At 54.1% G+C, this 115,343-nt stretch carries 89 protein-coding genes (2 of these 89 running past the window's edge); 50 read left to right on the forward strand and 39 right to left on the reverse strand.

What is annotated here, in order from left to right; all coding sequences use genetic code 11:
• The 3 genes from F384_RS07050 to F384_RS07060 form a co-directional block, all read left to right on the forward strand.
• On the forward strand, window positions 1–734 hold the final stretch of the coding sequence (locus F384_RS07050) for an ECSE_1600 family autotransporter (RefSeq protein ID WP_046480826.1). 4,690 nt of this gene lie to the left of the window's left edge; only the last 734 of its 5,424 coding nucleotides appear in the window; its start codon lies off the left edge, out of view; its stop codon occupies window positions 732–734.
• 187 nt (window positions 735–921) lie between these two features.
• A complete protein-coding gene (hipB, locus tag F384_RS07055) occupies window positions 922–1,188 on the forward strand; it encodes a type II toxin-antitoxin system antitoxin HipB (protein WP_046480827.1) in 267 nt (88 codons plus the stop codon).
• Window positions 1,188–2,507 carry a type II toxin-antitoxin system HipA family toxin gene (locus F384_RS07060; RefSeq protein ID WP_046480828.1) on the forward strand — a complete coding sequence of 440 codons (1,320 nt, stop codon included), beginning with the start codon at window positions 1,188–1,190 and terminating at the stop codon, window positions 2,505–2,507. The genes hipB and F384_RS07060 overlap by 1 nt, the downstream gene beginning before the upstream one ends.
• A 310-nt stretch (window positions 2,508–2,817) precedes the next feature.
• Here F384_RS07060 and F384_RS07065 read toward each other — a convergent pair whose 3' ends face one another.
• Window positions 2,818–6,012, reverse strand: coding sequence for an autotransporter outer membrane beta-barrel domain-containing protein (locus tag F384_RS07065; protein ID WP_080949898.1), 3,195 nt, complete (start codon window positions 6,010–6,012; stop codon window positions 2,818–2,820).
• A 728-nt stretch (window positions 6,013–6,740) separates the two neighbouring features.
• On the opposite strand from F384_RS07065, the gene F384_RS07070 reads away from it, so the two are divergent.
• Window positions 6,741–8,069: a glycoside hydrolase family 10 protein gene (locus F384_RS07070; RefSeq protein WP_046480830.1), complete on the forward strand. Its 1,329-nt coding sequence runs from the start codon at window positions 6,741–6,743 to the stop codon at window positions 8,067–8,069.
• 45 nt (window positions 8,070–8,114) lie between these two features.
• On the opposite strand, the gene F384_RS07075 is transcribed toward F384_RS07070, so the two are convergent.
• From F384_RS07075 to F384_RS07085, 3 genes are all read right to left on the reverse strand, one after another.
• Window positions 8,115–13,331 carry a hypothetical protein gene (locus tag F384_RS07075; RefSeq protein ID WP_046480831.1) on the reverse strand — a complete coding sequence of 1,739 codons (5,217 nt, stop codon included), beginning with the start codon at window positions 13,329–13,331 and terminating at the stop codon, window positions 8,115–8,117.
• Between the two features lies 1 nt (window position 13,332).
• Window positions 13,333–18,618 carry a hypothetical protein gene (locus tag F384_RS07080; RefSeq protein ID WP_046480832.1) on the reverse strand — a complete coding sequence of 1,762 codons (5,286 nt, stop codon included), beginning with the start codon at window positions 18,616–18,618 and terminating at the stop codon, window positions 13,333–13,335.
• 170 nt (window positions 18,619–18,788) lie between these two features.
• A complete protein-coding gene (locus tag F384_RS07085) occupies window positions 18,789–19,901 on the reverse strand; it encodes a DUF2235 domain-containing protein (protein ID WP_046480834.1) in 1,113 nt (370 codons plus the stop codon).
• 567 nt (window positions 19,902–20,468) lie between these two features.
• Here F384_RS07085 and F384_RS07090 point away from each other — a divergent pair.
• Window positions 20,469–21,851: a diguanylate cyclase gene (locus F384_RS07090; RefSeq protein ID WP_046480835.1), complete on the forward strand. Its 1,383-nt coding sequence runs from the start codon at window positions 20,469–20,471 to the stop codon at window positions 21,849–21,851.
• Between the two features lie 26 nt (window positions 21,852–21,877).
• Entirely contained in the window at window positions 21,878–24,283 is a 2,406-nt protein-coding gene (dosP, locus tag F384_RS07095; RefSeq protein WP_046480837.1) for an oxygen-sensing cyclic-di-GMP phosphodiesterase DosP, read from the forward strand.
• A gap of 61 nt (window positions 24,284–24,344) precedes the next feature.
• On the opposite strand, the gene F384_RS07100 is transcribed toward dosP, so the two are convergent.
• Window positions 24,345–26,276, reverse strand: coding sequence for a methyl-accepting chemotaxis protein (locus tag F384_RS07100; protein WP_046480838.1), 1,932 nt, complete (start codon window positions 26,274–26,276; stop codon window positions 24,345–24,347).
• A 157-nt stretch (window positions 26,277–26,433) separates the two neighbouring features.
• Complete coding sequence (hdeB, locus tag F384_RS07105) at window positions 26,434–26,763, reverse strand: acid-activated periplasmic chaperone HdeB (RefSeq protein ID WP_046480840.1); 330 nt, start codon at window positions 26,761–26,763, stop codon at window positions 26,434–26,436.
• Window positions 26,764–27,165: 402 nt separating this feature from the next.
• On the opposite strand from hdeB, the gene F384_RS07110 reads away from it, so the two are divergent.
• From F384_RS07110 to F384_RS07140, 7 genes are read left to right on the forward strand one after another with little or no spacing between them, the layout of a single operon-like run.
• A complete protein-coding gene (locus F384_RS07110) occupies window positions 27,166–28,032 on the forward strand; it encodes a MurR/RpiR family transcriptional regulator (protein ID WP_046480842.1) in 867 nt (288 codons plus the stop codon).
• Window positions 28,033–28,046: 14 nt separating this feature from the next.
• Window positions 28,047–28,634: a D-alanyl-D-alanine dipeptidase gene (ddpX, locus tag F384_RS07115; protein WP_046480844.1), complete on the forward strand. Its 588-nt coding sequence runs from the start codon at window positions 28,047–28,049 to the stop codon at window positions 28,632–28,634.
• 15 nt (window positions 28,635–28,649) lie between these two features.
• Window positions 28,650–30,200 (forward strand): ABC transporter substrate-binding protein, encoded by a 1,551-nt coding sequence (locus F384_RS07120; RefSeq protein WP_046480846.1) that lies wholly within the window; start codon window positions 28,650–28,652, stop codon window positions 30,198–30,200.
• A gap of 44 nt (window positions 30,201–30,244) precedes the next feature.
• Entirely contained in the window at window positions 30,245–31,267 is a 1,023-nt protein-coding gene (locus F384_RS07125) for an ABC transporter permease (RefSeq protein ID WP_046480848.1), read from the forward strand.
• Window positions 31,264–32,157 carry a D,D-dipeptide ABC transporter permease gene (gene ddpC, locus F384_RS07130; RefSeq protein WP_046480850.1) on the forward strand — a complete coding sequence of 298 codons (894 nt, stop codon included), beginning with the start codon at window positions 31,264–31,266 and terminating at the stop codon, window positions 32,155–32,157. Before F384_RS07125 ends, ddpC begins: the two co-directional genes overlap by 4 nt.
• Window positions 32,157–33,143: an ABC transporter ATP-binding protein gene (locus F384_RS07135; RefSeq protein ID WP_046480853.1), complete on the forward strand. Its 987-nt coding sequence runs from the start codon at window positions 32,157–32,159 to the stop codon at window positions 33,141–33,143. The genes ddpC and F384_RS07135 overlap by 1 nt, the downstream gene beginning before the upstream one ends.
• Window positions 33,136–34,059 carry an ABC transporter ATP-binding protein gene (locus F384_RS07140; RefSeq protein ID WP_046480855.1) on the forward strand — a complete coding sequence of 308 codons (924 nt, stop codon included), beginning with the start codon at window positions 33,136–33,138 and terminating at the stop codon, window positions 34,057–34,059. The genes F384_RS07135 and F384_RS07140 overlap by 8 nt, the downstream gene beginning before the upstream one ends.
• Before the next feature lie 57 nt (window positions 34,060–34,116).
• Here F384_RS07140 and osmC read toward each other — a convergent pair whose 3' ends face one another.
• Window positions 34,117–34,548 carry a peroxiredoxin OsmC gene (gene osmC, locus F384_RS07145; protein ID WP_046480856.1) on the reverse strand — a complete coding sequence of 144 codons (432 nt, stop codon included), beginning with the start codon at window positions 34,546–34,548 and terminating at the stop codon, window positions 34,117–34,119.
• 226 nt (window positions 34,549–34,774) lie between these two features.
• On the opposite strand from osmC, the gene sra reads away from it, so the two are divergent.
• The 5 genes from sra (at window position 34,775) to F384_RS07170 (ending at window position 39,554) form a co-directional block, all read left to right on the forward strand.
• Window positions 34,775–34,918 carry a stationary-phase-induced ribosome-associated protein gene (sra, locus tag F384_RS07150; RefSeq protein WP_046480858.1) on the forward strand — a complete coding sequence of 48 codons (144 nt, stop codon included), beginning with the start codon at window positions 34,775–34,777 and terminating at the stop codon, window positions 34,916–34,918.
• 172 nt (window positions 34,919–35,090) lie between these two features.
• The gene (maeA, locus tag F384_RS07155) at window positions 35,091–36,788 is read left to right on the forward strand and encodes a malate dehydrogenase (protein ID WP_046480860.1); all 1,698 of its coding nucleotides are present in this window, start codon (window positions 35,091–35,093) and stop codon (window positions 36,786–36,788) included.
• Window positions 36,789–37,096: 308 nt separating this feature from the next.
• The gene (locus tag F384_RS07160) at window positions 37,097–38,812 is read left to right on the forward strand and encodes an ABC-F family ATP-binding cassette domain-containing protein (RefSeq protein ID WP_046480861.1); all 1,716 of its coding nucleotides are present in this window, start codon (window positions 37,097–37,099) and stop codon (window positions 38,810–38,812) included.
• 179 nt (window positions 38,813–38,991) lie between these two features.
• Window positions 38,992–39,270: a type II toxin-antitoxin system RelE/ParE family toxin gene (locus F384_RS07165; protein WP_046497865.1), complete on the forward strand. Its 279-nt coding sequence runs from the start codon at window positions 38,992–38,994 to the stop codon at window positions 39,268–39,270.
• Window positions 39,270–39,554 carry a HigA family addiction module antitoxin gene (locus F384_RS07170; RefSeq protein ID WP_043000693.1) on the forward strand — a complete coding sequence of 95 codons (285 nt, stop codon included), beginning with the start codon at window positions 39,270–39,272 and terminating at the stop codon, window positions 39,552–39,554. The genes F384_RS07165 and F384_RS07170 overlap by 1 nt, the downstream gene beginning before the upstream one ends.
• Before the next feature lie 50 nt (window positions 39,555–39,604).
• On the opposite strand, the gene F384_RS07175 is transcribed toward F384_RS07170, so the two are convergent.
• From F384_RS07175 to fdnG, 4 genes are all read right to left on the reverse strand, one after another.
• Window positions 39,605–40,207 carry an inorganic diphosphatase gene (locus F384_RS07175; protein ID WP_046480863.1) on the reverse strand — a complete coding sequence of 201 codons (603 nt, stop codon included), beginning with the start codon at window positions 40,205–40,207 and terminating at the stop codon, window positions 39,605–39,607.
• A 143-nt stretch (window positions 40,208–40,350) separates the two neighbouring features.
• The gene (fdnI, locus tag F384_RS07180) at window positions 40,351–41,007 is read right to left on the reverse strand and encodes a formate dehydrogenase-N subunit gamma (protein ID WP_046480865.1); all 657 of its coding nucleotides are present in this window, start codon (window positions 41,005–41,007) and stop codon (window positions 40,351–40,353) included.
• A complete protein-coding gene (gene fdxH, locus F384_RS07185) occupies window positions 41,000–41,884 on the reverse strand; it encodes a formate dehydrogenase subunit beta (RefSeq protein WP_046480867.1) in 885 nt (294 codons plus the stop codon). The genes fdnI and fdxH overlap by 8 nt, the downstream gene beginning before the upstream one ends.
• A gap of 12 nt (window positions 41,885–41,896) precedes the next feature.
• Entirely contained in the window at window positions 41,897–44,944 is a 3,048-nt protein-coding gene (gene fdnG, locus F384_RS07190) for a formate dehydrogenase-N subunit alpha (protein ID WP_080949899.1), read from the reverse strand.
• Window positions 44,945–45,179: 235 nt separating this feature from the next.
• Between fdnG and yddG the strand changes: the two genes are divergently transcribed.
• From yddG to F384_RS07210, 3 genes are all read left to right on the forward strand, one after another.
• Entirely contained in the window at window positions 45,180–46,061 is an 882-nt protein-coding gene (gene yddG / locus F384_RS07200; RefSeq protein ID WP_046480871.1) for an aromatic amino acid efflux DMT transporter YddG, read from the forward strand.
• Window positions 46,062–46,607: 546 nt separating this feature from the next.
• Complete coding sequence (gene ompC, locus F384_RS07205; protein WP_046480873.1) at window positions 46,608–47,687, forward strand: porin OmpC; 1,080 nt, start codon at window positions 46,608–46,610, stop codon at window positions 47,685–47,687.
• Window positions 47,688–47,836: 149 nt separating this feature from the next.
• Window positions 47,837–48,214 carry a GFA family protein gene (locus F384_RS07210; protein WP_264371192.1) on the forward strand — a complete coding sequence of 126 codons (378 nt, stop codon included), beginning with the start codon at window positions 47,837–47,839 and terminating at the stop codon, window positions 48,212–48,214.
• A gap of 1 nt (window position 48,215) precedes the next feature.
• Here F384_RS07210 and F384_RS07215 read toward each other — a convergent pair whose 3' ends face one another.
• Window positions 48,216–49,703: an MFS transporter gene (locus tag F384_RS07215; RefSeq protein WP_046480876.1), complete on the reverse strand. Its 1,488-nt coding sequence runs from the start codon at window positions 49,701–49,703 to the stop codon at window positions 48,216–48,218.
• Between the two features lie 115 nt (window positions 49,704–49,818).
• Between F384_RS07215 and F384_RS07220 the strand changes: the two genes are divergently transcribed.
• The 8 genes from F384_RS07220 to F384_RS07255 all read left to right on the forward strand — a co-directional run bounded on the left by F384_RS07220 (window position 49,819) and on the right by F384_RS07255 (window position 63,175).
• Window positions 49,819–50,397 (forward strand): TetR family transcriptional regulator, encoded by a 579-nt coding sequence (locus F384_RS07220; protein ID WP_046480879.1) that lies wholly within the window; start codon window positions 49,819–49,821, stop codon window positions 50,395–50,397.
• 212 nt (window positions 50,398–50,609) lie between these two features.
• Window positions 50,610–51,998 carry a NarK family nitrate/nitrite MFS transporter gene (locus F384_RS07225; protein WP_046480880.1) on the forward strand — a complete coding sequence of 463 codons (1,389 nt, stop codon included), beginning with the start codon at window positions 50,610–50,612 and terminating at the stop codon, window positions 51,996–51,998.
• A gap of 118 nt (window positions 51,999–52,116) precedes the next feature.
• Window positions 52,117–55,857, forward strand: a complete 3,741-nt coding sequence (locus F384_RS07230) for a nitrate reductase subunit alpha (protein ID WP_046480881.1) — start codon at window positions 52,117–52,119, stop codon at window positions 55,855–55,857.
• Entirely contained in the window at window positions 55,854–57,398 is a 1,545-nt protein-coding gene (narH, locus tag F384_RS07235; protein WP_046480882.1) for a nitrate reductase subunit beta, read from the forward strand. The genes F384_RS07230 and narH overlap by 4 nt, the downstream gene beginning before the upstream one ends.
• On the forward strand, window positions 57,398–58,093 hold the full coding sequence (gene narW / locus F384_RS07240; protein ID WP_046480883.1) for a nitrate reductase molybdenum cofactor assembly chaperone: 696 nt from the start codon (window positions 57,398–57,400) through the stop codon (window positions 58,091–58,093). The genes narH and narW overlap by 1 nt, the downstream gene beginning before the upstream one ends.
• Window positions 58,090–58,770, forward strand: coding sequence for a respiratory nitrate reductase subunit gamma (gene narI / locus F384_RS07245; RefSeq protein ID WP_046480884.1), 681 nt, complete (start codon window positions 58,090–58,092; stop codon window positions 58,768–58,770). The genes narW and narI overlap by 4 nt, the downstream gene beginning before the upstream one ends.
• Before the next feature lie 128 nt (window positions 58,771–58,898).
• Entirely contained in the window at window positions 58,899–59,792 is an 894-nt protein-coding gene (locus tag F384_RS07250; RefSeq protein WP_046480885.1) for a PhzF family isomerase, read from the forward strand.
• Between the two features lie 443 nt (window positions 59,793–60,235).
• On the forward strand, window positions 60,236–63,175 hold the full coding sequence (locus F384_RS07255; RefSeq protein WP_080950059.1) for an autotransporter outer membrane beta-barrel domain-containing protein: 2,940 nt from the start codon (window positions 60,236–60,238) through the stop codon (window positions 63,173–63,175).
• A 41-nt stretch (window positions 63,176–63,216) separates the two neighbouring features.
• On the opposite strand, the gene nhoA is transcribed toward F384_RS07255, so the two are convergent.
• Window positions 63,217–64,062, reverse strand: a complete 846-nt coding sequence (nhoA, locus tag F384_RS07260; protein ID WP_046480886.1) for an N-hydroxyarylamine O-acetyltransferase — start codon at window positions 64,060–64,062, stop codon at window positions 63,217–63,219.
• A 137-nt stretch (window positions 64,063–64,199) separates the two neighbouring features.
• Between nhoA and F384_RS07265 the strand changes: the two genes are divergently transcribed.
• Window positions 64,200–64,769: a flavin reductase family protein gene (locus tag F384_RS07265; protein WP_046480887.1), complete on the forward strand. Its 570-nt coding sequence runs from the start codon at window positions 64,200–64,202 to the stop codon at window positions 64,767–64,769.
• A 218-nt stretch (window positions 64,770–64,987) separates the two neighbouring features.
• Window positions 64,988–66,964 carry an alkyl/aryl-sulfatase gene (locus F384_RS07270; RefSeq protein WP_046480888.1) on the forward strand — a complete coding sequence of 659 codons (1,977 nt, stop codon included), beginning with the start codon at window positions 64,988–64,990 and terminating at the stop codon, window positions 66,962–66,964.
• A 41-nt stretch (window positions 66,965–67,005) separates the two neighbouring features.
• Here the strand turns inward: F384_RS07270 and pptA are convergent, their stop codons facing one another.
• The gene (pptA, locus tag F384_RS07275; RefSeq protein WP_046480889.1) at window positions 67,006–67,233 is read right to left on the reverse strand and encodes a tautomerase PptA; all 228 of its coding nucleotides are present in this window, start codon (window positions 67,231–67,233) and stop codon (window positions 67,006–67,008) included.
• 65 nt (window positions 67,234–67,298) lie between these two features.
• The gene (locus F384_RS07280; RefSeq protein ID WP_046480890.1) at window positions 67,299–68,303 is read right to left on the reverse strand and encodes a LacI family DNA-binding transcriptional regulator; all 1,005 of its coding nucleotides are present in this window, start codon (window positions 68,301–68,303) and stop codon (window positions 67,299–67,301) included.
• Window positions 68,304–68,620: 317 nt separating this feature from the next.
• Here F384_RS07280 and F384_RS07285 point away from each other — a divergent pair, with 317 nt between their 5' ends.
• The gene (locus F384_RS07285; RefSeq protein WP_046480891.1) at window positions 68,621–69,817 is read left to right on the forward strand and encodes an L-talarate/galactarate dehydratase; all 1,197 of its coding nucleotides are present in this window, start codon (window positions 68,621–68,623) and stop codon (window positions 69,815–69,817) included.
• 72 nt (window positions 69,818–69,889) lie between these two features.
• A complete protein-coding gene (locus F384_RS07290) occupies window positions 69,890–71,200 on the forward strand; it encodes an MFS transporter (RefSeq protein ID WP_046480892.1) in 1,311 nt (436 codons plus the stop codon).
• 103 nt (window positions 71,201–71,303) lie between these two features.
• Here the strand turns inward: F384_RS07290 and F384_RS07295 are convergent, their stop codons facing one another.
• Complete coding sequence (locus F384_RS07295; RefSeq protein ID WP_046480893.1) at window positions 71,304–71,921, reverse strand: glutathione S-transferase family protein; 618 nt, start codon at window positions 71,919–71,921, stop codon at window positions 71,304–71,306.
• Window positions 71,922–72,323: 402 nt separating this feature from the next.
• Between F384_RS07295 and F384_RS07300 the strand changes: the two genes are divergently transcribed.
• Complete coding sequence (locus F384_RS07300) at window positions 72,324–73,865, forward strand: methyl-accepting chemotaxis protein (protein WP_046480894.1); 1,542 nt, start codon at window positions 72,324–72,326, stop codon at window positions 73,863–73,865.
• Window positions 73,866–73,936: 71 nt separating this feature from the next.
• Here F384_RS07300 and F384_RS07305 read toward each other — a convergent pair whose 3' ends face one another.
• Entirely contained in the window at window positions 73,937–74,998 is a 1,062-nt protein-coding gene (locus F384_RS07305) for a YncE family protein (protein ID WP_046480895.1), read from the reverse strand.
• Window positions 74,999–75,261: 263 nt separating this feature from the next.
• On the opposite strand from F384_RS07305, the gene pqqU reads away from it, so the two are divergent.
• Window positions 75,262–77,382: a TonB-dependent receptor PqqU gene (gene pqqU / locus F384_RS07310; protein WP_046480896.1), complete on the forward strand. Its 2,121-nt coding sequence runs from the start codon at window positions 75,262–75,264 to the stop codon at window positions 77,380–77,382.
• Window positions 77,383–77,438: 56 nt separating this feature from the next.
• Here pqqU and F384_RS07315 read toward each other — a convergent pair whose 3' ends face one another.
• From F384_RS07315 to F384_RS07325, 3 genes are all read right to left on the reverse strand, one after another.
• A complete protein-coding gene (locus tag F384_RS07315; protein ID WP_046480897.1) occupies window positions 77,439–78,104 on the reverse strand; it encodes a GntR family transcriptional regulator in 666 nt (221 codons plus the stop codon).
• 351 nt (window positions 78,105–78,455) lie between these two features.
• The gene (locus tag F384_RS07320) at window positions 78,456–79,493 is read right to left on the reverse strand and encodes an NADP-dependent oxidoreductase (RefSeq protein WP_046480898.1); all 1,038 of its coding nucleotides are present in this window, start codon (window positions 79,491–79,493) and stop codon (window positions 78,456–78,458) included.
• 57 nt (window positions 79,494–79,550) lie between these two features.
• Window positions 79,551–80,126 carry a helix-turn-helix domain-containing protein gene (locus F384_RS07325; RefSeq protein ID WP_046480899.1) on the reverse strand — a complete coding sequence of 192 codons (576 nt, stop codon included), beginning with the start codon at window positions 80,124–80,126 and terminating at the stop codon, window positions 79,551–79,553.
• Between the two features lie 37 nt (window positions 80,127–80,163).
• Here F384_RS07325 and F384_RS07330 point away from each other — a divergent pair, with 37 nt between their 5' ends.
• Window positions 80,164–80,682 (forward strand): GNAT family N-acetyltransferase, encoded by a 519-nt coding sequence (locus F384_RS07330; protein ID WP_046480900.1) that lies wholly within the window; start codon window positions 80,164–80,166, stop codon window positions 80,680–80,682.
• Window positions 80,679–81,128: a DMT family transporter gene (locus tag F384_RS07335; RefSeq protein WP_046480901.1), complete on the forward strand. Its 450-nt coding sequence runs from the start codon at window positions 80,679–80,681 to the stop codon at window positions 81,126–81,128. The genes F384_RS07330 and F384_RS07335 overlap by 4 nt, the downstream gene beginning before the upstream one ends.
• Here F384_RS07335 and F384_RS07340 read toward each other — a convergent pair whose 3' ends face one another.
• Both F384_RS07340 and F384_RS07345 read right to left on the reverse strand, forming a co-directional pair.
• Window positions 81,129–81,362: a YdcY family protein gene (locus F384_RS07340; protein WP_046480902.1), complete on the reverse strand. Its 234-nt coding sequence runs from the start codon at window positions 81,360–81,362 to the stop codon at window positions 81,129–81,131. It lies immediately after the preceding gene.
• 9 nt (window positions 81,363–81,371) lie between these two features.
• Window positions 81,372–82,970 carry an ABC transporter substrate-binding protein gene (locus tag F384_RS07345; protein WP_046480903.1) on the reverse strand — a complete coding sequence of 533 codons (1,599 nt, stop codon included), beginning with the start codon at window positions 82,968–82,970 and terminating at the stop codon, window positions 81,372–81,374.
• 259 nt (window positions 82,971–83,229) lie between these two features.
• Here F384_RS07345 and F384_RS07350 point away from each other — a divergent pair, with 259 nt between their 5' ends.
• The 3 genes from F384_RS07350 to F384_RS07360 are packed head-to-tail and all read left to right on the forward strand — an operon-like array spanning window position 83,230 to window position 89,664.
• On the forward strand, window positions 83,230–84,531 hold the full coding sequence (locus tag F384_RS07350) for an SrfA family protein (RefSeq protein WP_046480904.1): 1,302 nt from the start codon (window positions 83,230–83,232) through the stop codon (window positions 84,529–84,531).
• A 4-nt stretch (window positions 84,532–84,535) separates the two neighbouring features.
• Complete coding sequence (locus F384_RS07355; protein ID WP_046480905.1) at window positions 84,536–87,517, forward strand: virulence factor SrfB; 2,982 nt, start codon at window positions 84,536–84,538, stop codon at window positions 87,515–87,517.
• Entirely contained in the window at window positions 87,514–89,664 is a 2,151-nt protein-coding gene (locus F384_RS07360) for a virulence factor SrfC family protein (protein WP_046480906.1), read from the forward strand. Before F384_RS07355 ends, F384_RS07360 begins: the two co-directional genes overlap by 4 nt.
• Before the next feature lie 34 nt (window positions 89,665–89,698).
• Here the strand turns inward: F384_RS07360 and ortT are convergent, their stop codons facing one another.
• Window positions 89,699–89,872 (reverse strand): orphan toxin OrtT, encoded by a 174-nt coding sequence (ortT, locus tag F384_RS27850; RefSeq protein ID WP_042318948.1) that lies wholly within the window; start codon window positions 89,870–89,872, stop codon window positions 89,699–89,701.
• A gap of 193 nt (window positions 89,873–90,065) precedes the next feature.
• Between ortT and yncL the strand changes: the two genes are divergently transcribed.
• The gene (gene yncL / locus F384_RS28585; RefSeq protein ID WP_071820580.1) at window positions 90,066–90,161 is read left to right on the forward strand and encodes a stress response membrane protein YncL; all 96 of its coding nucleotides are present in this window, start codon (window positions 90,066–90,068) and stop codon (window positions 90,159–90,161) included.
• A 122-nt stretch (window positions 90,162–90,283) separates the two neighbouring features.
• On the opposite strand, the gene F384_RS07365 is transcribed toward yncL, so the two are convergent.
• The 7 genes from F384_RS07365 to F384_RS07395 form a co-directional block, all read right to left on the reverse strand.
• The gene (locus F384_RS07365) at window positions 90,284–90,595 is read right to left on the reverse strand and encodes a hypothetical protein (protein WP_046480907.1); all 312 of its coding nucleotides are present in this window, start codon (window positions 90,593–90,595) and stop codon (window positions 90,284–90,286) included.
• A 131-nt stretch (window positions 90,596–90,726) separates the two neighbouring features.
• Window positions 90,727–92,151, reverse strand: a complete 1,425-nt coding sequence (patD, locus tag F384_RS07370; RefSeq protein ID WP_046480908.1) for an aminobutyraldehyde dehydrogenase — start codon at window positions 92,149–92,151, stop codon at window positions 90,727–90,729.
• Between the two features lie 21 nt (window positions 92,152–92,172).
• Entirely contained in the window at window positions 92,173–92,979 is an 807-nt protein-coding gene (locus F384_RS07375; protein ID WP_046480909.1) for an ABC transporter permease, read from the reverse strand.
• Window positions 92,969–93,913 (reverse strand): ABC transporter permease, encoded by a 945-nt coding sequence (locus tag F384_RS07380; RefSeq protein WP_046480910.1) that lies wholly within the window; start codon window positions 93,911–93,913, stop codon window positions 92,969–92,971. The genes F384_RS07375 and F384_RS07380 overlap by 11 nt, the downstream gene beginning before the upstream one ends.
• Window positions 93,914–94,927 carry an ABC transporter ATP-binding protein gene (locus F384_RS07385; protein WP_046480911.1) on the reverse strand — a complete coding sequence of 338 codons (1,014 nt, stop codon included), beginning with the start codon at window positions 94,925–94,927 and terminating at the stop codon, window positions 93,914–93,916. It abuts the gene before it with no gap.
• Window positions 94,928–94,944: 17 nt separating this feature from the next.
• Window positions 94,945–96,090 (reverse strand): putative ABC transporter substrate-binding protein YdcS, encoded by a 1,146-nt coding sequence (gene ydcS, locus F384_RS07390; protein ID WP_046480912.1) that lies wholly within the window; start codon window positions 96,088–96,090, stop codon window positions 94,945–94,947.
• Window positions 96,091–96,414: 324 nt separating this feature from the next.
• Entirely contained in the window at window positions 96,415–97,824 is a 1,410-nt protein-coding gene (locus tag F384_RS07395; protein ID WP_046480913.1) for a PLP-dependent aminotransferase family protein, read from the reverse strand.
• 170 nt (window positions 97,825–97,994) lie between these two features.
• Here F384_RS07395 and F384_RS07400 point away from each other — a divergent pair, with 170 nt between their 5' ends.
• From F384_RS07400 to F384_RS28215, 3 genes are read left to right on the forward strand one after another with little or no spacing between them, the layout of a single operon-like run.
• The gene (locus tag F384_RS07400) at window positions 97,995–99,398 is read left to right on the forward strand and encodes a cytochrome ubiquinol oxidase subunit I (RefSeq protein WP_046480914.1); all 1,404 of its coding nucleotides are present in this window, start codon (window positions 97,995–97,997) and stop codon (window positions 99,396–99,398) included.
• Window positions 99,398–100,408 carry a cytochrome d ubiquinol oxidase subunit II gene (cydB, locus tag F384_RS07405; RefSeq protein ID WP_046480915.1) on the forward strand — a complete coding sequence of 337 codons (1,011 nt, stop codon included), beginning with the start codon at window positions 99,398–99,400 and terminating at the stop codon, window positions 100,406–100,408. Before F384_RS07400 ends, cydB begins: the two co-directional genes overlap by 1 nt.
• Entirely contained in the window at window positions 100,408–100,536 is a 129-nt protein-coding gene (locus F384_RS28215; protein WP_071162390.1) for a DUF2474 domain-containing protein, read from the forward strand. The genes cydB and F384_RS28215 overlap by 1 nt, the downstream gene beginning before the upstream one ends.
• A gap of 69 nt (window positions 100,537–100,605) precedes the next feature.
• Here F384_RS28215 and F384_RS07410 read toward each other — a convergent pair whose 3' ends face one another.
• The 4 genes from F384_RS07410 to F384_RS07425 all read right to left on the reverse strand — a co-directional run bounded on the left by F384_RS07410 (window position 100,606) and on the right by F384_RS07425 (window position 105,867).
• On the reverse strand, window positions 100,606–101,520 hold the full coding sequence (locus tag F384_RS07410) for an HNH endonuclease (protein WP_052746892.1): 915 nt from the start codon (window positions 101,518–101,520) through the stop codon (window positions 100,606–100,608).
• Window positions 101,520–103,202: an AAA family ATPase gene (locus tag F384_RS07415; RefSeq protein WP_046480916.1), complete on the reverse strand. Its 1,683-nt coding sequence runs from the start codon at window positions 103,200–103,202 to the stop codon at window positions 101,520–101,522. Before F384_RS07415 ends, F384_RS07410 begins: the two co-directional genes overlap by 1 nt.
• Before the next feature lie 92 nt (window positions 103,203–103,294).
• Window positions 103,295–105,253, reverse strand: coding sequence for a peptidase U32 family protein (locus F384_RS07420; protein ID WP_046480917.1), 1,959 nt, complete (start codon window positions 105,251–105,253; stop codon window positions 103,295–103,297).
• Between the two features lie 77 nt (window positions 105,254–105,330).
• On the reverse strand, window positions 105,331–105,867 hold the full coding sequence (locus F384_RS07425) for a helix-turn-helix domain-containing protein (RefSeq protein ID WP_046480918.1): 537 nt from the start codon (window positions 105,865–105,867) through the stop codon (window positions 105,331–105,333).
• 91 nt (window positions 105,868–105,958) lie between these two features.
• On the opposite strand from F384_RS07425, the gene F384_RS07430 reads away from it, so the two are divergent.
• Window positions 105,959–107,125 (forward strand): benzoate/H(+) symporter BenE family transporter, encoded by a 1,167-nt coding sequence (locus F384_RS07430; protein ID WP_046480919.1) that lies wholly within the window; start codon window positions 105,959–105,961, stop codon window positions 107,123–107,125.
• On the opposite strand, the gene F384_RS07435 is transcribed toward F384_RS07430, so the two are convergent.
• Window positions 107,108–107,977: a helix-turn-helix domain-containing protein gene (locus F384_RS07435; protein WP_046480920.1), complete on the reverse strand. Its 870-nt coding sequence runs from the start codon at window positions 107,975–107,977 to the stop codon at window positions 107,108–107,110. The two genes, F384_RS07430 and F384_RS07435, sit on opposite strands and share 18 nt — an antisense overlap.
• A 172-nt stretch (window positions 107,978–108,149) precedes the next feature.
• Here F384_RS07435 and F384_RS07440 point away from each other — a divergent pair, with 172 nt between their 5' ends.
• Entirely contained in the window at window positions 108,150–109,043 is an 894-nt protein-coding gene (locus F384_RS07440; RefSeq protein WP_046497874.1) for a DMT family transporter, read from the forward strand.
• 37 nt (window positions 109,044–109,080) lie between these two features.
• Here F384_RS07440 and F384_RS07445 read toward each other — a convergent pair whose 3' ends face one another.
• The 3 genes from F384_RS07445 to tehA all read right to left on the reverse strand — a co-directional run bounded on the left by F384_RS07445 (window position 109,081) and on the right by tehA (window position 111,504).
• Window positions 109,081–109,749 carry a DUF3313 domain-containing protein gene (locus F384_RS07445; protein ID WP_046480921.1) on the reverse strand — a complete coding sequence of 223 codons (669 nt, stop codon included), beginning with the start codon at window positions 109,747–109,749 and terminating at the stop codon, window positions 109,081–109,083.
• 157 nt (window positions 109,750–109,906) lie between these two features.
• Window positions 109,907–110,503, reverse strand: coding sequence for a tellurite resistance methyltransferase TehB (tehB, locus tag F384_RS07450; RefSeq protein ID WP_046480922.1), 597 nt, complete (start codon window positions 110,501–110,503; stop codon window positions 109,907–109,909).
• Window positions 110,500–111,504, reverse strand: coding sequence for a dicarboxylate transporter/tellurite-resistance protein TehA (tehA, locus tag F384_RS07455; RefSeq protein ID WP_046480923.1), 1,005 nt, complete (start codon window positions 111,502–111,504; stop codon window positions 110,500–110,502). Before tehA ends, tehB begins: the two co-directional genes overlap by 4 nt.
• Window positions 111,505–111,616: 112 nt before the next feature.
• On the opposite strand from tehA, the gene ydcK reads away from it, so the two are divergent.
• On the forward strand, window positions 111,617–112,597 hold the full coding sequence (ydcK, locus tag F384_RS07460) for a YdcK family protein (RefSeq protein ID WP_046480924.1): 981 nt from the start codon (window positions 111,617–111,619) through the stop codon (window positions 112,595–112,597).
• On the opposite strand, the gene rimL is transcribed toward ydcK, so the two are convergent.
• Window positions 112,589–113,134, reverse strand: coding sequence for a 50S ribosomal protein L7/L12-serine acetyltransferase (gene rimL / locus F384_RS07465; protein ID WP_046480925.1), 546 nt, complete (start codon window positions 113,132–113,134; stop codon window positions 112,589–112,591). The two genes, ydcK and rimL, sit on opposite strands and share 9 nt — an antisense overlap.
• A gap of 183 nt (window positions 113,135–113,317) precedes the next feature.
• Here rimL and F384_RS07470 point away from each other — a divergent pair, with 183 nt between their 5' ends.
• The 3 genes in view from F384_RS07470 to sgcC are tightly spaced (at most 12 nt apart) and all read left to right on the forward strand, a layout consistent with a single transcriptional unit that may run on beyond the window.
• Entirely contained in the window at window positions 113,318–114,439 is a 1,122-nt protein-coding gene (locus F384_RS07470; protein WP_046480926.1) for a M42 family metallopeptidase, read from the forward strand.
• Window positions 114,436–114,714 carry a PTS sugar transporter subunit IIB SgcB gene (gene sgcB / locus F384_RS07475; RefSeq protein WP_046480927.1) on the forward strand — a complete coding sequence of 93 codons (279 nt, stop codon included), beginning with the start codon at window positions 114,436–114,438 and terminating at the stop codon, window positions 114,712–114,714. Before F384_RS07470 ends, sgcB begins: the two co-directional genes overlap by 4 nt.
• Window positions 114,715–114,726: 12 nt before the next feature.
• Window positions 114,727–115,343 carry the 5' end (the start) of a PTS sugar transporter subunit IIC SgcC gene (sgcC, locus tag F384_RS07480; protein ID WP_042318918.1) on the forward strand. The gene runs 697 nt beyond the window's last position, so the window shows 617 of its 1,314 coding nt (coding positions 1–617); it begins with the start codon at window positions 114,727–114,729; the stop codon falls past the right edge of the window.

A 115,343-nucleotide genomic window follows, 5' to 3' on the forward strand; every position in this document is an offset into this window, starting at 1 on the left:
GCAACGCGCAGGATCGCTGGCATCTTGGCGTTATGGCAGGCTATACCAGTCAGCACAGCAATACACAAAGCAATCGGGCAGGTTATAAATCGGACGGGCGCATCAGTGGTTACAGCGCGGGGCTGTATGCGACCTGGTATCAAAACGATGCGGATAAGACGGGCGCTTATGTCGACAGCTGGGCCTTGTATAACTGGTTTGATAACAGCGTAAGTTCCGATAATCGTTCTGATGACGACTATGACTCTCGTGGCGTGACGGCTTCAATTGAGGGGGGTTATACCTTTGAAGCGGGAACGTTTAGCGGAAGCGAAGGGACGCTTAACACCTGGTACATTCAACCTCAGGCGCAAATCACCTGGATGGGGGTGAAAGATTCTGACCATACCCGGAAAGACGGCACGCGTATTGAAACGGAAGGCGACGGGAACGTGCAAACGCGACTTGGGGTGAAAACCTACCTGAACAGTCATCACCAGCGTGACGATGGCAAACAGCGTGAGTTCCAGCCTTACATTGAAGCAAACTGGATCTATAACAGTAAAGTCTACGGCGTGAAGATGGATGGGCAAACCGTAAGCCGGGATGGTGCGCGTAACCTGGCTGAAGTGCGTACCGGGGTTGAGGCGAAAATGAATAATAACCTCAGCCTGTGGGGGAATATCGGTGTGCAATTAGGTGATAAAGGCTATAGCGATACCCAGGGAATGCTGGGTGTGAAATACAGCTGGTAATCCATAACAAGCCGCATGTCGTCAATGGCATGCGGCTTTACTATCTTTCTTCTATCCGCGATCGCGGATATCTCTTCACTTATCCCGTATAGCGGATAAAATGAGTTTACAGATTGACTTTATCCTCGAGAAGGGATAAAACCCGTAATATCCCCTTGCGCGGATAACTTTCCTGTGGACGAATGACATGAAGAGCTTCCCGATGATCTACAGCCCAACGCAATTAGCGAATGCAATGAAACTGGTTCGTCAGCAAAATGGCTGGACGCAGAGCGAGCTGGCGAAAAAAATCGGCATAAAGCAGGCAACCATTTCCAATTTCGAGAATAACCCTGACAACAGCACATTGATGACCTTTTTTAAAATTTTACAGTCACTTGAGCTCTCAATGACGCTATGCGAAACAAAAGACGCGGCGCCGGAATCTACTGACCAACAGGGTCTGGAGTGGTAATGCCTAAACTCGTAACGTGGATGAATAATCAGCGGGTAGGCGAGTTGACGAAACTGGCCAACGGTGCGCATACATTTAAATATGCCCCGGATTGGTTAGCCAACCGCTATGCCAGGCCATTGTCGCTTTCGCTGCCATTGCAGGTGGGGAATATCACTTCTGATGCCGTGTTTAACTTCTTCGATAACTTGTTGCCTGATAGCCCAATCGTGCGCGACAGGATCGTTAAACGCTATCGTGCAAAATCAAAGCAACCTTTTGATTTATTGTCAGAAATAGGTCGAGATAGCGTGGGGGCTGTGACATTGTTACCGGAAAATGAAGCGGTGACAAATCCGGTGATGACATGGGAAAAGTTAAGTGAGGCAAAGCTTGAAGAGGTGCTGTCGGCTTATAAATCAGATATTCCGCTGGGCATGATTAATGAAGAAAATAACTTTCGTATCTCAGTTGCCGGCGCGCAGGAAAAGACCGCGCTGCTCAGAATGGGCAATGACTGGTGTATCCCAAAAGGGGTAACGCCAACTACGCATATTATTAAGTTGCCTATTGGCGAAATCAGACAGCCCAATGCGACGCTCGATCTTAGCCAAAGCGTTGATAATGAATATTTTTGTCTACTGCTGGCGAAACAACTCGGACTGGATGTTCCTGGAGCCGAAATTATCAAGGCGGGAAGGGTGCGTGCGTTAGCGGTCGAGCGCTTTGACAGACGCTGGAATGCTGAACGGTCAGTTTTACTCCGCTTGCCGCAAGAAGATATGTGCCAGACATTCGGTTTACCGTCATCAGTCAAATACGAATCTGACGGGGGACCTGGCATCGAGCAAATCATGGCGTTTTTGATGGGGTCCAGCGAGGCGCTGAAAGATCGCTATGATTTTATGAAGTTTCAGGTGTTCCAGTGGTTGATTGGTGCAACGGATGGCCATGCGAAAAACTTCTCTGTTTTTATTCAGGCCGGCGGCAGTTATCGGCTCACGCCATTTTACGACATTATTTCGGCATTTCCGGTTCTTGGCGGTACGGGAATACATATCAGTGATTTGAAACTGGCAATGGGGCTTAACGCATCCAAAGGCAGAAAAACAGCTATCGATAAAATTTATCCGCGTCATTTTATGGCAACGGCAAAGGCGCTGAAATTTCCGCAAGAGCAGATGCGAGAAATTCTGTGTACGTTTGCAGAACAAATACCCGCAGCACTGGATAACGTGACTGCCGCATTGCCAACAGATTTTCCACAGAACGTTGCGATGGCAATCAGGGGGAATGTGCTCAGGCTGCATGGTCGGTTAAACCGGGAAATGGAGGAATGAACAGCGTACCAGTAAAAGGCTGTAAGACATTTCAACGGTTATGTGCACAGTGTAATGACCACAGCAATGAACGGCTGGATTCTCCCTGAATCCATATTAGTGCGCATAATGTATATTATGTTAAATTGAATTTGGCAGGAGGAATCCAGGATTCACTTACCGTCTTGCCACTGCTACCCACTGCTGAGCCAGTCAGATCATAAATTGCAGTCACCGGATTGTCTATTCTGGTGACTGCGGTCCTGACATTACGGTACTCTCATTTTCAGGTTCGCCTCGGTCAAACGCAGCATCCCTTCAGACAAAATTATCAGAAGCTGTATTTAATGCCAATCGATGCCTGAGAATCCCGGTATCCGTGGTCACCGATTTGTTGGGCCACACTGCCCCATATGCTCAGTTTTTTGTTAACGTTGCCTTCAATACCGACTTTAGCTTCTCCGATGTTGCGTGCACCGGCCTGATAATCAGAGACATTGTTCATTGTCACACCGACGTTTTTAGAATTGTGTAGCCAGTTAACTTCAACAAACGGTTGCAGCGCCCGCGTGTTGCCAACACCGGTTTCACGTTGCTCCAGGCGATACGCACGCAGACCTAAACGCGTCGACAGATTACCGCTGTTGCCAGTGACGCTTGTTCCATTCGTTTCATTATGTTTATCTGCATGGACGCCCATCCAGACCACCTGAGCTTTTGGTTGAAGCCAGTAACTGACGTTATCGTGCTGGCTCAGATTAAAACTGTATCCCGCTTCAACCGACGCTAACCATCCGTTCGAATCATATTTTTCCTCGGATAATCCATCACCCTGAACGGAGTTAGTAAACCAGGCATGTTGTACCCAACTGTCGACATATAATCCGGATTTGTCCTGCTGGTTGGCATACCAGGTTCCATACAATCCCAGCGAATAACCCTCTACTCTGTTTTTGGCATTATACGCACTGTATTTCGCATCTGTGTGACCCTGTGCATACCCATAACCCGCCATGACCCCTAAATGAAAGCGGTCCAGGCCACTGTGACTCCATTGCGCGATATCCCCGCCGATTTGCACCACATAGCGGTTGGTCTGTGTTTTTAGCTGGCCCGACCGCGTTTCACTGCGATTATGCCCGCCGTCCTGACGCAACCACAGGCTGGTCACTTTTTGCTCGCCGGTTAAAAAGTCGGTGTACTGTGTTTCACCAAGCCTGTCGTGTAAACGGGAAACGAACATGGTATTTGCCTGCGCCAGATTCGCAACATAGGCCCCTGCTTCTGGTCGCATTACATTCACGCTCCCACGGTCACTTTCCTCTACGGGTTGACCGGGGCTTTCAGGCATTTCCGGTTCAGAAGGCATTGTCGGTTCAGACGGTGTTGCGGGTGCTGCCGGCTCAGCCGGAGCGACTGGCGTTTCCGGTTCAACAGGCGTTACAGGTTCTTCCGGTTCTTCATAGACAGAGCTGGTTAAATACCAGTTTTTACCCATTTTAGCGGCGTGATATTCATAAGCACCGGCAACGACGCGGTTTCGTAGCGCAAAAATCCCCTCGGATTCCCCAGCGACAGTAATAATTTCAATGCCATCTGTTGTTTGTGCGCCACTGCCATTATGGTTATTCACAAACAGACCGGTTGTACCCGACGTATTTCCCTGCACCACCAGTTTATCTGTCTCAGAATCGTCATCACCTAACGTCGTATTAATGGTTACGTTACCACCGCCGCTATAATTGCCGTTCACCGTCAATGTTTTAAATGCACCACTGTTGCCAGGAGGCATAAAAAATACAGAGCCGTTATTTGAAAGCGTTGTCACTGTCGAACTGTCAGTCATATTCCACTGGCTGGCATCATTCAGGGTCATTGTGTCAACATCGGGTGTCTGACCGGTGAATGATGAGGCATGATTTAACGTCACATCTAAAGAGCCATTGGCATTAATTGACTGCGAAATAATATCGCCGAAAATATGCGAGTTATCCGCCGTGATATCCACTGCCCCCGATCGTCTTGATGAACTTAAATCTTTGACGTTGATGGCAACATCGATTTCACCTCCCGAACGGCCGATAATGGTCGAGTCATTCAGGTTCAGGGCTAACGAGCCACTTTCATTCTGAATGGCGTAGCCATCATTCGTTTCAATATGGCTCCCCGTTACCTGTAAGCTATTGGCATCGCTTGTGCTTGCGGTGTTAAAAATAATGCCATGACTGCCGTTTCCGGTCATATTCAACAGGCTATTATTCAGTTGAACGTCAGCCCCGTTTTGTACCCGCACCCCGACTGAAGTATTTCCATGAATTTGGGCGTTAAGACGGTTCGCATGTAAAATACTCCCTGCTGTTTTTGCCTGGAGTCCCGTGGATGTAACACCGTGAGCAGTCAGTTGAACATTATCGAGGTAAACCTGTGACCCCGCAGATTCGGCGTTAACGCCGTAACTCCCTGTACCATTGAGTGTAATGGCGGTATCTGATGCAGTAATGGTGGTGGGAGCAATATTATCGCTATTGTTATGGTGCGCATACAGGGCGTAACTGTTATTGCCAGAGGTAGTAATTTCACTGTTATTCGCCAGAAGTATCTGACTACCATTTCTCACGTCAACAGCGATAGCATTACCACCCAGCATCTCTATTTCTGTATTACGAAATTCCGATACTTCCTGGCTTTTATCGGCAAATATCGCACTGGTATTGCTACCATGCGTAATAATATGTGAATCGTTCATCAAGGCCTGAGAACGCCCGATTAGCCAGACTCCGTAACCTACATTTCTATCCCTTTGCGTCTCGATAGTGACATTATCATAAATACCCTTGGACGCCAGCGTCTGGTTTGGCACCTGGAAATTTGAATCCCAGGAGAGTGCCGAGCCATAACTGACATCACCATGAATATAGGTATTCCGGGCGGTGACCAGTGCGCCATTGCGTGCATTAAAACCGGTCGACTGACCAAGGAACGTGATATCAGAATCAGTGACATGAATGCTTGAACCAATATCCATTGCAGTCAACCCATGCAAATTCGCGATCATCACCGTGTTATGGAACCTGGCTGTTGCCCCTTCAAGCACTTTTACGATGTAATTAAAGCTCTCTATTCTGGAGTCAGAGATATCGATAAGTGAATTCAGACCCGTTACCTGAACAGCCTGCGTACGGTCAACGCTAAAACTGGGCTGATTTCTTACATAATTAATCGTTGCCCCGGTAAGAAATATCTTTCCTCCGGAATGAGCAGCAATTGCGGCCCCTCCATCATAGACAGTGAGAGAAACCCCTTCTCCTCTAATCGTCCCCGTTTCAGCAGCAATTAACGCAGCAGTATTATTTAGTATGTGCTGCTCATTAGGGGTTAATGTAATTTCCTGTCCATTCGATGCCCTGACATAGGTGGTGACGACAGCATGAACCTGGGATGATGCCAGGGCGCCACTGATGGCCAGTGCAATTGCCGTAATGTGGAAACGCCTTTTATGGCGGTAAAGCGCAGAAGTTAAGTCCATTTAAATTGATATCCTTATCCATTATAATTCATTCCGAATTTATTAATTAGAATACTATCCGCTGTAGCATTCACAATGCCACTATCTAATCATTAGATTATTTTTAGCTTAATGAACATCAAATCCGTAGTCAATAGTTAGCGCTTTAAATGTTTAAAAATAAAAAATTGTGTTATAATTCAATGAATACAAAAAAACCTATAAAATCAATACAATAAAACCACACTCTATTATTTGAATTAATTCATTTGATATTATTTTTATTGATTTTTCCGATTATTATTGCGAATAATCTCATTATCTTCTTTGCGCTGCGTTTTCTATTGAAGAGATTGTCCTGTCATTTTCATAACTCAAATTACCTTTTGCGACACCTGGTCGATTTTAAATATAAGTTCTAACATGTGGAAAATAGTAAAATAATGACCGGAGCTAATGCAATATCCGCAGATGATCACATTTAATTAACGCTCAACATCAGGCCAATTGCCATTCTGGACTGACCGTGTGACGTTAATGGGTGACTCAGATATTTTCTCTGTGTTTCGTTAACATGTAGTGCGGGAATACAAAAGGTATTACTCGTGATTCAACGTTGAAGGCGATACCGAGTCCCAGCCTGGTTGGGAACCGGTAAAATTGCACATCGCCCCCCTTCTCCGGCTTGACTTAACGTCGATTAGGAACAAAATAATTTCTCTTTTGTGTTAACCGGATGACTGGCCTATATGGATATCTGTTCTCGTGGCGTTTTCTCTTTGTTTCGCGTTAAAAAAATCAGTGCCCTGGTGGTAGCAGCGTTCTTCCTGGCGAGTTGTTCCTCAAAACCCCCGGTTTCACTGGTGACGCCGCCAAAATCTACGCCGACATCACCGTCTAAAACACAGAAACTGAATGAGCCGGTTCGCGGCGTGTGGCTGGCGACAGTTTCCCGGCTGGACTGGCCGCCGGTGGCGTCCGTCAATGTCAGTAGCGCGTCCACGCGGATAGCAATGCAAAAGAAAGCGTTAATCGATAAGCTCGATAACCTACAGTCTCTGGGGATTAATACCGTTTTCTTTCAGGTTAAACCTGACGGCACCGCCCTTTGGCCGTCGTCTATTTTACCGTGGTCGGATATGCTCACCGGGAAGATTGGTGAAAATCCGGGCTACGATCCGCTCCAGTTCATGCTCGATGAAGCCCACAAACGCGGCATGCGCGTTCACGCCTGGTTCAACCCTTATCGCGTCTCTACCAATGTGAAATCGTCAACGGTGAACGAACTGAACCGCACCGTGTCGCTTCAGCCCGCCAGCGTGTTTGTTCTCCATCGCGACTGGATCCGTACCGCCGGCAATCGCTATGTTCTCGACCCGGGGATCCCGGAGGCCCGTGACTGGATAACCAGCATCGTGGCTGAAGTGGTGACGCGCTATCCGGTGGATGGCGTCCAGTTTGATGATTATTTCTATGCCGAATCCCCCGGTTCGGCACTGAACGACAGTCTGACCTTCCAGCGTTACGGCCAGGGATTCAGCTCAAAAGCTGACTGGCGTCGGCATAACACTCAACAGTTAATTGAACAGGTTTCCCGTACGATCAGGCAAGTCAATCCGGACGTCGAGTTTGGCGTCAGTCCGGCGGGCGTCTGGCGTAACCGTTCGCACGACCCTGCCGGATCCGATACCCGTGGCGCGGCGGCGTATGACGAGTCGTATGCGGACACGCGGCTTTGGGTTAAACAGGGCCTGCTGGATTACATCGCACCGCAAATTTACTGGCCCTTCTCCCGCGATGCGGCGCGCTATGACGTGCTGGCGAAATGGTGGGCAGACGTTGTGAAGCCGACGAAAACGCGGCTTTATATTGGCGTCGCGCTGTACAAAGTCGGCGAACCCTCGCGCAATGAACCGGACTGGACGGTCAACGGCGGCGTACCGGAACTGAAGAAACAACTCGATTTGAATGAATCGATGCCACAAATTAGTGGCACGATTTTGTTCAGAGAGAACAATCTCAACCAACCGCAGGCCCAGCAGGTCGTCAGTTACCTGAGAAACCGCTGGTCTAAGTGACGTTGTAACGTAAAGAGAGAACGGAGTCTCTCTTTACGTCGCGTTTTACGGGTTCCAGTTCCAACTCCAGTTCTCGCTTCGGGGTTGGCCTTTGTCATCGTACGTCTGCAGCACTCCCTTCTTCTGCGACCAGTCTGTTAACGTCGCGATGAGTCGCCCTCCACTGCCAACCAGTGCCAGTTCATCGCCTTCCAGCATGGTACAGAGCCCTCCCGGCAGGTCATTGGCCCAACTGAGCGTATCGAACGTTGCGGGTATTTTTCCCTTAATCTGCTGGCAGCGCCATCCGTGGTCTTCATCAACGTTCAGGAGAACAGACATCTCTTTCCCCTCTTTTCGCTTAAGCGTCACGTTGGGCTTCGGCCAGTTACCATTGTGCGCAGGCAGCGGCGCGGTGGTGATTGGACCAATGATTTCAGGCAGCCAGCGGACCTTCGCTTCGTCGCCTGAGCCGTCCGCGTTCCTTTCGGGAAACAACTGCGCTTGCAGGGCCGTCCAGTCCGTCGGCAGGCAATCGGTATATTGAAACTTGTAGATGTATCCGATTGAGCCCTCGGGCAATTTTCCCTTTATCGGCGAATCCGTCATGTAAGAATGAAAGCGCAATGGCGGATAGCGCGTTTCAGCCGTGATGGGATCGCGCTGCGGGTAATAGACGCCTGTCAGCCTCCCCAGTTGCTGATTGGCCAGCGGGGAGGCCACGTCATTGACGGGTTCAAACACCAACAGCAGATGAAAGGTGCCACCGCCCGATCTGATACAGCGAAGTTCTTTCCCGGGTTCGGCTTTCTTAATCGGTTCCAGTGGTTCAATCAGTAAATCGCGGGAGATATTTTCACTGGCTTGCACCACGCTGCTCCGGGTCAGCGTGATGGCGTTTTTGTTATCCTCAATGGCCATCTGCAAAGATTCCTGAGCGATGGCCAGATGCCGGTACGGCATGCCAATAAAGGTCAACCAGTGCGATTCGCCATAGTCGCTGAGCAACAGGCGGCGGGCTTTGCACCCCTCTGCGTTTTTAAGCACAACGGGCAGCACCGATTTTATCGGCAGGTCGGTCGTTGCCTCCGTTGTTTCCCACGGTGAATAACGTTTGACGGTGGCCCATTGCTCACTCCCAAGGGCCATGACCTGATCAAGCACCTGGACTCCCCAGCGCATTGCCGCCGTCCCGTCCCACTGGCCTTTGTGCCAGCTACACAACAGACGCCGTGACGTGTTCGCGTCGCCGGCTTTCTCGATGCGTTTCCCCTGCGCCTGGTGCAGAGAGAGGAGAAAATCGGTTCCCGGCGGGCTTTCGATGACGAAATCAAACGGAACGCGATCGTCACCTTCTTCCCGGCGGCCGAGTAACCAACTCTGCCCATCCTCGCTGAGGGGAAATTGATCGCTCAGCGTCCATTTCTCGTGCGGGTCAAGCATACGGCGGATGCGGATCTTCGCCATTATCCAGTAGGCAAACACATCGTGACCCGTCGGGCGGACGATAATGGCCGTCTGCGCCACTTTGCCATTACTGTCGGTATCGTAAGTCAGGCCAAAAGGACTGTCGGTTTCGATTCCCCAGTTCATCTCGCGTTCAGGCGCGACCGGCTCGCCCAATTCGGTAAACCAGCTACTCTCAGGCAGATAAAGCGTGACCTTCTTTGCGTCATCCACACGATGACCCGGCCCTGCGTGGAAGATGGGATTGGGGCCAAGTTCATTCACCGTGGCATAACGTGTGGCTTCAAGGTCAACCTCGAAGGTTTCCCCGACGCCGCTGTACTGCGTCAGCGCATCCGTTCGACAGAGCGCATCGTTCAGGCAAATCAGCGCCCCGTTTGCACTGGTACGGATCGCCGTGAGCGTTTCCTTCTCTTGCGCCATGACCGTGCGTACCAGCGGAATCGTGGTCTGGACTGTTGGCGGTGCCAGTCGCAGTGACGGATCGCGCCAGTTGATACATGCGGGCACGACGGTACCCTTAGCGACAATCGTGTTCTCAAGACTCTTAACCGCGCTGCTGTTCAGCCAACGGCGATAACGCAGGATCGGGCGCATGACGCAGGCGAAAAAACGCGCGCCGTGATAGCCGGGCATTCGCAGACGACAAAGGATCGCTGGTTCGACAAGTGAACCAAAACACCAGTCCGCAGCGGTTGCGGCACGACTGGTTTGCAGAATATGGCTTTGCGTTTCGCGTAAAGACGAGGTGCCGGCGAACGCTTCGGACCACTGCTCCAGTTGGGTGTTGTCATTTAGTCGTTTGGGGAGCGCCAGCGGGTAGCCCGTCCAGTGCCATTCGTGTCGCTGTACCAGAAATCCTTTCAGCCCGTTCGCGTCGAACCCCTTCCCCGCGGCCAGATGTGCGACGGTATCTGACCCTTGCGGCACAAAACGGAGCGCCTGCTGAATCTCTTTCAGTGCTTTTCCCGCGCCCTTGAGCAGCGTTATTGTGTCAGGTAAACATTCAAACCGGTGTACTACGGGTGAAAAACCGCGGTGTGACGCCTCACTCCACTTGTCGTGATTATCAGTGGCAAAGTCCGCCATCCGCATCTCTGGCCCTGGGATAAAGAATGTCGTTGGCACCAGAGACCAGAGGGTCACAGTGGCGATCGTTCCCGGTTTCAGAATGAGCGCGATCGTGCCCGTGCCCTTTGGCGGCACGACGAGTGATGTGCTTCCTGCCTCTACACGCAGTGTGGCGGGCGTTAAGAAACCTCTCTCTCTGTGGTACTCCGGCGTGACGAGGTAATCGACTTCCGGACCATCATCAAATTTCACTCTCACTCCGATAGCCTTAACGGCGGGATGGCGAGGAAGATCGACCACATCCTCAGGCCGTTTTTTGCCTGTTTTTCGCAGTTTATTGAGTAGCGTGGCGCGCAGGGCTCTGAGCGTCGCACTCTTACCATGGGCGGGTTTGAGCAATTCCTGGCAGATGTCGGCTTCCATCCACCTTATCAGCACCTGCTCTGTGGCATCGGGCGGGGTCAACGTCAGCGTGGCCGATTTGAGCGCACTGCTGTTCCAGTCGTTTTTTCCGTCGCAAATGACGACAACACGCGGGTGCTTGCCGTCTGCCACTTTCGGGTGTTCACCGGCCTGCTCCCGATCTGCCGCTAAGCCTTGCAGATTCCAGGCACGGGATTCCCCTTCCATCAGCCAGGGATCGACGGCCTTCTCTGCGGACTGGACGGTGACGGCGCCTGGGGCTACCCGGCACAAATAAAGATACCCCTCAGCGGGTAAGAAATTCAGTTGGCTGGCGGCTTTGAGTGCACAGGGGTCATCACTACTGTGAAAGTTCTCCTCCAGAATCTGCCCGCCATTGCCCATTGCCGTTCCTGCTACCCAATAACGAAATCCATAGGCTAACGGAGGGAGTCGCCAGGGAGAGATATAATCATCCGAGTTTTCTTGCGGATCATCAGGCCAGCCAAAATCGAGACAGTCGACGCCGTCTTTGAGGCTCACTGCGCCACTCAGCGGTGCGCCCGAATAGGCAAACGCCACCACTTTGCGACCGTTCTGCACGGTCGCCCCCACGGTGTCGTGAAATCGCTGTGTGGGCCCTTTCCGCTCGGTGTCCGGTAGCCACGCCCCCTGCACTTTCAGCGCCGTGTCCGTCAGCCACGCGCAGCCTAATTTGGCTACGACTTTTTCCTTCCCCATGGCCATGGCGACGGCATAGCCGCGAATGTCCCGATCGTCATAGGCCCCGTCTGGCGAGCAGATCTCAACCGCCAGATCGCGCTCCTCGCCCAGGCTGATAACCTTTTGCGCACCGGGTAACTGCATTTGTTCCTGTAGCGTCTGAAGTATCTTATTGATTCCTGCATTCTGCGCGCCTGGCTTTGGACACTCCACCAGCAACGCCAGCATCTCCTGATAGCTGTCACTCAGAACATTGGCCTGAGTTGAAACATCTCCCGCAATCCAGGACTCGATGCCGGCGCGCAGTGCTTGTGTTGCCGCTGGCGCTTTTTCCGACAGATGGAAAAACCACCAGCGCGCCTGCAATTCGGCAATGCCGGGGTCTGAGTAATGTAACGATATCAGCTGATACCACTCGATAAAGTTGAGCGTTGGGTTGTCCGCTTCTGGCTGATGAAAATTTACCGCCACGGCCGCCAGCCACGAGGTCATCATTATCCGTCGGCCATCAGCGGTACTGAGCATCATCCCCACGTTTAGCGCAAAGCCCGAAATGGTGTTACTGCTGTCGTCGACAAGGGGGTGCAGTAACCGATGTTCGCCCGCCCCAGGGTTAATAATGGCTTGCCGGAGCGTTGCCCAGACCTGGGTGTTAGCGTCCCAGGTCTCGATAGAAATAGCCACCGGGTTGCCGCCCTGAAGGCGATCCCAGAACCAGATATGCACAGACGTCTTGTTACGCGTTTCAGTACGCAGATATCCGGGGCCTAATGCGCGGTTCAGCAGCTGATGTTGTTCAATCCCCGGCTGCCATTCGCCATTGGCCGCTTCGGCATTGAGTACATGAGCCAGCATGGGCAGTGGCGCCAGAATGGCATCGGCCAGCCAGGCACGCATCCCGGTTTCCGCTCGTTCGGCGCTTTTCAGTTGCGGCGTCAGCGTCGCGTTGACGGCGGGTTTGATCTTTTTCATCACGACAGTAAAGGCGGGTAAGCCGGTGTAGGGCAGCTTGTCTTTCTCCGTTCTTGCCTCGTAGCTAATCGTCACTATTTCGTCCGTTGTGTCGGCATGCACAGGGCTAAAGACGATGTCCAGATCCTCATGAGTCATCGTGAATTCCGGTGCGCAGGCCTCAGGCGGTACGGCATTGTCAAAGGTGAGACTTCGGATCATCCCCAGCATATCGCGACTTACACCAGCAGGTAACAGCGTCAGAGGGGCAAACAGGTGTGGCAGACTGATATCTCCGCGACTGGCCTGCCCCTGCGCAATGGCGGTGGAAAACGGAAACGGACAACGGCTGCACTTTTGTCTGATTTCGTCCGCCATTTTTTCCTGTAGATTCTGCGAATCGGTCAGCACATTGGTCAGAACCGGCGCGGCGGGGTGAAATTGATTTTCGATAACCAGCGCCCAGCCGGTAATGCGCATTTGCCAGGGCCAGAGCAGCGAACCGACGGTGTCGATCACCGTCTGTCCGTCTATGGACGGGACACCTTCGGGAAGCTCGCCCGTCGGCATCACCCAGTTAACTGAGATTCGCCGTTTTGTATCCCCATCCACCAGCCCTTCATCATTGCCATGCATCATCCAGCTAAACGTTGTTAATGACATAGACACCTCACAAATCCTGTTCCACTGTGCGGGAAATATGTGCCGTGTAGCACCAGCAAACTTCGATAGAAATATCCAGATGTCCGCGCCCTTTCATCTGTCCGTTTCGGTGCTCGACCTGCACCAGTAGATTCAGCCAGGCGGTCAGATAGCCCAGTACCTTTGCGCTACCGGTCATTTGCACGCCAGCGGCAAAAAAGTTCTGCGATGAGTCGGAAGAGAAACCGGCTTCGACAAACAGGCGAATGGCATAACTGCCCTCGGCGACCCCGGCAAGATTGAAGGTTTTCGTCGAGACCAATGCCACGCCAATCGATGCCTCATACTCCGATGTGAGCTTGCCGTTCTTATTCACCGCCGCTGCCCGGGTCGTCAGCCAACCACCACCACCATAGACGCCTATCTGCATGGAAACGGGCGACGCTTTTTCACCAATGCCAAAGTAGGTTTCAATTTGCATCATCCCGTCGTTCATATTTAGCCGGAAACCGGAGGCCAGAACCGATTGACCCAGTGAGACGCCGCCATACTCCAGTGGGCCAAACGCCTGTTTCTGGCTCACCGACGCCCCCGTCGGGATCCCGTCCTTGTTTTTGACGATTTCTACATACGGAGGAACTTCTGGCATCGCGCCCCGTAATACGTCGCCGATAAATTTCAGTGCGGCGTGCGGTTCAATATTTTTCGGGTCGAGATCGAACGTAAACCCGCTGGCCTCGCTGTACTGAATGCGGGCATCCGCAAAGGTCACCAGCGGTTGGCCCGAAAAGTTGAGGATCCAGTCGCCACTGAACAGCGCCTGCGTGCGCGTTCGTGTCGCTTCACTGGGGGAAATATCGACATCACTGGTTGCCACCAGCGTGGGTTTACGGACATCAAGGCTCAGCGGGGGGATTTCAAACAGCGATTCTGTGCTCGTAAACTGATGATCAATAACCGCTTTGATACTGGCGCTACGCGTTTTGGGATCGATATGATGGCTGATACGAATGGCATCATCGGGCAAATCCGGCAGTTTGAATTTCTTGAAGAAGTTTTCAAAATCAATCGCCGTATTACGAACGATCTGTGAGAAATCAACGCCCCGAAGCGACGCAGGAACAATGTTACCGTTCAGTTCGCAGGAAGGGATCGTCAGCCCCAACTCCTTAATCCCGGCATCCACCTCACGGAGTCGGGCGACAAACGGCGATGTTTCAATCTGATCTTTTAGATCGTCGAAAACATATTCAATGTTGTCGGTGCGGATGGTCAATTGTGGAAGCTGTGGCGGATCCGAAAGCAGCTTCACCAGTTTGATGGCCTGACCGGCTTTGGGAAGTGCCTCAGCGATGCCTCTGTTCGCCTGCTTTAACGTCGCGTCGATCGCCTTCGCATATTCACGACTTTTTTGATCAAACAGTCGCGTGGCCTGATCGACAAACTGCTCACGGACCTGTCGGGTCGTCTCGGCTACCTGTTCTTGTAGTTTGTTCGCGACCTCAACCCATTGACCGGCGTCAGACAGTCCCTCAATCAGCGCCTTCACTTCGCCTCTTCGCCGATCCAGCTCCGCCTTTACGACGGCGGCGTTGTGACTCAATAACGCGGTGGCCTGTTTATTGACCTCGTCAAGCCTGGCGGAGAGTGTCGAAACCGCGCTATCGATGGAAATAAATTCCCGGTTCCAGGCGTCAGTCAGGGCGATTGAAAACGGCGAACGGTTGGTGAAGGCAGGTACCCTCAGAGACGCGTTCAGTGCCTCCAGCGCCGCGACAAAATCAGCAAACTCTTTATCAATCGGCTTGTTATCTTCAATTTTTTTTACCAGCGCCTGGTATGCAGCGCATTCCTGTCGCCACGGCGGGAAGAAGGTTTGCGTGGCATTGCCGAAAAGGTTGCCCCGCAGGGTGTCGATGGCGGCGAGCACTGATCCCAGCGTCGTTGTCGTATTGTGCATCGTCTGCCAGTCGAACGTCTCCAGCAGGCTCAATGTATCATTCAGTGGAGCGAGTACCGGCGGGATCTGCTTTTGCAGTTCTGCACGCTGGGCATCCAGGTCGCCGATGTTCCTGATTTGTTCTGACACCTTGCTGATGGTCGCAATATAGGTGGCAACCGCCTGTTCCAGATTGGTCAGCGGCAGTGTGAGCATATCGCGAAGATGCTGAGGCCCCTGCCACTGCGCAGGAAATTTCAGCGCGCCGATGGTGATACTGAGTTCATCAACGCTCTTCATGCCTTCACGGAGCAGGGTCGTCATCGTGGTGCAATACGCGTCGACGGCCAGAAGCAGCGCATCCCGATCCGTTATACCCAACAGATCCTTATACGCCGTATCCGCACGCGTAGTAATCTCTCTGAGTGCTGGGCACAGGGCGGCAATGTTGTTGGGCGCTTCTGCACAAAAAAGACGTAAATCCGCGATGACCGCTTTTGCACCATTCAATGATTCAGCAGAACGTCTGACGAAAGCCTGTACGGGAAGGTTGACGTAACGACTCGCCAGCAAGGATTTTACGCTCTCCACCTCAAGATTCGGATCGTGGATAGCTGACAACATCGTCAGCAAATGGTCTGTCGCCGCATGCCCCTGAGCACAGAGTTCATCGATCATCTGGACCGAGAGCGATCGCGCCAGCCCCAGGCTCTTTTTGACATGATCAATAGCTTCACTCACGCCAGGGGTTATTTGGGCAACCTCTATTGTCAAACGGCTAGTGCATTCATCAAAGACATCATCCACCTGTTTTTTCAGGCGCGCTTTGAACGTCTCGAGGTTGTTACCCTCGAATAACGCCCAGAGTTTTTTGGCATCCTGAAACAACGACTGAAGCGTCGCGTCCAGACTTTTTAGCTCAGCGCTGTATGTCGCGTGCTGGATCAGCGACGCAATGTTTTTACCCTCATCATCCGGTAGCGTACTCAGATCCACCCTGCGCGTCGCGAGCGTACGTTCAATCTGCATTGTGCGAATGCTGGCGACCAGTTCTTCTGTGCCACGACCATGAACAATATTAGAGACGCCTTCCGGACGCAGTGGCATTGAAAATCGGGGATTGGCCAGTGCCTGTAGCGTCAGGCTGGGAACCTGAACAGGCTCCAGAAGCTTGCCTGTTTCTAATCGGATCATTCTGCCAAAGCTGTAATTCTCGTCGCAATCGATGGCTAACTGCGCCTCCCACGTGTCCGTATCTGCCCCGGCTCCGACTTTCGTACTGCTAAAAAAGTAGAGATGCTGTGGCTGGTCGTGCCAGTGTTGCGTCAGTTCATCCCCTCCGCCCCGCGCGACCGGCCCTGCCCACGGCTTAACGTAGAAACCGGAACTGTCCAGTTCGTTAAATACTGGGATTTCGTAGCCCTCATCCACGTCGTGCCCCCATGCGCCATTGACATAAATACGCTGAGTAGCGAAGTGAAAGGCGTGCAGGCACCCCGGCTTATTTTTCGCCGCAGACGCTTCGCCGTCGAAAAGGCGGTACGGTTCGAGGATCTCAATGTACTCCTCCATTTTGCGCAGCAGCGGACGCCCCAAAAATTCCTCATCTTTCTGCTCCCCGGCAAATTGTGCGCCGGGGACGGTGCTGCGGGAATAAACCACCACGTGACGTGCTTTATTCCAGACGGTGGCGATACGGCCATAGCGCGTTTTCACCAGTCGTGACAACTGGCCGTTTTCAACGCTGGCGTCGAACTGCGTGCGCCCCTCATCAAAGGCCGCCTGCACCGCGCCGGTCGCGCCGAGTACCGAGAGCGTCAGTTCCAGCAGACGCACCTCTTTCGTAACGGGGGTGTGTAACACGGCCATCAGTTCAGAGGCAAACTCAATGGAGTACAGCAGTCCGATGGGCAGCGAACGTGCAGCGGTCGGATCGTTCGGCTGGCTGTCCACATAGTTATCCAGCGCGATACGCTGGGAATCACTCAGCGATGCCCCCTCGGGAAGCGGCCAGACAGCTGTGGCTCCCTGCTTTTTACCGCGCAGTATGGCGCTCATACCTTCCGTCAGATCCAGCTTGCGCAGTGGGTAGTTCGCGTCTTTTAGCGTGAACCGGGCGAGACGATTGACGAAATTTTGTCGGGCGGCGAGATGGCGCGTTCTCAGCGTTTTAATGCGCGCTTTCAGGTCGTCAATTGTGATTGCCGCATGAGAGCGAAAATAGGTTTCCAGCAGCGGACTCATGGCAAAGTCCTGGTCACTGACCGGCAAGGCAATCGCGGGTTGACCAAGCGCTCTGGCTATCTCTGAAACAATCACCGTGCGCTGTAATTCCGGCGTGCGCTGATAGGTCAACTCCAGCGGATACGCCATCTCGCTAACCATCCGCGTCAGTTCAGCATCCCGCAGAACGGATAGCGTGTCGCCAGGGTGGACGGTATAGCGGCGGTCTACGCGAGAAGGTCGAACCGTCAACTCCGTGCGTCGGGAAAAACGAAACGGAATCGGTTTCTTGTCAACAATGGGACTGCCCTGTCCGGCGGGCCGAAAGCGGTCCCCGCGAACCATCGCTTCACCCACCGCCTGCGGTGGAAAATTCAGCGAAACGCTCTCGATACCGAACCGCCACTGCGCCCCGTCAGGATCGTCACTTTTCCATTGCGCAATGATATTGCCGGCCTCTTCCGCCAGTTCCGGTTGCAATAACTGCGAGACAATAAACGGCGTGTGGCTAATCTGAATTGCGGTCCCTTGCCGGGGAGTCAACATCCTTTGTGCCTGTTGCAGCGTGACGGTCCACGTCGTATCCCGTCCGGGCTGCCCGCTTTCACACACGATCTTCAGACTGGCTTTAGCCTGCGCGTCGGCGATAACAATGCCCTCACCGCAGTTGGCGCTGAAATAAGGCGGCTCGTCTCCGGCTTCTTCTGCCGTCATGTTGCGCAGGGCTGAACGATGTAAATTCGATTCTGCCAGCACTGGCGAGAGGCTGACGCTGTCCAGTTGCAGCGTCAGTTCGTAGTACATATCGAAAGTGTCTTTTTTCAAAAACAGGCTGACCACATGCCCGGTCGTCGCCAGGTTCAGCGCCAGCCCATCAAAATAGACCGTCTTTTGCGATGCCGGTTGTAGCGGTAACGTGGCGGTGCGCTCAGAAAAACCCGGACGCTCTGTAGATGGAGCCCAGCGAAAAGAGGAATTTTGGCGGGAATCAAACGTCACTGCGACGGCATTATTCACATCAAATTTTAACTGGAGGTTATTATCATCATTGAATATCGGCAAAAGACTGACCCGGTCGCTACGTCGACTGCGACGCCAGCCCGCCTCAATACTTTCCATTAAGTCTTGCCAGGCGGTGGTGAGTTCTGACATTGCAACCTCCAGGGAATAATGAAGACGAAACCGCGGCATCCGTTGAGTGCGTCACGTTTATTTTTACTTATTTCACCCTTCAGAATAGTGCAGTGAATTTCAGGGTTACTCTAAGAGAAAAAGGTTATTCAACCGGAGGGAATCACACTGGGGCATTAATATGAATATCTTTAGAGTAAATCCGCGATCCCCGGATCATCGCCTTCAATCGAATAATAGCGAGGAATATTGGCGGGTCGATAATCCGGATTGGCGTTCATTAAATTGACCACCGACTCATGCACGCTGATTACGCCCGTCATTGGCCGTGGAACCGGTTGACCAAACGGGGGCATCGCGCCAATTTTGAGTTCACGCTGATGATCCTCCCCGGTCCAGACCAGACGGGGTAGCCACTCGGCAAACTTCCACCCCAGCAGCATGGAGTCATGAATGGCGGGAAATCCCGGCATGCGAATCGACAGCTCTTTTTTGGCGCGGGAAAAGTCAATGCGCAGTCCGCTGCGCCAGGCTTCGCCCAGCATCCAGCGAAACGTCATCAACGCCAGTTGCGACTGCGGTGGCGGATAACCACCGCCAACGTCAGAATGCACTCCGGCAAACCACACCTCTTTAAGATCCGTCTTCATGTCATCATTTTTGCGCCAGAGATGCTGGCGAAAAAAACAGCGCCGCTCGTCAATGGACACCGCATGACGGACAATTTCAACCACGGGATTGTTCGCGGTATAAGGAATAATGACCGGATCGTAAATCCAGCCCACCGATTTCACGGTATCAAACAGGCCAAGAAAATGGACGCTCACCCGCCGACCGAAGGTGGACTTGAAACGCGCCTGTAGTTTGAAGTCTGGGGCATGATTTTCCCCGGTTCGTGCCAGCAGCATCGCCCATGCATAGTCAAAAAGATGCGCCTGATAACCTTCGACAATTCCCGCCGTGTGAATCAGCGCCGCCAGCGCTCTGGCGGCATAGGCACCACGGGAAAAGCCGAACAGATAGATGTCATCGCCCTGACGGTAATTCTCTGCCAGGAAGTGATAAGCCCCTTCGACATTGCGCTTGAGTCCCCAGCCAAACGCCAGTCCACAGATCCGCGAAGGCACCTTTTGCCATTCAAAGAGCGTCTCCTTGACGCCAAACGTCCCGACGCCCTGATCGTAATAGGTCAGCACGTCCTCGCGACCTTTAGGCAGTGAGCGCAGCAACCGAATCACATTCGTTGGTTTATGACTGAAACGATTGCCTGTGCCATCCAGAAAAATAACGAGCTGTCGTCCCATCGTAACCTCCACTATTTCGCGTCGGACAGGCTGTGGTTGAACAGAGAGTAGAACGCAATGCGTGTTCTGAAGGGTTGTTGGCGATCAACTCTACAGCGAATGATCAATAAATGACGGCGGTAAATAATAGTCAGAAACACGCTGATTATTACCCTGCGTAAAAATGGGATTTATTACATAATGATGAAGATTTCTTTCAAGAAATCACTCATCTCATTTCATGAAATTGAAAAGCAAGTGGATAATAAAAAGATACCCTTAGTCACCTCACGCCGGTGACGTTATTCTTCTCAATGATCAAACAGATGGACTATACTTTTCAGAAGTCGATTAGTTTAAAAAGTCGCCTAAAAAGGATTTTTCTTGCTACTTTTGGCTATATCCCTAATTATTTCAGGCTTACTTCGTCTGATTGCATGAAAATATGGCTTAAGGCATTACACTATTTCATTAATGTCACCCTGCTACATTTCAGGTGTTCTGTGTTTCAGATTCGTCTTACACTCCCGAATGTGCATATGACCCAGGCCACAATGATGTTCGCTAACCACTGTAAGGATCTACATCATGGAGATGTATCTTAAAAGAATGAAAAACGAATGGGAGGCACTGGTTGAAAACACCCAACCGCACATTCGTCAGCTTGCTTCTGAGATTGCGAAGGCCCATGCACATACCTTGAGCATTGAGTTCTATCGCGATGTTCTCACCGATCCGCATGCCGAAGAGTTTTTGAGTAATGAACAGGTTGAGAGACAGCTTAAAAAAGCCCTCGAGCGCTGGATTATCAGCGTTCTCTCCTGCGACGTTGGCGATATTGATCAGCTTATAAAAAATCAGCATACGGTTGCTGAGGTGCACGCGCGTATTGGTATTCCGGTCGAACTGGTCGAAATGGGGTTCCGGGTTCTGAAAAAGATCCTCTACCCCATCATTATTGATGGTCACCATGATTCAGTTGAAAAATTGCAGGTTTATCATTTCTCCATTAATAGTATCGATCTGGCAATGGAAGTGATGTCCCGCGCCTTCTCCTTCAGTGAAAGTAGCGCCGCCAAAGAAGATGAAAACTATCGTATTTTTACCCTACTGGAAAATGCGGAAGAAGAGAAAGAACGACAAATAGGCGCACTGCTTTCATGGGAAATGGACATTATTTATAAAGTGCTACTCGATTCCGACCTTGGCAACAGCCTGCCGCTGAGCCAGGCGGATTTTGGCTTGTGGTTCAATCACAAAGGTCGCCATTATTTCAGCGGCATTGCCGAAGTGGGTCATATTTCACGTTTAATTCAGGATTTTGACGGCATTTTCCATAATACCAACGGCTCGACAAAAGCGCTGAATAATAAAGCCGCGCGCGTGAAGTTCCTGCTGCAAATCCGCAATTCCATTTCGCAGATCATCACCCTGCTGCGTGAATTGTTTGAAGAAGTTTCCCGCCATGAGGTGGGAATGGACGTGTTGACTAAATTACTGAATCGTCGCTTCCTGCCGACCATTTTTAAACGTGAAATCGCCCATGCTAATCGCGCCGGCACCCCGCTCTCGGTATTGATTATCGACGTCGATAAATTTAAAGAGATCAATGATACCTGGGGACACAATACCGGTGATGATATTCTGCGCCGGGTTTCTCAGGCTTTTTATGATAACGTCCGCAGCAGCGATTATGTTTTCCGCTACGGCGGCGATGAATTTATTATTGTTCTCACCGAAGCGAACCAGACGGATACACTGCGCACCGCCGAACGCATTCGCAGTCGCGTTGAGAAAACCAAAATTAAATCGCCGGATGGTGAAATCATTCCGCTTTCGCTGTCAATTGGCGCCGCCATGTTTAATGGTCACCCGGATTACGAGCGCTTAATTCAGATCGCAGATGAAGCGTTGTATACGGCAAAAAGACGCGGCAGGAATTGTGTCGAACTCTGGAAACCAGCTTCCTGAGAAATATCCGGATGCAGAGGTAAAAAATGAAGCTAACCGACGTTGAAGGCTCCGGAGACAGCATTTTCTTTCCTGCTCTTGAGCAGAATATGATGGGAGCGGTATTAATTAATGAGAATGACGAAGTTCTGTTTTTTAATCCGGCAGCGGAAAAGCTTTGGGGATATCGTCGGGACGAAGTGATCGGTAATGGTATCTCGATGCTCATTCCTCATGATTTACGCCCGGCTCACCCGGATTATATTCGTCATAACCGTGAAGGCGGTCAGGCCCGCGTAGAAGGCATGAGCCGGGAATTGCAGCTGGAACGAAAAGACGGCAGCAAAGTCTGGACGCGTTTTGCCCTGTCAAAAGTGAACGTGGCGGGCAAGATTTTCTATCTGGCGCTGGTGCGTGATGCCAGCGTAGAGATGGAGCAAAAAGAACAGAAACGTCTGCTGGTGCTGGCAGTCGATCATCTCGATCGCCCGGTGATTGTGCTCGACCCTGCGCGGCGCATTGTTCAGTGTAACCGCGCCTTTACCGAGATGTTTGGCTACGGGATCACCGATGCGGCAGGCCAGCAGCCGGATGACCTGCTCAATATCCCTGAAGAGCCGTCGGATAATCGCCAGAGACTCAAACAGTTACTCTGGAAAACGACCCGCGATCAGGATGAATTTCTGATGGTCACCCGCGCGGGCGAAAAGATCTGGATTAAGGCCTCTGTCAGCCCGGTTCATAACCCGCGTAGTGAACTGCAAAACCTGGTGATGACCTTTTCTGATATCACCGAAGAACGGCAGATTCGCCAGCTCGAAGGCAATATTCTGGCGGCGATGTGCACCAGCCCGCCGTTTCACGAAATGGGTGACATTATTTGCCGCAATATCGAAGCGGTACTGCGAGAAACGCATGTCTCGCTGTATGCCTTGAAAGATAACGCCCCTCAGTTCTGGGCCGCGTCCTCAAGAGAGATCGACGCGAAAGAGTTAAGCGTCTGGACGCTCACCATTCGTCAACGTGATGGTGAGCCGGCCGGGACGCTATTAATTAAAACAGCCAAAGGGAAAGAGACCAGCGCCTTTATTGAACGCGTGGCGGATATCAGTCAGCATATGGCGGCCCTGGCGCTGGAACAGGAGAAAAGCCGCCAGCATATCGAGCATCTCCTGCAGTTTGACCCGCTCACCGGTCTGCCCAATCGTAATCACCTGCACGCCTATCTCGACGATCTCATTGTCGGCGCAAAAGCCTTCTCGCCGGTGGTGTTTCTCATCAGCGTCGATCACTTCCAGGATGTCATCGACAGCCTCGGCTATGCCGTGGCCGATCAGGTTTTGCAGCAGGTCATCAATAAAATCCGCGAACGGCTCAGACCCAATCAGTATTTAAGCCGTATCGAAGGCACGCAGTTCGTGTTGGTCAGTGACGACCACGAAATGAGTAACATCACCCAGTTTGCAGATGAACTGATTAACATCGGCAGTGAAGCGACACTTTTTGACGACAAGCCCTTCCCGCTGACTTTCAGCATCGGGATTAGCTATGAAGCGGGAAGAGAACGTGATTATCTGCTTTCCACCGCCCACAACGCGATGGATTTCATTCGTAAAGCGGGGGGTAACGGCTGGCAGTTCTTCAACCCGGAAATGAACCTCGCGGTGAAAGAACGTCTGCAACTGGGCGCGGCGTTGAAAAATGCCATTGTCAGTAACCAGTTGCGGTTGGTGTACCAGCCGCAGATTTTTGCCCAGACAGGTGAACTGTATGGTTTTGAAGCGCTTGCGCGCTGGAGCGACCCGGTGCACGGTCACGTACCGCCCAACCGCTTTATTCCGCTCGCCGAAGAGACGGGCGAAATTGAGAATATTGGTCGCTGGGTGGTCAGAGAAGCGTGTCGCCAGTTGGCGGAATGGCGCACGATGTCGCTGACTATTCCGACGCTGTCGGTAAACCTCTCCGCCCTGCACTTTCGCAGCAATCAGTTGCCGGACCAGGTGTCGGAAGCCATGGTGGAATTCGCTATTCCGGGCGATCAACTGACGGTCGAAATCACCGAAAGCATGATGATGGAGCAGGATGAAGAGATCCTCAGGCGCATTGAGATCTTACGCAACATGGGCGTGGGATTGTCGATCGATGATTTCGGCACCGGTTTTTCCGGCCTCTCCCGTCTGGTCAGCCTGCCCGTGACGGAATTAAAAATTGATAAAACCTTTGTCGATCGTTGCCAGACCGAGAAGCGCATTCAGTCGTTGCTGGAAGCGATTATCAGTATTGGGCAGAGTCTGAACCTGGTGGTGATTGCGGAAGGCGTTGAGACGAAGGAACAATTTGAGCTGTTGCGCTCGATGAATTGTCCGGTGATTCAGGGATATTATTTTTCCCGCCCCATTCCGGCAAATGAGATTGCCACCTGGATGCAGACGGCGCTGCCGTTGAAAACCTGATTTGCCGTGATGAGATGCCCGGTAACACTTTCGCTTACCGGGCAATCCTGTCACAACGACATTACGGCAATTTAAACGATGACACCTGCAAGGCCAGTTCTTCCGCTTCGGCTTTTAAGATCTGCGTGCGCGCCGCCGCATCATCTATCAGCGATGCGTTTTGCTGGACCGTGCTGTCCATTTCCGTGACGGCGAGCGCGACTTCAGCCACGCCCTTGCGCTGCTCTTCTCCGGCTACGCGAATTTCCCCCATTAACTGACGCACCTGACGAACATGCCCGACCAGTTCCTGTAAGCGATCGCCGGCATGATGAATTTGCTGGCTGCTGTTATCGACGTGAGATACCGACTCATCAATCAGCGCTTTGATTTCCTGGGCGGCGGTAGCGCTGCGCTGGGCCAGCGTTCTGACCTCCGACGCCACCACGGCAAATCCTCGCCCGGCATCCCCGGCGCGCGCTGCTTCCACGGCGGCATTGAGCGCCAGGATATTAGTCTGGAAGGCAATGCTGTCAATCACGGAGACAATCTCCACCATTCGCCCCGATGACGTACTGACGTTATCCATGGTCGAAATCACCTCATGCATGACATCTCCGCAACGATTAGCCGTTTGCGCTGTGCTTTCTGAAAGCTCGTCGGCCAGTTGGGTATTACCGGCATTTTGATGTACGGTCGCATTAAGTTGTTCCATCGCCGCCGCACTCTCTTCCAGCGCTGCCGCCTGCTGGGTGACGCGTGATGACAACTCCGTATTGCTGTCGGCAAGGCTGACGGCGTTGTTCGCTACCACCTCACTGCTGCTGCGCACCGTAAGCAGAATGGCGGAAATTTTATCCACAAAGAGGTTAAACGCCTGCGCGATCGCCGAAATCTCGTCTTTCCCTCTCACTTCTAAGCGACGGGTCAGATCGCCCTCTCCCTGAGCAATATCGTCCAGCGCCCGGCGCGTGTCGTCCAGACGAGCAATCAACCGGCGAACAACCAGCCAGGAACCCACCAGCAACAGCGTCATAACAGGGATCAGTACTTCAAGAACATCGCGCATCATCACTTTCGCCAGTCCGACGATACGCTCTTGCGGCGTCACCAGCCCCACCACCCAACCGGTATCGGCCATCGGGAACAGCATTACGCGTGAAGGTGCGTTCAGAATGCCGTCGTTATCCAGCGCAATGGAGGAGACATCGGTGGTTGCGGTGCGCAGTTTCTGCAAGCGCTGAGCGACAGGGCTCAACCACGCGGAAGCCTTCACCAGATCGCCAACGGTTTTGTAATGTTCCCGATCGTTTTGCGGGAAATAGAGAATTTGCCCCTGCTTATCGACCACAAAGGCGTAACCGCCGGTGCGTCCGCCCTGCTGCTGCATAAAGCTGGCAACGTTATCGAGTCGAATGTCGGTCGTTGCCACACCGGCAAATTTGCCCTCCAGTTGATACGGAATGCTGCAGGTCACCATGTTGATCCCGGAAATGGCATCCTGATAAACATCAGACCAGACGCAGTTTTCCTGCGAATGCCCTTTCGCGCCCTGATACCAGCTTTCGCTGTGGTAACCGTTGCCGTCGGGCGCATTATATTCGTCGGAAAACACCAGCTTATCGTCGGTATTGCGTGCCCAGAAAAAACTGCGTCGCGCAACGCCGGGCGTGAACGCATCCGGCTCAGGCCAGATCCCGCCCCCGGTGATAATCGAATGATTCTGCTCGCCCAGTAAACGCGGCACCACCGCGCGGTACAGCGCTTCGTCATTTGGCAGGACTTCGGCCAGTCGTGACAGGCTAACGGTTTCTCCCTCAATACGTGACAGGACGCTGCTGAGTTGACGCGTCAGGCCATGCCCGGTCTCCTCGATCAACGCCGTGTTGATTTCAACGACGCGAGGTTGCCCGCGCCAAAGCATAATAACAACAATCACTAACGTCGTTACGGCAAGTAACGCGATCCCCCCGACGGTCAAACGAGTCGAAATACGTGACGGATACCAGACCATATAAACATCCTTTTATTTTCAGGCTAATTTATATTCAGTATCGGCACGTGTTTTTAGAGCTTTATACAGAAATCCGTATTGTCTTAAATTAATAATGTGACATTGTCACAAATAGCAAAACCCAGCACTCTGGCTGGGTTTAAATAAGCGCTTAATCTTATTTGTTTAATTCTTTTTTGATTTCGTCTTTAATTTTAGTCAATTCGCTTTGCGGATGTTTTTTACAGATTTCAACCGTTAAAGGAACCGCAGTTGTCACCGTTTCATCGAACGTGACGTAGTCTCCGCCCTTAAAGTCTTCATCTTCGTTTAATACCCAGAAGGCAACCGGCGCCATCGTCTGCGGGTTCAGGTCGATGAATTCCTGGCAGCTCATGCTTTTGGGGGTGACGTCGGTTTTCGCGTTAGTCGTTGCTGCACTGACGCTGACACTGGTCAACAGCGCTGCCACTAAAATACCTGCTGTAGAAAGGGAAAATTTGTTCATTATGATGGCTCCGTTAATGATATAAATAACCTCTACACGAGCGCTTTAAACCGTTAATGTAGAACGGAAATAATAATACCCGTCCCCTCGCAGAAATAAATACACGCAGACTTGTTATGGCTGTTATTGATATTTCCCGGTGCCGATCCTGATGTTTGCCGCTTATTTAGCCGTGAGAATGTGATCCCGCCTGCGTATCCGGCAGATAAGCGCCCTTTCGCCTAACCGTTGCACCAAAACTGCACTATGCTGCACAAGTGTTGATCATAAGTTAATTATTTCAGCATCATTTTAACAATTGACGCCAGTCGCGGCGGCGTTTTTGAACATGGCACGCGTCCTGCATTGTTAATTGACTAACAGTGAACGGACCTTTGACAGCCTGGTAACAGCGAGACGGTGATGACAGCAAAACCTGAGTTACTGACCCGAATTGAACAGACCTTCAGCCTGCATACGCCGAGCGAAAAGCGCGTTGCCAGTTGGCTGTTAACCCATGTGGCGCAGATCCCGTTTGAAACCGCCGACAGCATTGGCAAAGCGACGGGCACCAGCGGAATTACCGTCGGACGCTACCTGCGCAAAATCGGCTATCGCAATCTGGAAGACGCTAAAGCCAGTCTGCGGGAACTGCCTGGCATCGTCTATCAGCCCTGGGGCATGAACGAGCGTCTGGACTCCTGGCAACAGCAGCAACAGTTGCCGGACCGCGCGCGTCAGTCGCTGTTGCTGGAGATAGATGCGATCGCCCATGTCTATCAACTGGCGCAAGGAGACACTTTCCAGCGCATTACCCGACAACTGGCGCAGGCGGAAGCGGTGTATGTGCTGGGGATCCAGTCGACGCGGGGGATCGCTAATGCCTTTTTCAGTCACCTCGAGTATCTGCGTCCCAGGGTGAACTACTCCGAAGGGCTCTCCGGCAGTTGGGTGGAATCTCTCAATTCCGGGTTTGAGAAACCGTATGTGGTGCTGACCGATACCCGCGCTTACTCCGCCATCGCCCGGCAGTACTGTCGCGTCGCCAGCGAGCGGCAAATACCGTTGGCGCTGATAACCGATGTTTGGTGCCCCTGGGCGCGAGATTACGCCATCGACTTGCTACAGGTGAAAACTGACACCGGACACTTCTGGGATTCGCTGGCCCCGGTGAGCTGTCTGTTCAACTTGCTGCTTTCCGGCGTCGCGGACCAACTGGGCGACTCCCTTACCGGGCGGCTACAGACCAACCGCCAGTTACAACAAGAATTTGGTCAATTCGAACAATAAACAGGAAACGTGCTATGTCTGAAACTCCGCAACTGGTCTGCCTGTCGGTGATTTTTCCGACGCTGGATATCGACCTCAAATACGCGACCGCCGATAACCTGACGGGCGCGCCGATTTATCGCGAATCGCGCTGCCTGCTGCACGAGGATGCCGTCACCGCGCTGGCGAAAAGCATCAGCATCGCACAACTGGCGGGTCTTTCGCTGGTGGTTTATGACGCCTATCGCCCACAGCAGGCGCAGTCGATCCTGTGGGATGCCTGTCCGGATCCGCAGTATGTGGTTGATGTCGCCATCGGCTCTAACCACAGCCGCGGAACGGCCATCGATGTCACCCTGAAAGACGCGGACGGCAACATTCTGGATATGGGCGCGGGTTTTGATGAGATGCACGATCGTTCACATGCTTACCACCCTTCTGTGCCTGCTGCCGCGCAGCGTAACCGACTGTTACTCAACGCCATTATGTATGGCGGTGGCTTCGTTGGTATCAGCAGCGAGTGGTGGCACTTTGAGTTACCTGCCGCGAGTCGCTATCCGCTGCTGGAAGACTGTATTACCTGTTTTCCCGTTACAACCACAACGACACACACATCCTTTTGATTCCGGAGCTTCGTCATGAAATTAACTTTGTTGTTTCGCCCCGCGTTGATTGCTGTTGCCCTGGCAATGACCCTGCCTGCGGCACAGGCTGCCGTCCCGAAGGACATGCTGGTGATCGGCAAAGCCGCCGATCCGCAAACGCTTGACCCGGCGGTCACCATTGATAATAACGACTGGACGGTGACTTATCCGTCCTATCAGCGCCTGGTGAAGTACAAAACCGAGGGCGACAAAGGCTCTACCGAGGTTGAAGGCGATCTGGCAAGCGGCTGGAAGGCCTCTGACGATCAGAAAGAGTGGACCTTTACGCTTAACGAACAGGCCAAATTTGCCGACGGCTCCGCTGTGACCGCCGACGCGGTGAAACAGTCCTTCGAGCGCCTGCTGAAAATCAGCCAGGGGCCAGCAGAAGCCTTTCCTAAAGATCTCAACGTGGAGGCTGTCGATGCGCACACGGTGAAATTCACCCTCAGCCAGCCGTTTGCCCCGTTCCTCTATACGCTGGCCAATGACGGCGCGTCGATCATCAACCCTGCCGTGCTGAAAGAACATGCGGCGGACGACGCCCGTGGTTTTCTGGCGCAAAACACCGCAGGCTCCGGGCCGTTTATGTTGAAAAGCTGGCAGAAAGGTCAACAGCTGGTGCTGGTTCCGAACCCGCATTACGCCGGACCCAAACCGAATTTCAAGCGCGTGTCGGTGAAAATTATCGGTGAAAGCGCGTCGCGTCGTCTGCAACTGTCGCGTGGGGATATCGACATCGCCGATGCCCTGCCGGTGGATCAGCTCAGTGCATTAAAACAGGAAGGCAACGTCGCCGTGGCGGACTATCCGTCGCTGCGCGTGACCTATCTTTATCTGAACAACAGTAAAGCGCCGCTGAATCAGGTGGATCTGCGTCGGGCGATCTCCTGGTCCACCGACTATCAGGGCATGGTGAAAGGGATCCTCAGCGGTAACGGGAAACAGATGCGCGGGCCGATCCCGGAAGGCATGTGGGGTTACGACGCCTCTGCGCTGCAATACAGCCTTGATGACACTAAAGCGAAAGCGGAATGGGAAAAAGTCGCCAGTAAACCCACCAGCCTGAGCTTCCTCTATTCCGATAACGATCCCAACTGGGAGCCGATTGCCCTCGCCACCCAGGCCAGCCTCAGCAAACTGGGCATAACCGTGAAGCTGGAAAAACTGGCGAATGCCACCATGCGCGATCGCGTGGGTAAAGGCGATTACGACATTGCCATCGGCAACTGGAGTCCGGACTTCGCTGACCCGTATATGTTCATGAACTACTGGTTCGAGTCTGACAAGAAAGGACTGCCCGGCAACCGTTCGTTCTATGAAAACGCCGAGGTCGACAAACTGTTGCGCAGTGCGCTGAGCACCACCGATCAGACCGCCCGAACCACGGACTACCAGCAGGCACAGAAAATCGTCATTGATGAAGCGGCCTACGTCTATCTGTTCCAGAAGAACTACCAGTTAGCGATGAACAAAGAGGTCAAAGGCTTCGTGTTCAATCCGATGCTCGAGCAGGTCTTTAATATCGGCACCATGAGCAAATAAGCCACGTTAATGCGGAGCCGCACTGGCTCCGCCAGGGGAAGCCAATGACTTTCTGGAGCATTTTACGCCAGCGCTGCTGGGGACTTATCCTTGTGGTGGCCGGCGTTTGCGTCATCACCTTTATTATTTCACACCTGATTCCGGGCGATCCGGCGCGCCTGCTGGCGGGCGACCGGGCAAGCGAAGAGATTGTCGAAAACATTCGCCAGCAGCTTGGGTTGAATCAACCGCTGTACGTGCAGTTTGCACGCTACGTAGGCGATGTCTTCCAGGGCGACTTAGGCATTTCGATTCGTACCGGGCGTCCGGTGATGGAAGAACTGCGCGTCTTTTTCCCGGCGACGCTGGAACTGGCCTTTTGCTCGCTGCTGCTGGCGCTGGTCATCGGTATTCCGTTGGGCATCCTCTCCGCCGTCTGGCGTAATCGCTGGCTGGACCACCTGGTACGCCTGATGGCGATCACCGGTATATCGACGCCGGCTTTCTGGCTGGGTCTGGGCGTTATCGTGCTGTTTTACGGCCAACTGCACATTTTACCGGGAGGCGGACGGCTGGATGACTGGTTGGATCCGCCGACGCAGGTCACCGGATTTTATCTGATAGATGCCCTGCTGGAAGGCAACGGCGAGGTCTTTTTTAATGCGCTGCAGCATCTGATCTTACCGTCGCTGACGCTGGCGTTCGTTCACCTGGGAATTGTGGCACGGCAAATTCGTTCTGCGATGCTGGAACAGCTCAGTGAAGATTATATCCGCACGGCCAAAGCCAGCGGTCTCCCCGGCTGGTACATCGTGCTCTGTTACGCCCTGCCCAACGCACTGATCCCGTCGATTACCGTACTCGGACTGGCGCTGGGCGATCTGCTGTATGGCGCGGTATTGACCGAGACGGTTTTTGCCTGGCCCGGTATGGGCGCCTGGGTTGTGACGTCGATTCAGGCGCTCGATTTCCCGGCAGTGATGGGCTTTGCCGTGGTGGTCTCTTTTGCTTATGTACTGGTCAACCTGGTGGTCGATTTGCTCTATCTGTGGGTAGACCCACGCATCGGGCGCGGAGGTGCTGAATGATGTTAACCGAAGAGACTCCGACACCGGTTCGCGCGACGCGTCGGCGTATTGACTGGGCCAGACTGTTCTGGCTGATGAAAGGCAGTCCGCTGACCATGATTGGCGGGGCGATCATTGTTCTGATGCTGCTGCTGATGGTGCTGTCGCCGTGGCTAACGCCTTACGATCCCAATGCCATTGATTTAAGCGCGCGGCTGTTACCGCCGACGGCAGCGCACTGGTTCGGGACGGATGAGGTTGGCCGGGATTTGTTCAGCCGCGTGCTGGTGGGCAGCCAGCAGTCGATTGTCGCCGGGCTGGTGGTGGTCGCAATTGCGGGCGGCATTGGCTCACTGCTCGGTTGTCTGTCCGGCGTGATGGGCGGTCGCGCTGACGCCATCATCATGCGGATAATGGATATCATGCTGTCGATCCCCTCTCTGGTGCTGACGATGGCGCTGGCCGCAGCGCTGGGTCCGAGCTTGCTTAACGCGATGCTGGCGATTGCCATTGTGCGTATTCCCTTTTATGTGCGACTGGCGCGCGGACAAACGCTGGTCGTGCGCCAGTTTGCCTACGTCCAGGCCGCCCGCACGTACGGCGCCTCCCGCTGGCATTTGATCAGTTGGCACATTCTGCGCAACTCGCTGCCGCCGCTGATTGTGCAGGCGTCGCTGGATATCGGCAGCGCCATCCTGATGGCGGCGACATTAGGTTTTATCGGGCTTGGCGCCCAGCAACCGAGCGCAGAATGGGGCGCAATGGTGGCGATTGGCCGCAATTATGTTCTCGATCAATGGTGGTATTGCGCCTTCCCTGGTGCTGCCATCCTGATTACCGCCGTCGGTTTTAACCTGTTCGGTGACGGGATCCGCGATCTACTGGATCCGAAAGCAGGAGGAAAACAGTGATGACCCAACCGGTGCTGGAAATAGACGATTTACACTTAAGCTTTCCGGGATACAAAGCCGATGTTCACGCCCTGAGCCATGTATCGCTTCGCATTCATCGCGGCGAAATTGTCGGCGTGGTGGGCGAATCGGGTTCCGGGAAGTCAGTCACCGCGATGCTCACCATGCGTCTGTTGCCGGAAGGCAGCTATCGCATCCATCAGGGGCGCGTCGCGTTACTGGGCGAAGATGTATTAAACGCCAGTGAGAAGCAGATGCGCCAGTGGCGTGGCGCACGCGTGGCGATGATCTTCCAGGAGCCGATGACGGCCCTCAACCCGACGCGCCGCATCGGCCAGCAGATGGTGGAGGTGATTCGCCATCACCAGACGGTGAGCCGTGCGCAGGCCCGCGAAAAGGCGATTACCCTGCTGGAGGAGATGCAGATCCCCGACGCCGCCGGGGTGATGACCCGCTTTCCGTTTGAGCTTTCGGGCGGCATGCGTCAGCGGGTGATGATCGCCCTTGCCTTCTCCTGCGAACCGGAACTGATCATCGCCGATGAACCGACCACCGCGCTGGACGTCACCGTACAGTTGCAGGTACTGCGGCTGCTGAAACACAAAGCCCGCGCCAGCGGTACGGCCGTGCTGTTTATCAGTCATGATATGGCAGTGGTATCGCAATTGTGCGATCGGCTGTATGTGATGTATGCCGGAAGTGTGATTGAAAGCGGTCCGACCGATGCCGTGATCCACCATCCGACCCATCCCTATTCGATTGGCCTGCTCAAATGCGCGCCGGAACAAGGTGAACCGCGCCAACCGCTGCCAGCCATTCCCGGCACCGTGCCGGATCTTACCCGTTTGCCGCACGGCTGCGCGTTTCGGGATCGCTGTTTTGCCGCAGGTCCGCTTTGCGACACCATCCCCACCATGAATCCACTCGGCGCTGGCGACCAGCGGTCGGCCTGCTGGTATCCCCATCTGGAGCGTTCCCATGTCTGAAACATTACTGGCCTTACAGGATGTGCACGTCAATTTCCCGGCGAAGAAGAACTGGCTGGGACGGGTGACCGAACGCGTGCACGCGCTCAACGGCATGGATTTACAGATCCGCCGGGGCGAAACGCTGGGGATTGTGGGGGAATCCGGCTGTGGGAAAAGTACGCTGGCGCAGTTGCTTATGGGGATGCTGAAGCCCAGCCAGGGGCAATATCAGCAGGATTCACCATCGACCGAAATGCAGATGGTGTTTCAGGACCCGCTCTCCTCGCTGGATCCGCGTCTGCCGGTCTGGCGAATTATCACCGAGCCGGTGTGGATCCAAAAACGCAGCAGCGAACGGGAGCGACGGGCACTGGCAGCAACCTTAGCAAGCCAGGTCGGGATCCGCCCGGAATATCTCGACCGCCTGCCGCACGCGTTCTCCGGCGGGCAGCGTCAGCGTATCGCGATTGCCCGCGCGCTGTCGTCAGAACCGGATGTGATCGTGCTGGATGAACCGACGTCGGCGCTGGATATTTCCGTTCAGGCGCAGATCCTGAATCTGCTGGTCGCGCTGCAGGCCAGCCGCAATCTGACCTACATTCTGATCTCGCATAACGTCTCGGTGGTACGTCATATGAGCGACCGGGTGGCGGTGATGTACCTCGGGCAAATCGTCGAACTCGGCGAAACGGCGCAGGTCCTCACCACTCCGGCACATCCTTATACCCGTCTGCTGCTGGATTCTGTACCGAAAACCGGCGCGCCGCTTGATGAAGAACAGGTGATCCGTAAAACGGAATTGCCCGGCAACCGGGTTCTGCCAGTGGGCTGTTTCTTTCGTGAACGGTGTCCGTTCGCCAGCAGTGGATGTGAAAACCGACAGGCGCTGCGCAGACTTGATGCGGGAACCGACGTGCGTTGTTGGCGTGCGTGATGGCACGTGGTAAGGCTTTTTGCCCGGTCAGCATTGCGCGACCGGGCAATACTGTCGTTACGACTTCAGCTGGTAATCGAGGGTGATTTCCGCTTTCAGCACCTGCGATACCGGGCAACCGGCTTTCGCTTTCTGGATGATGCCGTCGAAGGTGGCGGCATCGATTCCCGGTACTTTCACTTCGCTGTGCAGCGCGATTTTGGTAATGGCAAAACCGGCATCGACTTTGTCCAGCGACACGTCAGCCGTGGTGTCGATGGCATCCGGCGTGAAGCCCGCTTCACCGAGCATCAACGACAGCGCCATTGAAAAACAGGCGGCATGCGCCGCGCCGATCAGTTCTTCCGGGTTGGTGCCTTTCACCCCTTCAAAACGGGTATTAAAACCATAAGGCTGCTGGTTCAGCACGCCACTTTCCGTCGAAACCGTGCCTTTTCCGCGTTTGATGTCGCCTTCCCAGTGTGCCTGACCTTTCTTATGGATTGTCATCGTTCTCTCCTTTTTATCGTCGGGATAACAAGTATAGGACGCTCAGCAGATTTTGTGGCGGTAAGCAGAGACTTCTTAATTCCCTGCTTACACATTGACCTTTCAGAGAAAATGGCCGACCATCAATCAGGTCGGTATTTTTCTGTATCGTCGACCTTAAGGGTTATATTTCGTCCGAAGTCACATGGACTCATCCTTGAACCAGTAACAGGATAAAGGAGTTAGAATGAAATCGAACCGTCAGGCCCGTCATATTCTTGGACTGGACCATAAGATCTCCAATCAGCGCAAAGTGGTGACTGAAGGTGAACAAACCAGCGTGGTGAACAACCCTACCGGCAGAAAACGCCACGCAGACAGCAAAAAGTAACCGTACAGCCCGAATATGACGATAAACACCATCGCACCCGCGATGGTGTTTTTGCTTACAAAAAGCCTTAATCCATTCGCAATGCTTTATACTCTCTGCCCGATACCCTGGTGGAATGGCAACGTATTATAAAAAGTGCCAGGGACGGATATTCAAAAAAAGAGTGAGTGACATGGAAACCAAAAACAAAAAAATGCGTTCCCTTTATATTCCTTACGCTGGCCCGGTACTGCTGGAATTTCCCTTACTGAATAAAGGCAGTGCATTCAGTATGGAGGAACGCCGTAACTTCAACCTGCTGGGGTTACTGCCGGAAGTGGTCGAGTCGATTGAAGAACAGGCGGAACGCGCCTGGATCCAGTATCAGGGATTCAAAACGGAGATCGACAAGCACATCTACCTGCGCAATATTCAGGATACCAACGAAACCCTGTTCTACCGACTGGTTAACAACCATCTCGATGAGATGATGCCGGTTATCTACACGCCAACGGTGGGCGCGGCCTGTGAACGCTTCTCCGAGATTTATCGTCGCGCGCGCGGCGTGTTCATCTCCTACCAGAACCGCCACAACATGGACGATATCCTGCAAAACGTCCCCAACCACAACATCAAAGTGATTGTGGTGACCGACGGCGAACGTATCCTCGGTCTTGGCGACCAGGGGATCGGCGGAATGGGCATTCCCATCGGTAAGCTTTCACTGTACACCGCCTGTGGCGGAATAAGCCCTGCCTATACTTTGCCCGTGGTGCTGGATGTGGGAACCAACAATCCACAACTGCTCAACGATCCGTTGTACATGGGCTGGCGGAATCCGCGCATCACCGACGACGAATACTATGCGTTTGTTGATGAATTCATTCAGGCCGTTAAGCAGCGCTGGCCGGACGTTCTGCTGCAGTTCGAAGACTTCGCGCAGAAAAACGCCATGCCGTTACTTAACCGCTATCGCGACGAAATCTGCTCCTTCAACGACGACATTCAAGGTACCGCCGCGGTGACCGTGGGTACGCTGATCGCCGCCAGTCGTGCGGCAGGTAGCCAGCTCAGCGAGCAGAAAATTGTCTTCCTTGGCGCAGGGTCCGCCGGTTGTGGTATCGCCGAACAGATAATCGCCCAAATCCAGCGTGAAGGATTAAGCGAAGAGGCCGCGCGCCAGAGAGTCTTCATGGTGGACCGCTTTGGCCTGCTGACCGACCAGATGCCGAATCTACTCTCCTTCCAGACCAAACTGGTGCAGAAGCGTGAAAATCTGCACTCGTGGGATAGCGACAGCGACGTGCTGTCGTTGCTGGACGTGGTCCGTAACGTTAAGCCCGATATTCTGATCGGCGTTTCCGGACAAACGGGACTGTTCACCGAAGAGATCATCCGCGAAATGCACAAGCATTGTCCGCGCCCGATCGTGATGCCGCTGTCTAATCCCACCTCGCGTGTGGAAGCGACGCCGCAGGACATCATCGCCTGGACGGAAGGTAACGCGCTGGTCGCCACCGGCAGTCCGTTCATGCCAGTGGTCTGGAAAGACAAAATCTATCCTATTGCCCAGTGTAACAACGCCTATATTTTCCCGGGGATTGGGCTGGGCGTGATTGCCTCCGGCGCATCTCGCATTACCGATGAGATGTTGATGTCCGCCAGTGAAACGCTGGCCCAGCATTCGCCGCTGGTGCTTAACGGTGAAGGGCTGGTGTTGCCGGAACTGAAAGACATTCAGACCGTCTCTCGCGCCATTGCGTTTGCCGTCGGTAAGATGGCGCAGCAACAGGGCATGGCAGTGAAAACCTCCGCCGAAGCGCTGTTGCAGGCGATTGAAGAGAACTTCTGGCAGGCGGAATATCGCGACTATCGTCGTACTTCCATCTGATGAACCGCCCGGTGGCGCACGCTGCCGGGCCTTCAGACTTGCGCTATTTCATCACTTGCGCTTACACTTTCAGCATCAATTAACATTCGGATAAATAAAAGGAGGATACTTATGCTGTACTGTGAACGATTCATCGCTTCACATGCTTTTGGCGATCGCCAGTGCTCAAGCGTTATCGGTATCGTGCTGCGATAACTTCGGCTTGAGCGAAGCTAACTTCTGAAATCCCCTTCTCTCGGGCTTACCGGGTTATCGTCAGCGATGTTTGACGAGGCGTTTTGACGCCTGTAACTCTTGAGTAAGCAACAATGAGTACATTACTAACCGCACAATCTCTACACGTTGATATGGCGTTCGGCACACTTTTCGACGATCTGACGTTTACCCTGAAAAAAGGCGATCGCATTGGGCTTATCGGCTACAACGGTTGTGGCAAAAGCACACTGCTGAAAGTTCTCGACGGTTCGATTGTCCCGACGAGTGGAACCCTGGCGCTAGCGAACCACTGCCATCTTGCCCGTGTCGAACAACATTTGCCTGATGAGATCCTACCGTTGACGTTACAGGAAGCCGTTCTGGCTCAACTTCCTGAACATGAACGCGCCAGTCAACTCTGGCAGGTCGACGCGTTGCTCGCGCAGATGGGCTTTAGTCCCCAGGATCTGCAATTAACCGCGCAAACGCTGAGTGGTGGTCAGCATACGCGCCTGCTGCTGGCCCGCGCGCTAATGCGTCATCCTGACCTCCTGCTGCTTGACGAGCCGGGCAACCATCTGGATTTGCCCACGCTACTGTGGCTGGAACAGTTTTTACAGAACTGGTCCGGCAGTTTTGTGGTGGTGTCCCACGATCCTCAACTGCTGGATGCGATCACCAACGGCACCTGGATCCTGCGCGATCGTACCCTGCATTCCTTTGCGCTGCCCTGCAGCGCGGCCCGGCAGGCACTGACTGAGCGCGATGCCAGCGACGCATTGCGGCATAAAGCGGAGCAAAAAGAGATCGATCGCGTTACCGCCAGCGCTAAACGACTGGCAACCTGGGGTCGGGTGTACGACAACGAAGATCTGTCGCGCAAAGCGAAGCAAATGGAAAAACAGGTGTTACGTCTGAAGGAGGTGCAAACGGATCTGACGGCAGGAAGTCAGTGGTCACTAACATTGCACGGAGACGCCCTCCGGGCAGACCGTTTGCTGGAAATGTCGCACCTGTCGGTCACGCCTGCTCCTGGGGCGCCGACGCTGTTTACCCTTGCCGGCTGCCGCCTGAAGAGTGGCGATCGGGTGGCGATTGTCGGGCGTAACGGCTGCGGTAAATCCTCGCTGTTAAGACTTATCTGGCAGCATTATCAGACGGAACGGGCGTCAGATTCGCTGCGCCTCCACCCTCGCGTAACGCTTGGCTACTACGACCAGACGCTGCATCAACTGCCGGATGACGCGTCGTTGTTTGACGCCCTTGAACCGTTCGCCCCACAGCCGGATATCCGCAAAATGGCGCTGATTAGCGCGGGATTTCCGTGGATTCGCCATGCGCAATCGGTCAGTACATTAAGCGGCGGCGAACGTTCGCGTCTGCTGTTCGTTGGACTGTCGCTGGCGCGCTATAGCCTGCTCATGCTGGATGAACCGACTAACCATCTGGATATGGAAGGCAAAGAGGCGCTCGCTCAGACGCTGCAAACCTTTGAGGGTGGCGTACTGTTGGTCAGCCACGATCGTCAACTCATCAGCCAGAGCTGTAATCGGTTCTGGTTTGTTGACGACGGCGAACTGAGCGAATGGCACGATCTGGAAGCCGTCTATGCCCGTATCCGGCAAACCACGACGGAACTTTCGCCAACTGATGTGGAAGATGGCACTCCGCTTGCCCTGGAGCACATTGACGAGGAAGCGCTGCTGGAAAAACTGCTCACGCTTGAACAGCGTCTGGCGGAGGATCTGGCGCGTAAACCCCGACACCAGAAGCCGCAGTTGCAGGCGCAATGGCGTAAAGAGATAGACGACATCACCGCGCGTCTTTAAAACTCAATGCCCGGTAACGTGATGTTTACCGGGCAATTTGCGTAGCGCTTTCCAGTATTCATCCCCTCTCCTTTTCTCTTTGCTCATTTCGCCAGACAATCACGCACACGACGGCGAAAGTTGTTGCGCCACACGGAACATAATGCTACTGTTCCTCTTGAAGGAACGAGGTGAAATGGATGATCATGAATTTCAGGCACAAGGGATTACGCGACCTGTTTCTTCACGGCAAAACGTCTGGTGTGATGACAAATCACGTCAGACGTTTACGACACCGCCTTGCTGTGATTGATGCCGCAGGCTGCGTGAACGATATCAACATGCCCGGTTACCGGCTGCATCTCCTGAGCGGCGATCGCGATGGCGTCTGGGCGATTTCGGTTTCAGGCAACTGGCGTATGACGTTTGAATTCGTCAATGGCGATGCGTACATTCTGGATTACGAGGATTATCACTGATGAAAATGGCGAATCATCCCCGCCCCGGGGATATCATTCAGGAAGCGCTGGACGAACTGAACGTCAGTTTGCGTGAATTTGCCCGAGCAATGGAGATTGCGCCCTCAACGGCAAGTCGGTTACTCACGGGTAAAGCGGCCCTGACCCCGGAAATGGCGATCAAACTCTCGGTCGTGATCGGCAGCTCTCCCGAAATGTGGCTGAATCTGCAAAATACCTGGAGTCTGGCTCAGGCGCAAAAAAGCGTGGACGTTTCCCGCCTGCGCCGACTGGCCGTACAGTAAAAAAACGAGTGGAATGCCGGACAGACGAACGCGCCGTCCGGCAGATTCGCTTATTGCTGAGGATTTTTCGCTTTCCAGGCGTCCCATGCCTGTTTGATTTCCTGCTTCGCGGTCGCCGCGTCGTTAAAGCCGTTCAGCTCCACTTTTTTACGCGCGTCCGGTAACTCTTTATAGATCCGGAAGAACGATTCCAGGCGCTGAGCCTCAATTTTTGGCAGGTCGGCCACTTCCTTGATGTCGTCATAGGTAGGATCAATTTTGCTGACGGGAACCGCCACAATTTTGTCATCCTTCTCACCGCCATCAATCATCTTCAGAACGCCAATCGCACGCAGTTTGATCAGCGTTCCCGGTGCCATCGGGGCGCGGGTGTAGAAGATCACGTCCAGCGGATCGCCGTCGCCCGCCAGTGACTGGGTCAGAGAGCCGTAGTTTGCCGGATAAGCTACCGGCATTGACTGGAAGCGGTCTGCGAAGATGAATCCAGTTTTCGCGTCGGTTTCGTATTTAATGATCCCACCGGCAGGAATTTCCGTCACGGCGTAAAACTCTTCCGGATTGTTCTCCGGTTGTGGAAAGTCGAGGATGTTCTGCGCCTGAACTGACGCACAAAGGAATACGCTTACAGCGAGTAATGTTTTGACCAGATGCATTGTCGGTTAACTCTTCGGTTATTTGTGAAGACAACACGTTAGGTTTTGGTGATGACAGAGGCATGACGTTTTGATGGCAAAAAAAAGGCACTACTTGTGTAGCGCCTTTTTATCGGTGAAGCCTTTATTGGTGAAAAAGAGACTTAGTTTATCCCTTCTTCACTCTCCTTTTTCGCTTCTGCTTTCTCGATGTCACGATACCAGCGTGGGTGGTGTTTCTTCGCCCAGCGGCGACTCACCTTCCCTTCAATCATCCCTTTAATCGATCCCTTCACCCAGAATGCCATGTACATATGGATGAGGATGGCGTGAATCAGAATGATCCCCGCCGCCGCGTGGATCAGCAGGCTGTAACGCACCACCTGCATCGGGAAGTATTGCGCGAAGTACGGACGCCAGATAATCACGCCGGTCACCAGCAGCACAAAAATCATACTCATGATCGACCAGAACATCATCTTTTGTCCGGCGTTATATTTGCCGACATCCGCCACTTTGTGTTCGTTGCCTTTCAGCACTTCGACAATGTTCTTCAGCCACGGAAGGTCTTTCTTATCCGGGATGTTGTGATGGACGAAACGAACAAACATGAACATCAGCGCGATGAAGATAGCCACACCAAAGAACGGATGCAAGATGCGTCCCATCTGCGGCGTACCGAAGGTTTGTGTCAGCCATTGCAGCGTCGGGAAGAAAAACGAAATCCCCGACAACGCCACCAGGAAGAAGCAAATCACCACCGTCCAGTGACAGGCGCGGTCGATGAACTTCGTGCGCACAATCATTTTCGATTTACTCATGATGATCCTCCTCCTCATCGTCCACTTCCTTGTTCGGGCCAATACCGATGTAGTGATAGATAAGCCCGGCAAAGGTGGCGATAAATCCGGCGGCCGCCAGTGGCTTCAGCGCCCCTTTCCACAGATTGATAGACGTGTCGACTTTCGGTTCGTTTGGCAAACCGTGGTAGAGCTCCGGTTGATTCGCGTGATGCAGAACATACATCACGTGTGTGCCCCCTACGCCCTGCGGGTTGTAGACACCTGCATGTTCGTAGCCGCGCGCTTTCAGTTTCGCGACGCGCTGCTCGCCCATTTCCAGCATCTCCTGTTTGGTGCCGAAATGAATCGCTCCGGTCGGACAGGTTTTGACACAGGCCGGTTCCTGACCGACGCTGACGCGATCGACGCAGAGTGTACATTTATAGACGCGGTTATCCTCTTTATTGAGGCGCGGAATATTAAACGGACACCCGGCGATGCAATAGCCACAGCCAATGCAGTGCTCGGACTGGAAATCAACGATCCCGTTGGCGTACTGGATGATCGCCCCGGCAGACGGGCACGCCTTCAGGCAGCCCGGATCTTCACAGTGCATACAGCCGTCTTTTCGAATCAGCCATTCCAGCTTGCCGTTCTGTTCGGTTTCGCTAAAACGCATCACCGTCCAGGACTTAGCGCTGAGATCGGCGGGGTTGTCATACACCCCGACACAGTGCCCCACGTCATCGCGGATGTCGTTCCACTCAGAGCAGGCCACCTGGCAGGCTTTGCAGCCCACGCAGGAGGAGACGTCAATGAGCTTGGCGACCTCGGCTTTGTAATCACGCGCCTGCGGCGGCGGCGTGATCGCATTTGTTGCGGACTTTTTGATGATGTCCTGCGTTTCCAAAGACATATGCTCGCCCCCTTACGCCTTCTCGATGTTAACTAAAAACGCTTTGTACTCCGGCGTTTGTGAGTTTGCGTCACCGACGTTTGGCGTCAGGGTGTTGGCGATATAGCCTTTGCGCGCCACCCCTTCAAAACCCCAGTGCAACGGGATCCCGACGGTTTCAACCTGCTGACCGTTGACGTGCAGCGTACGCAGACGACGCGTGACCACCGCAACCGCACGAATGAATCCGCGCTTGCTGGTCACCGTCACGTAGTCGCCATTGCCAATTCCTTTGGCGGCGGCCAGCGTTTCGCTGATCTCCACAAACTGTTCCGGCTGCGCGATGGCGTTCAGCAGCGCGTGCTTGGTCCAGGTGTGGAAGTGCTCGGTCAGACGATAGGTCGTTCCGACATACGGGAACGCGTCCTTTTTCCCTAAGCGCTGCACGTCATCTTCATAGATGCGTACGACCGGGCTGGACACCACGTTCGGATGCAGCGGGTTGGTTCCGAGCGGTGTTTCCATCGGCTCGTAGTGTTCCGGGAACGGACCTTCTGCCAGCTTATCAAGGGCAAACAGACGCCCTAACCCTTCCGGCTGCATGATAAACGGCCCGGTTGCGCTGCCCGGAGGCGCGGTGTTGAAGTCCGGGATATCGTTACCCGTCCATTTCGCCCCGTCCCACTGGATAAGCATCCGTTTCGCATCCCACGGCTTCCCGTTAATATCCGCAGAGGCGCGGTTATACAGCACGCGACGGTTCAGCGGCCATGCCCATGCCCAGCCCAGCGTGTTGCCAAGCCCTGACGGGTCGGCGTTATCGCGGTTGGCCATCTGGTTGCCCTTCTCCGTCCAACTACCGGTGTAGATCCAGCAGGAAGACGAGGTTGTCCCGTCATCACGCAGTTGTGCAAAGCTGGTGAGAAGTTGCCCTTTCTTCGCAATCAGAACGCCACTGCCGTCATAGAGATCGGCCAGCGCATAGCCGTTGTTCTCCTTCGCCACTTCTTCTGACTCTGGATGATCCGGCTGTTTGTAGTCCCAGCGCATTTTCAGCAGCGGTTCCACGCCTTTACCACCCTCTGTGCGATACATCTCGCGCAGACGATGGAAAAGCCCGGCCAGAATTTCGCCGTCGTTACGCGCTTCACCCGGCGCATCCTGACCTTTCCAGTGCCACTGCAGCCAGCGTCCGGAGTTGGCGATGGAACCATCTTCTTCGGCAAAACAGGTGGACGGCAGGCGGAACACTTCGGTCTGAATCGATGCCGGATCAACATCGTTCGACTCACCGTGGTTCTGCCAGAACGTTGAGGTTTCAGTCACCAGCGGATCGATAACCACCATGTACTTCAGCTTACTCAGGCTGCGAACCACTTTGTTTTTGTCCGGGAAGGACGCCACCGGGTTGAAGCCCTGACAGATATAGCCGGTGACTTTCCCGCTATCCATCATGTTGAAGTATTTGATGACGTCGTAGGCCTGATCCCATTTCGGCAGCCAGTCAAAGCCCCAGTCATTTTCTTTGCGTGCATCATCGCCGTAGAACGATTTCATCAGGCTGACGGCGAACTTCGGATAGTTGCTCCAGTAGTTCACCTGATCCGCCAGTGTGGCCTTCGGCGTGTTGGCGTTAAGCCAGGTCTGCCAGTCGCTCTGTTTTTCTGACGGCAGCGTCAGATAACCCGGCAGACTGGTTGAGAGCAGACCTAAGTCGGTTAAGCCCTGAATGTTGGAGTGACCGCGCAGCGCGTTAACGCCGCCGCCTGCCATCCCCATGTTGCCGAGCAGCAACTGGATCATCGCCATTGTACGGATGTTCTGCGCCCCGACCGTATGTTGCGTCCAGCCCAGCGCATACAGGAACGTAGTGGTACGATCCGCTGCACTGGTGGAGGCCAGTACGTCACACACTTTCAGGAAGTCAGCTTTCGGTGTCCCACAGATGTTCTCTACCACCTCCGGCGTATAGCGGGAAACGTGCTGTTTCAGCAGATTCCATACGCAGCGTGGATGTGACAGGGTTTCATCGCGTCTGGCATAGCCGTTTTCATCGAACTGGTAGTTCCAGGACGACTTATCGTACTGCCGTTTTTCCGCGTCATAACCGCTGAATAAACCGTCATCAAAGGTAAAATCATCCCGCACCAGCAGGCTGGCGTTGGTGTAATGCCTGACGTATTCGGCATTAATTTTGTTATTTTCAATCAGATACCGCAGCACGCCAGACAGGAACGTAATGTCCGTGCCGGAGCGAATCGGCGCATAAATATCGGCAACCGAGGCGGTACGGGTGAAACGGGGATCGACAACAATCAACGTGGCGTCATTGTTGTTCTTCGCTTCCATCGCCCAGCGGAATCCCACTGGATGGGCTTCAGCGGCGTTACCGCCCATCACCATCACGACGTTCGCGTTTTTGATATCAACCCAGTGGTTGGTCATCGCACCGCGACCAAATGTTGGAGCAAGACTTGCTACCGTTGGTCCGTGTCAGACGCGTGCCTGGTTGTCTACTGCCAGCATGCCGAGTGAGCGCACAAATTTTTGCGTCAACATGCCGGTTTCATTACTGGCGGCGGAGGCGCAGAGCATCCCCGTGGAAAGCCAGCGGTTTACCGTTACGCCCTGTTCATTTTTCTCGATAAAGTTGGCATCACGGTCGGCCTTCATCAGTTTAGCAATGCGGGTGAGTGCCTCATCCCAGCTAATGCGCTGCCATTTGTTGGAACCTGGCGCGCGATATTCCGGGTAACGCAGGCGATTTTCGCTATGGATGTAATCCAGCAGACCGGCACCCTTCGGACACAATGCGCCACGGCTCACCGGATGATCCGGATCCCCTTCGATATGATAAAGCGCTTCTTTGGCGTTTTTTGCTCCATCTCCCAGGCTATACATTAATAGCCCGCAACCTACGGAACAGTATGTGCAGGTGTTTCGGATCTCTTTCGCGCGCAACAGCTTATAATTTCGCGATTGAGCCAGTGCCATTTTGGGGGTAAATCCCAATGCAGCAACCGTTGTTCCAGCCATACCGCCCGCGCAGATTTTAAAAAACTTTCTGCGGCTGACGTTCATTGCTTTCCCTCTTTTTCCAGAGTTGTCATGTCGCCGAGGAAACTAACAGCAATACCCTTATTTTTTTTGAGTCAAATCAATAACGAAACGGTTCCGCTACTAAATAGTCCCAATTGTCGGTTTTATATACCACTAAGGTGGTAACCCCTCTCAGTATTCGCCTGGATAATTTCGCTTAAAAAGTGCTATATATTTCAGCTTCTTTTTAGACAAGGTACGGGAAACGGCAAACAGAATGACGAAGAAAAAAGCAACGCTGATTGGACTTATTGCAATTGTGCTGTGGAGCACAATGGTGGGTCTGATTCGTGGCGTCAGTGAAGGGCTTGGGCCGGTCGGTGGCGCGGCGGCGATCTATTCATTAAGTGGACTGCTGCTGATATTTACCGTGGGATTTCCCAATATCCGTCGTTTCCCCGTTGGTTATTTAATCGCCGGTAGCGTGCTGTTTGTCAGTTATGAAATATGTCTGGCGTTATCGTTGGGTTATGCCGCAACACGTCATCAGGCGATTGAGGTCGGTATGGTCAACTATTTATGGCCAAGTCTGACGGTTTTATTCGCAATTTTGTTCAATGGACAAAAAACCACCTGGATAATCGTTCCCGGCATCCTGCTCGCAATAACCGGTATCTGTTGGGTGCTGGGGGGCGAAAATGGTCTGAATCCTGGAGAAATTATCAGCAATATCACCAGCAGTCCGTTGAGCTATTTTCTCGCCTTTCTCGGCGCTTTTATCTGGGCGACCTACTGTACCGTGACCAATAAATATGCACGAGGGTTTAATGGTATTACGGTCTTCGTTTTACTGACGGCACTCAGTTTGTGGGTTCACTATTTTCTGACGCCGCAGCCCGAAATGATGTTCAGTACACCGGTGGTGATTAAACTCCTCTCTGCCGCCCTGACGCTGGGCTTTGCTTATGCCGCCTGGAACGTGGGGATTCTGCACGGGAATGTCACTATCATGGCGGTAGGATCGTATTTCACCCCGGTGCTGTCATCTGCGCTGGCCGCCGTGCTGCTGAGCGCCCCGCTGTCGTTCACATTCTGGCAAGGTGCCATCATGGTCTGCGTTGGTTCGCTGCTCTGCTGGTGGGCCACACGTCGCGCATAACGCTATCACCGGGTCGCTCCCTTTTCTGGCCCGGACGTCATCCTTCACGTGACGATAAATCATCTGTCATTTTTTAGGATATTTAGTAATTGTTGGAAAATTCTTATTCGCTTTTTCTGAAGGCTCTGCCATACCTTTATTGCAGAGCTGATTAGGATTTATTTATTTTATCTTACCGGGATATTTAATCTTTATATTTATGTTAAATTTATGCTAAGAATACGCTAAATAATTAAAGGATTGCACGGCTTTGTAATTATTAATGCGTATATAGTACACATTGTAAATAACCCCATTTAATGACCAATTCCCTGTATATAATCCCCCTCGAAAATATTGCATGAAAGGTTATTTTTAAGAATCTCCGCGCCTCAGATTTGCCTTAAGTAGATCTGGATCACACAAACGGAAATAATCTGCAATTAGATGAAACTTATTATTGAATTGGTACTGCTGCGTCATTTAAAAATAGTCTGCCATTGATGAAGCAATTCGTTCAACAGTGGTTCAGGAATCACTCTAAGAAAATTATAAGGATTATTAACAATGAAACTTAAATTAGTTGCAGTGGCAGTGACTAGCCTGTTGGCAGCAGGCGTCGTGAATGCGGCAGAAGTGTATAACAAAGACGGCAACAAACTGGATCTGTACGGTAAAGTTACCGCTCTGCACTACTTCTCTGACAATGACGGCGATGATGGCGACAAAACTTATGCGCGTCTGGGTTTCAAAGGCGAAACGCAGATTAACGATCAACTGACCGGTTTCGGCCAGTGGGAATATGAATTCAAAGGCAACAACACCGAATCCGACGGTACCAAAGGCAACAAAACTCGTCTGGCATTTGCCGGTCTGAAATTTGGTGAATTCGGTTCTTTCGATTATGGCCGTAACTACGGTGTGGCTTACGATGTTGGTGCCTGGACCGACGTTCTGCCTGAGTTCGGTGGTGATACCTGGACTCAGACTGACAACTTTATGACTGCCCGTACCACTGGCGTTGCAACCTACCGTAACGCAGACTTCTTCGGTCTGGTTGAAGGCTGGAACTTCGCGGTTCAGTATCAGGGTAAAAACGAAAACTCCCGTAACCCGCACCAGGCGAACGGTGACGGCTACGGTCTGTCCACCAGCTATGAGTATGAAGGTTTTGCTGCAAGTGCTGCTTATGCGAAATCTGACCGTACTGACAGCCAGGTTGCTTACGGTAACAACAGCCTGAATGCTTCCGGTGACAACGCTGAAGTGTGGGCTGCTGGCCTGAAATATGATGCGAACAACATCTATCTGGCAACCACCTACTCTGAAACTCGCAACATGACTCCGTTCGGTGATGATCATATCGCGAACAAAACTCAGAACTTTGAAGTTGTTGCTCAGTACCAGTTCGACTTCGGTCTGCGTCCGTCCCTGGCTTACCTGAAATCCAAAGCTAAAGACCTGGGTGCATGGGGCGATCAGGATGTGGTTGAATATGTTGATGTTGGCGCAACCTACTACTTCAACAAAAACATGTCTACCTATGTTGATTACAAAATCAACCTGATCGACGAAAGCAACTTTACTCGTGCTGCTGGTGTAGGCACTGACGATATCGTTGCCGTTGGTCTGACCTATCAGTTCTAATTTTTAGAATTGCGCAGTACAAAAAGCCAGCCCTCGATGGGCTGGTTTTTTTTCCCCGATGTTAAACCGGCCATAAGGAGAATGCCGTGCAAACCTATACAGGACGTTGTCTCTGCGGGCAGAGCCATTTCACGGTCGATGTCGATTCCCTGGACGTCTATGCCTGTCACTGTACGATATGCCAGAAATGGTCTGGCGGTATCGCCATGTATCTGGAAGCCTGTGGACAACCGATGATGGATCCCGATGCGCCTGAACCGGCTCACTTTGCGTCGTCTCCGCGCGGCGAGCGCTATTTTTGTTCCGGCTGTGGTTGCCCACTGTGGATCACGTTAACCGACACCGAGCGTTATTTTATTCCCTGGACGCTGCTCGAATTTAATGGGGTCGATCGTCGTCGTCTGATCCTTGCCGCCGAGATTTATACCGAGACACAGCCCGCGTTCTGGCAACTCACGGGGCAGTACGCCCGTCTGAGCGGAAAGGAAGTTGAAGAGCTGGATAACCGCTGCCAGTTCACCCATTGAATCACTCGCGTGCGGCCTTCGACAGACTGAACCACATGCCCACCGCCAGCAGAATCAGCATACTTCCGGCACTGCTTAATGCCACGCTGTGCGACCAGGTAAAAGCCTGCTTTGCGGCCAGCAGAAGCGGATCCGCCAGTGCCGAAGGCAGCGTCTGTGCCAGTTGTACCGCTTCACCCATCGACGATGAGGCGCGTGCGATTTCCCCGGCATTCAGACCATCAGGCAGCGCAATCGACGCCGAAAAACTGCGGCTGAGCAACAGACCAAAGATGGCAATCCCCAGCCCCGCGCCCAGCTCATAGGCCATCGTTTCGATCGCCCCGGCCGCTGCCGCTTTCTCTGCGGGGGCTGCTGCCATGATTGCCGCCGTTGAGGCCAACAGGGCGCTGGCCGCGCTGAATCCCAGCAGCGCCATTAACCCCCAGGCCTGGATTTGCTGGGTACTGAAGTCCGTTGCCGCCAGCCCATAGAAACTCAGGGCACTCAGCGCCATCCCGCCGGTTGCCACTTTCCGCAACCCCAGTCGCGACACCAGCATCCCGGCAATCGGCCCGCTGAATCCACTGGCGAGCATCACTGGCAGCATGAATAACCCCGCCTGATACGGCGTTAAGCCATGAACAAACTGCAGTTCCTGCGCCATTAACAGCTCAAAACCAACCAGCGTAATCATCGCCGTCATTGCCATCACCACCCCGCTTAAGATAATGCGATGGGTGAACAGGCGCATATCAATCATGGGACGGCTCGCGGCAAGCTGAATGCGTACGAACTGCGCCAGAAGTAGCGCTCCGCTCAGCAGCGCCAGCGCAATAACGCCGGTGGCAACATGTCCTTTCAGCGCTGTCTTCGCGCTGTAGACCAGCAGCAGAATCGCGACAATCAGCATAATAGCGTGTCCCAGATTCAACGACTGATCGAGGCGTCCTGCCTGGCGCGGCACATAGCGTGCGGTGAGTGCCACCACGACCAGTACAATCGGCACATTGATTAAGAACACAGAGCCCCAGTAAAAGTGTTCAAGCAGCAGACCGCCAACCAGCGGACCAAATGCCGCTCCGCCCGATCCCACTGCCGCCCAGACGCCAAGCGCCATGTTGCGGTGGCGCGCTTGCGAAAAGGTAGCGCGGATCCCGGCCAGCGTGGCTGGCACGATCATCGCCGCGCCAATCGCCAGAATGGCACGGGTGGCAATCAGCCAACTGGCGGTGTGTGCAAAAGCGGCGGCCAGAGACGCGAGGCCAAACAGCACCCCGCCGAGGATCAGCAAGCGTTTAAAGCCGATGCGATCGCCGAGCGCGCCCATCGGCAGTACCATCCCTGCCATCACCAGCGAGTAAATATCAATGATCCACAACAGTTCGTTGCCACTGGCGCCCAGCGTCATGCTCAGCGTGGGGGCGGCAACGTGCAGCACCGTTGCATCAATCGCAACAGGAATGTAGACCAACACAATAATCACTAACGTTAACCACTGACGAAACATAAAACTCCCTTCGAAAACAAACTGGACACACGTCCAGCTTTGCCGATCCTACGGAAAATTGAACGTATGTCCAACTTTTTTGATACACTGCCTCTCCGGCAAGAATGGAGGTGGTATGAGCTATCTGAATAAAGATGAGCGTCGCGAAGTGATATTGCAGGCGGCCATGCGCGTGGCGCTCGAAGACGGTTTTTCCGCCATGACTGTGCGGCGGATCGCCACAGAAGCGAAAGTGGCAACCGGTCAAGTTCATCACCATTTCACCTCCGCCGGAGAACTCAAATCGCAGGCCTTTGTCCGTCTTATTCGCACCCTGCTGGATGCGGAGCTCGTCTCGAAAGATGCCACCTGGCGCACGCGTCTGCACGCCACGCTGGGCAGCGATGACCGCGGATTCGAACCCTATATTAAGCTCTGGCGTGAAGCGCAGATCCTTGCGGATAAAGACCCGGAAATTAAAAGCGCCTACCTCCTCACCATGCGCATGTGGCATGAAGAGACGGTCGCCATTATCGAAAGCGGACTCGCCGCCGGAGAGTTCACCACCACCTCGGCTCCCGCCGACATCGCCTGGCGCTTGATCGCGCTGGTGTGCGGTCTTGATGGCATGTACGTACTCGGCATTCAGGAGATGGACGATCCGGCGTTTGATCGCCATCTGGATCGCATGATTGCACTGGAGCTCTTTTCCTGAACGAATGAATGTTAACCACTTATATTTTTAATTTACATTTGGTAACACTTAAGCAACCTGTTATTCCCCCTTCACTCCGCGTGGTTGCGCATTTTTATCTATCCTTTCATCAATATTCTTAAAAGCATCAATAAATTCCAAAAAGGGCGTATAGCGCTCTTGCGCAGACTATTTCTTTTTTTTCATGAACACATGTGCATGTGAGGGGTAATATGGCGCGACAAAATGAGAAAAATAATCGTTATCTTTTAAGTGACTGGAAGCCGGAAAATCCCGCATTTTGGGAGAATAAGGGCAAGCACATAGCACGAAGAAACCTTTGTATCTCAGTTGCTTGTCTGTTACTTGCCTTCTGTGTCTGGATGCTATTCAGCGCTGTCGCCGTCAATCTCAATAAAATTGGTTTTAATTTTACGACCGATCAACTCTTTTTATTAACCGCATTACCTTCTCTTTCTGGTGCAATATTACGCGTTCCCTACTCCTTTATGGTGCCTATATTTGGCGGCCGTCGCTGGACGGTTTTTAGCACCGCGATACTGATTATTCCTTGCGTCTGGCTCGGCTTTGCGGTGCAAAATACCACCACCCCTTTCGAGGTATTTATCATCATTGCGCTGCTGTGTGGTTTTGCCGGCGCAAACTTTGCTTCCAGCATGGGCAACATCAGCTTCTTTTTCCCGAAAGCGAAGCAAGGCAGCGCGTTGGGGGTGAACGGAGGGCTGGGCAATCTTGGCGTCAGCGTGATGCAACTGGCTGCGCCGCTGGTGATTTTCCTGCCGATATTCGCCTTCCTCGGCGTTCAGGGCGTACCGCAACCCGATGGGTCGCTGCTTTCGCTGGCAAATGCCGCCTGGATCTGGGTGCCGCTGCTGGCGATGGCCACAATAGCCGCCTGGTTTGGCACCAATGACATCGCCAGTTCCAAAGCCTCTATCGCCTCTCAGTTGCCGGTGCTCAAGCGCTTTCATCTTTGGTTGTTGAGCCTGCTCTATCTGGCAACGTTCGGCTCATTCATCGGCTTTTCCGCTGGCTTTGCCATGCTGGCGAAGACGCAGTTTCCGGACGTGAATATCCTCAATCTGGCGTTTTTTGGCCCGTTTATCGGCGCGCTGGCGCGTTCTGCGGGCGGGGTCATCTCCGACAAGTTCGGCGGCGTGCGCGTGACGCTGATTAACTTCATCTTCATGGCGCTGTTCTCGGCCCTGCTCTTTCTGACGCTGCCCGGCTCAGGTTCCGGCAGTTTTATCGCCTTCTATCTGGTCTTTATGGGGCTTTTTTTGACCGCCGGACTGGGCAGCGGCTCTACCTTCCAGATGATTGCCGTCATCTTCCGCCAACTCACTATTTACAAGGTGAAACTGCGCGGCGGCAGCGACGAACAGGCGCAGCGTGAAGCGGTGACCGACACCGCCGCGGCGCTGGGTTTTATTTCCGCGATTGGTGCCGTCGGCGGCTTCTTCATTCCTAAAGCTTTCGGCAGTTCGCTGGCGATGACCGGTTCCCCCGTCGGCGCCATGAAAATCTTTCTGGTGTTTTACATCGTCTGCGTGCTGGTGACCTGGCTGGTCTATGGCCGCCGTAAACCACAACAAAAATAACAACAACTGACGTAGGCCTGATAAGACGCCATGCGTCGCCATCAGGCAATCACGCAATGCCGGATGACGGCTTGCGCCTTATCCGGCCTACAAGACCCTATGGAGCAGGAGAAATGTCATGAGTAAACTGTTGGATCGCTTCCGTTACTTTAAACAAAAGGGTGACACCTTTGCTGACGGTCACGGTCAGGTGATGCATACCAACCGGGACTGGGAAGACAGCTACCGTCAGCGCTGGCAATTTGACAAGATTGTTCGTTCGACCCACGGGGTGAACTGTACCGGCTCCTGTAGCTGGAAAATCTACGTCAAAAATGGCCTGGTGACCTGGGAAACCCAGCAAACCGACTACCCGCGTACGCGTCCGGACCTGCCCAACCATGAACCGCGCGGCTGTCCGCGCGGCGCCAGCTATTCCTGGTATCTGTACAGCGCCAACCGTCTGAAATACCCGCTGGTGCGTAAACGTCTGATTGAACTGTGGCGCGACGCCCTGGCCTCTCATACCGATCCGGTGCTGGCGTGGGATTCAATCATGAATGACCCGCAAAAGTGCCAGAGCTACAAGCAGGTGCGCGGCCGCGGCGGGTTTATTCGCTCCAACTGGAAAGAACTTAACCAGCTCATTGCCGCCGCTAACGTCTGGACGGTGAAAACGTATGGCCCGGACCGCGTCGCTGGCTTCTCGCCGATCCCGGCGATGTCGATGGTCTCTTACGCCGCCGGTACCCGTTATCTTTCCCTGCTCGGCGGCACCTGCCTGAGTTTTTACGACTGGTACTGCGACTTACCGCCAGCTTCGCCGATGACCTGGGGCGAACAGACCGACGTTCCCGAATCCGCCGACTGGTACAACTCCAGCTATATCATTGCCTGGGGCTCCAACGTACCGCAGACACGCACGCCGGATGCCCACTTTTTTACCGAAGTCCGCTACAAAGGCACCAAAACCGTCGCCATTACCCCCGACTTCTCTGAAGTTGCCAAGCTGAGCGATCAGTGGCTGGCGCCAAAACAAGGCACCGATAGCGCGCTGGCGATGGCGATGGGACACGTTATCTTAAAAGAATTTCACCTCGATAATCCCAGCGACTACTTCCTCAACTACTGCCGCCGCTACACCGATATGCCGATGCTGGTATTACTGGACCCTCGCGAGGACGGCAGTTACGTGCCCGGACGGATGATGCGCGCCTCGGATCTGGTCGATGGTCTGGGTGAAAGCAATAACCCGGAGTGGAAAACCGTCGCCTGTAATAGCGCCGGGGAACTGGTGGCGCCTAACGGCTCGATCGGTTTCCGCTGGGGTGAGAAAGGCAAATGGAACCTTGAGACGCTGGCAGCAGGGTCAGAAACCGAACTGTCACTGTCGTTGCTCGGTCAGCATGACGAGGTGCTGGGCGTCGCCTTCCCCTATTTCGGCGGCAACGAAAACCCGCATTTTCGCAGCGTGAAGCAGGAACCCGTACTGGTGCGCCAGCTGCCGGTGAAGCAACTGACGCTTGCCGATGGCAGCCGATGCCCGGTGGTCAGCGTCTACGATCTGGTGCTGGCGAACTACGGCCTCGATCGCGGTCTGGAAGATGCGTACGCAGCGACTGCGTATTCCGAGGTGAAAGCCTACACGCCAGCCTGGGCGGAACAGATAACCGGCGTGCCGCGTTTTCAGATTGAAACCATCGCCCGTGAGTTCGCCGATACGGCGCATAAGACCCACGGTCGCTCGATGATTATCCTCGGTGCCGGTGTCAACCACTGGTATCACATGGACATGAACTACCGGGGAATGATCAACATCCTCGTCTTCTGCGGCTGTGTCGGGCAAAGCGGCGGCGGCTGGGCGCACTATGTCGGCCAGGAAAAACTGCGTCCACAGACCGGCTGGCTGCCGCTGGCTTTTGCACTCGACTGGAACCGCCCGCCGCGCCAGATGAACAGCACCTCGTTTTTCTACAATCACGCCAGCCAGTGGCGTTATGAAAAACTGACCGCCCAGGAACTGTTGTCACCGCTGGCGGATGCCTCAAAATTCACCGGTCATCTGATCGATTTCAACGTGCGCGCCGAACGCATGGGCTGGCTGCCCTCTGCGCCGCAGCTCAATCTCAATCCGCTGACAATCAAAGCCAGTGCCGAAAAGGCCGGTTTGTCGCCTGCGGAGTACACCGTTGCGGCATTGAAATCCGGCGATATTCGTTTTGCCTGCGAACAGCCGGACAGCGGCAAGAACCATCCGCGTAACCTGTTCGTCTGGCGCTCTAACCTGCTCGGTTCTTCCGGTAAAGGCCATGAGTACATGCTCAAGTATTTACTCGGTACCGAGAGCGGTATTCAGGGAGAAGCGCTGGGTTCCAGCGCAGGTATTCAACCAGAAGAGGTGGAATGGCAGTCTGCGGCGATCGAAGGCAAACTCGACCTGCTGGTGACGCTCGATTTCCGGATGTCGAGCACCTGTCTGTTCTCCGACGTCGTGCTGCCGACCGCCACCTGGTACGAAAAAGACGACATGAATACCTCGGATATGCATCCGTTTATTCACCCGCTGTCGGCGGCAGTGGATCCGGCGTGGGAATCGAAAAGCGACTGGGAAATCTACAAAGGCATCGCCAACGTCTTTTCCGAGGTCTGTGTCGGTCATCTGGGACAAGAAACCGACGTGGTGCTGCAACCGTTACAGCACGATTCACCGGCCGAACTCTCGCAGCCGTTCGACATTCAGGACTGGCGTAAAGGGGAATGCGAGCTGATCCCCGGAAAAACCGCGCCGAACATCGCCGTGGTGGAACGCGACTACCCCGCGACGTACGAGCGTTTTACCTCGCTCGGACCGTTGATGGATAAGTTGGGTAACGGCGGTAAAGGTATCTCGTGGAACACCCAGACAGAGGTCGATTTCCTCGGCAAGCTTAACTACACCAAGCGCGAAGGCCCGGCGAAAGGCCGCCCGCTGATTGAAACGGCAATCGATGCCTCGGAAGTTATCCTGGCGCTGGCGCCGGAGACCAACGGTCAGGTCGCTGTGAAGGCATGGGAAGCGCTCGGCGCGATGACCGGGCGCGAGCATACCCATCTGGCGCTCAACAAAGAAGACGAGAAGATTCGTTTTCGCGATATCCAGGCGCAGCCGCGCAAAATCATCTCCAGCCCGACGTGGTCTGGTCTGGAAAGTGAGCATGTCTCCTATAACGCGGGCTATACCAACGTTCATGAGCTGATCCCGTGGCGCACACTCTCCGGCCGTCAACAGCTGTATCAGGATCATCAGTGGATGCGCGCGTTCGGTGAAAGTCTCGTTGCCTATCGCCCGCCGATTGACACCCGCAGCGTCAGTGAGATGCGAGAAATTCCGCCCAACGGCTTCCCGGAGAAAGCGCTGAACTTCCTGACGCCGCACCAGAAATGGGGCATTCACTCCACCTATAGCGAAAACCTGCTGATGCTGACGCTGTCGCGCGGCGGGCCGATTGTCTGGATCAGTGAAACGGATGCGAAAGAGCTCGGCATTGAGGATAACGACTGGATCGAGGCCTTCAACGCCAACGGCGCCCTCACCGCCCGTGCGGTGGTCAGCCAGCGTGTGCCGCCAGGCATGACCATGATGTACCACGCGCAGGAACGCATCATGAATATCCCCGGTTCGGAAGTCACCGGTATGCGCGGCGGGATCCACAACTCCGTCACCCGCGTATGCCCGAAACCCACGCACATGATCGGCGGCTATGCGCAGCTTGCCTACGGTTTTAACTACTACGGCACCGTCGGCTCCAACCGCGACGAGTTCATCATGATTAGAAAAATGAAGAATATTGACTGGCTGGATGATGAAGGTCGGGATCAGGTACAGGAGGCGAAAAAATGAAGATACGCTCACAGGTTGGCATGGTACTGAACCTCGATAAATGCATTGGTTGTCACACCTGCTCCGTCACCTGTAAAAACGTCTGGACCGGACGTGAAGGGATGGAGTACGCGTGGTTTAACAACGTCGAGACGAAACCCGGCATCGGCTATCCGAAAAACTGGGAAGATCAGGAGGAGTGGCAAGGCGGTTGGGTGCGTGACGTGAATGGCAAGATCAGACCGCGTCTGGGTGGCAAGATGGGCGTCATCACTAAAATCTTCGCCAACCCGGTCATTCCGCAAATCGATGATTACTACGAGCCGTTCACCTACGACTATCAGCATCTGCACAGCGCGCCGGTAGGAAAACATGTGCCCACCGCCCGTCCCCGTTCGCTGATTGACGGCAAGCGGATGGACAAAATCATCTGGGGGCCGAACTGGGAAGAGTTGCTCGGCGGCGAATTTGAAAAGCGCGCCCGTGACCGTAACTTCGACAAGATCCAGAAGGAGATGTACGGCCAGTTTGAAAATACCTTCATGATGTATCTGCCGCGCCTGTGCGAACACTGCCTGAACCCAAGCTGTGTCGCCACCTGTCCGAGCGGCGCCATCTACAAGCGTGAAGAGGACGGCATTGTGCTTATCGATCAGGATAAGTGCCGAGGCTGGCGTTTGTGCATCAGCGGTTGCCCGTACAAAAAAATCTACTTCAACTGGAAAAGCGGCAAATCAGAGAAATGCATTTTCTGTTATCCGCGCATCGAATCCGGTCAGCCGACGGTCTGTTCGGAAACCTGCGTTGGCCGTATCCGCTATCTTGGCGTACTGCTCTACGATGCGGATCGCATTGAAGAAGCGGCCAGCACTGAGCATGAAACCGATCTCTATGAGCGTCAGTGCGACGTGTTTCTGAACCCGCATGACCCGGCGGTAATTGAAGAAGCGCTGAAACAGGGGATCCCGCAAAACGTTATCGACGCGGCGCAGCGATCGCCGGTCTACAAAATGGCGATGGACTGGAAGCTGGCGCTGCCGCTGCATCCGGAATACCGCACGCTGCCAATGGTCTGGTACGTGCCGCCGCTGTCGCCGATTCAGTCCTACGCCGATGCGGGCGGACTGCCCAAAAGCGACGGCGTGTTGCCGGCAATCGAAAGCCTGCGTATCCCGGTGCAGTATCTCGCCAACATGCTGAGCGCTGGCGACACCGGGCCGGTGCTGCGTGCGCTGAAGCGCATGATGGCCATGCGCCACTATATGCGTTCGCAAACCGTGGAAGGCGTCACCGATACCCGCGCGATTGACGAAGTGGGTTTAAGCGTTGAACAGATTGAAGAGATGTATCGCTACCTGGCGATTGCCAACTACGAAGACCGCTTTGTGATCCCGACCAGCCACCGTGAAATGGCGCACGATGCCTTCCCGGAGAAAAACGGCTGCGGCTTCTCCTTCGGCGACGGGTGCCACGGTTCCGATACTAAATTCAACCTGTTCAACAGCAGTCGCATTGACGCCATCAATATCACCGAAGTGCGTGACAAGGCGGAGGGTGAATAATGCAAATCCTCAAGGTGATTGGCCTGCTGATGGAGTATCCGGATGAGTGGCTGTGGGCGTGTAAGGACGACGCGCTGGCGCTGGTGCGCCAGGATGCGCCGATGCTCACCGACTTCACGGAATCCCTGCTCAGCGCGCCGCTGCTCGATAAACAGGCCGAATGGTGCGAAGTGTTTGACCGTGGGCGCGCCACCTCGCTACTGCTGTTCGAGCACGTTCATGCGGAGTCCCGCGATCGCGGTCAGGCGATGGTGGATCTGTTGGCGCAGTACGAGAAGGTGGGATTGCAGCTCGACTGTCGTGAGCTGCCGGACCATCTGCCGCTGTATCTGGAATACCTGAGCGTGCTGCCGGAAGCGGAAGCCCGCGAAGGCTTGCAGAACGTTGCGCCGATTCTGGCCCTGCTGGGTGGACGTTTAAAGCAGCGTGACACGCCGTGGTATCAGCTATTCGATGCCCTGCTGTCACTGTCGGGCAGTCCTCTTTCAAGTGACAGTGTCACGAAGCAGGTGGGCACTGAAACGCGTGATGATACCCGTCAGGCGCTGGATGCCGTCTGGGAAGAAGAACAGGTGAAATTTATCGAAGATAACGCCACGGCCTGTGACAGTTCGCCATTACAGCAATATCAACGACGCTTTAGCCAGGACGTGGCGCCGCAGTACGTCGACGTCAGCGCGGGAGGCCCGAAATGATACAGTTCCTGAACGTCTTTTTTTACGACATCTACCCCTATCTGTGCGGGACGGTTTTTATCCTCGGCAGCTGGTTGCGCTATGACTACGGGCAGTACACCTGGCGGGCGTCCTCCAGTCAGATGCTGGACAAACGCGGGATGGTCCTGTGGTCGAATCTGTTCCACATCGGCATTCTGGGGATCTTCTTTGGTCACCTGTTCGGGATGTTAACCCCGCACTGGATGTACGCCTGGTTCCTGCCGGTTGCGGTGAAACAGCAGATGGCGATGATTGCGGGCGGGATCTGCGGCGTGCTGACGCTGGTCGGCGGCGCCGGGTTGCTGGTGCGTCGTCTGACCAATCCCCGCATCCGGGCCACCTCGTCCACGGCGGATATTCTGATCCTCTGCATTCTGCTGATTCAGTGCATTCTGGGCTTAAGCACGATACCGTTCTCCGCACAGCACCCGGACGGCAGTGAAATGTTAAAACTGGTGGAATGGGCGCAGTCGGTTGTGACCTTCCGTGGCGGGGCTTCCGCTCACCTGGACGGCGTCGCGATTATCTTCCGCGTACACCTGGTGCTGGGGATGACCATCTTCCTGCTCTTCCCGTTTACCCGCCTGGTTCACGTCTGGAGCGCGCCGTTTGAGTACTTCAGTCGTCGCTACCAGATCGTGCGTTCCCGTCGATAACCCGCCAGCCCGGTAGAGCAATCTGCCGGGCGATTGTTCGTTTCAGCCGAAAAGCGTGTTCATCCCGGTGGCATCGCCATCCGATACGCTGCACGTTATGATGCTTCTCCAGCTCAAGGAGAATGATAATGAAACCACAGGTTTACCACGTTGACGCCTTCACCAGAACTCCTTTTCGCGGCAATTCCGCCGGTGTTGTCCTGCATGCTGACGGCCTTAGCGACGCCCAGATGCAACTGATTGCCCGCGAATTGCGTCACTCCGAAACGGCCTTTTTGCTGCGAAGCGACGACAGCGATGTGCGCATTCGCTACTTTACTCCGACGGTCGAAGTGCCGATTTGCGGACACGCCACCGTCGCGGCACACTATGTCCGTTCCACGGTACTGGGACTGGGCGATACCACGGTATGGCAAACCTCGCTGGCGGGACGTCACCGGGTTGAGATCCGCCACGAGTGCGACGATTATCGTATCTCGCTGGAACAAGGCACGCCCTCCTTCGATGCGCCGCTCGAAGGCGACATCCGCGCCGCCATTCTTCGTGCGTTACACCTGAGTGAAGACGCGATGCTGCCGGGTTTGCCGATTCAGGTTGCCTCGACCGGTCATTCTAAAGTGATGATCCCGCTGAAGCCTGAGGTCAATATTGACGCCCTCGCCCCCGACCTTTCTGCGCTTTGCGCCATCAGTCAGCAAATTGGCTGCAACGGTTTTTTCCCTTTCCAGATCCGTCCGGGCAAAAATGAAACTGATGGACGTATGTTCTCCCCGGCAATTGGTATTGTGGAAGATCCGGTGACGGGCAATGCCAATGGTCCAATGGGCGCCTGGCTAGCGCATCATCATTTATTACAACATGACGGGAAATTACTGCGGGTGAAAGGCCATCAGGGACGGGCATTAGGCCGCGATGGCATCGTTGATATTGACGTGATGATTCAGGATAACCAACCGGTGAAAGTCACGATATCCGGCAACGCGGTGATCCTGTTTCACGCGCAATGGGCGGTCGATTTTTAAAAGCCGCCCGGTAAAGATTCTCCTTACCGGGCGACTTTATTTTTCTTTCTTATGCTTGCTATTTTAAATCTCTTCTTAAACGTTCTTAATTAATCTTAAATTTGAGTTAAGAAATTAAATTCGTTAAAAATCATAAAGATAAATCACCACCTTTATCTTACCCTATAACCCAATTCAATGAATAATTAAAATTATTTAATCTGTAAGTACTTATTTTTATTCATCATCAATCGATTTATTTAGTTACGTAAGATCAATTCATTTGTTATTTCTTAAGCAACATGAAAAATAACTCATTATCACACGACGTGAACCACGGAAAGGATTCGTCAGCTATGGCAAAAATGAAATAACTCTCTTTTAGTTTTGAAAACAAAGAACGCAGCACGGTAAATATAATATATTACGGACTGCATTTGTCTATTAAAAATGCGAATATGGATATGAAAGAATTTAAATTAACGACAATGGCGGTGTTGATCGGCAGCCTGTTAGTGGCAAATAATCTTTGTGCAAAAATCTATGACAATAATGAAGGGATTATCACCGGGAGTGGCATCCTTACGGAAGGTGGCGACTATAAAATAGTCAGTACCGCTGGGGAAAATAACACCCTTTCCGTGGCGAACAATGGCGGGATTACGATTACCAACCCGGGAGGAACGCCAATCGTTAACGCATGGGGCGAATTTGAAAATGGCGATTTTACACTCGCCCCAGGCACCGTTTACGTTACCAATAGCGGAACAATCAATTTAGGGTCAGGCTCTACGGTGAATCAAATTACCGGGGATTTTATTCCGGGTACGGTTAATGGACGCCCGGACCTGGCGCTTGATGAAGATTATCATTTTCTGTTCGCCGTCGGCATTATCGCTGCGGGGGGAACCAGTGACGCCTATCGTGCACAAAAAGGCGTGATTATTGCCGATGATTTAACCATAAACATCAGTCACCAGCGTGATGGTAAGGCTATCACGGGTATCTATTCTGATAAGAATAATGGCGTTATTACCTTAACCGGTGACACCACGGTGAATGCAACGGCAACCGGGGCGAATGGACACGCTTTTGGCGTTTATGCGAAGAAAGGCAGTTTCATCGACGCTGAAAATATTATTATTAATAATAAAAGTACAGAATATGCCGTGGGGATTGTTTCGGAATCGCAAAGCGCAACCGATCGCTCACTTGTTCACTATCAGAATGCCACGGTTAAATCCGTTGCCGATGATTTTGCAGATGGTATTAATGCTAACGGCGGCTATATCGAAGCGTCTGGCGATACCTCTGTCGATGTCACCGCCAATGCAGTTGGGGGAGTCGCATCCGCAATCTGGCTTTCTGATGGTCCTTCGGGCATCAATTTGGATTCGTTTATCACCACCCACGGTACAACAACACTGCTACTGAAATCCGGTGCGGACAGGACGGTTCTTGATGGCGTCGACTCAATGGGATCTTCGCAATATACCGGTAATGTCCTGAACATCGCGCTGGATACCCAGGGACACCAGCAGACGACCGGGACCGGTATTCTGGCCAGTAAAAAAAATGCGCTGACGGCGGGTAAAATCGACATTAATGGTCACCTGACCATTGATGTTGTCGATACCACTCGTAGCGGTAGCTGGCATTATGTTCGTGCGGATAAAGGCGGTGAAATCACACTGAACGGTGGGGTGCAGATGGGGGTGAGCTACAACGACCCGGATGCCACCGCCATTCTGGCTGAAAACGCTGGCTCCCGCGTCACGATCAATCCGCAGAACGTGCAGATTGTCGGTACGGTTGAAGCCAGTGATTCCGCCGTGGTTGACATCAGTGCGACCAGCCAGTCGCGTTTCGTCGGGGGGACAGTCACCCGTGACAACGCGGTGAATAACCTGTCGCTGGCGGAAGGTTCGGCCTGGAACATGACCAAAAGTTCTCAGCTTACTCACCTGACGCTGGATGACTCCACGCTGACCTTTATGCCGACCGGTGCGCAGAATCGTAGACTGACGCGTGTGGCCCCGAGCTTCAAGACCCTGAGGGTGAATGGCGATTATACCGGTGCGAACGGTAACATTGTGATGAACACCCAACTGGGCGATGACGCGTCGCCCACTGACCGGCTGATCGTGACGGGCAACACGTCGGGCACGACGAACGTCAGCGTGCTGAACGCCGGAGGCGCGGGTGGACTGACGACGAACGGTATTGAACTTATCAGCGTCGCCGGTAATTCCGCCGGGGAATTCAGACAGAATGGCCGTATCGTGGCGGGCGCCTATGACTACACCCTGCAACGCGGCGAAGGCCAGAACACCCGGAACTGGTACCTGAGCAGCGCGCTGTCTCCGGCTACCCCAGCATCGCCTGGTACTCCTGTCGATCCGCAGTCGCCATCCCCGACGCCGCGTGAACACGCGATACGTCCGGAAGCCGGTCTGTACGGTATGAACCTGCAGGCGGCGAACACGATGTTTAACACCCGTTTACAGGATCGTCTGGGTGAAACGCATTATGTTGACGCGCTGACCGGCGAGGAAGCAGTCACCAGCCTGTGGCTGCGTAATGTCGGCGGGCATACCCGTCAGAAAGACAGCAGCGACCAGTTGAATATGCAGAGCAACCGCTATGTCATGCAGCTGGGTGGTGACATCGCGCAGTGGTCTTCGGACAACGCCGACCGTTACCACCTGGGTCTGATGGCCGGTTACGCCAACCAGAAGAGCCGTGCGGAAAACCAGCGTAACGACAACCGGGCTGACAGTCGCGTCAGCGGTTACAGCGTCGGTCTGTACGGTACCTGGCTGCAGGACAATGCCACTCACGAAGGGGCATACGTTGACACCTGGGCGCAGTACAGCTGGTTCGATAACACCGTTTCCGGTCGTGACGTTGAGTCGGAAGAGTATGATTCCAGCGGGTTCACCGCGTCTGTCGAATCCGGCTATACCTGGAAACTGGTGGCGTTAAGCGAACGTAACTCGCTGTATATTCAGCCCAAAGCGCAGGTCACCTGGATGGGCGTGAAGGCGGATGAGCACAAAGAAGTTAACGGTACCCGCGTGGAAGGCAACGGCGATGGCAACCTCCAGACCCGCGTCGGCGTACGTCTGTTCGGCAAGGGTCACAATCAACGGGACGACGGTAACAACCGTACCTTTCAGCCGTTTGTGGAAGCCAACTGGATCCACAACACCGAAGACTTTGGCGTCTCGATGAACGGTGAAAATGTGAACCTGAAAGGCACCCGCAACATCGGCGAACTGAAAGCCGGTGTCGAAGGTCAGTTGACGAAGAACGTCGCCCTGTGGGGTAACGTCGCGCAGCAGGCTGGCGACAAAGGCTACAGCGATACTTCAGCCATGATCGGGATTAAAGCTTCGTTCTGATGACTACACCCCGGCAAGCATATTCGCCTGCCGGGGTTTCTTTATTTCCCGGCGTCCGGATGCGTATCAAACGCCGCCATCACCCTTGCCAGTTCAGTTTCCGTAAACCCATGCTTCGCGTCCGTCACCCCCAGGCCAAAACGTTCCTGTAAAAGCGCATACAACGAGGCGACATCCGGCAAATTGATTTGTTCTACCGTTCTGTCATCTTCGTAATGCGTGAAGTGGAAGTTGGTAAGGGTTAATTTTCCACCGTCCGGCAAATGACGGCACATCAGCAGGTGATGACGAAAATGCGATTGCGGCCAGTGCGCAGACCAGAAGTTGCCCATCACATGGTCACTTTGCTGTTGCGTCACCCGATCGAAGCGATACATGGACTGCCAGTGCTCGTGATGACAGAACTGCAGGATCCAGTCGTCACCCTCCTGCTGCAAACGGTATTCACCGTGCGGCGTCTTCTGAACAATGTCTGCCTGCAAACGAATGGGCGCGGTGAGCGTCTGACCGCCAAACCCCACATCGGCAATCCACGATTCGCCGTCCAGTTCAACCAACAGCAAACGGTGAGTTCGCGGGGGCAACGTCGGTGGATTTGCCAGTACCACGCGCCCCAACAGGCTGCGCACGGTAAAGCCCAGTTCGCGCAGTACGCGCTCAAACACACCATTTTGCTCAAAACAATAACCACCGCGACGGGCGGTAATGAGTTTCTCTTCCAGCGACCGATCGTCAAGATGCATTTCTCGCGGTAGCAACACGTCGAGATTCTCAAACGGGATAGTACAGTTATGCTGCAAATGCAGCGCCCGGAGCGTCTCAATATTCACTTCGGTACGCCCTGACCAGTTCAGACGCGCAAAATAAGCATTCAGGATGGGAGTCATCAGGTTTCCTGTCGTGGGTCTTACATCGTTACCCGAGTATAAACGATGAGCCCGGAGAGTGAGGCAGAGGTTATTAGTAGGTTGGCGCAACGACGATTTTCAATAATACTCAGAAAAACCCTTTGCGAGACAATCCTATGAGCCGATTCCGTCCTGTCGAATTACGCCACGCCAGTCGCCTGCTCAATCATGGCCCTACGGTGCTGATAACCAGTCGCGATGAGGTCAGCAACCGACGCAACATCATGGCCGCCGCGTGGTCTATGCCCGTCGAGTTTGAACCGCCCCGCCTCGCCATTGTGGTCGATAAAACGGCCTGGTCGCGAGAGTTAATTGAGCGCAGCGGCCTGTTTGGTATCGTCATTCCCGGCGTCGCCGCCACCAACTGGACTTACGCCGTCGGCAGCGTTTCCGGGCGCGATGAAGACAAATTCAACTGTTACGGTATCCCGGTGATAAAAGGACCGGTTCTGGGACTGCCGGTCGTCGAAGAAAAATGTCTGGCCTGGATGGAGTGTCGCCTGCTCCCCGCCACCGCCGCGCAGGAAAAATACGACACCTTATTCGGTGAAGTGGTTTCTGCCGCCGCGGATGAACGCGTGTTTGTCGAAGGCCGCTGGCAGTTCGATGACGATAAGCTCAATACTCTGCATCACCTTGGTGCCGGAACGTTCGTCACCAGCGGAAAACGCGTGACAGCGGGCTAACTATGCGGTCACCACGGTGATCCCCTTCGCGTTCATGGCGCGAAACTGATCAAAAATCGTGCAGATATCAATGCCCTGAGAATATCTGCACCTCCATTGCCGTCTGGCAGAAGCTGACTATAGTTAATGTTGCATTACCTCAAATTTCCACCTCAAAAGCATATATACCTGCATTTGCACATAAAAATGTCCTCCATTTCGATAAGAGAGGTTTTACAATGCAACTCAATACCATCGCCAGGGGTTTACTCCTTGCCGGGCTGTTAACGTCGTTTTCTCTCCCGCTTATCGCTGCTGAAGCGCCTAAAGATGCCACTGCCGCCACGCAACAGGCGAACAATGCGCTCTATAATCAATTACCTTTCTCCGATAACACCGACTTTACCGATGCGCACAAAGGCTTTATCGCTCCAATCCCCCAGGAGGTGATTAAGGGTGAACAAGGCAACGTTATCTGGAATCCTCAGCAATATGCGTTCATTAAAGAAGGCGATAAATCTCCCGACTCAGTAAACCCCAGCCTCTGGCGTCAGGCGCAGTTGATTAATATCAGCGGTCTGTTTGAGGTAACGGAGGGCGTTTATCAGATTCGTAATCTTGACCTGTCGAATATGACGATTATCGAAGGTAAAGACGGCATCACCGTTGTCGATCCGCTGGTTTCGGCAGAAACGGCGAAAGTGGGCATGGATTTGTACTTTAAGAACCGGAGTAAAAAACCGGTCGTGGCGGTGATTTACACCCACAGCCACGTTGACCACTACGGCGGCGTTCGCGGCGTGGTGGACGAAGCCGACGTGAAATCAGGCAATGTGAAAATCTACGCCCCTGCCGGATTCATGGAGGAGGCGGTCTCAGAAAATATCATGGCCGGGAACGTCATGAGCCGGCGCGCCAGCTACATGTACGGCAACCTGCTGAAACCGGATGTCAAAGGCCAGGTCGGCGCGGGTCTGGGTACCACCACCTCCGCCGGGACGGTGACGCTGATTGCTCCGACCAATTACATTACTAAGACCGGGCAGAAAGAGGTTATTGACGGACTGACCTACGATTTCCTGATGGCGCCGGGTTCCGAGGCCCCTTCCGAAATGCTGTGGTATATCGAAGAGAAGAAAATCATCGAAACCGCTGAAGATGTCACCCATACCCTGCACAACACCTATTCCCTGCGCGGCGCAAAAATTCGCCAGCCTCTGCCGTGGTCTAAATACATCAACGAGGCGCTTACCCTGTGGGGCGATAAAGCCGAAATTATCCTGGCGCAGCACCACTGGCCAACCTGGGGAAATGACAATGTAGTCAAGTTGCTGAAAAGTCAGCGCGATTTGTATCGCTATATCAACGACCAGACGCTGCGAATGGCGAACCAGGGGTTAACCCGCGATGAGATCGCCGCTAACTTCACCTTGCCACCGGCACTTGCCAATACCTGGGCAAACCGCGGTTACTATGGTTCGGTCAGCCACGACGTGAAAGCAACCTATGTGCTGTATCTCGGCTGGTTTGACGGCAACCCGGCGACTCTGGACGAATTGCCGCCGGAAGAAGGCGCGAAGAAATTTGTGGAGTACATGGGCGGCGCTGACGCCATTTTGCAAAAAGCGAAGCAGGATTACGATCAGGGCAACTATCGCTGGGTCGCGCAGGTGGTCAGCAAAGTCGTATTTGCCGATCCGAATAATCAGGCCGCGAGAAATCTGGAAGCGGACGCGCTTGAACAGCTGGGGTATCAGGCCGAATCTGGTCCGTGGCGTAACTTCTACCTGACCGGCGCACAGGAACTGCGTAACGGCGTCGTGAAAGGGCCAACGCCGAATACCGCCAGTGGGGATACCGTGCGCGCCATGACGCCGGAAATGTTCTTTGATTATCTCGCCGTCCACGTTAACGGCCAAAAAGCGGCAGATGCCAAAGCGGTTCTCAACTTCGATTTCGGTGACGACGGCGGCAAGTACAAAGTCGAACTGGAAAACGGCGTGCTGAACCACACCGCGAACGTGCAGGACGCCAATGCCGATGCCACCATCAGCCTGTCGCGCGATGCACTGAACCGCATTGTGTTGAAAGAAGAAACGCTGAAAGACGCGACGGATAAAGGTGACGTAAAAATCACCGGCAATGGGGAAAAACTGAACGAACTGCTGGGTTATATGGATAAGTTCGAATTCTGGTTCAATATCGTTACGCCGTAATCCGACGTCGCCCGGTCAGTCCTTGTGACCGGGCCTTTTCTTTACATGCTGTAGCCAGGCTTTTTAATCAGCACGTCCATCTGCGGCGCAATCTCGCTATCCCACACGCCCTGCCACGCTTCTTCCGGAATTTCAGTCAGCGCCACGCTCACCGAGCGCTCCTTACTTTTCAGATGGCGAATGATCACCTCAGTAATCTCTGAGGCCAGCGCCGATTTTTGCTCATCATTCAGGTCGCGCGGGAAACATTTAATATCAACGTGCGGCATTGCAGGTTCCTTATTGTCGGTGTGAGGATAAAAATTAGCACAGTTGTGAACAGGCAAGTGTCCGTTTATGCGGACTCACGCTCAATAAGGTGAAAACCGATGTCGATAATGGCTTCTTCCACCGCCGTTTGTTCAATGCGATTCGCCAATAGCGTGGCGGCTCGCTGACCAATGGCGCGGCGGTCGACGCTGACGGTGGTGATCGACGGACGATTGCTGGCGGCAAAATCGAGATCGCCAAAGCCGATGACGGCTATATCCTGCGGAATACGTAATCCACGGCTTTCCGCTTCCATCATTGCGCCCTGCGCCAGCGTGTCAGAACTGCAGACAATCACGTCGAATTCCCCTTCACTGAAGAGTTGCGTGAGGCCACTGCGTCCCAGCGACAGCGACGCCGGAAGCGGCACATCCACCTGCGGCACATCATGAATATCATGACGTGCCAGAACACTGCATAACCCCTGCTTTCGCTGACCCGCGCGGCGATCGGCCGTCCACAGCAAACCGGGGCGTCGATACCCTTTACTGAGCAGATACTCGCCGGTGGCCTGCCCGACTTTTTCATGGGAGAAACCGACGAGCATATCGAGCGGCGTTGGCGTGAGATCCCAGATTTCTACCACCGGAATGGCCGCGTTCAGGATCACTTTTTTCAGTTCGCTGGTGTGGTGGATGCCGGTTAATACGACACCGTCAGGACGCCGGGAAAGCAGTGTCGCCACCAGTTCCGCTTCCGTCTGTTCGGTATACCCCGCCACGCACAGGAGAATATGATAGCCGCGCCTTCCCAGTTCATCGCTCAGCGACTGAATAGTATCGACGAACATGTTGTTGTTGATCTGCGGTACCACGATGGCAATCAATTTACTGCGCCGTGACGCAAGTCCTCCCGCCAGCGCGTTGGGGATATAGCCGGTCGCCCGCACTGCCTGCATCACTTTCTCAACCGTTTTAGGCCGTACCAGCTGCGGTGTATTGAGCGCCCGACTCACCGTCATGGGCGACAGTCCAGCACTGCGGGCAACATCTTCCAGCGTCGGCGCGCGAGGTGGTTTTGTGCTCTTCACTGTGGATGCCCCTGCAAAATTCACTGATTTATCTGTGCATTATTCATCATGCGTGTGGCTATTGCCAGCTTCAGACCAGGAAACGCCGCAAATACAGCAGCTTACTTTTCCACACGCACAATAAAATGTTAGCGATATCATTCAATGTTGTGCATTTTACCAGAAAGTTTTGGATTGTGACCTGTTCTGCGGGAATTCCCCTTTTTTATTCGCCATATGTGATCGATTGTTCAATTCAGCATCAACTCTCTGGATTAATTTTTGTCATGAGAATAGAAATGTTAGCGCAATCATTTTATATCAATCAGGAGAATGACATGTCTTTAAGCGCGAATTCTGACGCCGTAACTTATGCCAAAACAGCCAATGCCAGAACGGCAGCGGAAACCGGAGATCGCATCGAGTGGGTGAAGCTGTCGCTGGCCTTTCTGCCGCTGGCGACCCCGGTGAGTGACGCCAAAGTGTTGACCGGTCGCCAGAAACCGCTGACCGAAGTGGCAATCATCATTGCGGAGATCCGCAGCCGCGATGGATTTGAAGGCGTGGGCTTCAGCTATTCAAAACGCGCCGGTGGTCAGGGCATTTACGCTCATGCCAAAGAAATCGCCGATAACCTGCTGGGTGAAGATCCGAATGACATCGACAAGATCTACACCAAACTGCTGTGGGCAGGCGCCTCCGTTGGCCGCAGTGGAATGGCGGTTCAGGCCATCTCCCCTATCGATATCGCCCTCTGGGACATGAAAGCCAAGCGTGCTGGGCTGCCGCTGGCAAAACTGCTGGGTGCGCACCGGGATTCCGTGCAGTGCTACAACACCTCCGGCGGCTTCCTGCATACGCCGCTCGATCAGGTACTGAAAAATGTGGTGATTTCACGTGAAAACGGCATCGGTGGGATCAAGCTGAAAGTTGGTCAACCCAACTGCGCCGAGGATATCCGCCGCTTAACCGCCGTTCGCGAAGCGCTGGGCGATGACTTCCCGTTGATGGTCGATGCCAACCAACAGTGGGATCGTGAAACGGCTATTCGCATGGGGCGCAAAATGGAGCAGTTCAACCTCATCTGGATTGAAGAGCCGCTGGACGCCTACGATGTTGAAGGCCACGCCCAGCTTGCGGCCGCGCTGGATACGCCCATCGCGACCGGTGAAATGCTTACCAGCTTCCGCGAACATGAACAGCTGATCCTGGGGAACGCCAGCGACTTCGTCCAGCCAGACGCCCCGCGCGTTGGCGGTATTTCACCGTTCCTGAAGATTATGGATCTGGCCGCGAAGCACGGACGTAAGCTTGCGCCGCATTTTGCTATGGAAGTTCACCTGCATTTGTCTGCCGCCTACCCGCTGGAGCCGTGGCTGGAGCATTTCGAGTGGCTGAACCCGCTGTTCAACGAACAGCTTGAACTGCGCGACGGTCGCATGTGGATCTCCGATCGCCACGGCCTGGGTTTCACCCTGAGCGAACAGGCTCGCCGCTGGACCCAATTAAGCTGCGAATTTGGCAAACGCCCCTGATCCTCACTGGCGGGAATCATTCCCGCCCTCTTACCTTACAGAACGCTTTCTGCCCTTACTGAGGAGTAGAGAATGAGCACAATGATAAAGCGCACCAAAGTGCGTTACAGCATTCTTATATTTTTATTTCTTGCCACGGTATTTAATTACGCCGACCGGGCAACGTTATCCGTCGTCGCGCCCATTATGAGTAAAGAATTAGGCTTTGACCCGGAAGCTATGGGACTGGCTTTTTCTTCTTTTGGTATTGCGTATGTGATCATGCAATTACCAGGCGGTTGGTTATTAGACCGCTACGGCTCGCGTCTGGTATACGGTTGCGCGCTGATCGGTTGGTCGCTGGTGACCATGTTCCAGGGCACCATCTATCTGTACGCCAGCCCGCTGATTGTCCTGATTATTCTGCGTTTATTGATGGGCGCAATCGAGGCGCCCGCCTTCCCGGCAAACAGTCGCTTAAGCGTACAGTGGTTCCCGAATAATGAGCGTGGGTTTGTCACCTCGGTTTATCAGGCGGCACAGTATATCTCGCTGGGAATAATTACCCCGCTAATGACCATTATTCTGCATAACCTGAGCTGGCATTTTGTCTTTTATTATATCGGCGCGATTGGCGTTGTTCTTGGCGTCTTCTGGTTAATTAAAATCAAAGATCCGATGCACCATCCCAAAGTGAATCAGCAGGAAATTGACTATATTCGCGAAGGTGGCGGTGAACCGATGCTGGGCAGTAAAAAGGAACCGCAGAAGGTCACACTCGCCCAGATCAAAAGCGTCTGCGTTAACCGGATGATGATCGGTGTCTACATCGGGCAGTTTTGCGTCACCTCTATCACCTGGTTCTTCCTGACCTGGTTCCCGACCTATCTGTACCAGGCCAAGGGGATGTCGATTCTGAAAGTGGGCTTTGTCGCCAGTATCCCGGCAATTGCCGGATTCATCGGCGGTCTGCTTGGCGGCGTCTTCTCCGACTGGTTGCTCAAGCGCGGTTACAGCCTCACCACCGCGCGTAAACTGCCGGTGATTTGCGGCATGCTGCTCTCCTGCGTGATTGTTATCGCGAACTACACCTCTTCGGAGTTCGTGGTCATTGCCGCGATGAGTCTGGCCTTTTTCGCCAAAGGATTTGGCAACCTCGGCTGGTGCGTCCTCAGCGATACGTCGCCGAAAGAGGTGCTGGGCATTGCGGGCGGCGTCTTCAATATGTGCGGCAACATGGCCAGTATCGTCACACCGCTGGTGATCGGTGTGATTCTGGCCAACACTCAGTCGTTTGACTTCGCCATTCTGTACGTCGGCTCAATGGGACTCATTGGCCTGATTTCCTACCTGTTTATTGTTGGACCGTTGGACCGCATTACGCTAACCCCGTCTGCTGCCTGATAGTCTCTGTGGCGAAGACTTCGCCCCCGCTGTTCCGGAATTGCACTCCCCGGAACAGCGTTTTTTTTGTTACGCTTTCGCCCGCGGCAATTGTCGCCTTCTCTTAGATGATCTCATTGTTTTTCAGCACCTGGCGTAGTTCTGCCCGCTGACAGACCGCATCCGCTATCGCGCTGATATTTGGCGTATTACCCTGAAACCAGTCATGACCCGGCCCCCAGGTGCGCATCACGCAAAGATAACAATCGATCAGCGTTAACTGTTCGCCGAACGCATACGGTTCCGCACTCAGTTGACCGTTCAACCAGAGGTAGAGGGATTTACGGTATTCAATACAGTTCTTTTTTAACTGAGCGGGTGCATCAGGAACCCAGCGTTCCGGATAGTCAGCGTAGGTAAATGTCGGATAGATATTGGCCACCAGCCAGATTAACAGGCGCTGAAACTGCTGGCGCTCGGTGCTTTCAACGGGCGGCGCCAGATCGGGGCGACGATCGAGTACCATCAGCGCAATCGCTGCCGTTTCGGTCATCACCTCGCCATTCTCAAGCGTAAGCGTCGGTACCTGGCACAGCGGATTGATTTTTTGCAGCAGATCGCGCTGCGGCCCTTCGTTGTTAAAACCGCTGACATCAACAAAGCGATACGGAATGTCCGCCAGCGTAAGCATTAATTCGCTGATCGCTGACCCCCACCCAGGCGCCCCATAAACCTTAATCATACTGCCTCCTGCAGGTTAAAACTCTAAGTGTAGAGTAACCTGCATTTCTGGCATGGCTTTCTGACCGCTCCTCCCGGCCGCGCCCTACAAAAATTAATAGGTCAGTAAAACTTATGATCCTGACCGTAATAGCGCCGCCCTATTTTATTTTTGTCATCGTTTTATCGGTCAGGTTTTACTTAAGAGAGCACCCTGCACTTTTCAGGTTACGCAGTTGTATTTATTTTTCATTTTAATGACATCACAGTTTAATTAAAGCATGTAAATTTCATTTTAAATACTTTCGTCATTCTTATGTTTAGTAGAGAATGCAGCATTCTAAATACATCATTCTCTATTATCAGTCAGCCCAGGCTGAGGGACTTTTGTGTTTATTCCGCACAGCATCACCAGGAGTCTTTCATGAGAAGTAACATTCCCGTTACACAGAAAGAGTATTTGCTCAACGAGAAAACGACGCTCTTATCAACAACGAATACGCAAAGCCATATTACCTATGCCAATTCGGCGTTTATCGACGCCAGCGGATTTGGCGAGCGTCAGCTAATGGGCGAACCGCATAATATCATTCGTCATCCGGACATGCCGCCCGCCGCGTTTGCGGATATGTGGTTTACCCTGCAACAGGGCGACAGCTGGACCGGCATGGTCAAAAACCGCCGGCACAATGGCGACCACTACTGGGTTCGCGCCAACGTCACGCCCGTCTGGCATAACGAACAATTAACCGGATACATCTCGGTACGCACCGTTCCTGCGCGTCAGGAAATTGAGCAAAGCGAGCAGCTTTATCAGAAGATAAATAATAACAATTTCAAGGGGCATCGTTTATTCAAAGGTATTATTATTCGCCGTGGCGTACTGGCCTGTTTATCGGCATTTAAATGGTTATCCATCCGTCAACGTGTCAATTATGCTATCGGTGCCAGTCTGTTTCTCGCAATGGGTATTATTTTCTTAGCGGTTAATCTGGTTATTCAGGCCGGCGCGTTTATCCTCTTATTTCTGCTGCTGGCTATTTACCTTAAGTATCAAATTTGTCATCCGGTTAAACAGATCCTGTCGCAAATGCAAAAAGTGGTCGCCGGGCGAAAACCCGACAGCATTCACTTAGATCGCGTCGATGAGCTGGGGATGATGATGCGCCTGGTTAATCAGGCCGGATTAAATCTGAATTCACTGGTAGATGATGTCAGTACTCAAATCGCCGGGATTCAGGAGATCAGCACCCGCGTCAGCCAGGAAGGCTCGGCATTGCATAAGCGCTCCGAAGAAACCTCTGCCAACCTGCAACAAACCGCGGCCGCCATCGAAGAGATCGGCAGCGCGGTGCAACAAACCGCAGACACCGCCGCACAAACGATGACGATGGCGGACAGAACCAGCGCTAACGCCAGCGAAGGGGGCGACTTTATGAAGCAGACGATCGGCATGATGCAGTCGATTTCCCGCGATAACGGGCAGATCGTTGATATCATCGGCGTTATCGACAGTATTGCTTTCCAGACCAATATCCTCGCGCTTAACGCGGCGGTCGAAGCCGCCCGCGCCGGAGAGTCCGGACGCGGGTTTGCGGTCGTTGCCGCCGAAGTGCGGAATCTGGCGCAGCACTCCGCGTCGGCTGCCAAAGAAATTGCGTCGCTGATTGAAAAGAACGTCGCCAACGTCAATGCCGGGGTGCGGATGGTTGAACAGACGGAGACTCACCTGACCGGGATGATCGACGACGTGTTCCAGATGTCGACCATGATTAAAGAGATTGGCCTCGCGACGCGCGAACAGACGCAGGCGCTGGAACTGATTAATGATTCAATCTCTCGTATCGGCACCATGACCGATAACAATGCCACAATGGTGGAAAGCGTCAGGGACGCCGCGGGTAATCTTTCCGGGCGCTCCTCACGCCTGCAACAGGCGGTACATGTCTTCGGCACCTCCGCCTGATCCCTGCCCACTCTGCCGGTTCAGGACGGGATTTAGGCAAAAAGGCCTGCACACGGTGCAGGCCTTTTACTTTACAGGGCGATACGAATCACATCATCCGGCTCAGTGGCTTCTTTCTCGCGCGTGGATTTTTGCTTCACGCTCACGTACAGCGTTTTGCCATCGGCTGACAGCGCCAGGCTGTTCGGGAAGGTTGGCGTATCAAACGTTTTCACCACGCTGTAGCTCTTCGCGTCAATCACGCTCACTTTACCCGCCTGACGGTGCGTCACGTAGACTTCGTTGCGCGTCGGGTTAAACAACACGGCCAGCGATTCCGGCGCGGCGATTTTCGCCAGCACGTTGCCGTTGCGGGTATCAACGACCAGCACTTCGGCTGCTTTTGAGTCAGTCACAAACGCGCGATGACCGGCGGTATCGAGGCTCAGGTTAATAAAAAAGTGCTCTTTGCCATCATCCAGCAGTTTTTTACGACTGAGGATTTTGTTGGTGGCGGTATCGATGGTAATAAATTCGCCATCGGCATTGGTGGTATACAGACGTTTCGCCAGGCTGTCGATCGCAAGGCCGGTGCTCATCTTACCGGTATTCTGGATGGTTTCTTTCAGCGCAATTTTTTCGCCATCGACCACCCAAATCACGCTCTCTTTGCCAAGACCGCTGATATAAACCGTGTTGGTGGCTTCATCGGCAACCAGTTCACGCGGTTGCAGCGGACGCACATCTTCTGAGCGCTTACGGGCATCAAGGACCAGTCGCCCTTTCACTTCACTCGTTTTCGCATCAATGGCCGTCACCGCACTGTTCACCGTGTTGCCGAACCACAGCGTCTGGGTTGCATTGTTGATGGTGGCGCCAAACGGCTTGAGATCGTTGTGAATGGCCTGGGTGACTTCCAGCGTCACCGGATCAAGACGATAAACGATGCCGCCTTTGTCCAGCTTGCGGCTCTGCGAGGTAGCCAGCCACAGCGCGTTTTCCTGTTGGCTGTAAGCCATTTCGTAAGCGCCTTTGCCCACGCCTTTACGCAGCATTTCTTCTGCGGCCTGGGCGCTGAATGAAGAAGCAACCAGCAGTGAACCTAACAGCAGTGAACTCCGCAGGCGCGGTGAAAACAGATGACGAAAATGCATGACGACTCCCTTTGATAAATCGCTATTTTTGCTGCTTCACATCACTTCAGCGAGCAACATCATGGTATTGCTCTTTTTTATAGATGGGAATGGTAATCATTATTCATGTGAATGTGGAGCGTTTATTCGCATTCTGGCTACAATCTTCTTAATTTCTCCATCAATCCTTAACGCATTGTGCCGTTAAAATTTTCAAACTTTTACAAATCCATTAACATGATTCTCACATACCGCTGGGTACGTTCAATTTAATTGGCCTTTTCATGAAGATTATTTCCGCACGCTATACCGCAGTTCCCGCACTTTTTCTCCCGCTTGTGTTTGCATCGCCGGTGATGGCTGACGACACGACCGATGCCCAGACGATGATCGTCAGCGCTTCCCCCCAGGCGATATCAGAACTGGATACACCGGCCGCCGTTAGCGTCGTTGACGGCGACGAAATGCGCCTGGCAATGCCGCGCATTAACCTGTCAGAATCACTGACCCGCGTACCGGGACTTCAGGTGCAAAACCGACAAAACTATGCGCAGGATTTGCAGATTTCAATGCGCGGATTCGGCTCCCGTTCTACCTATGGCATTCGCGGGATCCGCCTGTATGTGGACGGCATTCCGGCGACGATGCCGGACGGTCAGGGGCAGACATCGAACATTGATCTCAGCAGCGTGCAGAACGTTGAAGTGCTGCGCGGCCCCTTCTCTGCGCTGTACGGCAATGCCTCCGGCGGGGTGATGAATGTCACCACCCAAACCGGTCAGCAGCCACCGACCATAGAGGCAAGCAGCTATTACGGCAGCTTCGGTAGCTGGCGTTATGGGCTGAAAGCCACTGGCGCAATGGGAGATGGCACCCAGCCAGGCGATGTGGATTACACTGTGTCCACCACCCGCTTCACTACTCATGGCTATCGTGACCGCAGCGGCGCGCAGAAAAATCTGGCGAATGCAAAGCTGGGCGTACGCCTCGATGACGCCAGCAAGCTGAGTCTGATTTTTAACAGTGTCGACATCAAAGCCGACGATCCGGGCGGTCTCAGCGAAACGGAATGGCGGGCGGATCCACGGCAATCCCCTCGCGCTGAGCAATACAACACGCGCAAAACCATCAAACAGACTCAGGCCGGATTGCGCTATGAGCGCCAGGTCAGCGCGCAGGATGACATGAGCGTCATGATGTATGCCGGAGAGCGTGAAACCACGCAGTACCAGTCCATTCCCATCGCGCCCCAGCTTCGCCCCTCTCATGCTGGCGGCGTGATCGCCCTGCAACGGCATTATCAGGGTATCGACAGTCGCTGGACGCATCGCGGTGAACTGGGCGTGCCCGTGACCTTCACCACCGGTCTTAACTACGAGAACATGAGCGAAAACCGCAAAGGCTATAACAACTATCGCCTGAGCAACGGCGTGCCGGAGTACGGACAAAAAGGCAGCCTGCGCCGCGATGAACGTAATCTGATGTGGAACGTGGATCCTTATCTGCAAACCCAGTGGCAGTTGACTGACAAACTCTCGCTGGATGCTGGCGTGCGCTACAGTTCCGTCTGGTTCGATTCCAACGATCGTTACATCACGCCGGGTAATGGCGATGACAGCGGTGAGGCCAGCTACCATCAGTGGTTGCCTGCCGGCTCGTTGAAATATGCCTTAACCGACGCGTGGAACGTCTATCTTGCCGCAGGCCGTGGCTTCGAAACACCGACCATCAATGAGCTTTCCTACCGCGCTGACGGACAAAGCGGGATGAATCTGGATCTCAAACCCTCGACCAACGATACGATGGAAATCGGCAGTAAAACCCGGATCGGTGACGGGTTGCTGACGGCGGCCCTCTTCCAGACCGATACCGATGATGAACTGGTGGTTGATTCCAGCAGCGGCGGACGCACAACCTATAAAAATGCCGGTAAGACACGCCGTCAGGGGGCGGAACTCGCCTGGGATCAACGCGTGGCCGGAGACTGGCGGTTCAACGTGTCGTGGACCTGGCTTGATGCCACTTATCGCAGTAACGTGTGTAGCGACCAGAACTGCAATGGTAACCGGATGCCCGGCATCGCGCGGAACATGGGGTTCGCCTCGCTGGGTTACGTGCCTGATGACGGCTGGTATGCGGGCGCCGATGCGCGCTATATGGGCGATATTATGGCCGATGATGAGAACACCGCCAAAGCGCCGTCGTATACCGTCGTTGGGCTGAATACCGGGTATAAATTCAACGTCAGCAGCCTGACGGTGGACGTGTTTGGTCGCGTCGATAACCTGTTCGATAAAGAGTATGTCGGCTCGGTCATCGTGAATGAATCGAATGGCCGCTACTACGAACCTGCACCAGGGCGTAACTATGGCGTTGGCGTCAACCTGGCCTGGCATTTTGAGTAAGATGGCGTATTAATGACGTACTAGCGGGGATTTCCCCCGCTATATTTTAGCTGTGCTTAATAACTATATTGTTGTTTAATTACGGCTACATTTTTATGTATAAGGTCAATTAAACAATGACGGCTGGCGTCTTTATTTCCTGCCGACATCACATTTAGCAATTCCTGATAATGTCCGACGTTATGTTGATAAGCGTCATGCATCGCCCGGTCATAGAGAAAATGCAGACTTGGCCCCATGCGCACCCAAAGCTGTTCGATCATTTCAACCAACGTAGGCATATTGGCAAACTGGTAAATTTTGAAGCGCAAAGCCCGGTTTGCCAGCAGGCGATCCTCTACCGTGCCGCTCTCATGAGCCTGCTGATAGTCCGCCAGATGCGCATGCAAGATGTCCATCCGTTCCGGCGTGACCTCGCCCGTCGCCATCATCACCGCCATGCCTTCCAGTTCACAGCGGATGTGAATAATCTCGCTAAACCTCGCCATCGTGATATCCGGAACCATAAACGCCTGCGCAGGCGCGATAGCCAGTGCGCTGGCAGAAACCAGGCGTAGCAACGCTTCCCGAACCGGAGTGATACTGATCCCCAACTCCTGTGCGATATTTTTGGTGATAAGCCTGGCTCCGGGACGTAAAGCGCCAATGCTTAGTTTGTCTTTTAGCCCTCTTTCAACCTGCGTGGTCAGACTTATATGTTGCGTTTTTTCCATACCAGGCATTCTATTTTCTTCACCTCATAACATAGCCAATCGCAATTAAGCTAAATCGCCTAATTGATATAAATATCGCCTGGTATGAAAAATGTAAAATGTAAACCACAGTAATTTACCCACGTTATTTTAACTGTCCCGACAGGTTATTCGTCGGTTACGTGGTGATATATACCCGTCATACTTCAAGTTGCAGATGCGTTGGCTGCGCTCGTTCACCCCAGTCACTTACTCAAGTAAGCTCCTGGGGATTCACTCCCTTGCCGCCTTCCTGCAACTCGAATTATTTAGGGTATAATTAAAGCTGGAATTTTAAATTTTGCCTATTTTTTTCTGGCGGTTCTCGCCGCCAGGTTTTGTTTACGCGTCGTCGGTCAGACGGATCACCACTTTGCCAAAGTTTTTACCGGTCAGCAGACCGATAAAGGTCTGCGGCGCGTTCTCCAGTCCGTCGGTGACCTGCTCGCGGTAGTGGATTTTCCCTTCTTTCACCCAGCGCCCCATTTCCTGCTGAAATTCGTGAATGCGATGTCCGTAGTCCTGACCGATGATAAACCCCTGCAGTCGGATCCGTTTCTTCAGCAGGGTCGCCATCAGCAGCGGCAGTCTGTCGGGACCCGCCGGCAAGCTTGTGGCGTTATAACCGCTGACCAGACCACAGAGCGGGATCCGCGCCGAGGTGTTCAGCAACGGCAGTACGGCATCAAACACTTTCCCACCGACGTTTTCGTAGTAGACATCAATACCTTGTGGACAGGCTTTCGCCAGTTGTTCTGCAAAATCGCTGGCATGGTGATCCAGACAAACATCGAAGCCCAGCACGTCAGTGGCATGACGGCATTTTTCCGCACCGCCTGCAACGCCCACGACGCGACACCCCTTCAGCTTGCCAATTTGCCCAACCGTTGCGCCAACCGGGCCAGTTGCGGCCGCCACCACCAGCGTCTCACCCTCTTTCGGCTGACCAATGTCCAGCAGTCCCATATAGGCGGTGAATCCGGGCATCCCCAGCACGCCGAGCGCCCACGACGGGTTCTCAGGATGATCCCCGAGTTTTACCAGTTCCGTCCCATCCGAAATCGCGTAATCCTGCCAGCCGCTGTAGCTCAGAACCCATTCACCCGGTTTATAGTCAGGATGATTTGACGTCACTACGCGACTGACGGTGCCGCCAACCATCACACCGCCAACCTCAACCGGCGGCGAATACGACGGTTCATCGCTCATGCGCCCGCGCATATACGGGTCGAGCGACAGGTAAATCGTGCGCAGTAAAACCTGACCTTCGCCAGGGGTGGCGACCTCGTCCTCTTCCAGACGGAAATTCTCCGCCACCGGCGCGCCATGGGGTCGGGATGCTAACACCCAACGACGGTTACGGTGTGTTTGTTGAACCATGATGTTCTCCTCTGCTTTTGGCATGAATCCATCAATAGTAGCAGGACGCTGCGGTCATTAGCTTCCGGCCTGGTTTAAGCGCACAACGAGGTAAACGCAGGGTTGCGTCGTCTCATTGATAAAACGACAGTCATTCGGCGGCCCCAGTTCCAGGCAATCTCCTGCCTTCATCTCGTGGCGCGTGTCCCCTTCGACGAACACCAGTTCGCCCTGCTGCAGCCAGATCAGCTGTCGGGCCTGAACATACGATGACGCAGGCATCGGGATATCGCTGCCCGCTGGCAGTTCAATTTGCACCAGATCGATAGGCAGATCGCTACGCGGCGACACATGGCGGCGCAGATAATGACTCTGCGGATCGTGCCAGACGGGCTGGTCGGCAAAACGCGACAGTTTGCCCTCCTGCATTTCGGCACGGGCAATAAGCATGGACATACTGATGCCAAACGCGCCGGAGAGTCTGCCAAGCAACGTCGCCGTTGGACTGCTTTCGCCACGTTCGATTTTGTGGATCATCGCGCGCGACACGCCCGCCCGCTCAGCCAGTTCGGTGAGCGACCAGCTGCGGGATTCTCGTTCAATGCGAATTCTTGCACCGATCCGTTGATTTATGCTGTCTTCAATAGTATTCATATCGTAATACTATAGTGAACAACCCCTGAGGTTCAACATGTCTATTCGATTCGCCAGCAAAGAGGACTGCGCCGCCATCGCAGAGATCTATAACCATGCGGTACTGCACACGGCCGCCATCTGGAACGACCAGACGGTGGATGCCGATAACCGTATCGCATGGTATGAAGCGCGGCAGGCGCTGGGTTATCCGGTGCTGGTGAGTGTAGAAGGTGACACCGTCACGGGTTACGCCTCGTTTGGTGACTGGCGCAACTTTGATGGCTTCCGCCATACTGTCGAACATTCGGTTTATGTCCATCCGGATCATCAGGGAAAAGGTCTGGGACGCCAGTTACTGAGCCGGCTTATCGAAGAAGCCCGCCGGTGTGGTAAACATGTGATGGTTGCCGGTATTGAATCGCAAAACCACGCCTCATTACACCTGCACGACACGCTCGGGTTTAACACTACCGCGCAGATGCCGCAGGTGGGCACCAAATTTGGCCGCTGGCTGGATCTGACCTTTATGCAGCTCCAGCTTGACGACCGCCCCGAACCGGACGCGCGCGGATGAACCAGTCGCTCACCCTCGCCTTTCTCATCGCCGCCGGTATCGGTCTGGTGGTGCAAAACACCCTGATGGTGCGGATTACGCAGACCTCATCGACCATCCTGATCGCCATGTTGCTAAATTCGCTGGTCGGGATTGTGCTGTTTGTCAGCATTTTGTGGTTTAAACAGGGCGTGGCGGGATTTGGTGAACTGGTTGCCAGCGTGCGCTGGTGGACGCTGATCCCCGGTCTGCTGGGTTCGTTTTTCGTCTTCGCCAGCATCAGCGGCTATCAACACGTCGGCGCGGCGACCACCATCGCGGTGCTGGTCGCCAGCCAGTTAATTGGCGGTCTCGTGCTGGACATTTTGCGCAGTCACGGCGTCCCGCTCAGAGCCTTAATCGGCCCGGTTTGTGGCGCAGTAATGCTGGTGGTTGGCGCCTGGCTTGTCGCCAGACGCCAGTTCTGATCAAAGAATCGTGCCGCCTTTTGTGAGTTGTTCGCGGCGCGCTTCCATATCTTCCTTATGCTGACGACCGTGGTGCGCGATAGCCGTTCTTAATCGCTGCTGTTGCGTGTAGCGATCTTCACGGCTTAACTGCGCGTCCTCGCTCAGGGCAACCAGCAGTTCGTTCATATGGATAATGACGCCCTCATCAATAGCGGCATCGACACGGGCGCTGACCTCATCCAGGTGCGACATAAAAACTCCTTAATTCAGTTTTGCTTTTGAAAAATCACTGCCCATCAGGCTGACGCTGTAACCGGTCACGTTACTGCGTGTGGCGTAGAATGTTTTGCCATTCGCCAGCGCAATCCACGGCGCCTGCTGATAATAGATCTCCTGCGCCTGCTGGTAGAGCTTCACACGCTCTTCCGGTTTGCTGACCAGCTTCGCTTTCTGGACCAGTGAATCATACCCCTTATCGCACCAGCGCGCGGCATTCGATCCGGTTTTGATGCTGTTGCAGCCCAGCAGTACATCAGCGAAGTTGTCCGGATCGCCGTTATCCGACATCCAGCCAAACAGCGCGCTGTCATGCTCGCCTTTACGCATACCGGAAAGGTATTCACCCCACTCGTAAGAGACGATCTTCGCCTTCACGCCCACTTTTGCCCAGTCGCTTTGAATCATCTCCGCAATGCGTCGTGAGTTGGGGTTATACGGTCGCTGTACCGGCATCGACCAGAGTGTCACCTCAAACCCTTTCTCCTGTCCGGCCTGCTTCAGCAGTGCTTTTGCTTTCTCCGGGTCGTACGCGTAATCCTTCAGTTCCGGGTTAAATCCCATCATGTTCGGCGGGATCGGTGATTTTGCCACTTTCGCCGAATCGAGGAAGACGGCCTTCACAATCGCCTGCTTATCGGTGGCGTAGTTCAGCGCCTGACGTACCAGCACGTTGTCGAACGGCTTTTTCTCGGTATTGAAAGCCAGATAGCCGACGTTGAGCGCCTCAACGGCATGTAGCGCCAGGTCTTTGTTTTTCTTGATTTCATCAAACTGCACTGGCGATGGCGCAGGGATAATCTGACATTCGTTGGTTTGCAGTTTCGCCATCCGCGTCTGGACGTTCGGCGTGATAGCAAAGATCAGATGCTTTGTCGGCACCTCGCCATCCCAGTAATTTGGGTTCGCCAGATAGCGAATTTGCGAGTCCTGTTTGTACTGTTGCAGGACATACGGACCGGTGCCAATCGGCCAGTTATCGACGTTTTCCGGCGTCCCTTTTTTCAGCATGGCGTCGGCGTATTCCGCAGAAAGAATGGAGGCAAAATCCATTCCCCAGTCGGCAAGAAACGCGGCGTTAGGTTCACTCAGCACAAACTGCACGTGGTAATTGTCGACCTTTTTTACCTCTTTAATCAGCGTATCGAAGCCCACGTCGTTGAAATACTCATAGCTGCCCTGCGACACATTGTGGTACGGATGCGTGGACTCTTTCTGGCGTAATACCGAGAAGACGACGTCATCGGCGTTGAAATCGCGGGTCGGCTTGAAGAACTTGTTGCTGTTGAACTTCACGCCCTGACGCAGCGTAAAGGTGTAGGTTTTGCCGTCCTCTGAAATCGTCCAGTCCGTCGCCAGCGACGGTACCGGCGTGTTTTTTACCGGGTCGAAATTGATCAGCCGGTTGTAGAGCACCTGAGAACTGGCGACAAACGATGGGCCAGAGCTGGCAATTTGCGGGTTAAAGGATTCAGGCGAGGCTTCCGAGCAATAAACAATAGTGTCGTTATTTGCCGCGAGCGCGGCACCCGTTGGTAACACGGTACTGAGCGCCAGTGCGAGCAGCGTTTTCCCTGTGGACATGATATGAACCTTCTTCGTTATTATTGAGGGGGTTATAGGAGCATAGATTAAGACAACTGAAAAATAACAAATCTGTCTCAGGTTATGCGAATCCGCGCATTTTTGTTGGTTCTTTCGCCACAGAATTTTCGTTAAGTCTTTTTGAAAACGTCAACGCATCTATGCCCTGAAAATTCACCCCTTTTTGCCTCTCTTCCACCGTTTGCCTGGGCCATGAATCCGTAAAGTAGATGCGTGAAAAAGTCTTAGGGACCTTATCGTGGCAAAAACACTCTTGCGCAGCGGCAATCTGGATGATTATCAGGCTGTCGGCGGTGGCGGCCAGGCCGTCTTTGATTCAGCATTACAAATTCGTGAAACGCTCCGTCTGCGTAAACAGCAGGCGATGGTGGATTGTCTCGCCATTCCACAAGTCAACGACAGCGGCGATCGGGTTGACTGGTATTCCCCCCTTGAAGGGTCATCCATCGCGTGGAAAGCCGCCGATGAAGAGGCGCGTTTTCGCGCCCTGCGCTATCTCTCGGCGACGCTGGAAAGCGCCGCATCGCTGAGCCGCAAAAGCCTGCAGTCCGGGAAAACGTCACTGCAACTGTTTGGGTCGCTGCTGGAAAAGGCCGTCCAGTTTCCAGGCGAAAATCACGTCTTCCTGGTGGATGGCAAACCGGTCATTACCTTCTGGGGATTTATCAATCTCAATGAAAATATCCGCGAGGATGTGCTGGAATGCCTGCGCGCTCAGGAAGAACCTGAACCGGAAATCCACATGGAGCCAGAACCGGTCGAAGAGACGGTTCCTGAAGTAACGTTTGCCCAGGCGGACGAACCGCTGCTCTCTACGCCTGTCGTGCCGGTCAACGAGCCAGAACCGGTTAGTGCGCCGCAGCCGATTCCGGTGGTCACCGAAGAAAAAGTGACGCCTGCACCGGTCAAACCGTCACGTCGCCTGCCGCTGTGGAGCCTGCCCGTCGCCGCGGTGATTGTGGCCGCCATTGCCGCTCCGCTACTGTGGAAATCACAGACGCCCGCCATCGCGACGGAAGTGGTCAATGTCGCGCCGCCAGAAATGGCACCTCTGCCGACGCTTAGCATCGCGCTGCCGCTGCATCAGGCGGAAGTCATTGCACCAGTGAAAAAAGACAAACCGGCCGATGAGCCGGTGGTGATTGCCGCGATCCCGAAAGACGCGCTGGTGATGGATGCCAGTCAGATGAAGGCTGGCACCACGCGCTTTCTCAACGGTAACTGGCGCGTCATGGTGGAGGTGAAAGATCCCGTTACCGGCAAAGCGCCGTCTCTGCGCTACCAGATCCAGAACAATAAAGGCACGGCGCGGGTGGTTCACGGCGACAACATCGTCTGCCGTGCGGATCTCTTCTCGGGACTGCATCAGAGTGGAGAATTAATGATTAAGAGTCGCGGCAATGCGCGTTGCACCGACGGTTCACGCTACCCGATGCCGGAAATCACCTGTAAAGCCGGGGCCAATGATGTCGCCGCCTGCACCGCCCGCTTTGATGCGAAAGCAGCGATCCCGTTGACGTTCAAAAAGATAGGTGCCTGATTTTATGCTGGTGAATCTGTGTGATTACAAACAGAGCGTCACGCTCATCGCAAACAGCGGCGTTCAGTTTCTCGACTTCGGGCTAACGCCGCAGGAATCGGCGCAGCATGGTCGCTTCGTGCGTAAAACAGCCAATGGCCCCCTGCTGCGTCTGGATTACGATCTGGCAAATGATCGCTATACCCTGCCCGCGCGACCAGGCTCGCAGCCGGAAGTGGTGAAACCGGAAAGTACGCAAACGCTGCATTACTCTCTCGATGTCCTCGACGGTATCTGGCTGCCGCTGCCGTTCCTGCGCTTTAATCCGCCCCGCACCTTCGTTGAAGGGCCTGACAACTGGGCGCGCGTTCAGGTGCGAAAACTTGCCGAACCCGACAGCGCGGGCAATACCCATCGCGTCACCCTCGCGCTCGATAGCCAGTTGAGCGCGAATGCGCCCGCCGCGCTCGCGCCCGGCGAAAACGATCTGCTGAACGGCACCCGTTTTGCGCTGGCCTGGCGCGACGATGAGATCGCAGATTTTCTCGATCAGACCTGGATTGACGGCTGGCTGCGCGAGGCGTTTCTCAACCACGTCAGTCAGCAGGAAAACCGCACTGAACAGGCTATCAGCCTGGCGCTGCGCAACTTTGAGTATCAGGCACACTGGCTGAATCTGCTGGCGCTACTGGGGGAACAGCTCGCCGTACCGGAAGTCAAACTGGTGACCCACACCCTCAGTACCCCGGCGATCCCGGTCGATTTGATTCTGGATGTCGGTAACACTCATACCTGCGGTGTATTGATTGAAGATCATGGCGACGCCAATGACGGTCTGCGTCAGACGGCGGAACTGCAGGTCCGATCGCTGAGCGAACCGCAGTATCTCAACGATCCGCTGTTCACCAGTCGTCTCGAATTTTCAGAAGCCCGGTTTGGCAAACAGCATTTCTCCGTAGAAAGCGGACGTGAAGATGCCTTCATCTGGCCGTCGATTGTGCGGGTCGGTGACGAAGCGCGTAAGCTGGCAATGCAGCGCACGGGAACGGACGGTAACAGCGGTATTTCCAGCCCGCGCCGCTATCTGTGGGATGAAACGCCGGTGCTGCATGACTGGCGCTTCAGCCAGATGAACAGTAAAACGCAACGTGAACCGCTCGCCACCGCCTTTCCGTTGATGAACCTGATGAACGACGACGGTCAGCCGCTCTACTCACTGCCGCAGGATGACCGCCTGCCGGTGTTTTCGCCCCAGTACAGCCGCAGTACATTGATGACCCATATGTTGTGCGAGATCCTCGCCCAGGCGCTGGGACAAATCAACAGCGTCGCGACCCGTCTGCGTCTGGGCTTTCCGGCATCGCCGCGTCAACTGCGCTCGCTGATCCTCACGCTCCCATCCGCGATGCCCAAACAGGAACGCGAAATCTTCCGTCTGCGCATGTTCGAAGCGATCGCCATTGTCTGGAAAGCGATGGGCTGGCACCCACAAGATGAAGATTTCAGCACGCGTAAACAGCAGGAAAAAAGCGTGGTTCCGGTGCCTGAAATTCAGATGGAGTGGGACGAGGCCAGCTGTGGTCAACTGGTCTGGCTGTACAACGAAGCGATTTCCCACTATGCCGGACGCAGCGAAGCATTCTTCAACGCCCTCGCCCGCCCGGATCGCCTGCCGGAACCCGGAGAGACCAAAGGCCGGGCGCTGCGCGTGGCCTCAATTGATATCGGCGGCGGCACCACCGATATGGCGATCGTCCACTATCAACTGGACGATGGCGTCGGCGCCAATGTGAAAATCACGCCGCATCTGCTGTTTCGCGAGGGCTTTAAGGTCGCGGGCGACGACATGCTGCTGGATGTTATCCAGAAATGCATTTTACCGGCCCTTCAAACCCGACTGCAGCAGGCGGGAGTCACCGACGCCGCCGCCCTGCTTGCCACGCTGTTCGGCGATTCCGGACGCATCGATACCCAGGCGGTTTTACGACAGCAGACGGCGCTACAGCTCTTTATGCCGCTCGGCCACGCGGTCCTCTCAGCATGGGAAAAGAGCGACATTAACGATCCGCTGGCCGGACTGCACGCCACTTTTGGCGATCTGCTGAACTATCGTCCGACCCGCAACGTGCTGAACTACATTCAGCAGGCTATCGATCACGCGCTGCCGTCAGGTTCGCCGACGTTTGATCTGTTTAGCGTTCCGTTACAGGTACAGTTCAGCCAGTTGCAGGAGGCGATGCTGGCCGGTCAGTTTACCCTGACTTCCCCGTTGCATGCGGTCTGTGAAGCCATTTCCCATTATTGCTGCGATGTCCTGTTGGTCACCGGCAGACCCACCTGTATCCCGGCGGTTCAGGCGCTGATCCGCCATCTGCAGCCGGTTCCGGTCAACCGTATGGTATGGATGGACAACTACCGCGTCCACGAGTGGTATCCGTTCAGTCAGCAGGGGCGCATTGGCAATCCGAAATCCACCGCCGCCGTGGGTGCGATGCTGTGCAGCCTGGCGCTGGATCTGCGTCTGCCGCGCTTTAACTTTAAAGCCGCCGATATTGGCGCCTACTCGACCGTGCGCTATCTCGGGGTGCTCGACAATACGGTGAACACGCTGCGCGAGGAAAACGTCTGGTATCAGGATATTGATCTCGATAAACCCGGCGCGAAACTCGACACCCGCCTGCACTTCCCGCTGCGCGGCAACGTTACGCTCGGTTTTCGTCAACTGGCGAACAGTCGCTGGCCTGCGACGCCGCTGTATACGCTGAGCATTAACTCAGCCGATCTGGCGAAGAATATCGCCGGCGACGGTGTGTTAAATGTGCGTCTGCAACTTCGCGGCGGCAACAAAGAGAGCGGCCCCGAGTCGTTTGTATTGAGTGATGCCTGGCTACAGGACGGCACGGCCGTGGCGGCGAATGCCCTGACCTTAAAATTGAATACCCTGGCTGACCGCCGACACAGCGGCAGCCATTACTGGATTGACAGCGGGAGCGTGTACCTGAAATGAGCAAGATGTTGAATACCACTCAGGCCGCGATCGCGTGGGTTAACCGCACCCGTCAGCATGCTATGACGCTGGATGATGAAGCCGATGCCCTGCTGGCGCAACTCAACGGCGCCGCCGCCACGGAATCCGCCCTCAATGCCGCCCGGCATGCGCGCGCCAGTATTGGGCTTTACGGCTATTCGCAGGCGGCGAAAGCGCATCTTCTTGCCGCGCTGTGTAGCAGCGACAACGGTAAGGTCAATGTCATCACCCCGGATCGCAGCTTCGACTATTTCAGCCATCTCAACCCCGGACACGCGCCAACCAACATGGGGCTACGCTTTACGCGCCAGGCGAACCTGCCCGATGACGAGTGGCCGCTACGCCTGCGACTGGTGACGGAAGCAGAACTGGTGCAGATCTTCATCGCCCAGGCCTGTACACAGCCGGAGTACCGGCAGGTGGAAAAAGCGATTATCGAATCGCGCATCGAGAAGTGGCAATCGCTGCGTCAGTTGCATCCCGTACAGGGGGTGACGGCACAGGAAGTGGCGACGATTGCCCGCTTCTGGCAGCGTTGTATCCCCGCATCGCAACAGCAGATTGATGACGCGCTGTGGCACCAGTTTGCCCTGCTGCTGCCGACTGTCGATCTCTCAACCCGCGCCAGCGCCTGGTCGCTGTTGTGGGGTGAGCAGCCGGAACTTACGCAGCAGTGGCTGGAACTGGCGCAGGTCCTGCAACAGACCGGTCATGCCAGCGAAGTCGCCGCGCCGCTGAGCCTGCTGGTCGATCAGTTTGGTTTACCTTCCGAAAACTTTGTCACCCAGGAATGTCTGGCCTCGCAGGAGGCACAAAGCGATGTGGTCGTCCATCCCGTCGTGGATGGCACGCTACTTAACGCTGTCAGCCTGGCCCAGGCGTCGCTGGCCCTGTTGACGCGCGAACTGGTGCTGAGCGTGGAAGATGGCGTCCTGGATAACGTCGATCTGCTGGATATTCCGCTCGCGCCGCTCAGCCACCCGCAGCCGCTCTGGCAGGCAAAGCTGGGCTGGCTGCTGGAGCATTACCGCCAGCAGCTTCAGCCCGATGTGCTGGTTGTCTGCAATGCCACCGCCACCCGCACGCAAACGCCGTCGACTGCCAGAACGTTACTCAACTGGGTTCACGACACGCAGCCAACGCGTGAAACTACGATGCCTGGCGTGGTGTGGGCCATTACGCCACACGATGCGCGTTTTACTACGCAGCAGAATCTCGACGAAGCGGTCCAGCATCTGATGGGAAAACCGGGCCAGCACTGGGGCACCCTGCAGGCGCTGGACAAACACAGTCTGCTGCGATTGACTGAATGGCTGTCGCAAGCCACGTCGGCCCCACAACGTCAGGCGCGACTACAGGCGCTGAGCGAACAGCATCAACAGCGGGTTCGTGAACTGATGCTGGCGCAACCCGCCGAAGCGCCCAGCGCGGAAGCGGTCGTCCGCCAGTTGCAACAGCAGGCGGCGCATCACGGCGATCTGCTCGCGGGTCTGTTACCGGCGGTACAGCAATTTGAAACGTTGCTGCGCGTCCAGCAACCGCGTGAAGAACAGGTCAGCGGCTTGTTCAATGACGCCATTGACCTTTTCGCGGACGTTCGTGACGCACCGCAACCGGCAGAGAACAAAGAGACGGGCTATCAGGCGCACCGCATGTGGCTCAACCATATTCGCCAGTGGAGTCGCGATGATAGTCAGGCGCAACGTTTAGGGTTAACGCCCGCTGCGTTGCGTCAGGTCGTCGACATTCTGGCGATCGCCAGCTATCGCCTGCAACTGCCGCAGCAACTGCAACAGATCTTGCAGCGTGAAGAGGTCTGCGGCGCTCAGCTACACGCCTGTATCGCCAATTTTATAGCCTGGCTGGGTTATGCCGACGTGGCTGAGGCACAGCGCCCTGCCAGTCGGATCGCTAAAGGAACGGCGATTTTCAGCGCAGTCCAACGCCCGCCAATGGCGCGACTGACGCAACTGGAAGAGCAACCGGTGCACGCCGCCAGCCGCTATGTCTATGACTGGCTGGTTGCGCTGTATACGCGGGCAACGGAAAACAAGGGATATCAGCATCCGCAGGATGTGACCGAAGCAGACCGAAAGGCGCTGAGCGCGTTGCTGACAACGGCCTGAGGTTTCAGCCGGAAAGGATACCGGCTGCGTCAGTTCAAAACAGCGAAAACAGCAGTGCGACCGGAAAACTCATTGGCCAGGTGGCCCCGACCAGAAAGGCACTCAGAAAGCGGATGCGTTTTTTATCATGCGAGAGAAACCAGGTGATCAGAAAGGCAATCGCGGCCATCACCGCGTAGAACATCAACATTTTTTGGTACAAAGACATGTAAGGGCATCCGGCCAGAAGAATAAAACGCGCGCAATATGCTCCATTTCTTGACACACATCAAGTTTTATCATTTTTGATCCATCATTTTGCCGCTTTTTATGACCGCTTACGTTAAGTCCACATTTTGTACTATTGCGGATCGCGAGACAGCGAACTATATACAAAGGGGCACTAACACAGGGTGGCAAATATGAATGTTTCCAGTAGAACTGTAGTGTTGATAAATCTCTTTGCTGCTGTTGGTCTTTTTGCTCTTATCTCATTGAGATTTGGCTGGTTTATCTAAATTTTGAGTGCTTGCGGCGCAGACAGGCAGAGAGGAACGTTCTCTCTGCCTTCGGCTGACGATCCTCTCATCTCCCCGCGATAGCGTAAATGATCCTTAATGTTTACTCATTTGGGATGACGTCAAAGCGGCACTTTCTCATTGACCTCAAACTGAAACACATACGGATCGGAGAGCAGCGCAAACTGTTCGTCATCGGGATAGGTCACCGCGACGTGATAATCCTCACCAGCAAAGGCTTTAATCGCCGCCAGATTGTGCCAGTACGTGGCGAGGAAGAAGTGTTCCCATTCCCCTTGCCGCTCCCGGCGAACAAATGCCCCCGCATTCCCCTCAATGCTTTGGGAATGCTTAACGCCGGTCAATGCTAAATGTGCCGCAAATCCATCGCCATGCTGCACGGGTACACAACCATGCCATGTTCTGACAATCATACTCACTCCATTTAAATCCATTTTTTATGAATGACTATTCACCATAACATACTCTTTTGCTCCTGGAGCACTGAGAACAAAAAAGCCCTGCGCACTGGCAGGGCTCAACGGTTATCACCGGACATGGTCTGTCAGTGTTTCACCATGACGTGACGGATCACGGTGTAGTCCTCCAGTCCGTACAGCGACATGTCCTTACCATAGCCGGACAGTTTTTGCCCGCCGTGCGGCATTTCGCTCACCAGCATGAAATGGGTGTTAACCCAGGTACAGCCGTATTGCAGACGCGCACTGACCCGGTGCGCGCGTCCGACATCACGCGTCCAGACCGACGAGGCGAGACCATATTGCGAATCATTGGCCCATTCCAGCACCTGTTCTTCCTCCTCGAAGACCGTCACGCTGACCACCGGGCCGAACACTTCTCGCTGGACGATCGCATCCTCCTGCTTAGCCCCAGCCAGTAGCGTCGGGGCAAAGTAGTAACCCGGCCCTTCGACTTTTTTTCCGCCGGTGACCACGTTGATATGTCCCAGGGCTTTGGCCTCCTCAACGGCTTTAGTGACCCGCTCCAGATGCGCCAGTGAGCTCAGCGGCCCCAGTTCGGTCGATTCGTCCTCCGGCGCGCCGGTCTTCAGGCTGGCTACGGCGGCGCCCAGTTTCTCAACCAGCGCATCGTAAACGCCCTTCTGTGCGTAGATTCGACAGGCCGCGGTACAGTCCTGACCGGCATTGTAGAAGCCAAAGGTGCGCACGCCTTCTACCACTGCATCCACATCCGCGTCGTCGAACACAATCACCGGCGCTTTACCGCCCAGTTCCATATGTGTGCGCTTAATCGATGGCGCGGTGTGGCTGATGATGTGTTCGCCGGTAGCGATCGAGCCGGTTAACGAGACCATACGCACCTTCTTGTGCCCGGTCAGCGGATCGCCGACCGTTTTGCCTCTGCCAAAGAGCACATTGAGCACACCCGGCGGGAAGATATCTTTGGCGTATTCCGCCAGTTTCAGTGCTGTCAGCGGCGTGATTTCCGAAGGTTTGATCACCACGCAGTTACCGGCCGCCAGCGCGGGGGCCAGTTTCCACGCCGCCATCATCAGCGGATAGTTCCACGGCGCGATGGAGGCGACAACACCGACCGGATCGCGACGAATCATCGAGGTATGCCCTTCCAGATATTCACCCGCCGCCAGACCGTTCAGACAACGCGCGGCACCGGCGAAAAAGCGAAACACATCGACAATCGCCGGGATCTCGTCATTGAGCGCACAATGCAGCGGTTTGCCGCAGTTGCGCGATTCCAGTTCGGCAAAGACCTGCGCATTCTGCTCAATGACATCGGCCAGCTTCAGCAGCAGTTCACTGCGCGCCTTCGGGGTCGTCTGTCCCCATCCGCTAAACGCGCGATCGGCGGCGAGAACGGCCGCATCCACCTGAGCGGGAGACGCTTCTGCAATTTCCAGCAGCACCTCGCCAGTGGCGGGGTTATAGACGGGCTGTTTCTCACCTTCACCATTGACCAGCTCGCCGTTAATCAGTAATTGATGTTGCATAGCATTTTCCCATATCGTTGTTTATTTACCGTTTCCGGCGAGGCTGTCGCCTTCACGCGTGAGCCACCAGGCCCCCAGAATCGGAATGGTTGTGACCAGCATGACCAGCAGCGCCACGACGTTCGTCACCGGCACGTCGCGCGGTCGTCCTAACTGATTGAGTAACCATAGCGGCAGCGTCCTTTCGTGACCGGCAGTAAAAGTCGTGACGATGATTTCATCGAACGACAGCGCGAACGCCAGCATTCCCCCGGCCAGCAGCGCCGATCCCAGATTCGGCAGCACCACGTAGCGGAAGGTTTGCCAGCCGTTAGCGCCGAGATCCATAGACGCCTCCACCAGGCTCCAGGAAGTACGACGAAAGCGGGCTATCACGTTGTTAAACACCACCACCACACAGAACGTCGCGTGACCGACGACGATGGTGAAAAAACCCGGTTCGAGATTGACCGTCTTGAATGCGGTCAGTAACGCCAGACCGGTGACGATCCCCGGCAGGGCTATCGGTAACAGCAGCAACAGCGAGATAGCGCTTTTACCGAAGAAATCACGCCGCCAGAGCGCTGCAGCGGCAAGCGTGCCGAGCACCAGCGCAATTGCCGTCGACAATGCCGCGATTTTTAGTGACAACGTCACGGAATCCAGGATATCGCTGCGCTGTGCGGCAACGCTGAACCAGCGTAGCGTCAGCCCCTGCGGCGGAAAGCTGAACGCGGCGTCTTCGGTATTAAACGCATAGGCGGCGATGATCAGGATCGGGAAGTGCAGGAAAACCACGCCGCCCCAGGCCGCCAGTTTGAGGAAAAACGGTGCGCGCTCAGAGTGCATCGAACGCTCCCAGGCGTTTCACGAACGCCAGATAAAGGGCTATCAGCACAATCGGCACCAGCGTAAACGCCGCCGCCATCGGCATGTTGCCAATCGCGCCCTGTTGGGAATAGACCATGTTGCCGATGAAATACCCCGGCGGTCCCACGAGCTGAGGCACGATGAAATCCCCCAGCGTCAACGAGAAGGTGAAGATAGAACCGGCGGCGATACCGGGGATCGCCAGCGGCAGAACCACATAGCGGAAGGTCTGACGTGGACGCGCGCCCAGATCGGCGGACGCCTGTAATAGCGACGGCGGCAAGCGCTCCAGCGCGGCCTGAACCGGCAGGATCATAAACGGCAGCCAGATGTAGACAAACACCATAAAGCGCCCTAATCCCGACGTCGAGAGCGTGCTTCCCCCCACCGCTGGCAGCGTCAGCAGACTGGTCAGCAGCGGTTCTACGCCAAGATGAGTCAGAAACCACTGCGCTACGCCATCTTTTGCCAGCAGCAACGTCCAGGCGTAGGCCTTGACGATATAACTCGCCCACATCGGCAGCATCACCGCAATATAGAAAAACGCTTTCATCTTGCCGCGGGTATAGCGCGCCATGTACCACGCCATCGGAAACGCCAGAATCGCGCTGGCTATCGTCACCGCAACGGCCATCGTCAGCGTGCGTAAAATGATGTCGTAGTTGGCGGGATTAAACAGCGCACGAAGATTGGCAAGCGTCAGATCCGGCGTCACCGACATGGTGAAGTCGTCGAAGGTGTAAAACCCCTGCCACAGCAGCGTCAGCAGCGAGCCGAAGTAGACAATGCCAAACCACATCAGCGGGCCAAGCAGCAGCAAAAACAGCCCCAGACCGGGATGTCGCCAGAAAAAGCCGGTGAGCTTACTCAGACCGCCGGGCCGTGAAGGCGTAGAGAGCACGTTCATTGCCATTCACCTCTCCTCGACCAGCGGCACCATGACGTCGCGCGGCCATGACGCCATCACTGGCTGACCGAGTGCGAGCGCGGTGGCAAACGGTTCTCCCGTCTGATTGGCCTGGCTGACCAGCAATTTTTCGCCGCCTGCAAGCTTAAGCTCAAAACGGGTGGCGGCGCCCTGATACTGCACGGCCTGAATCACCCCAGGCACCTGGATCTCTCCGGGAACATTGAGCCGAATATGCTCCGGGCGCAGCGAGAAGCTGCCCGTCATCCCGCAGACATTCGAGGCCATCGCCGGGTCAAAAACGTTCGATGTTCCGACGAAGCCTGCCACAAACGGCGTGCGCGGACGCATATAGAGTTCGCGCGGCGAATCCACCTGCTCAATGCGGCCGTTGTTAAACACCGCCACACGGTCAGACATCGACAGCGCTTCGCCCTGATCGTGCGTCACGAAGATAAAGGTGATCCCCAGCGACTGCTGAAGCTTTTTCAGCTCCAGTTGCATCTGCTCGCGCAGTTTCAGATCCAGCGCGCCGAGCGGTTCATCCAGCAACAGCACGCGTGGTTCGTTGACCAGCGCCCGGGCGATGGCCACCCGCTGGCGCTGACCGCCGGAAAGCTGAGACGGTTTGCGTTCAAAGGCAAAACCCAGCGCCACCTTCTCCAGCGCCTCGCGAGCCTGGGCCTGACGTTGCTTCTTCGCAACCCCTTTGACCATCAGGCCATAGGCGACATTGTCGATAATCGACATGTGTGGAAACAGCGCGTAATCCTGGAACACGGTATTCACATCCCGCTCCCAGGGCGGCAAATCGCTGGCTGGCTTGCCAAAGATGGCAATCGAACCGCCGGAAAGCTGTTCGAACCCGGCAATCAGGCGCAGGCAGGTGGTTTTGCCGGAGCCGGAAGGCCCCAGCATGGAGAAAAATTCACCGTCTTTAATCGCAATACTGACGCCATCGACCGCCCGCACGTCACCGTACAGGCGCGAGACGTTGTCAAACTCCACTGCGTACGTCATAAATCACCCCAGTGACGTTAACGACCGCCCATGATGGCGATGTAATCCTGCGTCCAGCGACTGTACGGTACGAATTTACCGCCTTCAGCGACAGGCGTTTTCCAGAAGGCGATTTTGTCAAAATAACTGTAGCCGTTGGTTTCACAGCCTTTGTCGCCCAGCAGCGTACTGGCCTTACAGCCTTCGGTGACGACCGGCAGCGATCCAAACCAGGCCGCCACATCGCCCTGTACTTTTGGCGTCAGCGACCAGTTCATCCACTTGTAGGCGCAAACCGGGTGTTTCGCTTCGCTGTGCAGCATGGTGGTATCAGCCCAGCCGGTGACGCCCTCTTTCGGGAACACCGTACCGATGTGCTGCCCTTCACCTTTCAGCGCGTTCGCCTGATACGGCCAGGCGCTGGACGCCACGACACCCTCATTTTTGAAATCGCTCATTTGTACAGTGGTGTCATGCCAGTAACGGTGAATCAAACTATGCTGCGCCCGCAGCACTTTCAGCACCGCCTGATACTGCGCTTCGGTGAGTTGATACGGATCCGAGATCCCCAGTTGCGGCTGGGTGGCTTTCACGAACAGCGCCGCATCGGCAATGTAAATCGGGCCGTCATAGGCCTGAACGCGGCCTTTATTGCTTTTTCCGTCCGGAAGGTTTTGTTCAACGAACACCACGTTCCAGCTATCCGGCGGCGTCGGGAACGTTTGCGTGTTGTACATCAGCAGGTTCGGTCCCCACTGATACGGCGTGCCGTAGACTTTGCCCGCCACGTTGAACCAGTCGCCTTTGACCACGCGGGGATCGACGGTTTTCCAGTTAGGAATGAGCGCCGTGTTGATTGGCTGCACACGTTTCCCCATGATCAGGCGCAAAGAGGCATCACCAGAAGCCGTCACCAGATCGTAACCGCCTTTCGCCATCAGGCTGACCATTTCATCTGAGGTCGCCGCCGTTTTGACGTTTACCGCACAGCCGGTCTCTTTTTCGAATTGTGTCACCCAGTCGTACTGTTTATCGGTCTGACCACGTTCGATGTAACCCGGCCAGGCGATAATATCCAGGCGGCCTTCAGCCTGGCCTAAAGACGTGGGCGGTTCGGCGGCGTGCGCGGTCATCAGCGTCATACTGAGCGCGCACAGGCTGCTGCGGGCAAATTTCTTGCTCATAAGATCTTACTCCTGTCGCAAAATATTGAGCGGCAGCCTTGCCGTAAATATATGTCCTTTCCTAAAAATAGTCGGCGCGCCGTCAGCGCACCTCCCGGCACGAGGAAATTTAATCAGGTTGTGACATGACGCGCATAACGCCCCTGACTCCGGCGTTATGCGGCTATCTTCTGGAGTATAGACAAAGGGTTAGCTGACGAGGCGGAAAAACAAACGCTATTGATATTTCCTATGATGATTGGCGGGAAATAATGTCGTACGGTTCTTGCTGATATTTTATAAATAAGAACGCGCCATTCTTTTATATTGAATAGCGCGTGGGTGTTATTTCATCTGCGCGCGAATAAGTTGCCCCAGTTGTTTCACCGCGGCTTCTTCACGCTCTCCCCAATTCCATGCGGTATTAAAACGGAAAAAGCGTTTCCAGGTGTCTGAGGTCGAGAACATTTTCCCCGGCGCGATGCTGATGTGATGGGCCAGCGCCTGCGTGGTCAGTTCGCCCGCGTCCAGCGATTCCGGCAGTTCAAGCCAGAGAAAATAGCCGCTGTTGTTGTGATGTATTTTCACTTCGCCCGGCAGATGACGCAGCAGCGTTTGCCAGGCCTGCTGTTTACGCTCCGCCAGTTGACGGCGCAGACGGCGAAGATGGGCGTCATAGCGGCGCGTGGAGAGATAATCGACCAGCGCCAGTTGCATCGGCGAGCTGGTAGAGAGCGTGCTCATCAGCTGTAATCGCTGGATCTGACGGGCATGTTTGCCGGCGGCGACCCAACCGATGCGAAAGCCTGGCACCAGGCACTTGGAAAATGACGAGCAGTGCAACACCTTGTCGCCCCGATCCCACGCTTTGGCTGGCAGCGGTTTCTCCCGACCAAAATAGAGTTCGCTGTAGACGTCATCTTCAATCAACATCACATTATGGCGATCGAGTATCTCAACCAGACGCGCCTTTTTCTCCGGGCTGAGGGTCACGCCGAGCGGGTTCTGGCTGTTGGTCATGAGCCAGCATGCTTTGACCGGATATGCCTGCAACGCCTGCTCCAGCGCGGCGAGATCGATCCCCTCCTTCACGTCAGTGGCCACCGACAGCGCTTTAAGCCGCAGCCGCTCCAGCGCCTGCAACGCGCCATAGAAACAGGGGTTTTCCACAATCACCCAGTCGCCGGGTTCGGTCACCGCCTGCAGGCTCAGGTTAAGCGCTTCCAGCGCACCGGCGGTAATGACTATCTCATCAGGCGAGACGGTCATGCCCTGCAAGGCGTAACGGCGGGCAATAGCGTGGCGCAGTTCTGCGTTACCCGGCGGCAGGTTTTCAATCACGCTCATCGCGGTTGCGGTTCTGCTCACCTGGGCCAGAGAACGGTTCAGTTGCTGTAGGGGGAATAGACGCGGATCGGGAAAGGCAGAGGCAAACGGCATCACCGACGCATCCCGACTGGCCTGCAGCATCTCAAAAATATAGGTGTTGATATCCACCGCTTCGTCGCACATCACCTGGATCGGTTGCACCGCGGGCTGGCTAACCGGACGTGGCGCGACGTAATAACCGGACTGGGGACGCGCAATAATCCGCCCCTGACTTTCCAGTAGCTGATAGGCATGCCCGACGGTCATAAAACTCATCCCGCTACTGACCACCTGCTCACGCAGTGACGGCAGACGGTCGCCAGGTTGCCAGACGCCAGAGGCAATCTGCTCGCAGAGTTGTTCAGCCAGACGCTGGTACTTTTTCATCGTTATTATCTCGCGGGTCAAAACATGTGGACTCACGTAGTGTATATCAGTGAGTAAAATACTCAACGCTCTGGTAACTGTTATGGTTTTAAAAGCCCTTACTGTTTCTGATACTGTAATCATCAAAGGCATAAAATTGCGCTGAATCAATTTTTAGTGCGGAGCTCTGCATGTTCGGTCTTGATGCGTTTCATCTGGCAAGGATCCAGTTCGCCTTTACGGTTTCCTTCCACATTATTTTTCCGGCAATCACCATTGGCCTTGCCAGCTATCTTTCGGTGCTGGAAGGGCTTTGGCTGAGAAGCAAAAATCCTGTCTGGCGCTCGCTCTACCAGTTCTGGTCGAAAATATTCGCCGTTAACTTTGGTATGGGCGTGGTATCCGGTCTGGTGATGGCCTACCAGTTTGGCACCAACTGGAGCGGGTTTTCCGAGTTCGCCGGCAGTATCACCGGGCCATTGTTAACCTACGAGGTGCTCACGGCGTTCTTCCTCGAGGCGGGATTCCTCGGCGTGATGCTGTTTGGCTGGAACAAGGTTGGCCCTGGATTACACTTTTTCTCCACCTGCATGGTCGCACTGGGTACGATTATTTCCACCTTCTGGATCCTTGCCTCTAATAGCTGGATGCAGACGCCGCAGGGCTATGAAATAGTCAACGGCCAGGTCGTGCCGGTGGACTGGTTTGCCGTCATTTTTAACCCGTCATTCCCCTACCGCTTGCTGCACATGTCGGTGGCGGCGTTTCTCAGCAGCGCATTGTTCGTTGGGGCCTCAGCGGCCTGGCATTTGCTGCGCGGAAACGCGACGCCCGCTATCCGCGCCATGTTTTCGATGGCGCTATGGATGACGCTGATTGTCGCGCCGTTACAGGCGCTCATTGGCGACTTGCACGGTCTGAATACCCTCAAACATCAGCCCGCCAAAATCGCCGCCATTGAGGGGCACTGGGAAAATCCGCCGGGAGAACCGACCCCGCTGCTGCTGTTCGGCTGGCCGGACATGGAACAGGAACGCACCCGCTATGGACTGGCGATCCCGGCGCTGGGCAGTCTGATCCTGACCCACAGTCTGGATAAACAGGTCCCGGCCCTGAAAGAATTTGCGAAAGAGGATCGCCCCAACGCCACGATAGTGTTCTGGTCGTTTCGCATCATGGCAGGTCTGGGGATGTTAATGATCCTGCTCGGTGTTTGTGCCCTGTGGTTGCGCTATCGACAGCGTCTTTATACCTCACGACCGTTCCTGCGCTTTGCGTTATGGATGGGACCGTCGGGACTGATTGCCATTCTGGCGGGCTGGGTCACCACGGAGGTCGGTCGCCAGCCGTGGGTGGTTTACGGGCTGCAACGCACGGCGGATGCGGTCTCCGCGCATGGCGATCTGCACATGAGTATTTCTCTGCTGGCGTTTTTTGTCGTCTACAGCTCCGTCTTTGGCGTGGGGTATAGCTACATGATCCGCCTCATCCGCAAGGGGCCGCAGGATGAAATTTTCCCGCAGCCGCCCACCGGCACGCCAGCCAGGCCGCTGTCTGCCGCCGTCCTCGACGCTCAACATGAGGCACACCGCTAATGGGTATTGATTTATCGGTAATCTGGTTCGTCATCATCGTCTTCGCCACGCTGATGTACATCGTGATGGATGGATTCGACCTGGGTATTGGCATTTTGTTTCCTGCCATCCGCGATGCTGACGATCGCGACGTGATGGTCAACAGCGTCGCCCCGGTCTGGGATGGCAATGAAACCTGGCTGGTCCTCGGTGGCGCCGGGCTGTTCGGCGCGTTTCCGCTGGCCTATGCGGTGATTATTGACGCGCTCACGATCCCGCTGACATTGATGCTCATCGGTCTGATTTTTCGCGGCGTAGCCTTTGAATTTCGTTTCAAAGCCACGCCCGCCCATCGCCCGTTCTGGGATAAAGCCTTTCTCTGCGGTTCGATGCTGGCGACCTTCACCCAGGGCGTGGTGGTGGGAGCGGTGATTAACGGTTTTGCCGTCACCGGCCGGCGTTTCAGCGGCGGTCCGTTTGACTGGTTCACCCCTTTCACCCTGTTCTGTGGCGTTGGGCTAATGGTCGCTTATGCGCTACTGGGTGCCACCTGGCTGGTGATGAAAAGTGAAAATCCCTTGCAGGATAAGATGCGTACCGTCGCGAAGAAACTCTTGCTGGCGATGTTGCTGACGATCGCGCTCATCAGCCTGTGGACGCCTCTGGCGCACCCGGCGATCGCTGAACGCTGGTTTACGCTGCCGAATCTGTGGTTCCTGCTGCCGGTTCCGCTACTGGTTGCGGTGATAGCCTTCTGGCTATGGCGAACGCTTAACCAACAAAACAGCCACGCGCTGCCCTTTGTGTTGACCCTCGGGCTGATTTTCCTCGGTTTCAGCGGCCTTGGGATCAGCATCTGGCCGCACATTATTCCCCCTTCCATTACACTCTGGCAGGCGGCGGCGCCCGCGCAGAGTCAGGGCTTTATGCTGGTCGGCGCGTTACTGATAATTCCCATTATTCTGGTTTACACCTTCTGGAGTTACTACGTATTCCGTGGAAAAGTTCAACATGGCGAGGGGTATCACTGATGCAACCATCTGTCTGGAAACGCCTGATGTGGCTGGTGATTTTGTGGGGCGGCAGCGTGCTGGCGCTAGCTGGCGTGGGAATGTTCTTTCGCCTGATCATGACGGCGGCGGGATTTAAATCTCACTAACTGTATGTTACGTCGGGAGGGCGCTTTCCCTCCCGATTAACAACATGAATAATCGCATCCGGTGCTTCACTACTCAATAGATTCATATTGAATATGAACAACCGGAGGGGCTTTAGCCACTAACGGTTTCCTGAATGCATCAATATACTGAATGATTGCTTGCTGGTTGATTGCTGTATAAAAAGCTTCTTCCCAGTTATTCGAAAGATAATATTCCTCTTGTGTTTCAGGAAGATGGCACTCGATAATTTTGGCAACACTGGCCCTTCTCTTCTTTGCTTTCCGTATCGTTCTGCGAAGGAGTGCTTCACAATATTCTTTGATACGCTTCGTCACTCTCAATGTTCTGATATGCAAACGAACACGTGGCATCTCTGCGTCACTGATATTGCTGAATTTATAATTTACATCAAAGACCACTTCACTCTCATTCAGACTCGCTGAAATAACGAAACCAATATTTGAAAGTAACGGACTGTAAAAAGGATGGATAAACATCGCAATGCCATCATCAACACTGTAATATTTCTGCCCCTTGTTCGGCACACAGTCTATACATTGGGGCACAAGGTTATCCGGATATATGGCAAATTCCGGCCAGTCTTCTTTGGGAAGAAAATGGTCTATCGTTGAAGGTGTGACGGGCTTGCCACAATAGGGGCAAGAATCGAGTTCATGTTTTGTCCGGCGAAATGAGAGAAGTTCGCCAAGATGGCTGGGCGAATTTACATAATGATCAATCAAAATTTTCTTTATCGACCAGACTGTTTTAACCTTACCATCATCAGCCGGAAGAGCGGAAAGGTATTCACTGGCAGGCGGTGTATCGCTGCAATTAATAATAAGCTCATCATAAGATGCGTATTTAAGCAAAAGATTGTCCTCTTCTGCCGCCAGTCGAGACTGGTCCGCTCTTTTGCTTTTGAGAGCATCTTTCAACCACGTACGATCGTTTGTTTTTTTCATTTCAGGAAGATAGAGCATTATTTATCCTCCTGCCTGATAAAAACATCTGGTGAATCATCCATGAGATCGGCAAGATAAACTAGCGCATCATCACCGACTTTGTGTTTCATCTTTCTCAGAAAATCCTGTTCGGACGTAGCATTGTCGGCCTGATGTTTTTCAAAAATATCTTTAATGGTATTTTGATAAGGTTTAACTGTCTTATAGTCATCAAAAAGCTCCCCGATTATTTCATCCAGTGACTCACCTAAGGTTTCAATTTCTGGATGCGTAATCATGGCATTGTGCAAACTGCCCCGGAGCACATGGACGTAATCACGTTTTACTTCACGTGCAATAATGGCTGAATGTGTCGCAATAATTGCATAGGAGTTTTTAAAGGAAAGAATATTTTTCAACATTTCGACGAGAGCCACTTCAAGCGTCGGGTGGAGATATAACTCTGGCTCATCAATGATAAGCAAACTTTTTTCCGCGATACCGGAAATGATGCCCGGGATCATATATGAAAATATTTTTTGCCCGGAACTTAATTTTACAACCTGACCATCCTTTATAAACTTAATACCTTTATCTAGGGCGATTTTTTCTAAAAACGGATTGCCTTTAGGGGTAACATCATCTAAATGCAGAATCTCTCCTTCAATAGATTCGAAAACCACATCATCGAAGTCGATGGCTATTTGCAATGTGGAAATCAATAATTTAATACGATTTAAATCTTCCCACCATTCATCATGTTCAAGACTAATCGCTTCGAAAAAATATCGCGAAACATTCCTGGCGGGCCGTTCTCTATCAAATTGACCATCATTATCCCTGAAACCAATGTAGTCGTACTCATTTACATCCATTTTCACATCAGTACGATCGTCAGTCTTATCAGCGTAATACTTATTTATTAGTTTCTGCTCAACGTCACTATTAGTGTCATATTCTTCAAAAGGCGAAAATGCGACTACCAATAGCTTATTAAAATAAGGTGTATTATCGTTATCCTGTATACCCGAGACAATTTCTGAGATGTATTTAAGCAAGAATGTTTTTCCTAACCCGTTCCTACCCACAAGCAGGTTAATATGCTGAGGTTCAATATCATCTACAATTTCCCTGGAGAAATTAAACGCCACCTTATCCATACCTTCCGGAGGATTAGAAATAGTGAAATCGATAGTGCGATCAGCGATATTCTTACCGAGTGCAATCTGTTTTCCCGTATTCAGGATGGCATCAATGCTGGAACTGTCACGAAACAGCGCCCCTTGGTACCCCTCCCACAGTAAATGTTTATGATGCAGGTTCTGATTATAGCTGGCATCACATATTCCTGAGAGAAATGATCGAACATCTTTTCGAGAAAACGTTTTATTTAATGCCTTATAAAATGATATTTTTTCTGGCAGAGAAACCACTTTGTCCTTGTCCAGCAATTCAGTCACATCGTAGATATCACCCGCTGGCAGCATCTTGCCTTCGCGCAAAAAATAATCCGCAGTATGGCTTTCACCATTAACAAGAATTCTGGCGTAACCCAGCTCGTGTTCCTGGCCTTTGTTGTCTTTCACTACCACATTAAAAAGCATGACATGGCCAAAATCATCCCATGGTTTAGGTTTTGATTTGACTAAGTTATCCTGCCGCAAATACACGCCACTGTCAGTGTGTGTGATTATTCTTTTAATCGATAAGAAAAAACGCATAAGCAACCGTCCGTGACACTATAGGAAAATTCTCGATATCCATAAAATAATGCCACCATACGGAAAGAGCCAGTCATTTCTGGCTCTTTCAATCACTTACGCTTTGGCAGCGTTTTCATCAGTTCTTCCGGGCTGACGGAAGCCACCACGCTGCCGGGTAGCGGCATCTTCAGAATGTGATTTTTGATTTTACCGATCACATGCATTTCACACGGGCGGCAGTCAAATTTCAGCGTTAACACCTCATCGCCGTTAACCAACTGCATCGGCGTCGCCTTCCAGCTTTTGATATTGCCCTTCGCCTGCTTCGGGCACAGATTAAAGGCAAAGCGTAGACAATGTTTGGTGATCATCACCGGCACATCGCCCTTTTCTTCATGCGCTTCATACGCCGCATCAATCAGCTGCACGCCGTAGCGATGGTAAAACTCGCGCGCCTTATGGTTGTATACGTTAGCCAGAAAACTCAGGTGCGTTTGCGGGTAAACCGGCGCAGGTTCAGACACCGGTTTGCGAACGCCGCGTTGATAGCTCGCAAGGCGCGCGGCATCCAGCATCTCCACCGCTTCCCGGCGGAACGCATTAAGCTGGCTGTTCGGCACAAACAGCGCCCCCGGCAGGTTCACCGCGATATCGCGGGCGTAATAGAGCGTCTGACCCAGTTTCGCCAGTCCGTCCTTCAGACCGTTCAGTGCTTTTTCAGCGTTGTTGGCCTCATCAAACTGCCCCTCCAGCGTATGCGTGATGCTGACGCCCTCTTCACTGGTCAGCGTCAGGATCAACTGTTCCTGCCAGCCGCCCAGTTCAATATCCACGGCCACCCGACGCTCGCTTGAGGTTTTGGTTAACGCCTGCTGCCAGTTATGGTCAAGATTGCGATTCAGCGGATGGGGCGGACGCAGTTTATGCAGATCGGCGGGCATCTCGTTCGGCCAGACGCGATAGCGATGATGTCCCGTTTTTTCGACAATATTGGCGCGAAAGCCAACAACATCGCGTTTGATCAGGACGTTGAGACCGTCGCCGTTTGCCAGCGGTTCGCTAACTTCAACATCGAGGTGATCTTTCGCCACTTTCAGCACGTTACCCACCAGCAGGCCGATAAACTTCGGCGAGTCAAAGGCGCCGATATCCCCTTTACGTGCGTTCACAAAGTAGTCGGTGCTGCCGCGATGGAATGTTTTATCCGTTGACGGCGTGAAGAAATGTTCCGTGCGCCCGGCGGAGGCCCGCGCCAGGTCGTCGCGATCCTCAATAATGGCATCCAGCATCTGGCGATAGTGCGCGGTGATGTTCTTCACGTAGCTCATGTCTTTGTAGCGCCCTTCAATCTTGAAGGAGCGCACGCCAGCATCGATCAGCGCGTCCAGGTTGGCGGTCTGATCGTTATCTTTCATGGAAAGCAGGTGTTTTTCATACGACACTACCCGCCCCTGGTCGTCTTTCAGGGTGTACGGCAAACGGCACGCCTGCGAGCAGTCGCCACGGTTGGCGCTGCGCCCCGTTTGCGCATGCGAGATATAGCACTGTCCCGAATACGCCACGCACAGCGCGCCGTGGACAAAAAATTCGATCGTGGCGTCGGTCGCCTGATGGATAGCCTGAATCTGCTCAAGACTCAGTTCGCGCGCCAGGACTATCTGCGTGAATCCCACGTCAGAGAGGAACCTGGCTTTCTCCACGCTGCGGATATCGCACTGGGTGCTGGCATGCAGTTCGATGGGCGGGATGTCGAGTTCCAGAATGCCCATGTCCTGGACGATCAGCGCATCAACGCCGGTCTGGTAGAGATCGGTAATCAGCTGCTGCGCGGGTTCCAGTTCATCGTCGTGAAGAATCGTATTCAGCGTGACAAAGATTTTCGCGCCATAACGATGGGCGAACGGCACCAGTTCGGCGATATCTTTCAGGCTATTGCTGGCATTATGACGTGCGCCAAAGCCAGGACCGCCGATATAGACGGCGTCTGCGCCATGTAAAATGGCTTCGCGGGCGATGGCGGTATCCCGTGCCGGGCTTAACAATTCAAGGCGATGTGGGGACTGGCGCATAGCGTTGTTTTATCCAGTAGCAACAAAATGGCGGCTATTGTAGTCAGAAGCGCCGCGTTGCGAAATAGTTTTCCCGCTTAACTGCGTGGGTAATGGATGAGCGAATGAAAGTGCACGGTCTGCTCGCTGCTGTTGCGATAGGCATGGGCGCGGTCACCGGCAAAACGAACCCCTTCTCCGGCACTGATGACGCGCCATTGCTGATCAATGCACATCTCCAGAACGCCTGCGATCACGACCACATGCTCAATCACACCGGCTTCATGCGGTGTGGATTCGCTGAGCGCACCGGGTGCCAGCAGAATCGAAAAGTGGTCAAAGCACAGCACCGGATCCCACGGAAACAACGGCGTCACGACCATCGCTTGCTCTTGTGGATCAAACGTCGGCAGCGGCTCTGATTCCGGCGGCGCAATAAAGGTGGAGAACGGGACGTTCAGTCCGGTGGCAATCTTCCATAACGTCGCCACCGTGGGGCTGGATTCATTGCGCTCAATTTGACCAAGCATCGCTTTTGAAACACCGGTCGCATCGGCCAGGCGCGATAAACTCCACTCCCGCTGCTTGCGCAATGTTTTTAAGGTGTTCGCCAGATAATGCGTCAGGTTGTCCATGGATATCCTCCCAAAAGGCCAGCTTACCACTTGTACGTTATAACGCCCAGATGCTAGATTAAACGACCGTTATAACGCACGAGAGGGGCTTATGCGTTCATTCTCCATGCCATTACCCACACTGCTTTCTGGATTTGTCGCCGTACTGGTTGGCTATGCCAGTTCTGCGGCCATCATCTGGCAGGCCGCCGTGGCGGCGGGCGCCAGCACAACACAAATTGCCGGCTGGATGACCGCCCTTGGTATCGCGATGGGTGCCAGCACGCTGCTCTTAACGCTCTGGTATCGCGCCCCGGTACTGACGGCGTGGTCGACGCCCGGTGCGGCGCTGCTGGTGACAGGACTCCAGGGACTGACGCTGCCGGAAGCGATTGGCGTGTTTATCATCGCGAACACGTTAATTGTGTTATGTGGCGTGACGGGATTATTCGCCCGTCTGATGCAGGTGATCCCCCACTCGCTGGCAGCGGCGATGCTGGCCGGGATTTTGCTCCGCTTTGGCCTGCAGGCTTTTGCCAGTCTCGATGACCAGTTTCTGCTTTGTGGCGGTATGCTGCTGGCGTGGCTGATAATGAAGAGGATTGCGCCGCGCTACGCGGTCATTGCGGCACTGATTGCCGGCGCGGTCATTGCGCTACTCGAAGGTGACATTGTCACCTCTTCGTTGGCGATGACGCCGGTATTACCCACTTTCATTGCCCCGCAGTTTTCGCTGGCCCACAGTCTGGGCATTGCCGTACCGCTCTTTCTGGTGACGATGGCGTCACAAAATGCCCCCGGCGTGGCGACCATGAAAGCCGCAGGATACGACGTCCCCGTTTCGCCCCTGATCGTTGTCACCGGTTTGCTGGCACTGCTGTTTTCTCCTTTTGGTGTCTATTCCATTTGCATTGCCGCCATCACGGCGGCGATTTGTCAGAGTCCGGATGCCCATCCGGATGCAACTAAACGCTGGCTGGCCGCCGCGGCTGCCGGGATGTTCTATCTGTTAGCCGGCGTTTTTGGCAGTTCAATTACCGGCATGATGGCAGCCCTGCCGACGAGCGGTATTCAGATGCTGGCCGGACTGGCGCTGCTGGGGACGATTTCGGGCAGTTTGTATCAGGCGTTGAACCATGAGAGTGAGCGTGATGCCGCCGTGGTGACGTTTCTGCTCACCGCCAGTGGGCTGACGCTGTGGGGTGTGGGTTCGGCATTCTGGGGACTGATAGCGGGTGGAGTCTGCTACACCGTCTTACGACTAACCCGACGCGCGTAGCTGCGTCGGCGTTTTGCCCGTCACCTGCTTAAAGCGATTGCTGAAGTGGCTTGGCGAACTGAATCCGCAGGCCAGGGCAATCTCCGTTAACGGACGCTGTGAGTGGCAGACCAGCTGCTTTGCCACAGCCATCCGGCGCTGCATGACGTACTGATGCGGTGCCATTTTCATCGACTGGCGGAACATTCTGGCAAAATGAAATTCACTCAGTGCCGCTTCATACGCCAGATCGGCTAGCGTCAACGGTTCTGCCAGGTGGGCGTCGATATAGGCCAGCACATTGCGCAACGTCACCGGCGCAAGTCCGCCCGTTACCGTCGGCAATCGCCACTGCACATTGCTGTAGTGCTGAATAATGTGGGTCATCAGAAGTGATGACGCGGCGCTGAGCGTCAGGTGATTCGCGGGTTGATGCCAGTCGTTACCCAGCAAAAACTGTCGGTAGACTGCCGTAATGCCCGGATCGTTGCCAAACGTCCGTTCATCCAGCGTAAAGCGGTAAGGGCTTTTATCCCAGACCTTTTCTCCGACTTCACGCAAATGCGCGTCGGTGCAGTAGAGATGCACGAACGAGAGGTCGTCACGGATATCCCAGGTAGATTCACTCTCTTTTGGCAACAGGCAAAAGCGGTCCGGCCCGCCGCCATTTTTCCAGCCGAAGGCCGTTTTCTGGTAGCTCTCGTAGCCATCCGCCACATACAGACTGAGCGTGTGATGATCGCAATACTGTGTGATGGTATCGCGCTTGTTCGACCATGCCGCCAACTGGACGCCCGAGCGCAACTCGACCGACTCCTGCAACACGGCATTGTGCTGACTCAATTTTTCAAAGGCATCGTAAGACCGGGTCATACCACCACATAAACACTGTTATTCAGGCGTTCAGTCTATCGCAGGTCACTGCGGTTACCACCCGCCCGACAGAAAAAAGCGCAAGATTTTGCAAGTATCCCGCAAATCGATGAAAGCACGCCACCCCCGGGATCGGCGACAGTGAATTATCGGGTTAGAAGAGAGAACAATGATGAACGCACTATTGTATTGTCTGGTTGTGGTTATCTGGGGTACCACATGGATTGCCATTTATTTGCAGCAGGGCCCCGTTGCTGCGCCGGTCTCGATTTTCTGGCGCTTTGCGGTGGCGACGGCATTGATGCTGGTCATCATGCGGGTACGTGGAAAGCTGCGGACGCTGTCGTTACGTGACCATCTGTTCTGCCTGCTGCAAGGGAGTTGCGTCTTCTGCTTCAACTTCTGGTGTTTTTACACCGCGGCGGCCTGGATCAATACCGGACTGGAGTCGGTTATCTTTTCTATGGCGGTGCTGTTTAACGCAGTGAACAGTTTCTTCTTCTTTGGGCAAAAACCCCCGCTGCGTTTTTATTGCGCCGCCGCGCTGGGACTCACCGGTATCGTCACCCTCTTCTGGCAGGATCTGATAAACAGCGGCTTTAGCGGATCGTTGCTGCTCGGCATTGGTCTGAGCGCACTGGGGACGTTTGGTTTTTCGCTGGGAAATATGATAAGCCTGCGCCATCAGAGGAAAGGTCTGGAAGTGATGACCACCAACAGTTGGGCCATGCTGTATGGCACGCTGCTGATTGCGACAATAGCGCTGGTGCGGGGGGATAATTTTACCCCGCAGTGGACCTTCAGCTATCTCGGCGCTCTGCTGTATCTGGCCGTTTTCGGGTCGGTCATCGCTTTTGGCGCCTACTTTACGCTGGTGGGACGAATTGGCCCGAGCAATGCGGCCTACAGCACGCTGCTCTTTCCGCTGGTTGCGCTGTCATTTTCTACGGTTTACGAAGGCTATATCTGGCAGATAAATGCGGTGGCGGGGCTGGTTCTGATTCTGGTGGGAAACCTGGTGATGTTTGCCCGCCCACCGGCACTTTTGCGCCGCCGGACGGCGTAATTAAAAAAACGCGCCATCAAACGATGGCGCGTAGCAATTATTTCCGGTTTATGTCAAACATGGAGGCATCTGTCGCCATGTCATCAACCACTTTCTTCAACGTTTCAAACGCCATCGGCGTGTTCTGGTTGTTCAGGTCTTTCCCTTCACCCTGACGAACGACTTTAATCACCGGCTTATTGGTCGCCGCATCGATTAACTCGCCTTCAAAGTAGAGATGGGTGTCCATGGTACGGTGACCGGTTGCCATTTGCGTACCGGCAACCACCAGTGCCACAGGCACCACTTCATAGAACTGCAACCCTTCTTTACTGGTATCCACCCCGGTGATCGCACCACGGAAGATCAGACTGCGTGGTCCCGGCGTCGTGACCAGCGGCTTACGTTGGCTGACGGCCGTTTTCAGTTTTGTATTGGTATAATTCAGCAACTGATCCAGCACCTTCTGACCGACCTGAGTGCTCGGTTTTGGTACCGGATAATAGGTTATTGGATTCCAGACAATGTTGTCATATTTGGTTTCGCTATAGCCGGGATCGACCCAACGTAGCACCGGATGCCCGGTGGCGGATTTTGTTTCCTTAAGACCAGAGTAGTCTTTTAAAAAACCAGAATATTTATCTGGCTGTGTCACCTTTGACGCACAACCGGATAAGGCCAGTAAACCAGTAAGCACTGCAACTTTAAATAAAGTATGAGTACGCATGAAACGATCCCTTAGAATATGCAGATATGCATTTGAAATAGTAGCAAAGGGAAATCATCTGCGTTGGACTAAAAATGGTAACCAAAGCACAATTTATTTCAGAGCGCCCCTATTTAGGAAAAACACTGGGCGCTGAGGAGGTTAGCGGCGCTTTCGCTTAGGCCGTTTTGCGTGCCAGCAGCGTGGCGAAACGCAGTTTAATTCGGTTGCCGTTGGCATCAGTACGATGCAGTTCACCGACATCTTCATTATATTTCAGCAATTCCCAGCCTTCGTAATAACGACGCAGTTCCCCTTCTTTAAAAGCAAACGGGAATCCTACCGTGCACGGAAAATCAGCGGTATCCATGGCGGCAACAATCAGGTTATAACCGCCTGGTTTGGTGCAACGCTGCATATTGTCGATTAAACCCGGAATCGTTTTGGCCTCGAGGAACATCAGAACCACGGTGGAGAGAATAAAGTCATATTCGCCCTCAAACGTCAGGGCGTTGAGATCCACCACTTTCGCCTGGAGAGTGTCCAGCCCTTCAGCCGCTTTGATACGTTCGACGTTGGCGATGCTCATCGGGTTTTTATCCCACGCGGTCACGTCGTAACCCTTCGCCGCCAGATACAGACTGTTACGGCCATTGCCACAGCCTAAATCCAGCGTTTTTCCTGGTTTGACGACCTTCACCGCCTCCAGAACTTCTGAGTGCGTGCGGGTTAAGTCGTATTTTTCAGTGAAGTAATTTTCGTCACGAAGGGTCATTTTTTATCCTCTGATTTCAGTAATGCCGCGCGCTCTGTGCGAATGAGCAGTTTTCCCTGCAGCAGCAGTGCGAACGTGCGTACCAGCAATAACGCGATAATAACATTGGTAAAGATGAACAACGGCACCGCCAGCGTGTGAAAAAAGCCAGCGGGACTGGCGTGGCCGAGATGCAACCCGGTGGTGGCCAGCGCCGACACGCCGAACGAGAAACTCCAGAATGAGGCGTTAAACGGTTGCGACAGATACCAGGGCATCAGGCGCAGCATAAACAGAAGTTGCAGCAGACCGTAGCCAAATAGCATTTTCGCCAGCGTGTCGCCCTCGCCGCCGTTGACGCTCAGCCAGGCGCTACAGGCCACCAGCGCAGGCGCAAGCTGGATCCCAAGCGACGTCCGCATAGCTGTGGGTAATTCACCGGCGCTGCGCAGACGTTGCAATATCACCGGTTCCAGGCTCAGCCAGGAAAAAACGCCCGCCCCTAAAAAGACCAGTCCGGCATCGGTATAGCCTAATGCGCCGCAGGCCATCGCGCTGATAAAGTTGTTCGCGACCGTCGGTAAATAGAGTCCGGGTGTTGTCGCCTCTTGTGGATGCGAACCGCGCCACAATCCGGCGGTCTGCCACGCGGCATAAACCAGTTGAATAACGACCCCGACGCAAAACAGACCTATCGCCAGCGGACGACACCACGGGACAAAACCAATCGCCACCAGCATCGTGGTGGCCGGAAACAGGCTGACAAAACTGCTCATCACCGGATGGCGAATCTCGGCAATCACGCTGTGCGGGAAACGGATCAGACGCGTGATAAACGCCAGCGTCAACAGCCCCCATATTATTATCGCCAGAATCACCAGTCCATCGCCAAACCAGGGGCTGACAGGCCAGATCTGGCTGGCATAGCGCCAGGCAAAGCCCATTCCAATCGTCCCAAGGACCATGCCAAAGTAACCGGCGGGAAGATTCAGGACGCGATCGCGACTCTCGTTGTTGCTCATTTTGTTTAATTTATAAAGTATATTTGAAAAGCATTTTATGGAATTTTATCCGCGTTAGCCAGTGCCGCAGAATTTGCTACGGTTATAGTAAGCGACTAAACGGAATGCCTTCATGCGTAAATACCGACTCAGCGACGAACCGCGCGCGTTCAGTTATCTGGATAATGGCAATAAAAAGAGCGTTTTACTACGCCAGATTATCGCACTTGCTGATTTTAATGATGTGAAAGCCGGTAACGCGGGCGGCTGGATTGATAACGAAAGCGTGCTGGCTCACTCCGGGAATTGTTGGATTTACGACGAAAACACGCTGGCCTTCGCGGGCTGTACAATATCGGGCAATGTGCGTATCACCCAGCCCTGCCTTCTGCGCGACAACGTTCGCATCAGCGATAACGTCTGGATTGACCACGCGGAACTCAGTCACGGCGCCATAATTAGTGACAACGTCACGATTCAGTCATCCACGGTTCGCGGCGACTGCCACCTGTTTGGCGACGCGCGGATCCTGCAACAATCAGAAATCGTCGCGGCGCGCGGACTGACCGTCGAGCGCGATCGGATCCTGCAAGTGTATGACCGCGCCACAGTCATCAATTCGCGCATTGTCCACCAGGCACAAATCTATGGTGACGCCATCATCAGCTACGCGTTTATTGAGCATCGGGCCGAAGTTTTCGATGACGCGCTGATTGAAGGTAATGACGAAAACAACGTCTGGATTTGCGATTGTGCGAAAGTCTACGGTCGGGCGCAGGTGATCGCCGGCACGGGCGACGATGAAATCCCCACCCTGCGCTACAGCTCACAGGTGGCGGAGCAGGCGCGAGTGGAAGGCAATTGTGTTCTTAAACATCACGTGCTGGTAGGCGGAAACGCCGTGCTGCGCGGCGGTCCCATTTTGCTCGACGATCACATTCTGATTGAAGGCGATGCGCGCATTCTCGGTGAGGTGTTAATTGAAAATCACATCGACATCCGTGGAAACACCACCGTTGAGGCCGCCACAGGCGATGCCATTCACCTGCGTGGCCCAAAGGTGTTTAACGGCGATCGGCATATCACCCGCACACCGCTGATTGGTTCACTGTAGGGACGAATCGATGATCCGTGCATACAGGTTAACATCGTCATAGTGACCGTTCAGAAACTCCGCCTGCTTCAGACAGCCTTCCAGCGCAAAGCCATTGCGCTGCGCGACATGATTGCTTGCCAGATTATTCACCCGACATTTGATCACAAAGCGGCGGATTTCGCCTCGCCCGGCATAGTGGTGAATAAACGCCTGCAACGCGCGCGACAGGATCCCTTTCCCCTGCTGCGTTTCGTCGATCCAGTAACCGATGTAAGCGGCTTTATTCACCGGTTCAATCTGATTAAACGACAGCACGCCCAGCATCTCATCGCCGTCAAAAATGAGGAACATTTTGGCGTAGCCTCGCTGATGCAGCATCATATTGCCCTGCACCGTTTTGCGCGTATCCTCTTCCGTATTGACGTATTGCGGCCAGTCTAAGGACTGCTGTAGCCAGGCGCTGTTCTTACGAACCAGTTGATGCAACCCGGCGACGTGACATTCATCAACAGCCCGAAGATGCAGCGTCTCATTGACCTCAATAATTTCGCTCACCCTTTTGCTTCCTCCTTTGTCAGACATTCATCAGCATTGAGCGTTTTTATTCTACTTTCCTCACATTATTTTTTATTTCCTTTGTTTTCTCTATTTCCACGTGAAGTTGCTCACAATTATTCGCCCAGCCAGCGCCTATAAAACGCTCAACGAGTGATTGTTTTATCTTCAACGGAGATCCTTATGTCATTTTCTGTGCAGGAAACACTGTTCTCGCTTTTGCATCTCAATGCCGTTTCTGGACATGAAAACAGCGTCGCTGAGGTCATGCTACGCGAATTTAAACGTCAGGCAAAAGAGGTCTGGCGCGATCGGTTGGGAAATGTCGTCGCCCGTTACGGCAGTGATAACCCGAACGCCTTGCGACTGATGATGTTTGCCCATATGGATGAAGTTGGCTTTATGGTGCGCAAAATTGAGCCGTCAGGATTTTTGCGCTTCGAACGCGTGGGCGGCCCGGCGCAGGTCACTATGTCCGGTTCGGTCGTCACCCTCGCCGGGGATAACGGCCCGGTGATGGGATGCATTGGCATTAAGGCGTACCACTTCGCAAAGGGGGATGAACGCACACAGTCACCTTCCGTCGATAAACTGTGGATTGATATCGGCGCGAAAGATAAAGCCGATGCCCTGCGCATGGGCATCCAGGTCGGCACCCCGGTTACGCTGTATAACCCACCGCAGCTGCTGGCAAACGATCTGGTGTGCAGCAAAGCGCTGGACGATCGTCTGGGCTGCACTGCGCTATTGGGCGTGGCGGATGCCATCGGCAATGCGCCGCTGGATATCGCCGTTTATCTGGTCGCGTCCGTGCAGGAAGAGTTCAACATTCGTGGCATTGTCCCGGTTTTACGCCGCGTTAAGCCGGATCTCGCCATCGGCATTGATATCACGCCGTCCTGCGATACGCCGGATCTGCATGACTATTCCGAGGTCCGGGTGAATCAGGGCGTGGGCATCACCTGCCTGAACTATCACGGGCGTGGCACGCTGGCGGGCCTCATTACTCCGCCACGCCTTATCCGAATGCTGGAGCAAACGGCCCTTGCGCACCACATTCCCGTACAGCGCGAAGTTGCGCCCGGCGTCATTACCGAAACCGGCTATATCCAGGTTGAGCAGGACGGCATTCCCTGCGCCAGCCTCTCTATCCCTTGTCGCTATACCCACTCTCCGGCGGAGGTCGCCAGTCTGCGCGATTTGACTGACTGCATTCGCTTATTGACCGCCCTGGCTGGCATGCCAGCAGAGCACTTTCCCGTTGAGCCTGATTCAGGCACTACACAAGAGGCAAATCCATTATGAAAAAGATCCTTGTGGCATGCGGTACCGGCATGTCGACGTCAACCATGATTGCGCACAAGTTGCAGGAATACCTTGCCGAGCAAGGCATTGCGGCAAGTACTGCCCAGTGTTGTCTCAATGAGATCCCACTGAATTGTAACGGCATGGACCTGATTGTGACCTCCATGCGCACGAGCAACGATTACGGTGTTCCCACGTTAAACGGCGCGGCCCTGTTAACGGGAATTAACGACGACGCCTTGAAGCAAGAAATCAAAGCACTGTTAACGCAGTAACAAGGAGGCACTATGTTTGACTACATCCTGTCTCTCGGTGGTACCGTTTTTGTCCCCATTATCATGATTGTGATTGGGTTGATCTTCCGTATTCCCTGGCTGCAGGCGATCAAGGCCGGGGTGACGGTAGGGATTGGTTTTGTCGGGATGGGGCTGGTGATCGTGATGGCGATCGACAGCCTCAGCCCTCCCATCAAAGTGATGATTGAACGCTTCGGCCTGACCCTGCATGTGTTTGACGTCGGCGCAGGGCCGGCCTCTGGCGTCGGGTACGCCACCGCCATTGGCGCAATGATTATCCCGATCATTTTTCTGCTCAACGTCGCGATGCTGGTCACCCGCCTGACCAAAACCATGAACGTCGATATCTATAACTACTGGCACTACGCCATTACCGGCACCGTGGTTCAGTTAATGACCGGCAGTCTGATTTATGGCGTGCTGGGGGCCATTTGCCACGCGGCATTGTCGCTGAAAATGGCCGACTGGACGGCTAAGCGCGTGCAGAGCATCGTCGGGCTGGAGGGGATCTCCATCCCGCAGGGCTATGGTTCCAGTTCGGTCCCGCTGTTCGTTCTGCTTGATGCCATCTACGAAAAAATTCCGTTTATGAAGGGACGCAACATTGA

The organism is Citrobacter amalonaticus Y19 (assembly GCF_000981805.1).
Classification (GTDB): domain Bacteria; phylum Pseudomonadota; class Gammaproteobacteria; order Enterobacterales; family Enterobacteriaceae; genus Citrobacter_A; species Citrobacter_A amalonaticus_C.

Coding starts and splice junctions, on each gene's coding strand:
- hipB (WP_046480827.1), top strand. CDS start 922: ATGAAGAGCTTCCCGATGATCTACAGCCCAACGCAATTAGCGAATGCA.
- F384_RS07060 (WP_046480828.1), top strand. CDS start 1,188: ATGCCTAAACTCGTAACGTGGATGAATAATCAGCGGGTAGGCGAGTTG.
- F384_RS07065 (WP_080949898.1), bottom strand. CDS start 6,012: ATGGACTTAACTTCTGCGCTTTACCGCCATAAAAGGCGTTTCCACATT.
- F384_RS07070 (WP_046480830.1), top strand. CDS start 6,741: ATGGATATCTGTTCTCGTGGCGTTTTCTCTTTGTTTCGCGTTAAAAAA.
- F384_RS07080 (WP_046480832.1), bottom strand. CDS start 18,618: ATGTCAGAACTCACCACCGCCTGGCAAGACTTAATGGAAAGTATTGAG.
- F384_RS07085 (WP_046480834.1), bottom strand. CDS start 19,901: ATGGGACGACAGCTCGTTATTTTTCTGGATGGCACAGGCAATCGTTTC.
- F384_RS07090 (WP_046480835.1), top strand. CDS start 20,469: ATGGAGATGTATCTTAAAAGAATGAAAAACGAATGGGAGGCACTGGTT.
- dosP (WP_046480837.1), top strand. CDS start 21,878: ATGAAGCTAACCGACGTTGAAGGCTCCGGAGACAGCATTTTCTTTCCT.
- F384_RS07100 (WP_046480838.1), bottom strand. CDS start 26,276: ATGGTCTGGTATCCGTCACGTATTTCGACTCGTTTGACCGTCGGGGGG.
- hdeB (WP_046480840.1), bottom strand. CDS start 26,763: ATGAACAAATTTTCCCTTTCTACAGCAGGTATTTTAGTGGCAGCGCTG.
- F384_RS07110 (WP_046480842.1), top strand. CDS start 27,166: ATGACAGCAAAACCTGAGTTACTGACCCGAATTGAACAGACCTTCAGC.
- ddpX (WP_046480844.1), top strand. CDS start 28,047: ATGTCTGAAACTCCGCAACTGGTCTGCCTGTCGGTGATTTTTCCGACG.
- F384_RS07120 (WP_046480846.1), top strand. CDS start 28,650: ATGAAATTAACTTTGTTGTTTCGCCCCGCGTTGATTGCTGTTGCCCTG.
- F384_RS07125 (WP_046480848.1), top strand. CDS start 30,245: ATGACTTTCTGGAGCATTTTACGCCAGCGCTGCTGGGGACTTATCCTT.
- ddpC (WP_046480850.1), top strand. CDS start 31,264: ATGATGTTAACCGAAGAGACTCCGACACCGGTTCGCGCGACGCGTCGG.
- F384_RS07135 (WP_046480853.1), top strand. CDS start 32,157: ATGACCCAACCGGTGCTGGAAATAGACGATTTACACTTAAGCTTTCCG.
- F384_RS07140 (WP_046480855.1), top strand. CDS start 33,136: ATGTCTGAAACATTACTGGCCTTACAGGATGTGCACGTCAATTTCCCG.
- osmC (WP_046480856.1), bottom strand. CDS start 34,548: ATGACAATCCATAAGAAAGGTCAGGCACACTGGGAAGGCGACATCAAA.
- sra (WP_046480858.1), top strand. CDS start 34,775: ATGAAATCGAACCGTCAGGCCCGTCATATTCTTGGACTGGACCATAAG.
- maeA (WP_046480860.1), top strand. CDS start 35,091: ATGGAAACCAAAAACAAAAAAATGCGTTCCCTTTATATTCCTTACGCT.
- F384_RS07160 (WP_046480861.1), top strand. CDS start 37,097: ATGAGTACATTACTAACCGCACAATCTCTACACGTTGATATGGCGTTC.
- F384_RS07165 (WP_046497865.1), top strand. CDS start 38,992: ATGATCATGAATTTCAGGCACAAGGGATTACGCGACCTGTTTCTTCAC.
- F384_RS07170 (WP_043000693.1), top strand. CDS start 39,270: ATGAAAATGGCGAATCATCCCCGCCCCGGGGATATCATTCAGGAAGCG.
- F384_RS07175 (WP_046480863.1), bottom strand. CDS start 40,207: ATGCATCTGGTCAAAACATTACTCGCTGTAAGCGTATTCCTTTGTGCG.
- fdnI (WP_046480865.1), bottom strand. CDS start 41,007: ATGAGTAAATCGAAAATGATTGTGCGCACGAAGTTCATCGACCGCGCC.
- fdxH (WP_046480867.1), bottom strand. CDS start 41,884: ATGTCTTTGGAAACGCAGGACATCATCAAAAAGTCCGCAACAAATGCG.
- yddG (WP_046480871.1), top strand. CDS start 45,180: ATGACGAAGAAAAAAGCAACGCTGATTGGACTTATTGCAATTGTGCTG.
- ompC (WP_046480873.1), top strand. CDS start 46,608: ATGAAACTTAAATTAGTTGCAGTGGCAGTGACTAGCCTGTTGGCAGCA.
- F384_RS07215 (WP_046480876.1), bottom strand. CDS start 49,703: ATGTTTCGTCAGTGGTTAACGTTAGTGATTATTGTGTTGGTCTACATT.
- F384_RS07220 (WP_046480879.1), top strand. CDS start 49,819: ATGAGCTATCTGAATAAAGATGAGCGTCGCGAAGTGATATTGCAGGCG.
- F384_RS07225 (WP_046480880.1), top strand. CDS start 50,610: ATGGCGCGACAAAATGAGAAAAATAATCGTTATCTTTTAAGTGACTGG.
- F384_RS07230 (WP_046480881.1), top strand. CDS start 52,117: ATGAGTAAACTGTTGGATCGCTTCCGTTACTTTAAACAAAAGGGTGAC.
- narH (WP_046480882.1), top strand. CDS start 55,854: ATGAAGATACGCTCACAGGTTGGCATGGTACTGAACCTCGATAAATGC.
- narW (WP_046480883.1), top strand. CDS start 57,398: ATGCAAATCCTCAAGGTGATTGGCCTGCTGATGGAGTATCCGGATGAG.
- narI (WP_046480884.1), top strand. CDS start 58,090: ATGATACAGTTCCTGAACGTCTTTTTTTACGACATCTACCCCTATCTG.
- F384_RS07250 (WP_046480885.1), top strand. CDS start 58,899: ATGAAACCACAGGTTTACCACGTTGACGCCTTCACCAGAACTCCTTTT.
- F384_RS07255 (WP_080950059.1), top strand. CDS start 60,236: ATGAAAGAATTTAAATTAACGACAATGGCGGTGTTGATCGGCAGCCTG.
- nhoA (WP_046480886.1), bottom strand. CDS start 64,062: ATGACTCCCATCCTGAATGCTTATTTTGCGCGTCTGAACTGGTCAGGG.
- F384_RS07265 (WP_046480887.1), top strand. CDS start 64,200: ATGAGCCGATTCCGTCCTGTCGAATTACGCCACGCCAGTCGCCTGCTC.
- F384_RS07270 (WP_046480888.1), top strand. CDS start 64,988: ATGCAACTCAATACCATCGCCAGGGGTTTACTCCTTGCCGGGCTGTTA.
- pptA (WP_046480889.1), bottom strand. CDS start 67,233: ATGCCGCACGTTGATATTAAATGTTTCCCGCGCGACCTGAATGATGAG.
- F384_RS07285 (WP_046480891.1), top strand. CDS start 68,621: ATGTCTTTAAGCGCGAATTCTGACGCCGTAACTTATGCCAAAACAGCC.
- F384_RS07290 (WP_046480892.1), top strand. CDS start 69,890: ATGAGCACAATGATAAAGCGCACCAAAGTGCGTTACAGCATTCTTATA.
- F384_RS07295 (WP_046480893.1), bottom strand. CDS start 71,921: ATGATTAAGGTTTATGGGGCGCCTGGGTGGGGGTCAGCGATCAGCGAA.
- F384_RS07300 (WP_046480894.1), top strand. CDS start 72,324: ATGAGAAGTAACATTCCCGTTACACAGAAAGAGTATTTGCTCAACGAG.
- F384_RS07305 (WP_046480895.1), bottom strand. CDS start 74,998: ATGCATTTTCGTCATCTGTTTTCACCGCGCCTGCGGAGTTCACTGCTG.
- pqqU (WP_046480896.1), top strand. CDS start 75,262: ATGAAGATTATTTCCGCACGCTATACCGCAGTTCCCGCACTTTTTCTC.
- F384_RS07315 (WP_046480897.1), bottom strand. CDS start 78,104: ATGCCTGGTATGGAAAAAACGCAACATATAAGTCTGACCACGCAGGTT.
- F384_RS07320 (WP_046480898.1), bottom strand. CDS start 79,493: ATGGTTCAACAAACACACCGTAACCGTCGTTGGGTGTTAGCATCCCGA.
- F384_RS07325 (WP_046480899.1), bottom strand. CDS start 80,126: ATGAATACTATTGAAGACAGCATAAATCAACGGATCGGTGCAAGAATT.
- F384_RS07330 (WP_046480900.1), top strand. CDS start 80,164: ATGTCTATTCGATTCGCCAGCAAAGAGGACTGCGCCGCCATCGCAGAG.
- F384_RS07335 (WP_046480901.1), top strand. CDS start 80,679: ATGAACCAGTCGCTCACCCTCGCCTTTCTCATCGCCGCCGGTATCGGT.
- F384_RS07340 (WP_046480902.1), bottom strand. CDS start 81,362: ATGTCGCACCTGGATGAGGTCAGCGCCCGTGTCGATGCCGCTATTGAT.
- F384_RS07345 (WP_046480903.1), bottom strand. CDS start 82,970: ATGTCCACAGGGAAAACGCTGCTCGCACTGGCGCTCAGTACCGTGTTA.
- F384_RS07355 (WP_046480905.1), top strand. CDS start 84,536: ATGCTGGTGAATCTGTGTGATTACAAACAGAGCGTCACGCTCATCGCA.
- F384_RS07360 (WP_046480906.1), top strand. CDS start 87,514: ATGAGCAAGATGTTGAATACCACTCAGGCCGCGATCGCGTGGGTTAAC.
- ortT (WP_042318948.1), bottom strand. CDS start 89,872: ATGTCTTTGTACCAAAAAATGTTGATGTTCTACGCGGTGATGGCCGCG.
- yncL (WP_071820580.1), top strand. CDS start 90,066: ATGAATGTTTCCAGTAGAACTGTAGTGTTGATAAATCTCTTTGCTGCT.
- F384_RS07365 (WP_046480907.1), bottom strand. CDS start 90,595: ATGATTGTCAGAACATGGCATGGTTGTGTACCCGTGCAGCATGGCGAT.
- patD (WP_046480908.1), bottom strand. CDS start 92,151: ATGCAACATCAATTACTGATTAACGGCGAGCTGGTCAATGGTGAAGGT.
- F384_RS07375 (WP_046480909.1), bottom strand. CDS start 92,979: ATGCACTCTGAGCGCGCACCGTTTTTCCTCAAACTGGCGGCCTGGGGC.
- F384_RS07380 (WP_046480910.1), bottom strand. CDS start 93,913: ATGGCAATGAACGTGCTCTCTACGCCTTCACGGCCCGGCGGTCTGAGT.
- F384_RS07385 (WP_046480911.1), bottom strand. CDS start 94,927: ATGACGTACGCAGTGGAGTTTGACAACGTCTCGCGCCTGTACGGTGAC.
- ydcS (WP_046480912.1), bottom strand. CDS start 96,090: ATGAGCAAGAAATTTGCCCGCAGCAGCCTGTGCGCGCTCAGTATGACG.
- F384_RS07395 (WP_046480913.1), bottom strand. CDS start 97,824: ATGAAAAAGTACCAGCGTCTGGCTGAACAACTCTGCGAGCAGATTGCC.
- F384_RS07400 (WP_046480914.1), top strand. CDS start 97,995: ATGTTCGGTCTTGATGCGTTTCATCTGGCAAGGATCCAGTTCGCCTTT.
- cydB (WP_046480915.1), top strand. CDS start 99,398: ATGGGTATTGATTTATCGGTAATCTGGTTCGTCATCATCGTCTTCGCC.
- F384_RS28215 (WP_071162390.1), top strand. CDS start 100,408: ATGCAACCATCTGTCTGGAAACGCCTGATGTGGCTGGTGATTTTGTGG.
- F384_RS07410 (WP_052746892.1), bottom strand. CDS start 101,520: ATGCTCTATCTTCCTGAAATGAAAAAAACAAACGATCGTACGTGGTTG.
- F384_RS07415 (WP_046480916.1), bottom strand. CDS start 103,202: ATGCGTTTTTTCTTATCGATTAAAAGAATAATCACACACACTGACAGT.
- F384_RS07420 (WP_046480917.1), bottom strand. CDS start 105,253: ATGCGCCAGTCCCCACATCGCCTTGAATTGTTAAGCCCGGCACGGGAT.
- F384_RS07425 (WP_046480918.1), bottom strand. CDS start 105,867: ATGGACAACCTGACGCATTATCTGGCGAACACCTTAAAAACATTGCGC.
- F384_RS07430 (WP_046480919.1), top strand. CDS start 105,959: ATGCGTTCATTCTCCATGCCATTACCCACACTGCTTTCTGGATTTGTC.
- F384_RS07435 (WP_046480920.1), bottom strand. CDS start 107,977: ATGACCCGGTCTTACGATGCCTTTGAAAAATTGAGTCAGCACAATGCC.
- F384_RS07440 (WP_046497874.1), top strand. CDS start 108,150: ATGAACGCACTATTGTATTGTCTGGTTGTGGTTATCTGGGGTACCACA.
- F384_RS07445 (WP_046480921.1), bottom strand. CDS start 109,749: ATGCGTACTCATACTTTATTTAAAGTTGCAGTGCTTACTGGTTTACTG.
- tehB (WP_046480922.1), bottom strand. CDS start 110,503: ATGACCCTTCGTGACGAAAATTACTTCACTGAAAAATACGACTTAACC.
- tehA (WP_046480923.1), bottom strand. CDS start 111,504: ATGAGCAACAACGAGAGTCGCGATCGCGTCCTGAATCTTCCCGCCGGT.
- ydcK (WP_046480924.1), top strand. CDS start 111,617: ATGCGTAAATACCGACTCAGCGACGAACCGCGCGCGTTCAGTTATCTG.
- F384_RS07470 (WP_046480926.1), top strand. CDS start 113,318: ATGTCATTTTCTGTGCAGGAAACACTGTTCTCGCTTTTGCATCTCAAT.
- sgcB (WP_046480927.1), top strand. CDS start 114,436: ATGAAAAAGATCCTTGTGGCATGCGGTACCGGCATGTCGACGTCAACC.